The organism is Arthrobacter rhamnosi, assembly GCF_054510975.1.
Genome location: NZ_JBTNDN010000002.1, coordinates 395,514 through 507,778 on the forward strand (window position 1 = coordinate 395,514; position 112,265 = coordinate 507,778).

General features: G+C 69.8%; 109 protein-coding genes and 2 tRNA genes (1 of these 111 only partly in view). 67 read left to right on the forward strand and 44 right to left on the reverse strand.

All coding sequences use genetic code 11. The annotated features are described in order from the left end of the window. Nucleotides 1-119 precede the first annotated feature (119 nt). The 4 genes from ACX80J_RS06190 to ACX80J_RS06205 form a co-directional block, all read right to left on the reverse strand. Entirely contained in the window at nt 120-3,542 is a 3,423-nt protein-coding gene (locus tag ACX80J_RS06190) for an error-prone DNA polymerase (RefSeq protein WP_459347185.1), read from the reverse strand. A gap of 70 nt (nt 3,543-3,612) precedes the next feature. Next, the gene (locus tag ACX80J_RS06195) at nt 3,613-5,199 is read right to left on the reverse strand and encodes a DNA polymerase Y family protein (protein WP_459347186.1); all 1,587 of its coding nucleotides are present in this window, start codon (nt 5,197-5,199) and stop codon (nt 3,613-3,615) included. Then, the gene (locus tag ACX80J_RS06200) at nt 5,196-6,008 is read right to left on the reverse strand and encodes a hypothetical protein (RefSeq protein WP_459347187.1); all 813 of its coding nucleotides are present in this window, start codon (nt 6,006-6,008) and stop codon (nt 5,196-5,198) included. The genes ACX80J_RS06195 and ACX80J_RS06200 overlap by 4 nt, the downstream gene beginning before the upstream one ends. 151 nt (nt 6,009-6,159) lie before the next feature. Next, nucleotides 6,160-6,552: a DUF5997 family protein gene (locus ACX80J_RS06205; protein ID WP_459347188.1), complete on the reverse strand. Its 393-nt coding sequence runs from the start codon at nt 6,550-6,552 to the stop codon at nt 6,160-6,162. Nucleotides 6,553-6,622: 70 nt separating this feature from the next. On the opposite strand from ACX80J_RS06205, the gene ACX80J_RS06210 reads away from it, so the two are divergent. Together ACX80J_RS06210 and ACX80J_RS06215 are read left to right on the forward strand one after the other, a co-directional pair. After that, the gene (locus ACX80J_RS06210) at nt 6,623-7,324 is read left to right on the forward strand and encodes a LysR family transcriptional regulator substrate-binding protein (protein WP_459344179.1); all 702 of its coding nucleotides are present in this window, start codon (nt 6,623-6,625) and stop codon (nt 7,322-7,324) included. A 28-nt stretch (nt 7,325-7,352) separates the two neighbouring features. Continuing rightward, on the forward strand, nt 7,353-9,029 hold the full coding sequence (locus tag ACX80J_RS06215) for an FAD-binding dehydrogenase (protein WP_459347189.1): 1,677 nt from the start codon (nt 7,353-7,355) through the stop codon (nt 9,027-9,029). A 90-nt stretch (nt 9,030-9,119) separates the two neighbouring features. Here the strand turns inward: ACX80J_RS06215 and ACX80J_RS06220 are convergent, their stop codons facing one another. The 3 genes from ACX80J_RS06220 to ACX80J_RS06230 form a co-directional block, all read right to left on the reverse strand. Continuing rightward, a complete protein-coding gene (locus ACX80J_RS06220) occupies nt 9,120-9,632 on the reverse strand; it encodes an SDR family NAD(P)-dependent oxidoreductase (RefSeq protein ID WP_459347190.1) in 513 nt (170 codons plus the stop codon). 124 nt (nt 9,633-9,756) lie between these two features. Further along, nucleotides 9,757-10,491 carry a GAF and ANTAR domain-containing protein gene (locus ACX80J_RS06225; RefSeq protein WP_459344181.1) on the reverse strand — a complete coding sequence of 245 codons (735 nt, stop codon included), beginning with the start codon at nt 10,489-10,491 and terminating at the stop codon, nt 9,757-9,759. Between the two features lie 225 nt (nt 10,492-10,716). Continuing rightward, nucleotides 10,717-11,211 (reverse strand): Dps family protein, encoded by a 495-nt coding sequence (locus ACX80J_RS06230; protein ID WP_459344182.1) that lies wholly within the window; start codon nt 11,209-11,211, stop codon nt 10,717-10,719. A gap of 204 nt (nt 11,212-11,415) precedes the next feature. Between ACX80J_RS06230 and ACX80J_RS06235 the strand changes: the two genes are divergently transcribed. Further along, a complete protein-coding gene (locus ACX80J_RS06235; protein ID WP_459344183.1) occupies nt 11,416-11,964 on the forward strand; it encodes an SRPBCC family protein in 549 nt (182 codons plus the stop codon). Between the two features lie 53 nt (nt 11,965-12,017). On the opposite strand, the gene pstS (ACX80J_RS06240) is transcribed toward ACX80J_RS06235, so the two are convergent. The 5 genes from pstS (ACX80J_RS06240) to ACX80J_RS06260 all read right to left on the reverse strand — a co-directional run bounded on the left by pstS (ACX80J_RS06240) (nt 12,018) and on the right by ACX80J_RS06260 (nt 15,207). Further along, nucleotides 12,018-13,130, reverse strand: coding sequence for a phosphate ABC transporter substrate-binding protein PstS (gene pstS / locus ACX80J_RS06240; protein WP_459344184.1), 1,113 nt, complete (start codon nt 13,128-13,130; stop codon nt 12,018-12,020). Between the two features lie 73 nt (nt 13,131-13,203). Beyond that, nucleotides 13,204-13,425, reverse strand: coding sequence for a hypothetical protein (locus tag ACX80J_RS06245; RefSeq protein WP_459344185.1), 222 nt, complete (start codon nt 13,423-13,425; stop codon nt 13,204-13,206). 100 nt (nt 13,426-13,525) lie between these two features. Further along, nucleotides 13,526-14,323, reverse strand: a complete 798-nt coding sequence (locus ACX80J_RS06250; RefSeq protein WP_459344186.1) for an SDR family oxidoreductase — start codon at nt 14,321-14,323, stop codon at nt 13,526-13,528. 134 nt (nt 14,324-14,457) lie between these two features. Further along, the gene (locus ACX80J_RS06255; protein WP_459344338.1) at nt 14,458-14,922 is read right to left on the reverse strand and encodes an Hsp20/alpha crystallin family protein; all 465 of its coding nucleotides are present in this window, start codon (nt 14,920-14,922) and stop codon (nt 14,458-14,460) included. 211 nt (nt 14,923-15,133) lie between these two features. Beyond that, nucleotides 15,134-15,207 (reverse strand) — tRNA-Val (locus tag ACX80J_RS06260). 197 nt (nt 15,208-15,404) lie between these two features. On the opposite strand from ACX80J_RS06260, the gene ACX80J_RS06265 reads away from it, so the two are divergent. From ACX80J_RS06265 to ACX80J_RS06280, 4 genes are all read left to right on the forward strand, one after another. Further along, complete coding sequence (locus ACX80J_RS06265) at nt 15,405-15,656, forward strand: DUF2630 family protein (RefSeq protein WP_459344187.1); 252 nt, start codon at nt 15,405-15,407, stop codon at nt 15,654-15,656. Next, nucleotides 15,656-16,318 (forward strand): haloacid dehalogenase type II, encoded by a 663-nt coding sequence (locus tag ACX80J_RS06270; RefSeq protein ID WP_459347191.1) that lies wholly within the window; start codon nt 15,656-15,658, stop codon nt 16,316-16,318. Before ACX80J_RS06265 ends, ACX80J_RS06270 begins: the two co-directional genes overlap by 1 nt. Nucleotides 16,319-16,478: 160 nt before the next feature. Continuing rightward, nucleotides 16,479-17,864 carry a TrkH family potassium uptake protein gene (locus ACX80J_RS06275; RefSeq protein WP_459347192.1) on the forward strand — a complete coding sequence of 462 codons (1,386 nt, stop codon included), beginning with the start codon at nt 16,479-16,481 and terminating at the stop codon, nt 17,862-17,864. Next, nucleotides 17,857-18,555 (forward strand): potassium channel family protein, encoded by a 699-nt coding sequence (locus ACX80J_RS06280; RefSeq protein ID WP_459344190.1) that lies wholly within the window; start codon nt 17,857-17,859, stop codon nt 18,553-18,555. The genes ACX80J_RS06275 and ACX80J_RS06280 overlap by 8 nt, the downstream gene beginning before the upstream one ends. 68 nt (nt 18,556-18,623) lie before the next feature. On the opposite strand, the gene ACX80J_RS06285 is transcribed toward ACX80J_RS06280, so the two are convergent. Both ACX80J_RS06285 and ku read right to left on the reverse strand, forming a co-directional pair. Further along, on the reverse strand, nt 18,624-18,872 hold the full coding sequence (locus tag ACX80J_RS06285; RefSeq protein ID WP_459344191.1) for a hypothetical protein: 249 nt from the start codon (nt 18,870-18,872) through the stop codon (nt 18,624-18,626). Then, nucleotides 18,869-19,708, reverse strand: coding sequence for a non-homologous end joining protein Ku (gene ku, locus ACX80J_RS06290; RefSeq protein WP_459344192.1), 840 nt, complete (start codon nt 19,706-19,708; stop codon nt 18,869-18,871). Before ku ends, ACX80J_RS06285 begins: the two co-directional genes overlap by 4 nt. Nucleotides 19,709-19,777: 69 nt before the next feature. Here ku and ACX80J_RS06295 point away from each other — a divergent pair, with 69 nt between their 5' ends. From ACX80J_RS06295 to ACX80J_RS06305, 3 genes are all read left to right on the forward strand, one after another. Beyond that, nucleotides 19,778-20,272, forward strand: coding sequence for an SRPBCC domain-containing protein (locus ACX80J_RS06295; protein ID WP_459344193.1), 495 nt, complete (start codon nt 19,778-19,780; stop codon nt 20,270-20,272). An 80-nt stretch (nt 20,273-20,352) separates the two neighbouring features. Next, on the forward strand, nt 20,353-22,962 hold the full coding sequence (locus ACX80J_RS06300; RefSeq protein ID WP_459347193.1) for an ATP-dependent DNA ligase: 2,610 nt from the start codon (nt 20,353-20,355) through the stop codon (nt 22,960-22,962). A 34-nt stretch (nt 22,963-22,996) separates the two neighbouring features. Continuing rightward, nucleotides 22,997-25,381: a phosphoketolase family protein gene (locus ACX80J_RS06305; protein WP_459344195.1), complete on the forward strand. Its 2,385-nt coding sequence runs from the start codon at nt 22,997-22,999 to the stop codon at nt 25,379-25,381. Between the two features lie 31 nt (nt 25,382-25,412). On the opposite strand, the gene ACX80J_RS06310 is transcribed toward ACX80J_RS06305, so the two are convergent. Together ACX80J_RS06310 and ACX80J_RS06315 are read right to left on the reverse strand one after the other, a co-directional pair. Further along, nucleotides 25,413-25,796 carry an MmcQ/YjbR family DNA-binding protein gene (locus ACX80J_RS06310; RefSeq protein WP_459344196.1) on the reverse strand — a complete coding sequence of 128 codons (384 nt, stop codon included), beginning with the start codon at nt 25,794-25,796 and terminating at the stop codon, nt 25,413-25,415. 88 nt (nt 25,797-25,884) lie between these two features. Next, complete coding sequence (locus ACX80J_RS06315) at nt 25,885-26,586, reverse strand: FadR/GntR family transcriptional regulator (protein ID WP_459344197.1); 702 nt, start codon at nt 26,584-26,586, stop codon at nt 25,885-25,887. Between the two features lie 144 nt (nt 26,587-26,730). On the opposite strand from ACX80J_RS06315, the gene ACX80J_RS06320 reads away from it, so the two are divergent. Genes ACX80J_RS06320 through ACX80J_RS06330 form a run of 3 tightly spaced genes read left to right on the forward strand, consistent with a single transcriptional unit; the run spans nt 26,731 to nt 30,927 of the window. Beyond that, nucleotides 26,731-28,095, forward strand: coding sequence for an SLC13 family permease (locus tag ACX80J_RS06320; protein WP_459347194.1), 1,365 nt, complete (start codon nt 26,731-26,733; stop codon nt 28,093-28,095). 55 nt (nt 28,096-28,150) lie between these two features. Beyond that, a complete protein-coding gene (locus ACX80J_RS06325) occupies nt 28,151-29,413 on the forward strand; it encodes a CaiB/BaiF CoA transferase family protein (RefSeq protein WP_459347195.1) in 1,263 nt (420 codons plus the stop codon). Further along, the gene (locus tag ACX80J_RS06330) at nt 29,410-30,927 is read left to right on the forward strand and encodes a carboxyl transferase domain-containing protein (RefSeq protein ID WP_459344200.1); all 1,518 of its coding nucleotides are present in this window, start codon (nt 29,410-29,412) and stop codon (nt 30,925-30,927) included. The genes ACX80J_RS06325 and ACX80J_RS06330 overlap by 4 nt, the downstream gene beginning before the upstream one ends. A 58-nt stretch (nt 30,928-30,985) precedes the next feature. Here ACX80J_RS06330 and nhaA read toward each other — a convergent pair whose 3' ends face one another. Both nhaA and ACX80J_RS06340 read right to left on the reverse strand, forming a co-directional pair. After that, nucleotides 30,986-32,356: a Na+/H+ antiporter NhaA gene (nhaA, locus tag ACX80J_RS06335; protein WP_459347196.1), complete on the reverse strand. Its 1,371-nt coding sequence runs from the start codon at nt 32,354-32,356 to the stop codon at nt 30,986-30,988. 145 nt (nt 32,357-32,501) lie between these two features. Then, the gene (locus ACX80J_RS06340) at nt 32,502-33,611 is read right to left on the reverse strand and encodes a GTP pyrophosphokinase (RefSeq protein WP_459347197.1); all 1,110 of its coding nucleotides are present in this window, start codon (nt 33,609-33,611) and stop codon (nt 32,502-32,504) included. Between the two features lie 268 nt (nt 33,612-33,879). Between ACX80J_RS06340 and ACX80J_RS06345 the strand changes: the two genes are divergently transcribed. After that, nucleotides 33,880-34,608: an alpha/beta hydrolase family protein gene (locus tag ACX80J_RS06345; protein ID WP_459347448.1), complete on the forward strand. Its 729-nt coding sequence runs from the start codon at nt 33,880-33,882 to the stop codon at nt 34,606-34,608. Between the two features lie 31 nt (nt 34,609-34,639). Here the strand turns inward: ACX80J_RS06345 and ACX80J_RS06350 are convergent, their stop codons facing one another. The 3 genes from ACX80J_RS06350 to ACX80J_RS06360 are packed head-to-tail and all read right to left on the reverse strand — an operon-like array spanning nt 34,640 to nt 37,050. Then, complete coding sequence (locus ACX80J_RS06350; protein ID WP_459344204.1) at nt 34,640-35,437, reverse strand: isocitrate lyase/PEP mutase family protein; 798 nt, start codon at nt 35,435-35,437, stop codon at nt 34,640-34,642. Next, nucleotides 35,430-36,068: an alpha/beta hydrolase gene (locus ACX80J_RS06355; RefSeq protein ID WP_459344205.1), complete on the reverse strand. Its 639-nt coding sequence runs from the start codon at nt 36,066-36,068 to the stop codon at nt 35,430-35,432. The genes ACX80J_RS06350 and ACX80J_RS06355 overlap by 8 nt, the downstream gene beginning before the upstream one ends. Before the next feature lies 1 nt (nt 36,069). After that, nucleotides 36,070-37,050, reverse strand: a complete 981-nt coding sequence (locus ACX80J_RS06360; protein ID WP_459347198.1) for a ring-cleaving dioxygenase — start codon at nt 37,048-37,050, stop codon at nt 36,070-36,072. A gap of 159 nt (nt 37,051-37,209) precedes the next feature. Between ACX80J_RS06360 and ACX80J_RS06365 the strand changes: the two genes are divergently transcribed. Next, nucleotides 37,210-37,692, forward strand: a complete 483-nt coding sequence (locus ACX80J_RS06365; RefSeq protein ID WP_459347199.1) for a PGPGW domain-containing protein — start codon at nt 37,210-37,212, stop codon at nt 37,690-37,692. A 110-nt stretch (nt 37,693-37,802) separates the two neighbouring features. Further along, a complete protein-coding gene (locus ACX80J_RS06370) occupies nt 37,803-38,150 on the forward strand; it encodes a hypothetical protein (protein ID WP_459347200.1) in 348 nt (115 codons plus the stop codon). A 69-nt stretch (nt 38,151-38,219) separates the two neighbouring features. Here ACX80J_RS06370 and ftsW read toward each other — a convergent pair whose 3' ends face one another. Further along, nucleotides 38,220-39,446 carry a putative lipid II flippase FtsW gene (ftsW, locus tag ACX80J_RS06375; protein ID WP_459347201.1) on the reverse strand — a complete coding sequence of 409 codons (1,227 nt, stop codon included), beginning with the start codon at nt 39,444-39,446 and terminating at the stop codon, nt 38,220-38,222. A 177-nt stretch (nt 39,447-39,623) separates the two neighbouring features. On the opposite strand from ftsW, the gene ACX80J_RS06380 reads away from it, so the two are divergent. The 4 genes from ACX80J_RS06380 to ACX80J_RS06395 all read left to right on the forward strand — a co-directional run bounded on the left by ACX80J_RS06380 (nt 39,624) and on the right by ACX80J_RS06395 (nt 42,817). After that, on the forward strand, nt 39,624-40,544 hold the full coding sequence (locus tag ACX80J_RS06380) for a carbohydrate kinase family protein (protein WP_459347202.1): 921 nt from the start codon (nt 39,624-39,626) through the stop codon (nt 40,542-40,544). A 45-nt stretch (nt 40,545-40,589) separates the two neighbouring features. Continuing rightward, nucleotides 40,590-41,114: a YbhB/YbcL family Raf kinase inhibitor-like protein gene (locus ACX80J_RS06385; RefSeq protein ID WP_459347203.1), complete on the forward strand. Its 525-nt coding sequence runs from the start codon at nt 40,590-40,592 to the stop codon at nt 41,112-41,114. 85 nt (nt 41,115-41,199) lie between these two features. After that, nucleotides 41,200-42,009 carry an HAD family hydrolase gene (locus ACX80J_RS06390; RefSeq protein ID WP_459344339.1) on the forward strand — a complete coding sequence of 270 codons (810 nt, stop codon included), beginning with the start codon at nt 41,200-41,202 and terminating at the stop codon, nt 42,007-42,009. Further along, entirely contained in the window at nt 41,987-42,817 is an 831-nt protein-coding gene (locus tag ACX80J_RS06395; RefSeq protein ID WP_459344213.1) for a glycerophosphodiester phosphodiesterase family protein, read from the forward strand. Before ACX80J_RS06390 ends, ACX80J_RS06395 begins: the two co-directional genes overlap by 23 nt. 198 nt (nt 42,818-43,015) lie before the next feature. On the opposite strand, the gene ACX80J_RS06400 is transcribed toward ACX80J_RS06395, so the two are convergent. From ACX80J_RS06400 to ACX80J_RS06410, 3 genes are all read right to left on the reverse strand, one after another. Further along, nucleotides 43,016-44,458: a glycoside hydrolase family 43 protein gene (locus tag ACX80J_RS06400; protein WP_459347204.1), complete on the reverse strand. Its 1,443-nt coding sequence runs from the start codon at nt 44,456-44,458 to the stop codon at nt 43,016-43,018. Nucleotides 44,459-44,611: 153 nt separating this feature from the next. Next, nucleotides 44,612-45,610, reverse strand: coding sequence for a hypothetical protein (locus ACX80J_RS06405; RefSeq protein ID WP_459347205.1), 999 nt, complete (start codon nt 45,608-45,610; stop codon nt 44,612-44,614). A 65-nt stretch (nt 45,611-45,675) separates the two neighbouring features. Next, nucleotides 45,676-47,004, reverse strand: a complete 1,329-nt coding sequence (locus ACX80J_RS06410) for a uracil-xanthine permease family protein (protein WP_459344216.1) — start codon at nt 47,002-47,004, stop codon at nt 45,676-45,678. A 100-nt stretch (nt 47,005-47,104) separates the two neighbouring features. Between ACX80J_RS06410 and ACX80J_RS06415 the strand changes: the two genes are divergently transcribed. Beyond that, the gene (locus ACX80J_RS06415) at nt 47,105-47,959 is read left to right on the forward strand and encodes an SDR family NAD(P)-dependent oxidoreductase (RefSeq protein ID WP_459347206.1); all 855 of its coding nucleotides are present in this window, start codon (nt 47,105-47,107) and stop codon (nt 47,957-47,959) included. After that, a complete protein-coding gene (locus tag ACX80J_RS06420) occupies nt 47,956-49,326 on the forward strand; it encodes an aldehyde dehydrogenase family protein (RefSeq protein ID WP_459347207.1) in 1,371 nt (456 codons plus the stop codon). Before ACX80J_RS06415 ends, ACX80J_RS06420 begins: the two co-directional genes overlap by 4 nt. A 6-nt stretch (nt 49,327-49,332) precedes the next feature. Here ACX80J_RS06420 and pgm read toward each other — a convergent pair whose 3' ends face one another. After that, on the reverse strand, nt 49,333-50,964 hold the full coding sequence (gene pgm / locus ACX80J_RS06425) for a phosphoglucomutase (alpha-D-glucose-1,6-bisphosphate-dependent) (protein WP_459344219.1): 1,632 nt from the start codon (nt 50,962-50,964) through the stop codon (nt 49,333-49,335). A 168-nt stretch (nt 50,965-51,132) separates the two neighbouring features. On the opposite strand from pgm, the gene ACX80J_RS06430 reads away from it, so the two are divergent. Together ACX80J_RS06430 and ACX80J_RS06435 are read left to right on the forward strand one after the other, a co-directional pair. Beyond that, nucleotides 51,133-51,300, forward strand: a complete 168-nt coding sequence (locus ACX80J_RS06430) for a hypothetical protein (protein ID WP_459344220.1) — start codon at nt 51,133-51,135, stop codon at nt 51,298-51,300. 75 nt (nt 51,301-51,375) lie between these two features. Beyond that, nucleotides 51,376-52,602 carry a glycerate kinase gene (locus ACX80J_RS06435; RefSeq protein WP_459344221.1) on the forward strand — a complete coding sequence of 409 codons (1,227 nt, stop codon included), beginning with the start codon at nt 51,376-51,378 and terminating at the stop codon, nt 52,600-52,602. Here the strand turns inward: ACX80J_RS06435 and ACX80J_RS06440 are convergent. Then, nucleotides 52,592-54,115 carry a long-chain-fatty-acid--CoA ligase gene (locus tag ACX80J_RS06440; RefSeq protein ID WP_459344222.1) on the reverse strand — a complete coding sequence of 508 codons (1,524 nt, stop codon included), beginning with the start codon at nt 54,113-54,115 and terminating at the stop codon, nt 52,592-52,594. The two genes, ACX80J_RS06435 and ACX80J_RS06440, sit on opposite strands and share 11 nt — an antisense overlap. Before the next feature lie 130 nt (nt 54,116-54,245). Beyond that, on the reverse strand, nt 54,246-55,640 hold the full coding sequence (locus ACX80J_RS06445) for an amidase (RefSeq protein WP_459347208.1): 1,395 nt from the start codon (nt 55,638-55,640) through the stop codon (nt 54,246-54,248). Between the two features lie 147 nt (nt 55,641-55,787). On the opposite strand from ACX80J_RS06445, the gene ACX80J_RS06450 reads away from it, so the two are divergent. From ACX80J_RS06450 to ACX80J_RS06465, 4 genes are all read left to right on the forward strand, one after another. Continuing rightward, entirely contained in the window at nt 55,788-56,114 is a 327-nt protein-coding gene (locus tag ACX80J_RS06450) for a rhodanese-like domain-containing protein (RefSeq protein ID WP_301224394.1), read from the forward strand. Further along, the gene (gene pheA, locus ACX80J_RS06455) at nt 56,111-57,049 is read left to right on the forward strand and encodes a prephenate dehydratase (protein WP_459347209.1); all 939 of its coding nucleotides are present in this window, start codon (nt 56,111-56,113) and stop codon (nt 57,047-57,049) included. Before ACX80J_RS06450 ends, pheA begins: the two co-directional genes overlap by 4 nt. A gap of 73 nt (nt 57,050-57,122) precedes the next feature. Next, nucleotides 57,123-58,097 (forward strand): DNA topoisomerase IB, encoded by a 975-nt coding sequence (locus ACX80J_RS06460; RefSeq protein ID WP_459347210.1) that lies wholly within the window; start codon nt 57,123-57,125, stop codon nt 58,095-58,097. 87 nt (nt 58,098-58,184) lie between these two features. Beyond that, a complete protein-coding gene (locus tag ACX80J_RS06465) occupies nt 58,185-58,532 on the forward strand; it encodes a hypothetical protein (RefSeq protein ID WP_459344226.1) in 348 nt (115 codons plus the stop codon). 47 nt (nt 58,533-58,579) lie between these two features. Here ACX80J_RS06465 and ACX80J_RS06470 read toward each other — a convergent pair whose 3' ends face one another. Next, complete coding sequence (locus ACX80J_RS06470; protein ID WP_459347211.1) at nt 58,580-59,728, reverse strand: diacylglycerol/lipid kinase family protein; 1,149 nt, start codon at nt 59,726-59,728, stop codon at nt 58,580-58,582. 68 nt (nt 59,729-59,796) lie between these two features. On the opposite strand from ACX80J_RS06470, the gene serS reads away from it, so the two are divergent. Both serS and ACX80J_RS06480 read left to right on the forward strand, forming a co-directional pair. Beyond that, entirely contained in the window at nt 59,797-61,077 is a 1,281-nt protein-coding gene (serS, locus tag ACX80J_RS06475; RefSeq protein WP_459344228.1) for a serine--tRNA ligase, read from the forward strand. Between the two features lie 45 nt (nt 61,078-61,122). Continuing rightward, on the forward strand, nt 61,123-61,959 hold the full coding sequence (locus ACX80J_RS06480) for an HAD family hydrolase (protein WP_459344229.1): 837 nt from the start codon (nt 61,123-61,125) through the stop codon (nt 61,957-61,959). 17 nt (nt 61,960-61,976) lie between these two features. On the opposite strand, the gene ACX80J_RS06485 is transcribed toward ACX80J_RS06480, so the two are convergent. Together ACX80J_RS06485 and ACX80J_RS06490 are read right to left on the reverse strand one after the other, a co-directional pair. After that, a complete protein-coding gene (locus ACX80J_RS06485; RefSeq protein ID WP_459344230.1) occupies nt 61,977-62,606 on the reverse strand; it encodes a hypothetical protein in 630 nt (209 codons plus the stop codon). Nucleotides 62,607-62,820: 214 nt separating this feature from the next. Continuing rightward, nucleotides 62,821-63,387 carry an inorganic diphosphatase gene (locus ACX80J_RS06490; RefSeq protein WP_459347212.1) on the reverse strand — a complete coding sequence of 189 codons (567 nt, stop codon included), beginning with the start codon at nt 63,385-63,387 and terminating at the stop codon, nt 62,821-62,823. A 168-nt stretch (nt 63,388-63,555) separates the two neighbouring features. Here ACX80J_RS06490 and dacB point away from each other — a divergent pair, with 168 nt between their 5' ends. The 24 genes from dacB to dhaM all read left to right on the forward strand — a co-directional run bounded on the left by dacB (nt 63,556) and on the right by dhaM (nt 87,710). Beyond that, the gene (gene dacB / locus ACX80J_RS06495; RefSeq protein WP_459347213.1) at nt 63,556-64,992 is read left to right on the forward strand and encodes a D-alanyl-D-alanine carboxypeptidase/D-alanyl-D-alanine endopeptidase; all 1,437 of its coding nucleotides are present in this window, start codon (nt 63,556-63,558) and stop codon (nt 64,990-64,992) included. A gap of 79 nt (nt 64,993-65,071) precedes the next feature. Next, complete coding sequence (locus tag ACX80J_RS06500; RefSeq protein ID WP_459347214.1) at nt 65,072-66,202, forward strand: zinc-dependent metalloprotease; 1,131 nt, start codon at nt 65,072-65,074, stop codon at nt 66,200-66,202. Further along, nucleotides 66,195-67,364 carry a tRNA lysidine(34) synthetase TilS gene (gene tilS / locus ACX80J_RS06505; protein ID WP_459347215.1) on the forward strand — a complete coding sequence of 390 codons (1,170 nt, stop codon included), beginning with the start codon at nt 66,195-66,197 and terminating at the stop codon, nt 67,362-67,364. Before ACX80J_RS06500 ends, tilS begins: the two co-directional genes overlap by 8 nt. A gap of 3 nt (nt 67,365-67,367) precedes the next feature. Next, complete coding sequence (gene hpt, locus ACX80J_RS06510) at nt 67,368-67,919, forward strand: hypoxanthine phosphoribosyltransferase (protein WP_087072299.1); 552 nt, start codon at nt 67,368-67,370, stop codon at nt 67,917-67,919. 177 nt (nt 67,920-68,096) lie between these two features. Then, nucleotides 68,097-70,154: an ATP-dependent zinc metalloprotease FtsH gene (gene ftsH / locus ACX80J_RS06515; protein ID WP_459344235.1), complete on the forward strand. Its 2,058-nt coding sequence runs from the start codon at nt 68,097-68,099 to the stop codon at nt 70,152-70,154. A 68-nt stretch (nt 70,155-70,222) separates the two neighbouring features. Beyond that, nucleotides 70,223-70,840, forward strand: coding sequence for a GTP cyclohydrolase I FolE (folE, locus tag ACX80J_RS06520; protein ID WP_459344236.1), 618 nt, complete (start codon nt 70,223-70,225; stop codon nt 70,838-70,840). Nucleotides 70,841-70,849: 9 nt separating this feature from the next. Next, on the forward strand, nt 70,850-71,761 hold the full coding sequence (folP, locus tag ACX80J_RS06525) for a dihydropteroate synthase (RefSeq protein WP_459344237.1): 912 nt from the start codon (nt 70,850-70,852) through the stop codon (nt 71,759-71,761). After that, the gene (folB, locus tag ACX80J_RS06530) at nt 71,758-72,165 is read left to right on the forward strand and encodes a dihydroneopterin aldolase (protein ID WP_459344238.1); all 408 of its coding nucleotides are present in this window, start codon (nt 71,758-71,760) and stop codon (nt 72,163-72,165) included. The genes folP and folB overlap by 4 nt, the downstream gene beginning before the upstream one ends. Nucleotides 72,166-72,224: 59 nt before the next feature. Beyond that, on the forward strand, nt 72,225-72,653 hold the full coding sequence (gene folK, locus ACX80J_RS06535; RefSeq protein ID WP_459344340.1) for a 2-amino-4-hydroxy-6-hydroxymethyldihydropteridine diphosphokinase: 429 nt from the start codon (nt 72,225-72,227) through the stop codon (nt 72,651-72,653). A gap of 6 nt (nt 72,654-72,659) precedes the next feature. After that, the gene (locus ACX80J_RS06540; protein ID WP_459344239.1) at nt 72,660-73,145 is read left to right on the forward strand and encodes a DUF3180 domain-containing protein; all 486 of its coding nucleotides are present in this window, start codon (nt 72,660-72,662) and stop codon (nt 73,143-73,145) included. Then, nucleotides 73,138-73,653, forward strand: a complete 516-nt coding sequence (locus ACX80J_RS06545) for a PH domain-containing protein (protein WP_459344240.1) — start codon at nt 73,138-73,140, stop codon at nt 73,651-73,653. Before ACX80J_RS06540 ends, ACX80J_RS06545 begins: the two co-directional genes overlap by 8 nt. Continuing rightward, nucleotides 73,650-75,248, forward strand: a complete 1,599-nt coding sequence (locus tag ACX80J_RS06550; RefSeq protein ID WP_459344241.1) for a PH domain-containing protein — start codon at nt 73,650-73,652, stop codon at nt 75,246-75,248. The genes ACX80J_RS06545 and ACX80J_RS06550 overlap by 4 nt, the downstream gene beginning before the upstream one ends. Then, nucleotides 75,235-76,185, forward strand: coding sequence for a Rossmann-like and DUF2520 domain-containing protein (locus ACX80J_RS06555; RefSeq protein ID WP_459347216.1), 951 nt, complete (start codon nt 75,235-75,237; stop codon nt 76,183-76,185). Before ACX80J_RS06550 ends, ACX80J_RS06555 begins: the two co-directional genes overlap by 14 nt. A gap of 82 nt (nt 76,186-76,267) precedes the next feature. Continuing rightward, nucleotides 76,268-77,209: a pantoate--beta-alanine ligase gene (panC, locus tag ACX80J_RS06560; protein ID WP_459347217.1), complete on the forward strand. Its 942-nt coding sequence runs from the start codon at nt 76,268-76,270 to the stop codon at nt 77,207-77,209. Nucleotides 77,210-77,267: 58 nt separating this feature from the next. Continuing rightward, nucleotides 77,268-78,770 carry a lysine--tRNA ligase gene (gene lysS / locus ACX80J_RS06565; RefSeq protein WP_459347218.1) on the forward strand — a complete coding sequence of 501 codons (1,503 nt, stop codon included), beginning with the start codon at nt 77,268-77,270 and terminating at the stop codon, nt 78,768-78,770. Nucleotides 78,771-78,808: 38 nt separating this feature from the next. Continuing rightward, nucleotides 78,809-78,970 (forward strand): hypothetical protein, encoded by a 162-nt coding sequence (locus tag ACX80J_RS06570; RefSeq protein WP_363321910.1) that lies wholly within the window; start codon nt 78,809-78,811, stop codon nt 78,968-78,970. Between the two features lie 86 nt (nt 78,971-79,056). Then, complete coding sequence (locus ACX80J_RS06575) at nt 79,057-79,386, forward strand: histone-like nucleoid-structuring protein Lsr2 (RefSeq protein WP_459344245.1); 330 nt, start codon at nt 79,057-79,059, stop codon at nt 79,384-79,386. 123 nt (nt 79,387-79,509) lie between these two features. Beyond that, the gene (locus ACX80J_RS06580) at nt 79,510-82,017 is read left to right on the forward strand and encodes an ATP-dependent Clp protease ATP-binding subunit (protein ID WP_459344246.1); all 2,508 of its coding nucleotides are present in this window, start codon (nt 79,510-79,512) and stop codon (nt 82,015-82,017) included. A 148-nt stretch (nt 82,018-82,165) separates the two neighbouring features. Then, the gene (locus ACX80J_RS06585) at nt 82,166-84,190 is read left to right on the forward strand and encodes a S9 family peptidase (RefSeq protein ID WP_459344247.1); all 2,025 of its coding nucleotides are present in this window, start codon (nt 82,166-82,168) and stop codon (nt 84,188-84,190) included. 35 nt (nt 84,191-84,225) lie between these two features. Further along, a complete protein-coding gene (locus ACX80J_RS06590) occupies nt 84,226-84,735 on the forward strand; it encodes an amino-acid N-acetyltransferase (protein WP_459344248.1) in 510 nt (169 codons plus the stop codon). Nucleotides 84,736-84,809: 74 nt separating this feature from the next. Further along, nucleotides 84,810-85,043, forward strand: coding sequence for a CsbD family protein (locus ACX80J_RS06595; RefSeq protein WP_459347219.1), 234 nt, complete (start codon nt 84,810-84,812; stop codon nt 85,041-85,043). A gap of 275 nt (nt 85,044-85,318) precedes the next feature. Then, the gene (dhaK, locus tag ACX80J_RS06600) at nt 85,319-86,320 is read left to right on the forward strand and encodes a dihydroxyacetone kinase subunit DhaK (protein WP_459347220.1); all 1,002 of its coding nucleotides are present in this window, start codon (nt 85,319-85,321) and stop codon (nt 86,318-86,320) included. Between the two features lie 2 nt (nt 86,321-86,322). Then, nucleotides 86,323-86,973: a dihydroxyacetone kinase subunit DhaL gene (gene dhaL, locus ACX80J_RS06605; protein WP_459347449.1), complete on the forward strand. Its 651-nt coding sequence runs from the start codon at nt 86,323-86,325 to the stop codon at nt 86,971-86,973. Continuing rightward, on the forward strand, nt 86,970-87,710 hold the full coding sequence (dhaM, locus tag ACX80J_RS06610; protein WP_459347221.1) for a dihydroxyacetone kinase phosphoryl donor subunit DhaM: 741 nt from the start codon (nt 86,970-86,972) through the stop codon (nt 87,708-87,710). Before dhaL ends, dhaM begins: the two co-directional genes overlap by 4 nt. 10 nt (nt 87,711-87,720) lie before the next feature. Here dhaM and ACX80J_RS06615 read toward each other — a convergent pair whose 3' ends face one another. Next, entirely contained in the window at nt 87,721-88,644 is a 924-nt protein-coding gene (locus ACX80J_RS06615) for an HhH-GPD family protein (RefSeq protein ID WP_459347450.1), read from the reverse strand. A gap of 202 nt (nt 88,645-88,846) precedes the next feature. Between ACX80J_RS06615 and ACX80J_RS06620 the strand changes: the two genes are divergently transcribed. Beyond that, nucleotides 88,847-89,587: a hypothetical protein gene (locus ACX80J_RS06620; protein ID WP_459347222.1), complete on the forward strand. Its 741-nt coding sequence runs from the start codon at nt 88,847-88,849 to the stop codon at nt 89,585-89,587. A 100-nt stretch (nt 89,588-89,687) separates the two neighbouring features. On the opposite strand, the gene disA is transcribed toward ACX80J_RS06620, so the two are convergent. The 3 genes from disA to ACX80J_RS06635 all read right to left on the reverse strand — a co-directional run bounded on the left by disA (nt 89,688) and on the right by ACX80J_RS06635 (nt 93,517). Beyond that, entirely contained in the window at nt 89,688-90,764 is a 1,077-nt protein-coding gene (disA, locus tag ACX80J_RS06625) for a DNA integrity scanning diadenylate cyclase DisA (RefSeq protein ID WP_459313151.1), read from the reverse strand. 195 nt (nt 90,765-90,959) lie between these two features. After that, on the reverse strand, nt 90,960-92,345 hold the full coding sequence (gene radA, locus ACX80J_RS06630; RefSeq protein WP_459347223.1) for a DNA repair protein RadA: 1,386 nt from the start codon (nt 92,343-92,345) through the stop codon (nt 90,960-90,962). Between the two features lie 44 nt (nt 92,346-92,389). Next, nucleotides 92,390-93,517, reverse strand: coding sequence for an FUSC family protein (locus ACX80J_RS06635; protein ID WP_459347224.1), 1,128 nt, complete (start codon nt 93,515-93,517; stop codon nt 92,390-92,392). Between the two features lie 222 nt (nt 93,518-93,739). Between ACX80J_RS06635 and pstS (ACX80J_RS06640) the strand changes: the two genes are divergently transcribed. From pstS (ACX80J_RS06640) to pstB, 4 genes are all read left to right on the forward strand, one after another. Next, nucleotides 93,740-94,858 carry a phosphate ABC transporter substrate-binding protein PstS gene (pstS, locus tag ACX80J_RS06640; RefSeq protein ID WP_459344255.1) on the forward strand — a complete coding sequence of 373 codons (1,119 nt, stop codon included), beginning with the start codon at nt 93,740-93,742 and terminating at the stop codon, nt 94,856-94,858. Nucleotides 94,859-95,002: 144 nt separating this feature from the next. Beyond that, nucleotides 95,003-95,956, forward strand: coding sequence for a phosphate ABC transporter permease subunit PstC (pstC, locus tag ACX80J_RS06645; protein ID WP_459344256.1), 954 nt, complete (start codon nt 95,003-95,005; stop codon nt 95,954-95,956). After that, nucleotides 95,957-97,063, forward strand: coding sequence for a phosphate ABC transporter permease PstA (gene pstA, locus ACX80J_RS06650; RefSeq protein WP_459347225.1), 1,107 nt, complete (start codon nt 95,957-95,959; stop codon nt 97,061-97,063). A gap of 30 nt (nt 97,064-97,093) precedes the next feature. After that, nucleotides 97,094-97,873: a phosphate ABC transporter ATP-binding protein PstB gene (gene pstB / locus ACX80J_RS06655; RefSeq protein WP_459344258.1), complete on the forward strand. Its 780-nt coding sequence runs from the start codon at nt 97,094-97,096 to the stop codon at nt 97,871-97,873. A 199-nt stretch (nt 97,874-98,072) separates the two neighbouring features. Here the strand turns inward: pstB and ACX80J_RS06660 are convergent, their stop codons facing one another. From ACX80J_RS06660 to ACX80J_RS06670, 3 genes are all read right to left on the reverse strand, one after another. Next, complete coding sequence (locus ACX80J_RS06660) at nt 98,073-99,083, reverse strand: inorganic phosphate transporter (protein WP_459347226.1); 1,011 nt, start codon at nt 99,081-99,083, stop codon at nt 98,073-98,075. Then, nucleotides 99,084-99,701 (reverse strand): DUF47 domain-containing protein, encoded by a 618-nt coding sequence (locus tag ACX80J_RS06665; RefSeq protein WP_459344260.1) that lies wholly within the window; start codon nt 99,699-99,701, stop codon nt 99,084-99,086. A 214-nt stretch (nt 99,702-99,915) separates the two neighbouring features. Further along, the gene (locus ACX80J_RS06670) at nt 99,916-100,563 is read right to left on the reverse strand and encodes a hypothetical protein (RefSeq protein ID WP_459344261.1); all 648 of its coding nucleotides are present in this window, start codon (nt 100,561-100,563) and stop codon (nt 99,916-99,918) included. Between the two features lie 142 nt (nt 100,564-100,705). On the opposite strand from ACX80J_RS06670, the gene ACX80J_RS06675 reads away from it, so the two are divergent. After that, nucleotides 100,706-100,779: transfer RNA gene (locus ACX80J_RS06675), tRNA-Lys, on the forward strand. A gap of 44 nt (nt 100,780-100,823) precedes the next feature. Here the strand turns inward: ACX80J_RS06675 and ACX80J_RS06680 are convergent. Beyond that, nucleotides 100,824-101,579, reverse strand: a complete 756-nt coding sequence (locus ACX80J_RS06680) for a ZIP family metal transporter (protein ID WP_459347227.1) — start codon at nt 101,577-101,579, stop codon at nt 100,824-100,826. Between the two features lie 184 nt (nt 101,580-101,763). Here ACX80J_RS06680 and ACX80J_RS06685 point away from each other — a divergent pair, with 184 nt between their 5' ends. From ACX80J_RS06685 to ACX80J_RS06705, 5 genes are all read left to right on the forward strand, one after another. Then, the gene (locus tag ACX80J_RS06685) at nt 101,764-102,390 is read left to right on the forward strand and encodes a hypothetical protein (protein WP_459347228.1); all 627 of its coding nucleotides are present in this window, start codon (nt 101,764-101,766) and stop codon (nt 102,388-102,390) included. Nucleotides 102,391-102,508: 118 nt separating this feature from the next. Then, nucleotides 102,509-103,780, forward strand: coding sequence for an endonuclease/exonuclease/phosphatase family protein (locus ACX80J_RS06690; protein ID WP_459347229.1), 1,272 nt, complete (start codon nt 102,509-102,511; stop codon nt 103,778-103,780). A gap of 253 nt (nt 103,781-104,033) precedes the next feature. After that, a complete protein-coding gene (locus ACX80J_RS06695; protein WP_459344264.1) occupies nt 104,034-104,255 on the forward strand; it encodes a hypothetical protein in 222 nt (73 codons plus the stop codon). Between the two features lie 143 nt (nt 104,256-104,398). Next, entirely contained in the window at nt 104,399-105,136 is a 738-nt protein-coding gene (locus ACX80J_RS06700; protein WP_459344265.1) for a hypothetical protein, read from the forward strand. Between the two features lie 5 nt (nt 105,137-105,141). Next, entirely contained in the window at nt 105,142-105,855 is a 714-nt protein-coding gene (locus ACX80J_RS06705; RefSeq protein WP_459344266.1) for a hypothetical protein, read from the forward strand. 268 nt (nt 105,856-106,123) lie between these two features. Here ACX80J_RS06705 and ACX80J_RS06710 read toward each other — a convergent pair whose 3' ends face one another. The 4 genes from ACX80J_RS06710 to ACX80J_RS06725 are packed head-to-tail and all read right to left on the reverse strand — an operon-like array spanning nt 106,124 to nt 110,344. Next, the gene (locus tag ACX80J_RS06710; protein ID WP_459344267.1) at nt 106,124-106,402 is read right to left on the reverse strand and encodes an HPr family phosphocarrier protein; all 279 of its coding nucleotides are present in this window, start codon (nt 106,400-106,402) and stop codon (nt 106,124-106,126) included. A 53-nt stretch (nt 106,403-106,455) separates the two neighbouring features. After that, nucleotides 106,456-108,558 (reverse strand): PTS fructose transporter subunit IIABC, encoded by a 2,103-nt coding sequence (locus ACX80J_RS06715; protein WP_459344268.1) that lies wholly within the window; start codon nt 108,556-108,558, stop codon nt 106,456-106,458. Continuing rightward, nucleotides 108,558-109,580 carry a 1-phosphofructokinase family hexose kinase gene (locus ACX80J_RS06720; protein WP_459347230.1) on the reverse strand — a complete coding sequence of 341 codons (1,023 nt, stop codon included), beginning with the start codon at nt 109,578-109,580 and terminating at the stop codon, nt 108,558-108,560. Before ACX80J_RS06720 ends, ACX80J_RS06715 begins: the two co-directional genes overlap by 1 nt. Continuing rightward, nucleotides 109,577-110,344, reverse strand: coding sequence for a DeoR/GlpR family DNA-binding transcription regulator (locus ACX80J_RS06725; protein WP_459344270.1), 768 nt, complete (start codon nt 110,342-110,344; stop codon nt 109,577-109,579). The genes ACX80J_RS06720 and ACX80J_RS06725 overlap by 4 nt, the downstream gene beginning before the upstream one ends. Before the next feature lie 663 nt (nt 110,345-111,007). Between ACX80J_RS06725 and ACX80J_RS06730 the strand changes: the two genes are divergently transcribed. After that, the gene (locus ACX80J_RS06730; protein ID WP_459313184.1) at nt 111,008-111,277 is read left to right on the forward strand and encodes a GlsB/YeaQ/YmgE family stress response membrane protein; all 270 of its coding nucleotides are present in this window, start codon (nt 111,008-111,010) and stop codon (nt 111,275-111,277) included. 231 nt (nt 111,278-111,508) lie between these two features. Beyond that, a complete protein-coding gene (locus ACX80J_RS06735) occupies nt 111,509-112,264 on the forward strand; it encodes a hypothetical protein (RefSeq protein ID WP_459344271.1) in 756 nt (251 codons plus the stop codon). Here ACX80J_RS06735 and ACX80J_RS06740 read toward each other — a convergent pair. Further along, on the reverse strand, nt 112,261-112,265 hold the 3' end of the coding sequence (locus tag ACX80J_RS06740) for a DUF445 domain-containing protein (RefSeq protein ID WP_459347231.1). The gene runs 1,255 nt beyond the window's last position; only the last 5 of its 1,260 coding nucleotides appear in the window; its start codon lies off the right edge, out of view; it ends in the stop codon at nt 112,261-112,263. The two genes, ACX80J_RS06735 and ACX80J_RS06740, sit on opposite strands and share 4 nt — an antisense overlap.

A 112,265-nucleotide genomic window follows, 5' to 3' on the forward strand; every position in this document is an offset into this window, starting at 1 on the left:
CAGTGCACGACGACGAAGGGCCTCCGCCCAGCGGGGGCCCTTCGTCGTCTGCCCGGTTCCCCGGGGAACCCGGCCTGGACCAGCCGCGCCCCGGTTCCGCGCCTCGCCGTCCGGTCGTGTCAGCGGAAATCGCGGGACCTGGTGGTGGCCTTCAGGTGGAGGACCTCGATGCGGTCCGCCACGAGGTTCACGATTCCCTCGGAGGACCGTTCGAGGACGCCCCGCACGATCACGCTGCTCGCCTCCCGCGCCACGCGGCGGTAGCGCTGCCAGACCCCCACCGAGCAGATGACGTTCACCAGTCCCGTCTCGTCCTCCAGGTTCATGAACGTGATGCCGCTGGCCGTCGCCGGTCTCTGCCGGTGCGTCACGACTCCGCCCACCTCGACCCGCCGGCCGGACTCCGCCGTCCTCAGGTCCAGCGCCGTCAGTGCCCCACGGCGTTCCAGTCTGCTCCTGGCGTGGCGTACCGGATGGTCGTCCGGGGTGATCCCGGTGGACCACAGGTCGGACCCGACCTTGTCGATGTCCGAGAGTTCGGGCATCAGCGGCGGCTGGATGTACACGGCGGTCCCCTTGATCTGGCCCTCGCGCTCGGTGGACGCGGGCCCGGCATTCCACAGCGCTTCCCGCCTGCTCAGTCCCATCGAGTCGAAGGCGCCCGCCGCCGCCAGCGCCTCGAGCTGCCCGGCATTGACGCCCGTCCGCCGCGCCAGGTCCGGCATGTCCTCGTAGGGTCCGTTCCGTTCCCGCTCGGCGACGATCCTCTCCGCGAGCTTTGTCCCGAGCGATTCGACACTGGCGAGCCCGAGCCGCACCGCATAGTTGCCGTCGCGGCGGTGGGGTGTCGAATCGAAGGGGGTGTCCTGGTCGAAGTAGCCCACCGGCGGCTGCTCGTCCTCGATGCAGCAGTCCATCCCCGTGGCGCGGCGCCGGGGATCGGCGGGAGGGTCGTAGCCCTCGAGTGGTTCGAGGTCGGCGTGGACCCCGGAGTGCAGGATGTCGGGCCGCAGGACGATGGCGCCGTGCCGCCGGGCGTCCGCCACGAGGGTCTGCGGTGAGTAGAACCCCATGGGCTGGGCGCGCAGCAGGGCTGCGAGGAACGCGCCGGGATAGTGCAGCCTCAGCCAGGCGCTGACGTAGACCAGCAGCGCGAAGCTGATCGAGTGGCTCTCCGCGAACCCGAAGTTCGCGAACGCATGGATCTTGTTGTAGATGGTGTCGGCCACCTCGCCGGTGATCCCGTTGGCCTCCATCCCCTGGTACAGCTTGGCCTTCAGCGAATCGATCCGCTCCTCACCCCGCTTGGATCCCATGGCCCGGCGCAGCAGGTCTGCGTCCGCACCGGTGCAGCCGCCCACCACCATGGCCATCTGCATGAGCTGCTCCTGGAAGAGCGGTACGCCGAGGGTCCGCTCGAGGACCGGCTTCAGGTCGGGGTGGAGGTACCGGACCTCCTCCTCGCCCATCTTCCGTTTGATGTAGGGGTGCACGGCTCCGCCCTGGATGGGTCCGGGCCGTACGAGGGCCACCTCGATGACGAGGTCGTAGAACTGGCGGGGCTGCAGCCGGGGGAGCATGCCCATCTGGGCGCGGCTCTCCACCTGGAAGACGCCCACCGAATCGGCGAAGCACAGCATGTCGTACACGCCCTGCTCCTCCTTCGGGATGGTGTGCAGCTCCCACTTCTCCCCGAAGTGCCGTTCCACGAGGTCGAAGTTGTACTGGATGGCGGCGAGGATGCCGAGGCCCAGCAGGTCGAACTTCACCAGCCCCATCCAGGCGCAGTCGTCCTTGTCCCACTGGAGGACCGTCCTACCGTCCATCCGCCCATGCTCGATCGGGCATACTTCCCCGACGGGCCGGTCCGTCAGCACCATGCCGCCCGAGTGGATGCCCAGATGCCGCGGGAACTTCAGGACCTCCTGGGCCAATTCGACCACGGAGGCGGGGATGTCGTGGTCGCTGCTGGAGACGAGCCCGCCCCACCGCTCGATCTGCCGCGACCAGGCGTCCTGCTGGCCCGGGCTGTGGCCCAGGGCCTTCGCCATGTCGCGCACCGCGAACTTGGGCCGGTAGGTGATGACGTTGGCGACCTGCGCCGCATTGAAACGCCCGTACTTGCGGTAGACGTACTGGATGACCTCCTCACGCCGGTCCGAGTCGAAGTCCACGTCGATGTCCGGTTCCTCGTCGCGCATGCTGGAGAGGAACCGCTCGAAGGGAAGCTGGTACTTGATGGAGTCCACGGCGGTGATCTCCAGCAGGTAGCAGACCGCCGAGTTGGCCGCGGATCCCCGTCCCTGGCACAGGATCCCGTTGCGCCGCGCGTAGTGCACGAGGTCGTGGACGATCAGGAAGTACCCCGGGAAGTTCTTGCTCTCGATCACCTCCAGTTCACGTTCGATGCGCTCGCGCACATCGGTCCGGCCGCCGTAGAGCTTGTCCGCCCCCTGCCAGACGAGCTCGCGGAGGTAGCTCATCTGCGTGTGGCCTTCCGGCAGGTCGAGGTTCGGCAGGCCGGGGCGGACGCTGCGGAGGGTGAAGGAGAGATCTGCGGCGAGGTCCACGGTGCGCTCCACGGCTCCGGGATAGTCCCGGAACCGCCGCGCCATCTCGGCACCGCTGCGCAGGTGGGCGGCTCCCGCGGCGGGAAGCCAGCCATCCATCTGGTCCAGGCTCCTGCGGGCCCGGACCGCGGCCAGGGCGGAGGCGAGCCGATGCTGCTTCGGGGTCGCGTAGTGCACGTTGTTGGTGGCCACGGTCGGCAGCGCGAGGCGTGCGGCGACGGCGGCCAGGGCGTCATTGTGCGCGGTGTCCAGGGGGTTGCCCTGGTCGATGAGTTCGACGGCGACCGAATCCCTGCCGAACAGCTCGACGAGCGTGCGGAGCTCCGCCTCGGCGGCGGATGCCCCGTCCGCGACGAGTGCCGAGCGCACCGTCCCCTTCCGGCAGCCCGAGAGGATCATCCACTGGCCCTGGGCGTGCCCGGAGAGGCTCTCGAGGTCGTAGCGGGGTTTGCCCTTCTCCGCATCGGCGTCGAGCTGGGCTTCGGTGATGGCCGTGGACAACCGATGGTAGCCCGCCGATCCCCGGGCGATGACGAGGAGGTGCCGGCCCTCCGGGTCGGCTTCACCGTTCTGCGGTCTGGACAGACCGAGGGAGAGCTCGGTGCCGTACATCGTCGAGAAGCCGGGGTACTTCTCGGCGGCTTCCGCGAAGTGGACCACTCCGTACAGTCCGTCGTGGTCGGTGAGCGCCATGCCGGTGAGACCGAGGCGCTGGGCCTCCTCGGCGAGGTGCTCGGGACTGGATGCACCGTCGAGGAAGCTGAAGTTGGAGTGGACGTGGAGTTCCGCGTAGGGCACCACGGGCCCCTCGGGGGCCGGAGCGGCCGCCGGAGGGGTGTAGGGCTGGCGTTTCCGCGACCAGGCGGGGCTGTCCCCGCCGTCGGCGCCGGGGGGTGGTGCCCCGGGCCGGGTGGAACCGGACAGGTTCCGTTCGAAGTCCGACCACGGGATCGGCGGATTGTTCCAGCCCATGGCGTCCCTCCCTGTCTGGATGTCCTGGAATTGTCAGTGCGGGTGCCGGCCGAGCTGCCGGGCACGGGTGTCAGTCGTAGCCGGCCTCCACCCACCAGGCATGGTTCTCGAGGAGCAGCAGCCAGGCCGATCCGGACTGGTCCACGAGCTGGAAGCGGTTGAGCACGCGTCCCGTGGGGTCCCACCACCGCTCGTTGATCGGCCAGGGACCGGCCCAGGAGTGCACGGGCCTCCGGCCGTCGTCGGGCCCCGCACGAAAGAAGGCGGGGTCGGCGCTCAGGAGGCCGCGGGGATCCACGTCGACCGGATTGCCGCGGGAGTCGACGACGGTGGCGGGCACGGGGTTGGCGAACACGGTGGCCGGCGCCGGGCCGGGCAGGCGGCCGGGCCAGGGCTGGTCGCGGTCCTTTCCGGGCGCCTTCGCAGGCGACGGATCCCCCCAGGGGATGACGACGCGGCGGTCCGCGAGGAGCCGCCCGCCGGCGATGATCGCGGTGAGGACGGCGCCGTGGCCCAGCATGCTCTGCACGCGGGCCAGGCCGTGGTGGATGCCCTCGTCCGGGCCCGTTCCCCAGAGACCGTCCGCATGATCGCTGAGGTCCTCGACGATGTCGGGCGCCACGTGGACCCGCGTGATGCCGGAGGTGAGACCGTGATCGGAGGCAGAGGTGCCCTGGAGCTGCCACCGCACGCGGTCCACGATGTCGTCGGCGTCGAACCAGCGTGGGTGCTGCCACCGGCGCTCGGACACCTCGCCCGACTCCGTGTGCAGCGAGACGTGCAGTGCTGTGCACACCAGCCCTGCCGCCCGCAGGGTGTCGACGAATTCGCCCGCGGGTGTGCGGAAGGCGAACGCGAGCTGGTCGATGCGGGCGAGGGGCGGCTCGAAGTCCGTTGCCGTGTCGAGGTGGGGCGGCGGTTTCCGGGCGACGACGTCCCGGTGGTCGAGTCCGCTCGCCTGGCGGTGCGCGAGGGCGCCCTCGATGCCGAAGCGGTTACGGACGTCGGAGGCCTTGAGTGCCGCGAAATCACCGAGGGAACGGATGCCGAGGCGCTTGAGCAGCACGGTGAGCCGGGGCTGTTCGAGGACTTCCAGGGGGTAGCTGCCGAGGAACCACGGCGAGCGGCCGGGTGGGATGACGACCAGCCGGTCGGCGTCGGGATCCTGGTCCGTGGCCCTGGCTGCCTGCTCGGCGGCGAACGGGCCGTCGGCGATACCGATGCGCACATCGGTGAGGCCGATGGCCGCGAGGGTCCGGAAGATGACGTCCGCGGCCCTGCCCTCGCTGCCGTAGTAGCGCGCAGGTCCCTTGACCTTGAGGGCGCACAGCCCCGGCCGGAGAACCTGGACGCCGGGCAGAATGGTCTCCACGGCCGCGGTCACGGGTTCGAAGGTGCGTTCATCGAGCGAGGGATCGTAGGGCAGGGACACGAGCCCCGTGCTGCGGGCCTGTGCCTCCCGGATGCGCAGGCCCCTCTTCACGCCGTCCTGCCGTGCTGCGGGAGAGCAGGCGAAGACCTCGCCGCGGTCCACCAGGACGAGCGCCGTGTCGGCGGGCAGTGCGTGTTCGCGCAGCGCGGCGGTGATGGGCCAGTCCGGGCACCAGAGCATCAGGATCCTGGTGGCGGGCTCCGCGGGTGCGGGCAGGGACGTCACGAGGATCTCGCCAGCCGTGGTCCGAACAGGGCGGTGGAAGCGTTGCCGGGAGCGGTGCCGGGCTGGAGTCCCTCGGGCAGGAGGGCTCCCTGGGACGCTGTTCCAGGGGCGGTGGCCTGCAGGTCCGCCAGTCCCACGTAGGCGTGGCGGAGCCGTCCGGAGGGCTGCGTCGCGGTGATCTTCATGCGGCGCGCTGTCAGGTGGCCCGTTCCTGCACCGAGGCCCTCCCAGGCGCTCTCGGCCACCCCGAGCGTGGAATCGCTCTGCTTCCAGGCGCCGAGGGTGATCAGTGCGGCACCACGCTGGCGCAGCCGTGCCTTGAGCCGGGCCCATTCGGTGGGCGCCAGGTGCTCCGGGGCACGGGTCAGGATGACCGGGACGACATCCACGAGGGCTGCCGTGACGGTGAGCCATTGGGATCCGGGATCGGGGATCAGGATGAGGCGTTGGAGGTTGATCCCGAAGCCCTGTGCCGCTTCCACGCCGAAGTCCGGCACGCCGATGACGCTGCACCACAGACCTGCCGAGGAAGGACCGGCGAGGAGGGCCATGGCGAGGGCCGGAGAGTTCCGGACCGTGTAGGAGCCCCCGGACTGGAGGCCGCCGCCGGGCAGGATCCGGGCGAGGGCCGGGACCGTGGGCAGCCTGCGCGAATCGAGGGTGCTGGCCTGCATGCTGTTGATGCGGGCCTGGAGGCCGAGGGTGACGTCGGCTGGTGAGGTTCCGCGGCGACCGGCGGGTTCCGGGACCGTCTCGCCGGAGGAGGAAGGCTCCCGTCCGAGGGAAGGGCCGGCAGCTGGAGGCGTCACTCGTCAATATTCGAATACGTGTTCGATTAAGTCAATCAACGCGGTGCGGCTTGAATGCCGCTGGAATGCGGCCTTTTTCTGGTAGGTGCGGCCCCGGATCGTGCCCGCCGGCAGGCGCAGCGCTGCACCTGCCGCCGTCGTTTCCCGGGTGTCAGGCGTCCGGTGTCTTGCGTGCGGCCTCGCGTTCCTTCACCCGCGCGGCCTCGGCGCGGACGGCGGCCTGCGTGGCACGCTCCGCCACCAGCCAGGCGGGCGGATCCTGCAGCAGAGCGGTGATCTGCTCGCTGGTCAGGGGATCCGTGACGCCTCCGCGCGCCAATCCGCTGATGGAGATCCCGAGCTTCTGCGCGACGACGGGGCGCGGGTGCGGGCCGTTGCGGCGCAGGTCGGCGAGCCACTCCGGCGGGGTCTGCTGCAGTTCGTTGAACTCGGCGCGCGTCAGCTCGGTCTCCTGGAAGTCCTGGGGAGCTGCGGGCAGGTAGATTCCCAGTTTCTTGGCCGCGGTGGCGGGTTTCAGTGTCTGGGGAGTTTTCGCGGGAGTCATTGTCCAAGCTTAACGGTCACGGCTCAACGGTTCCGGCTCAACGGTTCCGGACAGGCGCTACTGTGATCAGGTGCCCACCGACCAGCCCAGAACCCTGTCCGTCGGCTTCGTGCCGGGCGTGACGCCGGGCAAGTGGGTGGCGCGGTGGCGCGAACGCCACCCGGAGGTGCCCCTCGAGCTCCGGCAGCATGACGACGACGCCCTGGCGGCACTGCGGGACGGCTCCGACGACGTCGTCTTCGTCCGGCTCCCGGTGGACCGCGCAGGGCTCCACCTGATTCCCCTCTACGAGGAACAGCCCGTGGCGGTGATGTCACGGGACAACGAGCTGTCGCTCTACGACGACGTCCCGCTCGAGGAACTCGAGGGCCTGCTCGACGTCGCGGAGTGCGGCGGCCCGAAGACGGCCGTCGAGGTGGCCGCGTCCGGCGCGGGTGTGGTCGTCCTGCCGATGTCCCTCGCACGCCTCCATGCGCGGAAGGACGCCGTACACCGTCCCGTCCCGGGCCTGCCGACGACGACGATCGGTATCGCCTGGCGGATGGAGGACGAGTCCGATGACGTCGAGGAGTTCATCGGCATCGTCCGCGGACGCACGGCCCAGAGTTCCCGGCAGCCCTCCCAGCGCGAGGCGCCCAAGAAGAGCGCATCGCAGAAGGCGGCCGCGAAGAAGGCCGCCGCTGGGGAAGCGAAGGGGCAGAAGGAGAACAGGAAGCCCTCGCCGCCCGGGAAGGCGGCACGTCCTTCCGGTTCGCGCGGAAAACGGCGCTGACGCCCCATCCATCTTCGGAGAGCACTTCATGGACGCTGACGTTCTCATCATCGGTGCGGGACTCGCCGGTCTCGTTGCCGGCAACGAGCTCATCCGTGCGGGCAAAAAGGTCGCCATCGTGGAGCAGGAGAACGCCCGGAACCTCGGCGGGCAGGCGTTCTGGTCCTTCGGCGGCCTCTTCCTGGTCGACACGCCCATGCAGCGGCGCCTCCGTGTCCGGGACTCCTTCGACCTCGCCTGGCAGGACTGGCAGGGATCGGCGGCGTGGGACCGCCTCGACGGGTACCTGCCCGAGGACGAATGGGCGGCGCAGTGGGGCCGGGCCTACGTCGAGTTCGCCGCCGGGGACAAGCGCCCGTGGCTCGAGGAGCAGGGCGTGAGGTTCACGCCCCTGGTGGGGTGGGCCGAGCGCGGCAGCGGTACGGCGGCCGGGCACGGCAACTCCGTCCCCCGGTTCCACGTGCCGTGGGGCACGGGGACGGGCATCTCGGAGCCCTTCGCCGACAGGGCCCGGGCGGCCGCGGAGGAAGGCTCCCTGACCTTCTTCTTCCGCCACCAGGTCGACGGACTCATCCTGGACGGGGACACCGTCACCGGCGTGCACGGGACGGTCCTGGCTGCGGACGACGCCGGGCGCGGGGTCCCTTCGAGCCGGCAGGCGGTCGGCGGCTTCGAGCTGCGGGCGCAGGCCGTGGTGATCGCCAGCGGCGGGATCGGCGGCAACCATGAGCAGGTCCGCCGGTGGTGGCCCGCACGCCTCGGCACACCGCCGTCGGGCATGATCACCGGCGTCCCGCAGCACGTGGACGGCAGGATGCTGGACATCGCCGCCGCTGCCGGAGTCCGGCTCGTCAACCGCGACCGGATGTGGCACTACACGGAGGGCGTGCGGAACTGGGACCCGGTCTGGCCGCAGCACGGCATCCGGATCCTGCCCGGTCCGTCCTCCCTGTGGCTCGATGCGCTCGGGCGGCGCCTGCCCGCCCCGGGCCTGCCCGGATACGACACCATCGGCACGCTGACGATCCTCCGGAACACCCCCGACATCGCGCAGTACGACCATTCGTGGTTCATCCTGACCCAGAAGATGATCGAGAAGGAGTTCGCGCTGTCGGGGTCGGAGCAGAACCCCGACCTCACGAACCGGGACGTGGGACTGCTGCTGAGGAGCAGGCTCGGGCGGGGTGCGCCGCCGCCCGTCGAGGCGTTCAAGAAGAACGGCGAGGACTTCGTCGTCGCCGACGGCCTGACCGGCCTCGTGGCCGGGATGAACGCCCTCACCGACACCGCCCTGCTGGATCGCGACCTCATCGAGCGGCAGATCCGGCAACGCGACGCGGAGCTGGACAACCCCTATTCCAAGGACCTGCAGGTCATGGGCATCCACAATTCCCGCAGGTTCCTCGGGGACAGGCTCACGCGGACGGCGAGTCCCCACAAGATCCTCGATCCCGCCGCGGGGCCCCTGATCGCCGTGAAGCTGCATGTCATCACAAGGAAGACCCTCGGCGGCATCCAGACGGACCTGACAAAGAGGGCCTTCGACACGGCGGGGAACCCGATCCGCGGGCTCTACGCCGCCGGGGAGGCCGCCGGTTTCGGCGGGGGAGGCGCGCACGGGTACAACGCCCTCGAAGGGACTTTCCTCGGTGGCTGCATCTTCACGGGCCGTACCGTGGGCCGCTCCCTCGCAGCACTGCTCTAGCGGTACTTCACCAGCGGTACTTCACCAGCGGTACTTCACCGGCGGTACCTCACCGGCGGTACTTCACCGGCGGTACTTCACCGCCGTGGTTCAGGCCTGTGCCGGCTGGCCGTTGCTCGCCATCGTCCCGCCGTCCACGGGAAGGACGACGCCGGTGATGAAGCGCGCGTCCTCGCTTGCGAGGAAGAGGATGGCGGCGGCCACCTCCTCCGGCAGGCCGCCGCGCCCGAGGGCCGCCTTGGTGCCGTAGAACACGCCGGAGAGGTCCGTCTCGATCACGCGGTGCCAGTCGTCCACGCTGGTGTCCTGAACGGTTCCCTGGGTGATGGTGCCGGCGTTGTTGACGAGGATGTCGAGGCGCCCGTACCGCCCGACGGTCTCCTGCACCATGACCTCCACCTGCCCGAAGTCGGAGGAGTCCGCAGGTACCGCCGCCGCCCGTCCCTCCGGCAGGGAAGCGACGACTGCGTCGATCTTGTCGGGAACCGAATCGGTCAGGACCACCCTCGCCCCTTCGGCGACGAAGCGCCGTGCCGTCGCTTCACCGATGCCGGAACCGGCTCCCGTGACGACGGCGACCTTCCCGTCGAATCGCTGCTGCATGCTCGCTGTCTCCGTCCTGTCGGTCCTCCCACCGTCGCACCCGCCGCCGTCCGCACGCAACGGGAGGATCGGCACCGGCATCCGCTCCCGGCGGGGCGCCCTGCCTGCTACCGGCAGCCGGATCTCAGGGGTCGAAGTGCGTCTCGGGCCCGGCCTGCCCGATGGATGCCACCACGGAGGCGGCGATGTCGCGGACCTTCTCGTTGCGGCTGTTGGACACCGACTTCAGGATGGTGAGGGCCTCCACCTGGCTGCAGCGGTTCTGCGCCATGATGATCCCGATCGCGATGTCGATGGCGGTCCTCGACGTCATAGCAGCTTTGAGGTTCGTGACCGATTCACTGTGCTGGGCCAGCCGGACCGAGAGCATCAGGGCCTTGGAGGTCTGTGCGACGAAGGTCTCCGCGGTGGCGATGATCGTGGGATCGAAGCCGCCCTTCTCCGTCGAGTAGACGTTCAGTGCGGCACGGGCTCCGGCTTCGAGCGAGAACGGCACGGCCAGGATCGAGCTCACACCGTGCTCGGCAGTGCTGGAGAGATAGCCCCTCCAGCGTTCATCGGTGCTGACGTCGGCAACGTGCACCGTGCGCTGCTCCTCACAGGCGGTGAGGCACGGGCCCTCGGAGAAGAGGTACTGCAGTTCGTCGAGCTTCCGGGCAGCCTCGTTGCTGCTGGCCACGGTGCCTGCCCGTTTGTTGCGCAGGAGGGTGATGCCGCACAGCGTCTCCCCGGGCTGTTCGAACAGGCGGGCAGCGGCGAAGCGGGCGAATTCGGTGAGGAACTCCTCTACGTCGTCCGTATCGAGGAGGAGGTCCTGGAGGTAGTCCGCGGTGGTCTGCCCGGCAACCTGGTCGGCCATGTGTACTGGATCCTGTTTCGTTCAACCACCGGGCGTCGGGTGCATCGCGCCGGCAGGGCGTCCGGATACCTCCGGAACCGATACACAAACCCAGGGTGTCTGTGTTCGGCCTTCTGCTAGACCATTAGCCAGCCTACACAGTAGGAGAGGTCATGCTGGATGGACGATGGCCCGAGGGGACGGGAGGCGCCTGCCTCCCGTCCCCTCTCCGGTCGGTTCGACCCGTCAGACGGTGGCGTGCTCCGTGCCGACGGGGGTGACGACCTCGGCCGTCGGTTCCATGTTCTCCGCGTCCACCATCCACGCGTACTGCTCCAGCTTCGCGATGAACCCGTGCAGCAGGTCCGCGGTGGTGGGATCTTCCTCGTCGATCTGGTCATGCACGTCGCGCATGGTCTTCACGGTGGCGTTCAGCATGCGGACCACGAGACCCACGGTGTCCTTGGTGGAGACGAGGCCGGCGGGGAAGGGATCGATCTTGGTGCCCTCGGCGACGGCGACGCTGCGGCCGTCCGGGACGGCGTGCAGTGCGCGCATGCGCTCGGCCATCTCGTCCGCGAAGAGGCGGGCGTCGTCGATGATCTCGTCCAGCTGCAGGTGGAGATCGCGGAAGTTCTTGCCGACCACGTTCCAGTGGGCCTGCTTGCCCTGCAGATGCAGTTCGATCAGATCGACCAGGACGGCCTGCATGTTGTCCGTGAGGGTGGGTGAAGCCTTCATTAATCCTCCAGTGCTAGAGAGATTTTCTCCTCCCGGCAGGGCACCGGACGCGCCGATCCTCGCCGGGGGACTCCTTTCACACTAGCCCTGCGCGTTGGCCAAATCCAACGGATCTGCATACGCTAAGGGGACTTACGGTTTTGTCGTTCCGCATCTCCGAACGGGAGCGGACGGCGCCGGAGTCTCTACGAAGGAGGAACCGTTTTGGCTTCAGTACAGGAATCTATCGACGTAGCAGTACCGGTCAGTACGGCCTACAACCAGTGGACCCAATTCGAGAGCTTCCCGCAGTTCATGGGCGGCGTCGAGTCCATCACGCAGACCTCGGACACCACCACCCACTGGGTGACGAGCATCGGTGGCGTGAAGCGCGAGTTCGACGCCGAGATCACCGAGCAGCACCCGGACGAGCGTGTCGCCTGGAAGAGCACCGACGGCGAATCGCATGCCGGCGTGGTCACCTTCCACCGCCTCGACGAGAACACCACGCGGCTCATGGTGCAGATCGACTGGCACCCCGAGACGTTCACCGAGAAGATCGGCGCCGTCGTGCACGCGGACGCCGCGCAGGTGAAGGGCGACCTCAAGAGGTTCAAGCAGTTCATCGAGAAGAGCGGCGGGGAGACCGGCGCCTGGCGCGGGAACGTCGAGGCACCGCCGACCGGTGGCACCACCGACGCGACACCCGCGAACAGCACGCTGCCGGACACCTCCACGAACGACCCCGATTCGGGCGGTCCGCGCATCGGCTGACGGCGCTGCGGTGACAGGAGGCGGATCCCCAGGGGGTCCGCCTCTTCGCTGTCCTAGGGGATGTCCCCGACCTCGATCGATGCGATCGACTCGGCCGCCTGCCGGGACAGCTCGGGCGGGATGGGCGAGCTCTTCGCGGCCTCTGCGGCCTCGGCCTGGCCTTCCGCGCTGACGGCGTAGGTTCCGAAGGCCCGGATGACGTCGGCGCTCGCCTCGTTCTCGTAGCGCGCGCAGTAGACGTGGTAGGACACCAGGACCAGAGGGTAGACGCCGGGCTCACCCGTGGTCCGGTCCAGCTCCAGTGCGATGTCGTAGTCCTCGCGTCCCGGCACGCGGGTGGCGAGGTCGACGGCGGCAGCCGCCGCCTCCGAGCTGACCGGCACATAGTCCTCGCCGACCTTCAGGGCCGCGCGGCCGAGGGGGTCGCCCACCGCCGAGTCGTCGGCATAGGTCACCGCACCGACGGTACCGGCCACGGTGCTCACCACCCCGGCGTTGCCCTTGGCGTTCTCGTTCTCGAGGCCCTCCGGCCACGTTCCGTCGGGCTCCTCGGTCCAGATCTCGGGAACCACCGCGTGCAGGTAGTCCGTGAAGTTCTCGGTGGTCCCCGAATCGTCGGACCGGCTGACGGCCGAGACCGGCAGGGCCGGGAGGTCGACGCCGTCGTTCTGCGCCGCGATGGCGGGGTCGTTCCACAGGGCGATGTCGCCCCGGAAGATGCGGGCCACGGTGGCGGCGTCGAGCTTCAGTTCCGGGATGCCCGGGAGGTTGAACGCCACGCTGATGGGCGAGACGTAGGCCGGGATGTTGAAGGCACCTCCCGGCCCGCACACCTCCGTGGACTCGGCGAGTTCCTCGTCGCTGAGGTAGGCATCGGAGCCCGCGAATCCCACGGCTCCGGCCAGCAGGGCCCCGCGCCCGGCTCCGGAGCCGTCGGGCGAGTACTGCACCTGGGCCCGCGGATAGAGCGTGGCGAAGCCCGCACGCCAGGCGTCCATCGCCGGGCCCTGGGCCGAGGATCCCGCCGCGGTCACCGCTCCCTGCAGGCTCGTGTCCCCGCGCTGCGCCGCGGCTTCCTGCTCCGCGCCCAGCGGGTAGTCGGAACCGCAGGCGGTCAGGCCGAGGAGGGCGGCGAGGGACAGGGACAGGGTGGCTCGGATTCTCACCGGAGCAACGTTACAGGTGGCGAAAAGGTGAACCCAAGGTGGACGGCGGATGGACGTGCTGATTGCGGTCCGGTCACCCGCGGCGCAGGCGGTACCCGTCCGACCGGTGCACGAGCCGGCGGCCGCCGCCGTCGTTCAGGAGGATCCACAGCACTGAGGCATCATCGGTCCTCATGTCCAGCACGCCGCGGAGCTGCGTCCCTGCCGGGTGCTGGAGGGTCACGTTTTCGCCGCGCCGGAAGCCCGACCAGTCCTGGGATTCGAAATCGCTGACGGGGGAGGGGGATGCGTTCATGGCGGGCCTTTCGCAGGAGTTCGGGATCCCCACGCTAGCCCTGCCGCCTGAACGCCCTCTGAACGTGCGTTGAAGGGTGGGGGCGGGCCGGATCCGGGGATCAGAGGGTGCGCCAGTCCCCGCTCGTGAGGTGCGAACCTGCCTGCGGCCCCATGAGGAGCATCCCGCCGTCCACCACGAACGAGGCGCCGTTGACGTAGCTGGACGCGCCGGATGCGAGGAAGGCGACGACGTCGGCGATCTCCTCCGGGGCGCCCGGGCGGCCCAGGGGGATGCCGGGGCGGTCCATGCTGTGCGGATCCTGGTCCTCGGAATCGTTCATCGGGGTGTTGATCTCGCCGGGCAGCACGGCGTTGGCGGTGATCCCCCGGTCGGCGAGCTCGAGCGCGATGGTCCTCACCAGGCCGCCGAGCCCGTGCTTGGAGGCGTCATAGGCGGCCGAGCCGACGCGCGGCTGCTCCTGGTGCACGCTGGTGACCGCGATGATCCGCCCGCCCCGGCCGCCGTCGATCATGTGGCGGGCGGCACGCTGGATGCAGACGAAGGCGCCGTCGAGGTTCGCGCCCAGGGTGCCGCGCCAGGTGTCCCAGTCCGTCTCGAGGAACAGGGTCCCGCCGTTGACGCCCGCGTTGTTGACGAAGACGTCGAGTCCGCCGAGCTCCTGTGCGAGCTGGTCGATGACATCCCCGCACGCCGGGGCGTCCGTGGTGTCCAGCTGGGCTACAGCGGCGCGGACGCCCTTCTCGCGGACGAGGCGCGCGGTCTCCTCGGCGCCCTCCGAGTCCGAGTGCCAGGTGACGCCGACGTCGCATCCGGCGGCTGCGAGGGCGATGGCGGTGGCCCGCCCGATACCCGAATCGGAGCCGGTGACGATTGCCTTGCTCGGTGTGAAGTCCATACCCCATCCTTTGCACCCGGGTCAGGAGTGTGCAAGGAAAAAGTGAGGGTGCCGCGGCGGCTTGGTGGGGAGTCGGGGAGGTATTAAGGACAGCAACCCCCGGGCGGGCGCCCGGGGGTTGCTGTCAGAAGGGATCAGGCCTCGACGGCTCCCTGGCGTCCGGCGTCGGATGCAGGGGCTTCGACGGCCGTGGACTCGACTGGGGAGTCACCGCTCACGATCTCGATCTTGCGGGGCTTCGCGCGCTCGATGACGGGGATCATCACGCTGAGGACACCGTTCTCGTAGCGTGCGGAGATTCCCTCCGTGTCGACACCCTGGCCCAGGTTGAGCTGGCGCAGGAACGAGCCGCTCTCGCGCTCCCGGGTCAGCCACTTGACGCCCTCCGCGCTGCGCAGCGTGCGCTCCGCGCGGATGGTCAGGAGCTGGCCGTCGACGTCGATGTCGACCGATCCGGGATCGATGCCCGGAAGGTCCGCGGCTAGGACGTAGTGGTCCTTCTCGCGGTAGAGGTCCATCGGCATGAGACGGAGTCCCGGACGGCTCTCCAGAAGAGCGCCGGCAACGCGGTCCAGCTCGCGGAACGGATCAAACTTCATGGCCACTGGAAACATCTCCTTCACAGATGCCACCGGCAGGTGGGTTCTTCAGGGTTGAGCGCCCCTCGCTCAACTACGAAAAATGTTAGCACTCGACCCTAGGGAGTGCTAACGAATTTTGTTCGCTCAGAACGAACGGCGTGCACAGAAAAGAAGGCCCGTACCAAGCGGTACGGGCCTTCCTCGTGGTGCTGTCACCAGCCGATCCTCGTGCCTGCGCGGGGCCTCGATCCCCGGGCCTTCCGCGTGTGAAGCGGATGCTCTACCAGACTGAGCTACACAGGCAATTGGTTCTCCAACAGCTTAGGCCATCCGGGCGCCGCACCAAATTCCCCTCCCGCGCGACGTCCTCCACCTCGGGTGCTGCGCTGGTCATCGGTGTCCCGTCTCAGTAGCCTGAAGGAAAGCCTGCTGAGCATTGTGACCGGTCCGGGACCGATTCCGGGCTTCCGCGGGCATCGCCACGACGAAGGGACCGCACCATGAACAACCAGGACATCCTGCAGCGCATCCAGGCACTCGTGCAGGAGGAACACGAACTCCGCGAGCAGCCCCAGGACGCCGGAGCCGGAGCGGAGCACCAGGACCACGCGGCCCGGCTGAAGCGGGTCGAGGAGGACCTCGACCAGTGCTGGGACCTGCTCCGCCAGCGCCGGGCGAAGGCCGACGCCGGCGAGGACCCTGCAGAGGCCGACGCCCGTCCCATTCCCCAGGTGGAGGGGTACCGCCAGTAATGGCAGTCCCACTGGTGCTGTTCGACGTCAACGGGACGCTCTCGGACATGGGGCTCATGTCCCAGCACTTCGAGGAGATCGGAGTACCTCCGCAACTCTCCGCACTCTGGTTCGCCTCGGTCCTCCGGGACGGCTTCGCGCTGACCGCCGCCGGACAGAACCCGGCCTTCCGTGCGGTCGCCGAGGGGGCACTGCATGCGGTGCTCGCGGGTCAGGTCCTCAACCGGGACGCCGACGCCGCCGTCGCGCACGTGATGGACGCCCTCCAGGAGCTTCCGGTGCACCCGGACGTGCCCGAGGGGATCCGCGCGCTCACCGGGGGAGGCTTCGGTACCGCAGCGCTCACCAACGGCTCCCGGGCGACAGCGGAGGGCCTGCTGGAGCGGGCCGGCCTCTCCGTCGACACGGTGCTGTCGGTCGAGGACGCCCCGCGGTGGAAGCCCGCGCCCCAGGCCTATGCCTATGCGGTCGAGGCGCTGCAGCGGCAGGCGGGCGACGTCGTGCTGGTCGCCGTCCACCCCTGGGACATCGACGGCGCCGCCCACGCCGGCCTCCGCACCGCCTGGCTGAACCGTGACGCGGTTCCGTACCCGCCCGCCATGACGCCTCCGGACCACGAGGTGGCCTCGCTCACCGACCTGCCCCGCGTCCTCGCGGCGTGAGACTGGAGCAGCGCGGCATCAAGGAAGCGTAAAGACGTCGCCGGGCCGCCCGGTGTCCGCTTGAATGGGTAGGTGGGGCCGACCGGCTGCACCCCTGCCACCCGTCCCCTGGAGGTCGAGCATTCCCGTGAGGCCGAGCAGGAGAACCTCCCGGGAGCCGGTGCCGGCCGCAGCAGTCCTGCGCGGCTCGCTGAGGACCCTCCGGGCCTGGGTGGCGCGCCACAGCCCCAGGCATCCCGCCCAGGTGATCGTGCTCGGCTTCGCGGCGGCGATCCTCGTCGGCACCGCACTGCTGATGATCCCGACATCGAAGGCCGGACCGGGCAGTGCGACCTTCCTCGAGGCCCTGTTCACGGCGACCTCCGCGGTCTGCGTGACAGGGCTGGTCGTCGTCGACACCCCCCGCTACTGGACCGGTGAAGGCCACGTCATCATCCTCGCCCTGATCCAGGTCGGCGGTTTCGGCATCATGTCCTTCGCATCGCTCCTCGGGGTCCTGCTCGCCCGTCGCCTGGGTCTGCGCTCCCGGATCCTGACGGCGGTCGAGACCAAGAGCGAGGGATTCGGCGACGTCCGCAACGTGCTCCTCGGCGTCCTGCGCATCACGCTGGTCGTGGAGGCCGCAACCGCGGTCCTGCTGGGGGCGCGCTTCTTCCTCGCCTACGGCTACGGCCCGGGAGAAGCCGCATGGCTGGGGATCTTCCACTCGGTGTCGTCCTTCAACAACGCAGGCTTCGCCCTCTTCAGTGACAACCTGATCGGCTATGTCGGCGATCCGTGGATCTGCCTGCCGATCAGCGCGGCCGTCATCATCGGCGGGCTGGGCTTCCCCGTCCTGTTCGAACTGCGGCGCCACTTCCGGTACCCGCACAAGTGGCACATGAACACCAAGCTCGTGCTGAGCGGCACCGTCCTCCTGCTCACCGCAGGCACCGCCTTCATCACCGCCGTCGAGTGGTCCAACCCGGCGACCCTCGGCACGCTGAGGCCGGGGGAGAGGATCCTCGCCGGGTTCTTCCAGTCCGCGATGGCTCGGACCGCGGGCTTCAACAGCGTGGACTTCGCCGACGTCCACCCCGTCACGCTGCTGGCCACGGACGTGCTCATGTTCATCGGCGGCGGTCCTGCCGGAACAGCCGGCGGCCTGAAGATCACCACGATCGGCGTCCTGGTCTTCATCCTCTACACGGAGATCAGCGGCGGCAACGCCGTCAACATCTTCGGCAAGCGCCTGCCCCGCTCGGCACACCGGCACGCCATCTCGATCGTGCTCCTCGCCGTCGGCCTCGTTCTCGGTGCCACGATGTTCCTCCTGCTCATCACGGACTTCGGCCTGGACCGCGTTCTCTTCGAGGTCGTCTCGGCCTTCGCCACCGTGGGACTCTCCACCGGCATCACGGCCGGCATCCCGCCCGCGGGCCAGGCCGTCCTGATCCTCATGATGTTCGCCGGGCGCCTCGGCCCGGTGACCCTCGCCTCCGCACTCGCGCTCCGTCCTCGACCCCTGTACTACGAATACCCGAAGGAAAGGCCCCTCATTGGCTAGGCAACGCCTGTTCTCCCCCAAGTCCGGCGAGGCGGCCGCGGTCGCCGACACCGTCGCCGTCATCGGTCTCGGCCGGTTCGGCGCCGCCCTGGCCCTCGAACTCGAGGAGGCGGGGACCGAGGTGCTCGGCATCGACAACGACGAGGACGTCGTCCAGTCCTACAACGGCCTCCTCACGCACGTGGTGCGTGCCGACACCACCAAGGAAGAGGCGCTGCGGCAGCTATCCCTGCCCGAGTTCGACCGTGTGGTGGTGGGCATCGGCACCGACCTGGAGGCGAGCATCCTCACGACGTCGATCCTGCTGCGCTTCGAGCGGCCCACCATCTGGGCGAAGGCCATCAGTGAGGCGCACGCCCAGATCCTCTCGCAGCTCGGCGTGGAGCGGGTGATCCGGCCCGAGCACGACATGGGCAAGCGCGTGGCCCACCTGGTGCGCGGCACGATGCTCGACTACGTGGAGTTCGAGGACAACTTCGCGATGGTGAAGACCCGCCCGCCGCGTGAGTACTGGAACCGCGAGCTCGGCACCACGGGCCTGCGCGCGAAGTACGGCGTCACCGTGGTCGCCGTGAAGCGCAAGGGAGGCGAGTGGGACTACACGACGGCGCAGACCACGCTCTACGACGACGACGAGATCATCGTGGCGGGTCCGACGGCCAAGGCGGAGTTCTTCAGCTCCCTGGTCTAGGACGGCTCCAGGATCCCGGAGACGTCCCGATGGCCGGGAGCGTCAGTCCGTGGGTCTCGGTCCGGGTCTCAGGTCTTCCGTGAAAGCCAGGACAATGTCAGCGCACCGGCGCTGCGCCGGAAACCGCTTCTACCGGAGACGACCTCGAGAACCGCCCAGACGGCCAGGGAGACGGAACTCGCCAGGCGCAGGCGCTCGCGGTTCCTCTCCTCGAGGGCCATGAAGGAGGCGGCGCCGAGCAGCGCCCAGCCGAGGATCGGTGCGTTCGGTTTCTGCACGATGGTCTGACGGCCAAGGCTGTCGGTGAAGAATCTCATGCGCCCTTCTTCCTGGAGGTCCCGGAGGCCTTCTTGGCGTCGGCCTTCTTCTCGCGGTTCTTCTCGACACTGCGGCGGAGGGCTTCCATGAGGTCCAGGACGTTGTCGTCGTCGTCCTCGTCCTTGTTCGCGCCGAAGGTCTCCTCGGTGTTGATGGTGTCGCCCTTCTCGATCTTGGCGTCGATCAGGGTGCGCAGCTGCACCTGGTAGTCGTCCGTGAAGTTCTCCGGATCGAAGTCCGTGGAGAAGGAGTCCACGAGCGCCGCCGACATCTGCTTCTCCTTCGCGGAGATACGGACCTTCTCCTCGAGTGCGGGGAAGGAGGCCTCCCGGACCTCGTCATCCCACAGCAGCGTCTGGAGCATGAGGACCTCCCCGCGTACCCGCAGCGCGGCGAGGCGGCTCTTCTGGCGGAGGGAGAACTGCACGATCGCGGTCCGGTCCGTCTCCTCGAGCGTGCGCCTTAGCAGGACATAGGCCTTGGTCGAGGTGCTGTCCGGCTCGAGGAAGTAGGCGCGGTCGAACATGATCGGGTCGATCTGGTCGCTCGGCACGAACTCGACCACCTCGATCTCCCGGCTCCTCTCGACCGGCAGGGACGAGAGGTCCTCCTCCGTCAGGACGACCGTGTGCTCGCCGTCGTCGTACGCCTTGTCGATGTGCTTGAAGTCCACGACCTCGTCACACACCTCGCAGCGCCGCTGGTACCGGATACGGCCGCCGTCCTTGTCGTGCACCTGGTGGAGGGCGATGTCGTGGTCCTCCGTGGCGCTGTAGACCTTGACCGGCACATTGACCAGGCCGAACGCGACCGCACCCTTCCAGATGGCTCTCATGGGTCAAGTGAACACCAAGCAGGCTTACCGGGCCAGAGGATCCCGGCCGCCCACCCCTAGACTTGAGGCGTGACTTCCGAGACCGTAGAGCCCATCGTCAGCAAGACAACCAGCGACGACGGCGGCACCGTGCTGCGCCTGGAGTTCCAGTTCGCGTTCCCGCCGACCGTGCTGTGGAAGCACCTGACCGAGGCGGACAAGCTGAAGTACTGGTTCCCCTGCGAGATGGAGTTCGAGCCGCGCAGGGACGAGGAGATCCTCTTCCGCTACGCCGACCAGAAGCCCCTCCGCGGCGTCGTGCTGGAGGTCGAACGGCCCTCGGTCCTCGCCTACACCTGGGAGAAGGACAGCCTGCGCTGGGAATTGACGCGGACGGGGGACAACGGCACGCAGCTCGTGCTGTTCCTGACGCCGGGCAGCCCGCGGCATTCGGCGACCATGGCCGCCGGCTGGCACCTCACCATCGCCGGGCTCGACGATTTCCTGAACAAGCGCAACCTCGGCCAGGACCCGGCCCTGTGGGACATCTATGTCAACCGCTACCGCGAGCAGTTCGCCGACTAGGGTCCACCGGCTCCCGGCCGCGCGGTACGCCGGCTGATTGGTACTGGAATACCGCCGCCATCCGGTCAAGACTGGAGGACATGGCCCCTCCCCGCAGCTCACGGCAGCAGACCGTTACCGTGGACGGGCGCACCCTACGGCTGTCCAACCTGGACAAGGTGCTGTATCCGGCGACGGGGACCACCAAGGCGGACGTCCTCGCCTATTACGCGGCGGTGGCGCCACACCTGATCCGGCACGCGGCGCAACGCCCGGTCACGCGCAAACGCTGGGTCCATGGCGTCGGCACGCCGGAGGCGCCGGGCGAGATGTTCTTCCAGAAGAACATCGACGACAACGCGCCGGACTGGGTGCCGCGGAACGCGATCCAGCACAAGGACCACGTGAACGTCTATCCCCTGGTCAACGACCTGGCGACGCTCACCTGGCTCGGGCAGATCGCCGCGATCGAGATCCACGTGCCGCAGTGGCGCTTCGACGCCGACGGTGCGAAGGCGAATCCTGACCGCCTCGTGCTGGACCTCGACCCCGGCAAGGGCGCCGCGCTCGCGGAATGTGCCGAGGTGGCCCGGCTCGCCCGGCCCATCCTGCAGGGCATGGGACTCGAACCGTTCCCCGTCACCAGCGGGTCGAAGGGTATCCACCTCTACTGCGCGCTCGACGGCCGGCAGACCTCGGAGCAGGTCTCCGCCGTCGCCCACGAACTGGCCCGCGCCCTCGAGGCCGACCATCCCGACCTGGCGGTCAGCGACATGAAGAAGGCGCTGCGCTCGGGCAGGGTGCTGGTCGACTGGAGCCAGAACCACGTCAACAAGACCACCGTGAGCCCGTACTCCCTCCGTGGGCGCTTCGAGCCGACGGTCGCGGCGCCGCGCACGTGGGAGGAGCTCGACGACGCCGACCTCGGGCACCTCGACTACCGGGAGATGATGCGGCGCATCGAGTCCAGAGGGGACATCCTCGCCCCGGCGGCGCCGACCGCCCCTCCCACCGATGCGGCACGGAACGCGCCGGACCGGCTGTCCACCTACCGGGCCATGCGGGACGCATCCCGCACGCCGGAGCCTGTTCCCGAGACCGTGGGCCCGCCGGGTGGCAACAGCTTCGTCATCCAGGAGCACCACGCCCGGCGCCTGCACTACGATTTCCGGCTCGAGCGCGACGGCGTCCTCGTCTCGTGGGCCATCCCGAAGGGCCCGCCGCTGACACCGAGCAGGAACCACCTCGCGGTCCAGACGGAGGACCATCCCCTCGATTACGGATCCTTCGCCGGAACTATTCCCAAGGGTGAATACGGAGCCGGTGAGGTGTACCTCTGGGATTCCGGCACCTACGAACTGGAGAAGTGGCGGGACGGCAAGGAAGTCATCTGCACGCTCCACGGGAGGCCCGACGGCGGCCTGGCCCGCGGCGGCACCGCGGTCCGACGGTACGCGCTCATCAATACCGGGGGCGGGCCGAACGGCAAGAGCAACTGGCTGATCCACCTCATGAAGGACCAGCCCGCCGAGGTGGACGCCGAACCGGGCCGCCGCGGTGATCCTGCAGGTTCCGCGCCGGCCACCGCGAATGGCGCCTCCCCGAATGGCGCCCCCGCGGACGGCGCCTCGCAGGACGGCGCCTCCCCGAACGGCGGCGATGGTCCGGCTGCTCCTGATTCCCCGCCTGATTCCCGGCGGACCTCCCCGCCGGGCCCGGCGGACGGACGGGCCCGCCCTGCCGCGCCAGACGTCGTCCGCCCCATGCTCGCCACGCTCGGGTCCGAGCAGGCCATCCCCGCGCCGGACGAGTGGGCGTACGAGATGAAGTGGGACGGCGTACGCTGCATCGCCGTCGTCCGGGACGGCGCCGTCACCCTGGTCAGCCGCAACGGCATCGACACCACGCGCACCTACCCGGAGCTCGGCGACCTCGGACAGTTCCTCAGCGCCGACAGCGCCGTGCTCGACGGCGAGATCGTGGCCCTCAACGCGAAGGGCCGCCCCGACTTCAGCCTCCTTCAGACGCGCATGAAGCTGACGCACCGGTCGGAGATCGACGCGGCCCGGCAGAAGACGCCCGTGCGCCTCATGCTCTTCGACCTGCTGGAACTCGACGGCAACGACCTCACCGGCCTGGAGTACTGCCAGCGGCGGGAACTCCTCGAGAAGGCGGTCGACGAGGCGGAGGACGGCCACGTCCAGGTGCCCCCTGCCCTCGACGCGACGCTCGAGGAGGCCGTGGAGGCGAGCAGGCAGCTGGGTCTCGAAGGCATCATGGCCAAGCGGCTCTCGAGCGACTACCAGCCCGGGACGCGGTCGGCGTCGTGGGTGAAGATCAAGCACCTGCACACGCAGGAGGTCGTCGTGGTGGGGTGGCGGCCGGGCAAGGGCAACCGTGCGGCGAAGGTCGGCTCACTGCTCGTGGCCGTTCCCGACGGCGTCGACCTGCGCTACGTGGGACGCGTCGGATCCGGCCTCACCGAGCGGGACCTCGCCGAGGTGGGCGCCCGGCTCAAGAAGCTGGCGCGGAAGACGGCGCCGCTCGACGACGTCCCGGGAGCCGACGCGTCCGACGCCCACTGGGTCCGGCCCGCCCTCGTGGGAGAGGTCCAGTACAGCGAGCACACGGGCTCCGGGCGCCTCCGGCATCCCGTGTGGCGGGGGTGGAGACCCGACAAGACGCCCTCGGACGTCGTCGTCGAATTCTGACGTACCCGCCATTCGTATTACCCAGGAGGAATAGATGACCGTTCTCGACGTCCAGCGGCTCGACGCGTGGTGGCGTGCCGCCAACTATCTCTCGGTGGGCCAGATCTACCTGAAGGACAACGCCCTCCTGATGCGGCCCCTGGTGCGCGAGGACGTGAAGGCGCGCCTCCTGGGCCACTGGGGGACCACGCCCGGCCTCAACTTCGTCTATGCCCATCTGAACCGGGTCATCTCCGAGCGGAAGCAGGAGATGCTGTTCGTCACCGGGCCCGGTCACGGCGGACCCGCCAACGTGGCCAACGCCTGGCTGGAGGGCACGTATTCGGAGGTCTACCCCTCCATCGGCAGGGATGCGGCGGGGCTCAACGCCCTGTTCCGGCAGTTCAGCTACCCCGGCGGCATCCCTTCGCATGCAGCGCCGGAAACACCCGGCTCCATCCACGAGGGCGGCGAACTGGGATACACCCTCGCCCACGCCTACGGTGCCGTCTTCGACAACCCGTCGCTGATCGCCGCAGCGGTGGTGGGTGACGGCGAGGCGGAGACCGGACCGCTGGCCACCAGCTGGCACTCCACCAGTTTCGTCGACCCGGCCGTGGACGGCGCCGTGCTGCCGATCCTGCATCTCAACGGCTACAAGATCGCGAATCCCACGGTGCTCGCGCGGATGCCGGAGGAGCAGCTGCGGCAGCTGATGTACGGCTACGGGTACGACCCGCACTTCGTCACCGTCTCGGATCCCACGGCGACGGAGGCGGCACACAGGAACTTCGCCGCCGTCCTCGATGCGTGCATCGGCGACATCCACGCCATCCAGGAGAAGGCCCGCATGTCGCCGGCCGGCGCGGATGCTGCTGCCGCCCGATGGCCCATGATCGTGCTGCGCTCGCCCAAGGGCTGGACCGGCCCGGCCGTGGTGGACGGCAAGCCCGTCGAGGGGACCTGGCGGTCCCACCAGGTGCCGCTCTCCGGGGTCGACAGCAACGAGGAGCACCTGCACCAGCTCGAGGAGTGGATGCGCTCCTACGACCCGGCGTCGCTGTTCACCGCCACGGGCGAGCTGCGGCCGGAGATCGCTGCCCTTGCCCCCGACGGTGACCTCCGCATGAGCGCGACGCCGTACGCCAACGGCGGCCGGCTCCTCCGCGACCTCGTGCTGCCGTCCTACGCGGACCATGCCGTCGAGGTGTCGCGCCCCGGGGCGGAGAAGGTGAGTCCGATGGCCACGGTGGGCGGGTATCTGCGCGACGTCATCGAGCGCAATCCCTCCACCTTCCGCCTGTTCGGTCCCGACGAGACGGCGTCGAACCGGCTGTCCGCCGTCTACGAGGTGACGGACAAGGTTTGGCAGCCGCGCATCGAGGACGTCGACGAGCATCTCGCCCGGTCGGGGCGCGTGCTGGAGGTCCTCAGCGAACACCTCTGCCAGGGCTGGCTCGAGGGGTACCTGCTGACCGGACGTCACGGGGTCTTCAACTGCTACGAGGCGTTCGTGCACATCGTCGACTCGATGTTCAACCAGTTCGCGAAGTGGCTCAAGGTGCACCGCGCTCTGTCCTGGCGCCGGCCCATCGCCTCATTCAACTACATGCTGTCGAGCCACGTCTGGCAGCAGGACCACAACGGGTTCTCGCACCAGGACCCCGGGTTCATCGACCACGTGGTCAACAAGAAGGCGGACGTCGTCCGGGTCTACCTGCCGCCGGATGCCAACACGATGCTCGCGGTGACAGAACACTGCCTGCAGACGCGGGACACCGTCAACGTGATCGTGACAGGCAAGCAGCCCACGCCGACCTGGCTGGGACCGGAGGAGGCGCACCTGCACGTCAGGCGCGGCATCGGTATCTTCGGGTTCGCGGGCTCCGAAGAGCCCGGGACGGAGCCCGACGTCGTCCTCGGCTGTGCGGGTGACGTCCCGACGCTCGAGGCCGTGGCAGCGGCGGGCCTTCTGAAGGCCGGCATCCCCGGGCTGAAGGTCCGCGTGGTGAACGTCGTGGACCTCATGCGCCTGCAGGATGTGACGGAGCACCCGCACGGCCTGTCCGCCCGGGATTTCGACACGCTGTTCACCACCACCAAACCGGTGGTGTTCGCCTACCACGGCTATCCGTGGCTCATCCACCGGCTGACGTACCGCAGGACCAACCACGCGAACCTCCACGTGCGGGGCTACAAGGAGGAGGGCACCACGACCACGCCGTTCGACATGGCGATGCTGAACCAGATCGACCGCTTCCAGCTCGCCATGGACGTGATCGACCGCGTGCCCGCCCTCGGCGCGACCGAGGCGCGGCTCCGGCAGGACCTGCAGGACCAGCGGCAGCGGGCCTGGCAGTACACACGCGACGCGGGGAAGGACCTCGAGTCGATCACCGGCTGGACCCTCGACGAGTCCTCACCCGACGACGCCCCGTGAGGCCGGCGTTCCCGGCCGGACGCCCCGAGGGTCAGGGGTGCTGCCCGAACGTGTCCGGGTCGACGGGTCGCTGGTTCTTCGGGAGGTTCTCGACGACCTGGAGGTAGGACTCCGTGACGAGGTCCTCGACGAGCTCGGCATCGAGCGGCCCGTCCGGGTGCAGGGTGATCCAGTGCCGCTTGTTCATGTGATAGCCCGGCGTGATGTCGTCATGGGCCTCGCGGAGCATCCGCGCATCCGACGGTGAGGCCTTGAGGACCACGATCGGTTCGCCCCGGGTGGCGGTCTGCAGCAGGAAGACCTTCCCGCGCACCTTGTACACATCCCAGTCCTCGCCGAACGGATGGGTCAGTTCCGATCCGGGCAGCTCCTGGGCACGCGCCGCCGCGCAGTCCTGCAGCTTCCTGCCGTTCATCGTCCTCCTTCACCAGCGGTGGAGCGTCCGGGTGTGCGCCGCGGATCTGGTCCGGGCGACCGGGCTCCCCCCGGGCGCGAGGAGCCCCCTACTTGAGGAGTGCGACGTCCGAGACGAGCTCGATGTGGCGCTGCATCGCTTCCGCTGCTGCGGCGGAGTCCTGCGCCTGGATGGCCTGCGCGATGGCCCGGTGCGATTCGAGGGACTGCTCCGGCCTGCCGGGCTGGGCAAGGGACTCGAGGCGGGTCTCCAGGATCATCTCGCCGATGAACGCCATGAGCTGCGCCATCACGGGCGAGTGGGCGGCTGCGGTCACGGCCTGGTGGAACAGCTCGTCACCGTGGGCGCCGCGGTCGCCGTCGTCGATCTCGGACTTCATCACCTCGAGCGCCGTGGCGATCGCGGCGAGGTCCTCCTCCGTGTGCCGCTCGGCCGCCAGTGCCGCGAGCTTCACCTCGAGGGTGCTGCGTGCCTCGACGATGTCCGGGAGGCGGCTCCGGTGCTCACGCAATCCCTTGATCACGCTGGCGACGCTCGCGCGGTGGCGCAGGACTGCGCCGGTGCCGTGCTGGACGTCGATGACGCCGAGGACCTCGAGGGCGACGAGCGCCTGCGCGAGGGTCGCCCGGGAGACGCCGAGGCGCTCGGCGAGGTCGCGTTCGGCCGGGAGGAGGTCGCCGGGGCGCAGCCGGGCCGACTCGATGTAGCCCAGCAGCTGCTCGACGAGCTGTTCGTACAGGCGCGGACGCGCAAGGCGGCCCAAGGGTTGCGGATCAGCGGCGTCGGTCATCCTGGCTCTCCCCATGTAGTGGTGCGCCCATGCTATCGGTGAACGTTTGACAGGGACACCCAGTCTCCTACAGGCTAGGCCAGTGGTCCTGTAACTCACGTCACAGGACCAGCACACTTTTCCGTAGCCCGTTGGAGGATAACGATGTCCGCTCCACTCCTCTCGATCATCATCCTTGCGGCGATGTTCCTGATAGCCACCCTGCTGCCCATCAATATGGGCGCCCTCGCCTTCGTGGGGGCCTTCCTGCTCGGTGCCGTCTTCCTCGGGATGGAGACCGACGACATCATCGCCGAATTCCCCGGGGGACTGTTCCTCACCCTCGTCGGGGTGACCTACCTGTTCGCCATCGCGCAGAACAACGGCACCATCGACCTGCTGGTCCGGGGTGCGGTGAAGCTGGTCCGCAACCGCGTGGCCCTCATCCCGTGGGTCATGTTCCTGATCACCGCCGTCATCACCGCCGTCGGCGCGCTCGGCCCCGCAGCCGTGGCCATCATGGCGCCCGTCGCGCTCGGTTTCGCCGCACGCCACAAGATCTCCCCGCTGCTCATGGGCATGATGGTGGTCCACGGTGCGCAGGCGGGCGGTTTCTCGCCCATCGCCGTGTACGGCGTCATCGTCAACGACATCGTCGGGGAGTCCGGCTTCGAATCGAGCCCCCTCGCCGTATTCCTGTCGAGCTTCATCTTCAACCTGCTGATCGCCGTCGTGCTCTTCGTCGTCCTGGGTGGACGCACGCTCCTGTCCTCGCGCATCTCCCACTTCGTCGAGGAAGCGGCCGAGGCCCGCATGAGCGTCAGCCCCGGAGCCCGCAGGGCCGACGTCGCCTACAAGGGGACCGGCAGCGGAACCTACGGACCCCGCGATCCGGCCGGTGACGGCGTCGACGCCGTGAGGTCCCGTGAGGACCGCATCTCGCAGACAGCCACCATCCTCGGCTTGATCGCGCTCGCCGTGATCGCCCTCGGATTCAAGGTCGACGTCGGGTTCGTCGCCATCACCGTCGCCGTGATCCTCGCGCTGATCTCGCCGAAGGCCCAGAGCGGTGCCGTCAACAAGATCGCCTGGTCCACGGTGCTCCTCATCTGCGGCATGCTCACCTTCGTCGGTGTCCTCCAGGCCGTCGGCACCATCGAGTACGTCTCCAACGGCGTCGCCGGCCTCGGCATGCCCCTGCTCGCCGCGCTGCTCATCTGCTACATCGGTGCGGTCGTCTCCGCCTTCGCCTCATCCACCGCGATCCTCGCGGCGCTGATCCCGCTGGCCATCCCGTTCCTCGAGACCGGTGCCGTGGGCGCCGTCGGCGTGGTCTGCGCCCTCGCGGTCTCGTCGACGATCGTGGACGTCTCGCCCTTCTCCACCAACGGCGCACTCGTCCTGGCGAACGCGCCCGAGGGCACGGACAAGGACCGCTTCTACCGGCAGATCCTCGGCTACGGAGCCATCGTCGTGGCTGCCGGCCCCGTCATCGCCTGGCTCGCCCTCGTGGTGCCCGGCTGGCTCTGACCCTCCCGGCGACCCCGCCGATCCGACCGACCCCGACAGAACCACCGGAGGACGCATGAGCGCCGAGACCACCGCGCAGACCACCGCGCAGACCACCGCGCAGACCACCGCGCAGACCACCGACACCGCGACGCGCGGGGGTCCACTGGCGGGCCGCCTCGTCGTGGACCTCAGCCGGGCCCTCGCCGGACCGCACGCCGGTATGATGCTCGGCGACCTCGGTGCCCGCGTGATCAAGGTCGAGACGCCGGGCACCGGTGACGACACCCGCGGATGGGGCCCGCCCTTCGTCGGCCCCGAGGACGACCGCCAGGCCACCTACTTCCTGTCCTGCAACAGGAACAAGGAGTCGATCGCCCTGGATCTCAAGAGCGACGACGGCAGGGCCGTCCTCGCGGAACTGCTGCGCCGCGCCGACGTGGTCGTCGAGAACTTCCGGACCGGGGTCCTCGACAGGCTCGGTTTCTCCACGGACGCGATGCTCGAGCTCAATCCCGGGCTGGTCATCCTCTCCATCACCGGCTTCGGCCACGACGGACCCGAGGCGAAGCGCAGCGGCTACGACCAGATCGTCCAGGGCGAGGCGGGCCTCATGTCCGTCACCGGCCCGGATCCGGACAACCCCCAGCGCGTCGGCGTCCCGATCGCCGACCTGCTGTCCGGCATGTACGGGGCCTACGGTGCGGTCGCCGCCCTGCTCGAACGGGAGCGCACGGGCAGGGGACAGGTGGTGCGCACGTCCCTGCTCGCGGCCATCATCGGCGTCCACGCCTTCCAGGGCACGCGGACCACGGTCGCCGGCGAGGTGCCGCAGGCCCAGGGCAACCACCACCCCTCGATCGCCCCGTACGGCCTGTTCAACTGCCGGGGCGGCAAGGTCCAGATCAGCGTGGGCAGCGAGAAGCTGTGGGCCACCTTCACCTCGGCCTTCGGGATACCCGCGGACCGGCCCGAGTTCGCCACGAACGCGGACCGGGTGCGGAACCGGGACCTGCTGATCGGTGTCGTCGAGGACGCGTTCTCCGCCTACGAGGCGGAGCCCCTGCTCGCGAAGCTCAACGAGGCCGGCATCCCCGCGGGCAAGGTCCGGACCCTCGACGAGGTGTACGCGTGGGAGCAGGTGCACTCGCAGGGCCTGCTGCTCACCGTCCAGCACCCGGTCCTCGGGGACATCGCGCTGCCCGGCCCGCCGCTGCGCTTCTTCGACGGTTCCGCCGAGACCACGCTCACCAGCCATACGGCGCCGCCCCTGCTCGACGGCGACGGTGACGCGATCCGCGCCTGGCTCGCCGAACCCGCAGGCGGTGCCCGGGCGTGAGCGCGGAGGCCCGTGTGCGGCACCTGACGGCCCGGGAACTCATCGACGCCGTGCTCGACGCCGGGTCGTTCAGCTCCTGGGACAGCCCGATCCCGATCCCCGCCTCCGCATCGTCGTCCTACCAGGAGGAGTTGCGGCGGGCCCGGGAGAAGAGCGGGGTGGACGAGTCCGTCCTGACGGGCGAGGGCTCCATCCACGGCCGGCGCGTCGCCGTGATTGTCTCGGAATTCACGTTCCTCGCCGGATCGATCGGCAGTGCCGCCGCCGGCCGGATCACCGCGGCGATCCACCGGGCCACCCGGGAGCGCCTGCCCCTCCTGGCCGGACCGGCGTCCGGCGGTACGCGCATGCAGGAGGGAACACCCGCGTTCCTGTCGATGGTCGACATCACCGGGGCGGTGCGGGCCCACCGGCAGGCCGGCCTGCCCTACCTGGTCTACCTGCGGCACCCCACCACGGGCGGCGTCATGGCGTCCTGGGGCTCCCTGGGCCATGTGACCGTAGCCGAGCCCGGGGCGCTGCTCGGGTTCCTAGGCCCCCGCGTCTACGAGGCGCTGTACGGCGCGCCGTTCCCGACCGGCGTCCAGACCGCCGAGAACCTGTTCGACAAGGGCCTGATCGACGCCGTCGTGCCGCCGGAGCACCTGGCGGGGATCGTCGACAGGGCCCTGACCGTCCTGGTCGCCGAGCCGTCGGGAACGCCTCCGGCGCCGTCGACGGCGTCCGTGCGGCCCGGCACCGCCGATGCCTGGACGTCGATCCTCATCTCCCGCAACCGCAGGCGCCCGGACCTCCGGCGCCTGCTCGCCTACGGCGCACGGGACGTGCTGCCGCTCAACGGCACGGGCCAGGGAGAGAAGGACCCGGGGCTGCTGCTCGCCCTGGCGCGCTTCGGCGAGCAGCCGTGCATCGTGCTCGGCCATCAGCGGCCGCGCCAGCCGGGTGATTCGGTCATGGGGCCGGCGTCGCTCCGGGAAGCGCGCCGTGGCATGAAGCTCGCCGAGGAGCTCGGCCTGCCGCTACTCACCGTCATCGACACCGCCGGCGCGGACCTGTCGAAGGAAGCGGAGGAGGGTGGGCTGGCCGGTGAGATCGCCCGTTCCCTGCACGACCTCATCGGGCTCGCGTCGCCGTCCGTCTCCGTGCTGCTCGGACAGGGTGCGGGCGGCGGGGCCCTCGCGCTGCTGCCGGCCGACAGCACGATCGCCGCGGAGCACGCATGGCTCTCACCGCTGCCCCCCGAGGGGGCGAGCGCGATCGTTCACCGGACGGTGGACCGGGCCGCCGAGATGGCCGAGTCCCAGGGCGTCAAGGTCGCGGCCCTCGTCGGGCGGGGCGTCGTCGACCACGTGGTCGACGAGCGGCCCGACGCCGCGGAGGAGGGGCGGGCCTTCTGCGAGCGGATGGCCGTCGCCATCGAATACGAACTGGCCCGCGTTCAGGGGCTTCCCGCGGCGGACCGCCTGGCGCGGCGCGCGGGCAAGTACCGGGCGGGCACCGCGCAGGACGGCTAGCCGGTTCGTCTCCTGAGGTACCGGGCGGCCGCCGCTCTCGCAGGCGGACAAGGTCCTGTCAGGATCGGTGCTGGTAGACGTCCGGGGTGCCGTCGTCGTCGGTGTCGATGCTTTCTTCGGCTTCGATGGTCCGGTAGTGCCTGTTGCGGCTGCGCAGGATGATCGAGGACAGGAGAGCCGCGGTCAGGGACGCGGTGAGGATCCCTACTTTGGCATGATCGTTCGTCGTCCCCCCGTCACCGAAGCTCAGGTCGGCGATGAGCAGGGACACCGTGAAGCCGATGCCTGCCAGCAGGGCGACCCCGATCAGGTCCACCCACTTCAGCGATGCATCGAGGTTGACGCGGGTGAGTTTGGTGAGCAGCCAGGTGGTGCCCACGATGCCGATAGGTTTGCCGGCGACGAGGCCGGCGATGATGCCCAGTGTCACCGGGTCGGAGAGTGCTGACAGGAATCCGTTCCACCCCCCGACGGCGACGCCGGCGGAGAAGAACGCGAACACGGGGACCGCGAAGCCAGCCGAGAGGGGTCGGAAGCGGTGTTCGAAGATCTCGGACAGTCCCGGCCCTGCATCCGGTCCTCCGCTCGCTTGGCTGCGGATGACCGGAACGGCGAAGCCGAGCAGGACCCCTGCGACCGTGGCATGGATGCCTCCGGCATGCACGAGCGCCCAGACCGCGAAGCCGATCGGGAGCAGGATGAACCAGGCGGCGGCGGGTTTGAGTCCGAAGAAGCGCCGGTACTTCTGGGCGAGGACCGTGAACAAGCCCAGCGGAATCAGCGCCAGCAGCAGCGGGGCGAGGTGCAGATCATCCGAGTAGAAGACAGCGATGATGGTGATCGCCAGCAGGTCGTCGACCACCGCGAGGGTGAGCAGGAAGATCCGCAGCGCGCTGGGGAGGTGGGATCCGACGATCGCGAGGACGGCGACAGCGAAGGCGATGTCCGTGGCCGTCGGTGTCGCCCAGCCCTGCAGGGTCTCCGGGCTGGCGAGGTTGATTCCCGTGTAGAGGAGGGCCGGTACGGCGACGCCACCGAAGGCCGCGGCGACCGGTACGACTGCCTGGGTGAAGTTGCGCAGGTCCCCGGCGACGAATTCGCGTTTGAGTTCCAGGCCGACGAGGAAGAAGAAGACAGCGAGGAGCCCGTCCGCCGCCCACGCGCCGAGGCTGAGTTCCAGATGCCACGGCTCGTACCCGACACGGAAGTCCCGCAACGCGAAGTAGCTGTTTGCGGCAGGGGAATTAGCCCAGACCAGCGCGATTGCTGCGGCGACGACGAGGAGGATCCCGCCGACGGTCTCCTTGCGGAGGATCTCGCCGATCCGCAGGACCTCCGAATAGGTGCCACGGCCCAGAATCCCGGATCTGGGTGCGGGGGTAGGTGCGGCGGTGGGTGTGGGTGAGTGGTGGGGTGTTTCTTCGGCCATGGGAGGCTCCTGCTGGAATCGGGGTCGACGAGAGAACATGCCGACCAGACTTCCCGGCTCACCTCGTCCCACTCTACCCGTCGTGCCCGCCGGGCTCGTCGGGCTCTTCCTCCGCCACGGCCGGGCCTTCCGCGGTAAGGTCCCGCTAGGTGCCGGGGTGCTGGGCCCGGTAAATCTCCATCTGCCGGTACCGGCGCTGGAGGCTGTCCCTCCGCGGGGTGCCCTCGGAGTCCCGCGGCTCGGCGGTGAGGTCGATGTGCCGTTCGCCGTAGTGCCAGAGCAGCATGTCGTCGAGGAGCCGATCCGGGCCCGGGGAGTACCGGTGGTCCAGTGCCTTGCGGACGGTGGTGATGGTGTCCGCCTGCAGGAGGGACACCAGTTCGAGGGTCGTCCTCAGGCCGTGGGCCGCGAGGAGTTCTGCGGCCCACCCCCAGTTGTCGTCCGACTTCCGGTCGACGTGCGGCAGGAGCGTCTGCCAGATGTCCCGGATGCGGTTCGGGGTCAGGGGGGCACTGCCTTCGCCCTCCTCGTCCCAGAACCCCGTGACGGTCTCGTACCGCTCGTGCAGTTCGGCGAACGCCGATTCCACAGTCTCGAGCATGGCCGCCGTCCCGGTGAACTGCCGGTCGAAGTAGGGGCTCCAGGCCTTCGGGTTGGACGCCTTGAACCGGATGTCGTGCTCGATCTCCGACCAGGCGTGGGCCAGCACCGTCCGCACCTGCACCTCGAAGAGGTAACTCCCGGCAGCCTTGGTGTCGGGGTCGACGGCCTGCTGGAACGCACGGACGACGTCGTTGTGGATGGTGCGCATGATGAGGTGGCGGCTGGAGTAGCCGTACGTGCCCGACTCGATGGACCCGATGTCCTTCTCGCGGTCGCCGCGGCAGTCGAACTCGTTGCGCTGGCGCTTGAGCAGGTCCGCCGCGAGGTCCACCTCGTGCGGGAGCGTGGTGATGATGCGGACCCCCACCAGATCGGTGAGGTTGCGCATCGGGTCGGGGAAGACGAGCACGGGCGGCGCGCCGGCCTCCGGGGAGGGCAGGGTGCGCGAGGCCTTGTCACGGAACGATTCGACCGTCTTGGTGCGGGCCGTGACGAAGAGGGGTTTGAGGTCGGTGCCGTCGAAGATCGCCGAGATGCTGTCGCGCATGGCCGTGGTCACGCGGTCGAGAGCCGGCCGCACGCGCTCGTACTCCCTCGTGTGCGCCTCGACGGCAGGCCTCAACCGCTCGTCGAGATCGTCCCACGTTCCCATGTGCCGTGCCTTTCCAAGGAGAGACTTCATCGTAGCCAACCCGGGTGACCGTTACGCTTCCCCTGTGAATCGTGGATACCCCGGCCGGCGCGCCGTCCTCGCCCTGGCGGCCGCCGTCGGCACGGCCGTCCTGGCTGCCTGCGGTGTACGGCCCGGCGCACGGGCCCCCTCCGGCGCTGGAGCCGCCTCCGGCGCCGCCGATGCTCCCTCCGTTCCCGCGCGGCGCTACAGCTATGGAGAGGATCCGAGCCAGTTCGCGGACCTCTACCTGCCGGGTGCCGACGGGCCGGTGCGCGGCGTCGTCGTCATCATCCACGGGGGCTACTGGAGGTCCACCTATGGCGCGGAGCTCGGCGAGCCGCTCGCGCAGGACCTCGCGGGGCGCGGCTACGTGTGCTGGAACCTGGAGTACCGGCGCGCCGGGAACGGTGGCGGTTGGCCCGCGACCTTCGACGACGTCGCCGCGGGCATCGACCACCTCGCCGTCGCGGCTCGGGAGCACGGGTTCGGGCTCGGCACGACGACGGCCCTGGGACATTCCGCCGGCGGCCACCTGGCCGTGTGGGCGGCGGGGCGGGCCGGGCTGCCGCCCGGTGCGCCGGGAGCCGGAATGCCGGGCGTGCCGCTGACGGCCGTCGTCAGCCAGGCCGGTCTGCTGAACCTCCGCGAGGCACGCGACCTGGGCCTGAGCGACGGCGCCGTCGAGAACCTGCTGGGTGTGCCCGGGGACCCCGAACGGTACGCGCTCGCGGATCCGATGACGGCCGTCCCGCTCGATGTTCCCGTCTACGCGGTGCACGGGACGGAGGACACCACGGTGCCCGTCAGCCAGTCGGAGGGCTATGTCCGGGCGGCGACCGCGGCGGGCGGGACGGCGGAGCTCTCCCTCGTCCCCGGTGATCACTTCGCCGTCATCGCCCCCGGTTCCGCGGCGTGGGACACCGTCGTGGCGCTCTTGGGGGCGGCCGCCGACACAGCGGACCCCGGCCGCCCGTAGGGGCTAACCGGGGTCCGCTGCACCGCGACTCCTAGTTGAGGGGGAGTGTCCCCTCGGGCAGTGCGCCGCCGGCGAGCAATTCACGCGCGGAGTCGGCCAGCGCGGTCAGGGCGACGCGCTGGGTCCACGGTCCGTAGGAGATGCGGGCGACGCCGAGCTCCTGTAGTCGGGACGGTGGAAGGCTGCCGGGAACATTGATGACGCTGAGGCGCTGCGGACCGAAGGCCTCCACGAGGGTGGTCACAGCGTGCTCGTCGAGCAGGCCGGGAACGAAGACACTCGTGGCACCGACGGCCAGGTAGGTCTTGCCGCGCTCGACGGCGTCGGCCAGGACGTCCGCGGGGTCACGGTCGCCGGCCTTCACGAAGGCGTCCGTGCGGGCGTTGAGCACGAAGTCGATGCCCTCGGACCCGCCGGCCCTGAGTGCTGATTCCATCTGGGCCGCGGCGTCGGCCAGGGGTCGCATCTGGTCCTCGATGTTCGCTCCGACGATGCCCACGCCGATCGCCCGGCGGACGGTGTCCTCGGGATCACCGTAACCGGATTCGAGGTCGGCGGAGACGGGGAGGCTCGTCGCTGCGGCGATGCGCCCCACGGCGGCGATCATCTCCTCCACGGGGATGTTCTCGCCGTCCTCGTAGCCGAGCGACGCGGCGATCGAGTGGCTCGCGGTGGCGAGGGCCTTCGTGCCGGGGATGTCGGCGACGGTCTTCGCGCTGATGACGTCCCACACGTTGATGAGCTGGAGGATCTCGGGAGCTGCGTGGAGGCTCGCGAGGGTCGCCGCTTTCGCGCCGAGATCGCTGGATCCTGGAGAAATGTCAGTCATTTCGAACCTTCCGGGTAGAGGCGATCCAGGCGGCTGCGCCGTCGATCTCGCCGGGGTGGATTCCGTGACCGCCCTCGCGGACGTTCCGGGTTACTTCGGCGCCACGGCTCTCGAGGATCGAACCGACGCGGACCACGCTGTCGATCGGGGCCATGGCATCGGATCTCCCATTGAACAGGGCGACGGCCGTGCCGGACAGGTCGGCCTCGATCGTCCGCCCCTCCAGCGGGTACATGCCGGAGAAGGCGACCGCGTTCGCCACGGCTCCGGGGTGGAGCAGGGCGGCGGCGAGCGCGATGTTCGCGCCGTTCGAGAAACCGACCGCGACGAGCGGACGGTCGGCGATGCCGTAGTGCGCTCGCGCCCAGTCGACGAACCCGGCGAGCTCACCCGCCCGGCGGGAGACGTCGTCGACGTCGAACACGCCCTCACCGAAGCGGCGGAACCAGCGGTTCATGCCGTGTTCCTGCACCGGCCCGCGGGGTGCGAGGTAGCCGGCGCCCGGGGCGAGGCGGTCGGCGAGCGGCAGGAGGTCGTGCTCGGAGCCGCCCGTGCCGTGGAGGAGCAGGAGTACCGGGGTGCCCGCTGCTCCCGCGTCGAACAGGTGGGGCCACTCGTGCGTAGTGGTCATGTCAGCTCCTGAAGAATGCCTGGAGGGCGGGATTGTTCTCGCCGGGCAGGTCGATCTTGGCGACCGAGTGCGCGATGGCCTCGCGGTTCGGCTCGAGCCACGGTGGCAGCTTCAGGGAGCGGCCCAGTTCCAGCAGCGGCTCGTCGATGTCGAAGCCCGGGGTGTCCGTCGCGATCTCCAGGAGCGTTCCACCGGGCTCACGGAAGTAGATGGAGGTGAAGTACTGGCGGTCGAGGATCGCTGTGACGCCGTACCCGCGCTCGGCCAGTTCCTGGCGCCACACCTCCTGCGTCGCCTGGTCGGGCACGCGGAAGGCGATGTGGTGCACGGTGCCCCCGGCCACGAGGCCTCGCTCGCCGCGGGAGTCCGTGACGACGTCGACGACGGTCCCGGGCTCGCCGCTGTGCGTGCTCAGGCGGTAACGGCCGTCCTTCTCGGCGAGGACCGTCATGCCGAGGTCATGCGTGAGGGTCTCGAGGGTCCGGGTGGGGTCCTGGACGGTCAGCACGGAGGAGTGCTGGCCGCGGACGGCGTACTGGGCGGGGACGGAGGCGGAGTCCCACGGGTTGCGGGGGTCCGAGATGGAGGACGCGACGAGGTCGATCTGCAGGCCGTCGGGGTCGCGTAGCGAGAGGCGCTCCTCCTCGGAGGAGGCGCGGGAGATGCTGGACTCCACGCCGAGGGCCTTGAAGTGCTCCTGCCACCACCCGAGGGTGCCCTGGGGCACGGAGAAGGCCGTGGTGGTGGACTGGCCGCTGCCCACGCGCCCCCTGCGGATGCCCTGCCAGGGGAAGAACGTCAGCAGCGAGCCGGGACGGCCGGACTCGTCTCCGTAGTACAGGTGATAGGTGCCTGGGTCGTCGAAGTTCACGGTCTTCTTGACGAGGCGCAGGCCCAGTCCTTTGATGTAGAAGTCGATGTTCCTCTGGGGGTCGCCGGCGATCGCGGTGACGTGGTGGAGACCTTCGGTTTGTGCAGTCACGCTGTCCTCCTCGGATGGTTCCGGTCCACCTGGGCCGGTATGTCCATGCAAACGCATGTATATCGGTATTTGTTCCCTCTCGTCCCGCAGCGGTCCCGGGCGCGGTACCCAGCCTGCTGAGCTTCGTGCGTGCCCAGCTTCCTGTGTCATCCTGTGAGCATGGCAGCGAGAGAGCGGATCCGGGGGTGGATTCGCCGCACCGGCATCGAGGTGATCGGGTGGACCCTCGTGGTGCTCGGAATCGCCGCCCTCGTGCTGCCCGGCCCGGGGCTCCTGATGCTCGCCGCAGGGCTCGCCGTCCTGTCCCAGCAGTACCACTGGGCTCGCCGGTACCTGGCGCCGCTGAAGGCGAATGCCTTTCATGCCGCCGCGCTCGGGGTGAAGACGATCCCGCGGATCGCCGTCAGCTGCTGTAGTGCCCTGGTCATCATGGGCCTCGGCGTGGCGTGGATCCTGCAGCCCGCCGTGCCGTCCTGGTGGTTCCTCGAGGACAGGTGGTGGCTCTTCGGCGGCACCGGAACGGGGGTCAGCCTCATCGTGTCCTCGGTCATCGCCCTCGCCCTGATCGCGTACAGCGTCCGGCGGTTCCGGGGGCATCCCCTGCCCGCGAAGTCCCCCGTGGTCGGGACGGATTCCGAGTAGGGTCCGCACCCGTCTGCTGTGCCTGTTCCCGACGTTCCACGTCCCGACGTCCCGACGTCCCGACGTCCCGACGTCCCGACGTCCCGACACTGCCCTGAGAGGACCTGCCGATGCGCATCGAGGAATTCGGCGCCGAGCTGTGGATGAACGCTCACGAGACGCACTGCGCCCACAACCTGGCGGAGACCTGCGTGCGCTCGCTGTCCGTCGACGAGGTCCTGGCGTTCTCGGGCCGGCGTGAGGACGTCCTGGCGGAACTCACCGGCCTCCGGCTGCCCTACGGCGCCATCGAGGGAACCGCCCGCCTTCGGAGCCTGATCGCCGGGCTCTACGAGCACCAGGGCGCGGACAACGTCGTCGTGACCGCACGGATCGGCTACACGAACACCCTGCGGAGCGAGCTCGCCCTCCTGGGCCGGCACCTCGACGGGTTGGGCAACAGCACCGGTCAGGACTGACGGGCAGGACGGACCGGCCAGGACAGACGGCTGGGACTGGCAGCCAGGCCTGACCGCCAGGACCGGTGGTCAGGCCGGAGCGCCCGCCGGGAGGTCCCGGTCGGTGGCCCGCGAGCAGGAGATCAGGACCCCCACGGCGGCGAGGACGGCCACCATGGAGGACCCGCCGTAGGAGATGAAGGGTAGGGGGACGCCGATGACGGGGATCATGCCGGTGACGACGGCGATGTTCAGGATGGCCTGCCCGATGATCCACACGAGGATGCCGCCGCAGACGTACGTGACGTAGAGATCCTTCGACAGCGTGGAGATCCGGTAGATCGAGAACGCCAGGACGGCGAAGAGCACGATCACGAGCAGCGCGCCCACCAGTCCGAGCTCCTCGCCCAGGATCGCGAACACGAAGTCGTTGTGCGCCTCCGGGATCCAGTTGACCTTCTGCCGGCTCTGGCCCACCCCGACGCCGAAGACCCCGCCGCCCGCGAGCCCGTAGAGGGCCTGGGCGCTCTGGTAGCCGAGTCCTTCGGCGGTGCCCTCGGCCGCCGGATCGAGCCAGGCCGAGATCCGCAGCATGCGGTTGGGGCTCGACACGACGGCGAGGGTGGTGCCGACGACGCCGACGGCGAGGCCCCCGAGGAACAGCTTCGGACTGGCGCCGGCGAAGAAGAACAGGGAGACGGCGATGAGGGCCAGGACCATGGCGGTGCCCAGGTCCTTGCCTGCGACGACGAGGCCGACGGCGACCATGGCACCCGGCGCGACCGGGACGAACAGGTGCTTCCAGTTGCCCAGCAGCTTCGCCTTCCGGGTGAGGACCGCACCGCCCCAGAGGATGATGCTGAGTTTGAGGAACTCCGACGGCTGGGCGGTGAGGGATCCGATGCCGATCCAGTTCCTGTTGCCCTGCACCTCCACGCCGAGTGGGGTGAACACCAGCAGGGAGAACACGAAGGAACCCAGCAGGATCAGCCAGGCCAGCCTCCGGTACGTCCGAAGGGGGATGAACGCGCAGACGACGAGCGCGGCGCTGCCGATGCCCATCCACATGAGCTGCTTGTAGAAGGTGTCGAAGGGCGACTTCCCGGCAGCGACGAGTTCGACCGAGGACGCGGACAGCACCATCAGGAGGCCGATGGCCACCAGCGCGAAGGTCGTGGTGATCAGCAGGTTGCGGGCATTGCGGTTCGAGGAGGGACCGTGCGTGGTGAGGGCACGCCAGAGCCGCACCCCGCGGGACAGCGGGTTACGGGCGGAGGCCGGGCGGGAGGCCGGGCGTGGTGCAGTCAGAGAGGGCATGGGCGTCCTGGGGACTCGACCCGCACGAGGCGTGCAGGTCCGGGAGGAGGGGAGATACAAGTGTCTCCCAGGAACCACCCGCGGCGGGGGAGGCGCTCGGACACTCCCAGTGACCTCTCAGGTGTGGAGGGCCGAAACCCCGGGCTTCCCCCGCGCGGGGGCTGGTACGTTGAAAGAGTGCTCACCGTAATCGGGGAAACCCTTGTCGACGAAGTGGTCAGCGACACCGCGTCCATGCGCGCCCACGTGGGCGGGAGCCCCATGAATGTGGCCGTGGGGCTCGCACGCCTCGGCCATCCGGCGCAGTTCGTCGGACGCTACGGCGACGACGACTACGGCCGGATGATCCAGCGGCACCTCCGCGACAACTCCGTGCCCTTCCCGGTCGAGCCGGACAGCGCGCCCACCAGCGTCGCGACAGCCCGCCTCGACCCCGCGGGTGGGGCGGCCTATGAGTTCCAGCTCGTCTGGGACCTCCCCGGCCTCGCCGGACGCACGGAGGAACTCCTCGACGGGACCACCCTCCTGCACACCGGGTCGATCGCCACGATGCTCGCACCGGGAGCCGACGACGTGCTGTCCCTCGTCCGCGCCGCCCACCCCCTCGTGACGGTGACCTACGATCCCAACTGCAGGCCCACCATCATCCGCGACCGGGCGTTCGCGCGCGGGCAGGCGGAGAAGTTCGTGGCCCTGGCCGACGTCGTGAAGGCATCCGACGAGGACCTCGAGTGGCTCTACCCGGACCGCAGCCCCGAGAAGTCGGCCCGCGCCTGGCTGGACGCCGGCGCCGCCGTCGTCGTCGTGACCCGTGGCTCCAAGGGGCCGTGGGGGGTATGCCGCGCCGGCGAGGTGTCCGTCCCGGCGCCGCCGACCAGCGTGGTGGACACGGTGGGTGCCGGCGACTCGTTCATGGCGGCCCTGGTGGGCGCGCTCGTGGACCTCGAGCTCGACGGCGCCCATCGCCGCGACGAGCTGCTCCGAATCAACCTCGGGCAGCTGACCGGGATGCTGCAGTACGCGGCCCGGGCGGCAGCCATCACGGTGTCCCGTGCCGGTGCCAATCCGCCCACGCGGAACGAGATGGTACGCGCCTGACCGGGATCCGTGACCACCAGGGATGACGACCAGAGGAGCACAGCCATGACCCGCGATCCGTACGAGGACCTTCCGCAGGTCCCCGCGTTCGAACTCACCAGCGAGAGCATCACCGACAACGCGCCCCTCGATTCCGCGCAGGTGTCCGGGATCATGGGGGCCGGCGGCAGGGACGAGTCCCCGCAGCTCACCTGGAGCGGCTTCCCCGAGGGCACCAAGAGCTTCGCGGTGACCGTCTACGACCCCGATGCGCCGACCGCGAGCGGTTTCTGGCACTGGGCCGTGGCCGACCTGCCCGGAACCACCACGTCCCTGCCCGCGGGGGCGGGGACCGACGGGAGCCTGCTGCCCGAGGGTGCCGTACAACTGCGGAACGATGCCGGATTCGCCGGCTTCGTCGGTGCCGCTCCTCCCGAGGGCCACGGTCCGCACCACTACCACGTCGTGGTGCACGCGGTGGACGTCGAGTCGCTCGGCATCCCGGCCGATGCGTCGCCCGCCTACCTCGGCTTCGCCCTCTTCTCGCACACCCTCGGCCGCGCCCGGCTGATCGGGACTTTCGAGCAGTAGGAACACACCCATGCTCCGCACGCTCCGGCCGACGGAGGCCGCGGCCGCCGGTAGGGTGGAGGTCCAGGACCTGAAGGAGTTTCCGATGCGCCTCGTGGCGAGCGACATGGACGGGACCGTCGTGGGAAACGACGGCAAGATGAGCGACCGCACCATCCAGGCGTTCCGCGCATGCATCGACGCCGGTGTTGACGTCGTCTTCGTGACCGGCCGCCCACCGCGCTGGCTCCAGCCGCTCCGGGACCAGCTCGGCCACACCGGGACGGTCATCTGCTCCAACGGTGCCCTGACGTACGACCTCGAGTCGGACCGTATCCTCGACGCGAAGCTCCTGAAGCCGGAGGACGTCTACGCCGCGCGTGACATCATCCGCGGTCTCTTCCCTGCAGCCACGTTCGCCGCCGAGACGGTGTCGGGCTTCAAGATCGAGTCCGGATTCGCGGACTCCGCCACCTCCGAGCTCCTCGGCGGCATCACCGCGGAGCCCTTCGAGGAGTCCCTGCCCGGCGAGGACGTGGTGAAGTTCCTGGCGCGGGAGCGGGAGATCTCGCCGGACGAGTTCCTCGCAGCCGTGCGGCCCGCCGTCGCGCACCTCGTCTCGACCACGCACTCGGCCCCGACCATCGCGCTCCTCGAGATGGCCGTGCCGCACATCAACAAGTCGGTCACGCTCGCCCGGTACGCCGCGGAACGCGGCATCGACGCCGCCGACGTCGTCGCCTTCGGTGACATGCCCAACGACGTCCAGATGCTCGACTGGGCGGGCCACGGGTACGCCATGGCGTCGGGACACCCCGACGCGCTCGCCGCCGCGAACCTCGTGGCGCCGCCCTTCGACGAGGACGGCGTGGCGCAGGTCCTGGAGGAACGCCTTGCGGCGCTCCGCACGGGCTGATCCCGGGCGCTACCCCTACCTCGACAACCGCGGGACCCGGCCCGGACTCCTCCCGCTCGCGCTGGCCCACCGGGGCTTCGCACCCGGCGGCGGCGAGAACACGATGGCAGCCTTCGAACGCGCCGTGGAGCTGGGCTTCCGGTACCTCGAGATCGACGTCCGGGCGTCGGGCGACGGCGTCGTGATGGTGTTCCATGACGAGGACCTCGACCGCGTGACCGACGCGCACGGCCCGGTTGCCGGGCGCTCCGCCTCAGACCTGGGCGGGCTGTCCGTGGGCGGCCACGGGGGTATCCCGACGCTCGAGGCACTCCTGCTGCGCTGGCCGGACCTGCGCCTGAACATCGACGTCAAGGGCGACGACTGCGTGCGCCCCTTCGCGGACCTCGTCAACCGCCTGTCCGCCCACGACCGCGTGCTCGTCGCGTCCTTCTCGGACCGCCGGCGGCGCGCGGTGCTGCGGCTGCTCGAGAGGCCGACGGCGTCCTCTGCCGGTATGGCGGTCAATGCCCTGCTGAAGCTGCTCGCGCCGCTCGGGCTGGCGGGGTCGGCCGCCCGGCTCGCCGGCGTCCAGGCGCTGCAGGTTCCCGAGACCTACCGGGGTGTTCGGGTGGTGACGCGTCGCTTCCTGCGGTCCTGCCGGTCGGCGGGGCTCCAGGTGCACGTCTGGACCATCAACGAGCGTGCCGAGATGGACCGGCTGCTGGACCTCGGCGTCGACGGGCTCGTCTCCGACGCCGCCGACGTCCTCGCCGACTGCATGACCGCGCGGTCCGCGTGGCCGCAGCGCGGTGCCCGCGACGGGTAGGCCGGCCCGCGTCAGGGAGGAGCCGGACAGGGGTCAGCAGGCATGCCCGGGCGCGGCCCCGGGCATGCGGAAACCCGGTTGCGGCCACTCCCGCAACCGGGTTCCCTCGGTATCGGTGCACCATCGGGGTATCGCGCCTCCGATGGTGCACCGAGTCTGGTGGGCGGCCCCCGTCCTGCGGGCGCCGCGTGGAATCAGCTAGCTGCGGCCCTTGCCGGGCTTCGGCTCGACGGTCAGCTCCACGGGATCCGTCGTCACCGAGCCGTGGGGGTTCGAGAACGTGGCGCGGAACAGGCGCCCGTCCTGAGATGCCTGCGCCTTCTTCAGCTCCGCCACCGACGTGTACGTGCCGCCGTTCCGCTCGGCCCGCTGGGTGACATCGGCAGGCTGCCAGGTGGCGCCGCCGTCGTCCGAGCTCTCCCAGACGGCCACGGGTTCGGGAGTACCGGTGGCGCTCGCCGTGAAGTGCGCCTTGTGTCCTTCGCGGGCCGTGGCCGGCCGGGGTGCGGCGACGAGCGCCGGGAGTTCGACGGACTGGTCGACCGTGGGCCAGCCGTCCTCCCAGCCCATCTTCTGCAGGCCGAGCGTCGGGGCGTACGCGTTGGACCGGTCGTAGAAGTGGAACGCGAGGTAGTCGCCGAAGACGGACTGGCCGCCGACGCCGTTCATCGCGCCGTGGGATTCGAGGAGGATCGATCCGCCGCCGCCGAACATGTCGCGGCCCTCCTTGTCCAGGTACGGGCCGGTGATGGACTGCGAGCGGCCGACCGCGATCTTGTACGTGGAGTCCGCCCCGCGGCAGCAGAAGTCGAACGAGGTGAACAGGTAGTAGTAGCCGTCGCGGTGGATGATGTAGGGCGCCTCGATGGGGTTGCCCGGGACGAAGCGGTCCGCGATGTTGACGGTTTGCGACTGCCAGTCCTCCACCGGCTTGCCGCTGGGCCATTCGAGGGGCACCAGGAAGATGCCGTACCAGAAGGAGCCGATGGACATGTAGGGCTTGCCGTCCGCGTCCTCGATGATGCCGGCGTCGATGGCGTTGAAGGTCTTACCGGGATTGTTCGGATCAAGGCCCGTGACGGGCGATTCGACGACGAGACCCTGGTCCACCCACTCGTACTCCGGATCGTCGGGATCGAGCGTCGTGTTGGTCGCGAGCGCGGTGAGGGAGTTGTCGGTGCCGAAGCGCGAGGCCGAGTAGTAGAGGTAGTAGGTGCCGTCGTTCTCGTAGATCTCGGGTGCCCAGAGGTTCTCGGGGAGCGCTCCGTCCGAGTAGCGCTCGTCGATCCAGGCGGGGATCTCGTCCCACACCGTGCCGGTGTACTCCCACGTGGTGCCTTCGTCGTGTGAGGACCAGATCTGGATGGTGCCGCCGTTCTCGCGGGCCAGGAGCCCGGTGGAGTAGACGTACCAGGTGCCGTCGTCGTCGATGATGAGGGCCGGGTCGTGGATGGGGCTCGTCTCGCCGACCACCGACTTGCCGCCCACCAGGTCATCTAGGCTGCTCGCGGCCGACTGCTGCGAAAGGGCGGACTGGGCCTTCGGTTCTGCGGTCGCGGGCAGTGCCGCGCCCATGAGGGCGAGGGCGAGGACGGCGGCGATCGACGCGGAGCGCGACCGGAACATGCTGCGTGACGTCATTATCACGGAGACCTTTCGGGAGGGGAGGGCTGGGACCCTGCAGATTTACATCGTTGTCTACATCGTTGTAGAACAGTTGCACGCCGCACTGCGGCCCGTCAAGGACCGTTCGTCCGTACTTCATGCGGCGCTTCCGGACGCCGCCGGCCGGCCCTAGCCGAGGACGGGGTCCGTCAGCGTCCTGAGGTAGTGCAGGGCTGCCGGGGCGTAGGCGCGCATCGACTCGTCGTCGGCGTAGACCAGGAGGCGCAGCCACGAGCCGTACCGATGCACCCCCGCCAGCCGCAGGGCGGGTTCGAGGGCTGCCCGCAGTTCCGGCATCGGGGCGTAGCCGGTCCATCGATCGAGGTAGGCGGTGACCACCGACTGGATCCTGGGGTCGTCCGACGTCGTGTTCCACTGCTCGCGCATCTGCGTGATCGGCACGAGCAGCACGCTGAAGGGGTGTGCCCAGTAGGAGTCCGCGAAGTCGAAGAACCGCAGCGGCTCGGTGCTCGTCGCGGGCAGGAAGCAGTTCCTGGCGTGCAGGTCGTTGTGGTCGAGCGAGAGCGGGACCGCCGTGCCGCGCAGGACCTCCACGGCCTCCTCGATGGCCGGCAGACGGCGGACGATGTCGTCCGCCGCCTCGGCGGACAGGTACAGGGGGTGCTCGGCCGGCAGCCCCGTGTGCAGCAGCAGCTGGTTCTCCACGAAGTTCGCTGCCACCTCCGGATTCATGAGGACGAGCCCGGCCTGGGACAGGCGCTCACCGTGCGGTGCGACGATCTGCTGCAGGTCGGCGAAGTTCTCCATGATGCGTGCCCATACGAGCCCGTCCGCGGAGCCCAGGCTGTCGAGGGTGGCGCCGTGGTCCGCGGTGAGCATCCAGCCCCGGGATGGTTCGATGGCCAGGGGGGCGGCGACGTGGTCCGGTGCGAGTTCGCCGAGGAGCGACAGGATGGACGCCTCCGCGAGCTGGCCGAGGTTGTTCTCCTTGAACCACAGGGTGCCGTGGTCGGTGGGAACGGTCAGCTGCGTGGACCAGAAGCGGATGCGCGGCTGCTCCACCGGTCCGGTCCGGGCAACGCCGAAGGTCTCCAGCACCAGGTCGATCCACTGCTCCGCCTGCTGCCGCCACTCGGGGGAGGCCCACACCTCGCGGGGGTTGCTCATGGGGCGTCGGGGGCGCGGGTCACGTCGTAGCGGGGCATGGAGTGCATTCTTCCACCGCGCACGCGTCAGCCGAGCTTCGAGGGCCTGCTGCCGGAGTCGCGGGCCTCCAGCTCTCCAGGACCGGCGACATGCTCGCTGCCACGGACCCGGGCGATGGCCGTCATGCCGTGGAAGATGAGAAGGGCTGCAGCCGTCCCGAGGGCGATCCCCGCGAAGGCCAGGTCACCGACGGTCCACGTGAAGTCCGCGATGCCGATGACCAGCGCCACCCCCGCCGTCGACAGGTTGATCGGGTTCGAGAAGTTCACCTGGTTCTGCACCCAGATCCGGACGCCCAGGATGCCGATCATGCCGTAGAGGACCACCCCGGCCCCGCCGAGGACACCCGCGGGAACGGTGGCGATGAGCGCACCGAACTTCGGGAAGAGGCTCAGGAGGATCGCGACGATGCCGGCCACCCAGTAGGCAGCCGTCGAGTAGACGCGTGACGCTGCCATGACCCCGATGTTCTCGGCGTAGGTCGTGGTGCCCGAGCCTCCGCCGGCACCGGCGATCATCGTCGCCAGGCCGTCGGCCATCAGGGCCCGGCCGGTGAGCGGGTCCAGGTCCCTGTCGGTCATCGTGGCCACCGATTTCACGTGGCCGATGTTCTCCGCCACGAGCACGAGGACCACGGGGATGAAGAGCCCGACGACGGACAGGTGGAACTCGGGTGCGGTGAAGTCGGGAAGGCCGATCCAGGCGGCGTCCCGAATGGCCGCGAAGTCCACCTCGCCGCGGACCATCGCGACGGCGTACCCGGCGAGGACGCCCACGAGGATGGACAGCCGCCCCAGGATGCCCTTGAACAGCACAGTGACGAGCAGGATCGCTATCACCGTGACCAGTGCGGTGAGGGGAGCCTGCTCGAAACTCGTCTTGGCGGTCGGCGCGAGGTTGAGGCCGATCAGGGCGACGATGGCGCCGGTCACGACCGGGGGCATCGCGACCTGGATCCACCGGGCACCCGCGGTGTGGACGATGAACCCGATGATCGCCAGTGCGGCCCCGGCCATGATGATGCCGCCGAGGGCTCCCGCTGCTCCGTGCTGCGACTGGGCGGCGGCGATCGGCGCGATGAAGGCGAAGCTCGAACCGAGGTAGCTCGGCACCTTCCCTGCGGTGATGACGAGGAACAGGATCGTCCCGATCCCGGAGAACAGCAGGGTGGTCGACGGCGGGAACCCGGTGATGAGCGGCACCAGGAACGTCGCGCCGAACATCGCCACGACGTGCTGCGCCCCGATGCCGATGGTCCGAGGCCAGCTGAGCCGTTCCTCGGGGGCGACGAATCCGCCCGGCCGCACGTTCCTGCCATCCCCGTGGAGGGTCCATCCGATGCCTCGTGCACTCATGCGTATGCCTTCCAGGGGAGTCGGGGGGGTTTCGAGAATCCTATCCGCAGCACGGACCCGGGATGTTACGTTGCTTGTCCGCGAGGGAAAGGGTTCCACGATGGTATTCACGGTTCGAGGACGCACCGTGCTGGTCACGGGCGCAGGCATGGGCATGGGCAGGCTCTATGCCGAACGTGCCGCCAGGGAGGGAGCCGCCGCCGTCGTGCTGTGGGATGTCGACGCACGCGCCCTCGAGGACGTCGTCGCGGGTCTGGCCTCGAGCACGGCGGCCGTCCACAGCTACGTGGTCGACGTGGCATCGGTCGAGTCCATCCAGGCCACGGCAGGTGCGGTCCTGAACGACGTCGGCGTGCCGGACGTGCTGGTCAACAATGCCGGGATCGTGCGGGGGAAGTACTTCTGGGAGCACGACCACCATGCGGACATCGACCTCACCCTGCGGGTGAACACCGGTGGGCCGATGCACGTCACCCGCGCCTTCCTGCCGGCCATGATGGAGCGTGCCACTCCCGCCCGGATCCTCAATGTGGCGTCGGCATCCGGGACGCTGTCCGTCCCGCGGATGAGTGTGTATGCGGCATCGAAGTGGGCCGTGATCGGCTGGAGCGATTCCCTGCGCCTCGAACTGGCGTCGGCGGGTCACCCCATCGCCGTGACGACCCTCATCCCCAGCTACATCAAGACCGGCATGTTCGAGGGGGCGCGCGGACCCCTGCTGACCCCTCTGATGGAGCCGGACTACGTGGTGGACAAGGCCTGGCGCGCGCTGCTCGCCGGAAAGGCGCGCGTCCAGCTCCCCTGGACCGTGCAGCTCGCCGGAACGCTCCGCAACCTCCTTCCGCAGCCCGCCTGGGACGTCGTCGCCGACAAGGTCTTCCGGGTGTACAGCTCCATGGACCACTTCACAGGGCGCCCCAGTGGCGCTGGGACGCACGGGAAGGACGACCGATGAGCGCTGCGGCGGCACTGCTGGCGGACCAGCGCCGGTATTTCGATTCCGGGGCCACCCGGACCGCGGCGTGGCGCCGGGACCAGCTCCGCGCCCTCCTGCGGCTGCTGGCCGAACGCGAGGACGAGCTGACGGGCGCCCTGGAGGAGGACCTCGGCAAGAGCCGGACGGAGGGCTTCCTCTCCGAGGTCGTCGTGGTCCGGGCGGAAGCGCGCTACGCCCTCAAGCACCTGGACCGCTGGATGGCGCCGGAGAGGATCGCCGTTCCCGGCGCGCTGCAGCCGGGCCGCGCCTGGTCGCAGGCCCGGCCCCTCGGCGTCGTGCTGATCATCGGGCCCTGGAACTATCCGCTGAATCTCGTGCTGGCGCCGCTCGTCGGCGCGCTGGCGGCGGGCAACGCGGCCGTGCTGAAACCCAGCGAGCTCGCGCCCGCGACCTCCCGGGTGCTCGCACGCCTCGTGCCGGAGTACCTGGACCAGGAGGCCGTCGCGGTCGTCGAAGGGGGAGCCGAGGTGAGCACCGACCTGCTCGCGCAGCCGTTCGACCACGTGTTCTACACGGGCGGTGAGCGCGTGGGGAAGATCGTGATGAAGGCGGCGGCCGAGCACCTGACGCCGGTGACGCTCGAGCTGGGCGGCAAGTCCCCGGCCGTCGTCGTCGGCGGGGATCTGCGCGCCGCGGCCCGCCGCATCATCCACGGCAAATTCCTGAACGCCGCCCAGACGTGCGTGGCGCCCGACTACGTCCTGACCACGCCGGCCGCCGCGCCGATCCTCGCCGAGGCGCTCGCGGCCGCCGTCCGGGACTTCTACGGCAGCGATCCGAGGACCTCGGGTGACTACGGCCGGATCATCAACGAGCACCACTTCGACCGTCTCGTGGGCCTGATGGACGGCGGCACCGTGGTCTCCGGCGGCCGGCACGAGCGCGCGGAACGCTACATCGAGCCGACCATCCTGCGCCACGTCGACCCCGGGTCGGCGCTCATGCAGGAGGAGATCTTCGGTCCGCTCCTGCCGATCCTCGAGGTCGCGGACCTGGAGGAGGCCATCCGGTTCATCGGCGCGCGGCCCCATCCGCTGGCCGCATACCTGTTCAGCGATCGGGACGAGCACCTGCGGACCTTCACGGACCGGGTGCAGGCGGGCGGGCTGGCCCACAACGTGTGCACCATCCAGCTCGCGGTCCCCGGGCTGCCCTTCGGCGGCGTCGGCGCGAGCGGCACGGGCAGCTACCACGGCCGGCAGTCCTTCGAGACGTTCAGCCACGTGCAGCCGGTGTTCTCCAAGCCGACCAGGGTGGACACGCTGCGCCTCGCGTACCCACCCTTCGGCCCGATCAAGAGGAGGCTGCTGCGCAGGCTCCTCTGAGCGGGGTCAGCTGATGACGCCGTCCACCAGTGCCTTTGCCTCGGCCTGCACCTGCTTGAGGTGCTCCTCGCCGCGGAAGGACTCGGCGTAGATCTTGTAGACGTCCTCCGTGCCCGAGGGCCGTGCCGCGAACCAGGCGTTCTCCGTGGTGACCTTCAGCCCGCCGACGGGGGCGCCGTTGCCCGGTGCCTCCGTCAGCCGGGCGGTGATCTCCTCGCCGGCGAGGGTCGTGGCGGTGACGTCCGACGGCGAGAGCTTCCCGAGTGCGGCCTTCTGCTCGCGGGTCGCCGCGGCGTCGATCCGCGCGTAGACGGGTGCGCCGAACCGCTCCGTCAGCCCGAGATAGTGCTGCGACGGGGTCTTCCCGGTGACGGCGGTGATCTCCGAGGCCAGCAGGGCCAGCAGGATGCCGTCCTTGTCCGTGCTCCAGGGTGTGCCGTCGTGGCGCAGGAAGGACGCACCCGCGGACTCCTCGCCGCCGAAGGCGAGGTCGCCGGTCAGCAGGCCGGGCACGAACCACTTGAAGCCCACGGGGACCTCCTGCAGCACGCGGCCGAGGTCGAGGGCGACGCGGTCGATGATCGACGACGACACCAGGGTCTTGCCGATCACGGCGTCGGCGCGCCAGTTGGGACGGTGGGCGTAGAGGTACTGGATCGCGACGGCGAGGTAGTGGTTGGGGTTCATCAGGCCCGCGTCCGGTGTCACGATCCCGTGGCGGTCGGCGTCGGCGTCGTTGCCCGTCGCGATGTCGAACTGCGATGCCTTCCCGATCAGTGATGCCATGGCCGAGGGCGAGGAGCAGTCCATGCGGATCTTCTCGTCCCAGTCGAGGGTCATGAAGGCCCACTGCGGGTCGACCGTGGGGTTGACCACGGTCAGGTTCAGGTTGTGGCGCTCGCCGATGGCACCCCAGTAGTCCACCGACGCGCCGCCCATCGGGTCCGCGCCGATGTGGACGTTCGCGGAGCGGATGGCGTCCAGGTCGAGCACCGACGGGAGGTCGTCCACGTAGTTCTGGAGGAAGTCGTAGGAGCCGATCCCCTCGGCCGTCCGGGCCTGCGCGATGGGCATCCGCCGGACGTCGCGGAGACCGCCCTCGAGCAGTTCGTTGGCACGGTTCGCGATCCAGTTCGTGGCGTCCGAGTCGGCAGGGCCGCCGTGCGGGGGGTTGTACTTGAAGCCGCCGTCGCCCGGGGGATTGTGCGACGGCGTGATGACGATGCCGTCGGCCTGCTCCACCTTGACGGCGTTGTACGTGAGGATCGCGTGCGACACGGCGGGGGTGGGCGTGTACGCGCCCCGGGCGTCGACGAGGACCGTCACCCTGTTGGCCGCGAGGACCTCGAGGGCGGTGTTCTGTGCCGGCTCGGACAGCGCGTGGGTGTCCTTGCCCATGAAGAGGGGGCCGGTGATGCCCTGCCCGGCACGGTACTCGACGATCGCCTGCGTGATCGCCGCGATGTGCCCTTCGTTGAAGGACGACTTCAGCGACGACCCGCGGTGCCCCGACGTTCCGAAGGCCACGCGCTGCGCGGGATCCCCCAGGTCGGGCTCGACGTCGAAATACGCGTCGAGCAGTCTGGTCACGTCTACGAGGTCGCTGGGGAGGGCTACAGTGCCCGCTCGGTTAGCCATGGCCCCAGCATGCCAAAGAATGCGCCCGATTACACCCGCTACCCCGGGCCGGTCCGTCCCGTCCCCGTCGGGGGCCGGTCCTCGGGTACGGTTGCCCGCACCCGGATGATCAGTAAGCTGAGTATCAGCACCCAGCCAGGGGGCACAGGCATTCCGGAAGGCGGCACCATGAGCGAGAACCCCAGCGGAAACCCGAGCGGCGATCCCGAGGAGAAGGGCGCGGAGGAGGCCGGCAAGCTCGAGGAGCAGATGGCGGGCGGCTACGGCGGCCCGGGAACCGAGGAGGAGATCGCTCCCGACTTCGAGGCGGACAACGGCAGCGGCCCGGCCGACTGACCCGCACCCGACCCGTCCGGTCAGGTCCCTGACCCGGGCGGGTCCCGGGGCAGGACTGCCCGCTAGGGTGGACGGGTGACCACGACCGCGGCCCCGCGCCCCCTCAGGATCGTCATCGCCCCCGACTCCCTCAAGGGCAGCCTTCCCGCAGCGGAGGCTGCCCTCGCCATGGCTGCCGGCGTCACGGGTGCCGCGGCCCGGCTCGGCCATCCCGCGCCGCGCGTCGTGCTGGCCCCACTCGCCGACGGTGGTGAGGGCACGCTCGACGCGCTCCTCGCGGCCTGGAGCGCTGAACCCCGGACCACCCGGTGCCACGACGCGGCGGGCCGTGCCCGGACCGCGCGCTACGGCATCTCCGCGCCCCAGGACGGCGCGGGCGGGCCTCCGGTGCGGGGCGTCCTCGAGGCGGCGGAGGCCAACGGCCTGCCCCTCGTCGCCGACCTTCCCCTCGATGCACTCACGGCCACCAGCTACGGCGTGGGCGAGATCGCGACGCAGCTGCTCGACGACGGCGCGGAGGAGATCCTCCTCTGCATCGGCGGATCCGCGACGACGGACGGCGGAACCGGCCTGCTCTCGGCGCTCGGCGCCCGTTTCCTCGATGCCGGCGGGGACCCTCTGCCCCCGGGCGGCGGAAGCCTCGCGGCCCTCAGGACGATCGACACCGCCCATCTGCATCCCCGCGCGCGCGGGGTGCGCTGGCGCATCGCGGTCGACGTCGACAATCCCCTCTGCGGCCCCCGAGGTGCGGCGGCGGTCTTCGGTCCGCAGAAGGGGGCGACACCGGACGACGTCGCGGTCCTCGATGCGGGCCTGGCGCACCTCGCCCGCGTCGTGTCCGCGCAGACCGGCGTCGACGTCCTGGAGGTGCCCGGGACCGGCGCTGCAGGCGGCCTGCCTGCCGTGCTCGTGCCGTTCCTCGGCGCGGAGATCGTCCCCGGATCGGCCCTGGTGGCCGACGCCGTCGGGCTGGCCGCTGCGCTGGCGGACGCGGACCTCGTCCTGACCGGGGAGGGGTCCTTCGACTCGCAGTCCCTGGGCGGCAAGGTGGTGCAGGCCGTGGTCGAGAACGCCCCCGCCACCTGTGCCGTCGTCGCCATCGCGGGGCGCGTGCAGCTGAGCGCGGCCCAGGTCCAGGACGCCGGACTGGCGGCGGCGTTCTCCATCGCCACCGGGCCCATGGCGCTCGAGGAGCTGATCGGGGGCGCGGCCGCGCTGATGGAGGACGCCGCCGCGCAGGTCTACGGCGTCTTCGGCGGACGCCGCGGCCAGGGGACAGGCGGCCGAACGGCTAGACCCTGATCTCGCGCTTCAGGATCTTGCCCGTCGGCCCCTTCGGCAGGGCATCGACCAGCACCACGCGGCGCGGGTACTTGTAGGCGGCGACGCGGTCCTTCGCGAAGTCGGCGATCTCGGTCGCGAGTTGCTCCCGGGCTGCGTCGTCGGCCGGGGCGTGCTCGGCCTTGAGCCCGATGACCGCGACGATCTCCTCGCCGTGCAGCTCGTCCGGTACACCGATCACGGCCGCCTCCGCCACGGCGGGGTGCTCGTACAGCACCTCCTCCACTTCCCGCGGGTACACGTTGTAGCCACCGCGGAGGATGATGTCCTTCTTGCGGTCCACGATGTACAGCAGGCCGTCCTCGTCCACCCGCGCGAGGTCCCCGGTGCGGAACCAGCCGTCGGGGATGGCCGCTGCCGTGGCCTCCGGGTTCTCCCAGTAGCCCTTCATGACGCAGTGGCCGCGGACGGCGAGTTCGCCGACCTCGCCCTGCGGCACCTCGTGGCCCTCGGGGTCCAGCATGCGCACCTCGACGCCGTCCACGGGCGTGCCGATGGAGCCGGGCTTGCGGAGGTGGCCCACGCGGTTGAAGCTGACGATCGGCGACGTCTCGGAGAGGCCGTACCCCTCCAGGAGGTCCGCGCCGAAGACGCGCTCGAACTCGTGCAGGACCTCGACGGGCAGCGCGGAGCCGCCCGAGACGGCCACGCGGACCGAGGACAGGTCGGTGGAGGTGACGTCCGGGTGGCGCAGCATCGCGATGTACATGGTGGGCACGCCCTCGAAGACGGTGACACGGTCCCGCGCGATGATCTCCAGCGCCTTGCCCGGCTCGAAGCGTGGCAGCAGCGTCACGGTGGCGCCGGTCAGGACGGCCGCGTTGAGGGCGCAGGTCTGCCCGAAGATGTGGAAGAACGGCAACCCGCCGAAGAGCACCTCGCCCTCCGCGGTCCCCATCAGGTCCCGGGAGATCTCGGTGTTGCGGGACAGGTTGGCGTGGGAGAGCGTGGCTCCCTTGGGCCGCCCGGTGGTGCCGGAGGTGTACAGCACGACGGCGGTGTCCTCGGCGTCGAGTTCCACGACGCCCGGCGTCGGCTCGGCGGCCGAGACGCGCTGCATAAAGGCGCCGCTGTCGACGGTCACCACCTGAACGTCGGTCCCCGTCTCGGCGCCCGAGGCATCGGCGCCCGCCTCCGCCTCGGCGAGGATGCCCTCCCAAGCGAAGACGACCCTCGCCCCCGAGTCGGTGAGGTGGTAGGCGACCTCGCGTCCCTTGAGGAGCGGGTTCAGCGGCACGACGACGGCGCCGGCCCGCAGGACGCCGTAGTAGATGAATGCCATCTGCGGAATATTGGGCATGATGAGGGCGATGCGGTCACCGTGCCGGACGCCCAGTTCCGCGAGGAGCGTCGCCACCTTCTGGCTGAGCACCTCGAGCGCCCCGAAGGTCACCTCGACGTCGTCGAGCTTGATGGCCACGGCCGAGGGGCTCCTCGTTGCGGTGGCCACGAGGTTGTTGGCGAGGTTCGACACGCGATCTCCTTTGATCTTCGATGTCCTGCAGCACAAGCACGGTAGGGAAGTTACCGGTGGGTAGCATTCTGTGCGATCGGGAACCCGCACGCAACAGGGTCGCCCTGCCTCCTGCCAGTGTGCCCTGCCGCTACTGCCGGAGGGCCTCGATCTGGGCTGTCACCGCGAGGAGCTGCGCTTCCTCCCCGGGGCGGCCGATGAGCTGCACGCTCATCGACAGGCCATCCGGGAGGCGCAGCGTGGGGACGGTCACGGCCGGCAGTCCGCAGACGTTCACCATGGACGTGTAGGGGGAGTACTGGCACTGCCGGAGGTAGTCGGTGTCGCCGTCGGCGTCCGTGTACCAGCCGAGGGGACGCGGCGTCATGGCCACCGCCGGGGTCAGGACCATGTCGTAGCGGGAATACTGCTCGATGGTGTCCTGCTCGAACTGCCGCAGGACGTCGACGGCCGCGGCGAGCTGTGCCGCGGTGCGTCCCATCGCCCTCCGGCGCAGCACCCGTGTGATGTCGGTCAGCCGGTCCTCGCGCTCGTCCGGGATCGGCGCGGTGGCGAGTCCCGCCGTCCAGACGAGCTGGAACGCGTCGTGGTAGCGGCGGTCGTACGTCAGGTCCGCCTCGACCACGTCGTGGCCCGCCCGCTGCAGCACCTGGATGCCGGCGGAGAACGCGTCGGTCGCGGCGCCGTCCAAGCTGATGTCCAGTGCGCCGGAGAAGGGCGACGCCGTGCTGACGCCGATGCGGAAGTGCCCCTCGGCGCGGAGGGCGGCCTCGGTGAAGGAGCCCTGGTAGCGTGACGCCGCACTCGTGGGGCGGTAGTTCGGCTCCCGGACGAGGGCGTCGAGGAGCAGTCCGGCGTCGACGGCCGAGTGGGCGAGCGGGCCGGCGACGACGAACTGGCCGAGGTCGGCCTGCCCGGAACCCGACGGGACGCGGCCGCGGTTCGGTTTGAGGCCCACCAGCCCCGTCGCGGCCGCCGGGATGCGGATGGATCCGCCGCCGTCGGTCCCCGGTGCGAACGGGATCATCCGCGCGGCCACGGCCGCGGCGCTGCCGCCCGACGAGCCGGCCGGGCTGAGCCGCCGGTCGAGGGGGTTGCGGGCGGGCGGGGCGATGCGGTTCTCGCTGTAGCAGCTCAGACCGAACTCGGGGACCTGCGTCTTGCCGAGGCTGATGGCCCCCGCGCGCCGCAGCACCGCGGCGAGCGGGGCGTCCTTCTCGGCCACGGCGTGATCCAGGGCCGCCGTGCCCAGCGTCGTCCTCACGCCGGCGACGTCGGTGAGGTCCTTGTGCGCGAGGGGCACGCCGTGGAGCGGGCCGAGGGCCACCCCGGAGGCGCGCAGCCGGTCGGCGTGGTCGGCGGCCCGGAGCGCGTCGTCGTGGGTGACTGTGAGGAACGAGCCGAGGTCCGGGTTGAGGGTGTCGACCCGCTGGAGGAAGTACTCGGTGACCTCGCGGGCGCCGACCGCCCCGCGCGCCAGCGCGTCCCGAAGGGTGAGGGCGGAGAGTTCGTGCAGTTCGGCCATGGGGACTCCCAGTCGGAGGCGGGCAGTTACGGGACCCGCTGCGCCGGAGGCCCCTCGGAAGACGACAAGGACCACTATGCCGCAGCGCGGTCCCGGATGGGCCCGTAGCAATGGCGGTGCCCGGCCGGCGCGTGAAAAGGTAGGCACATGAGCGAACTCCAGAACGTACCGGTGACTGCCGTGCCCGACGACGCGCGGCTCCTCGACGTCCGCGAGGACTACGAATGGGAGGCGGGCCACGCCGACGGCGCGCTGCACATCCCCCTCGACCAGCTTCCCGCCCGCCTCGGCGAGCTGGACCCGGACGAGGACCTGCACGTGATCTGCCGCAGCGGCGGCAGGTCCCAACGGGCTGCGGAGTGGCTCGAGGGCAACGGCTACACGGCCATCAACGTGAGCGGCGGCATGGGTGCCTGGCTCGAGGCCGGAAAGCCGATGGTCTCCGAGACGGGCAGCGAGCCCACCGTCCTGTGAGCGGTGCCACCACTTCCTCCTATGCCTACCTGGGGCCGGAGGGGACCTTCACGGAGGCTGCGCTGCTGCAGGTGCCGGGAGCCGAGTCCGCACGGCGCGTCCCGGCGTCGACGGTGGGTGCCGCCCTCGATGCCGTCCGGTCCGGATCCGTCGATGCCGCGATGGTGCCGATCGAGAACTCGGTCGAGGGCGGGGTGAGCGCGACCCTGGACGCCATCGCGGTGGGGGCGCCGCTGCGGATCCTGCGCGAGGAGCTCGTGCCGATCACCTTCGTGCTCGCCGTCCGGCCCGGCACCACGCTCGAGGCCGTCCGCAGGATCGGGACGCACGGCCACGCCTGGGCGCAGTGCCGCACGTGGGTGGACACCAACGTACGCGATGCGGAATACTTCCCGACGTCGTCGACCGCGGCCGCGGCCTACGGGCTGGTCGACGGCGAGGGCAGCTATGACTCCGCGATCTGCTCGCCCCTCGTGGCCGGGCGCCTCGGGCTGACGGTCCTCGCGACCGACATCGGGGACGTCACCGACGCCGTGACCCGCTTCGTGCTCGTGGGCCGGCCGGATGCCCTGCCGCCGCGCACCGGAGCGGACAAGACCACCCTCGTGATCCCGCTGCCGGAGGACCACCCGGGCGCGCTGATGCAGATCCTCGACCAGTTCGCGGCCCGGGGCGTGAACCTCAGCCGCATCGAGTCCCGGCCCACCGGCCAGTTCCTGGGCGACTACTTCTTCAGCGTGGACGCCGATGGCCACGTCGAGGACGCCCGCGTCGCCGATGCCCTCAAGGGCCTGCACCGCATCAGCCCGGGGCTGAGGTTCCTCGGGTCCTACGCGCGCGCCGACCGCCGTACGCCCGCCGTCGAGCGGCACACGTCCGACGACGCCTTCGGCGCAGCCGACGCCTGGCTCGGCGACATCCTTCGGGGCCGGTAGCGGGGCTATACGGGGAGGGCCGAAAGCACAGTAGGCTTACTATCGAAGGTCCCCTACGAAGGCTGGTTCCACGATGGCTCGATTGCGCCGCAGCAATACGCGCAGGCCCGGTATCACCCGTCGTCGCCACGGCAAGGGTTTCAGCTATCGCGCGCCGAACGGGGAACTGCTGCAGGACCGTGAGCAGATCGAGCGCATCCGGGACCTCGTGATCCCGCCGGCGTGGAAGGACGTGTGGATCGCGCCCTATCCGAACGGACACGTCCAGGCGATGGGCACGGATGACGCCGGGCGGCGCCAGTACATGTACCACCCCGCCTGGCGTGAGCAGAAGGACCGGGAGAAATTCGACCGCGCCCTGGACTTCGGTGCGAAGCTGCCGAGTGCCCGCCGCGTCATCACGCAGCACCTGCGCAGCGACGGCGTCCACCGTGAACGCGCCTTCGCGGCGGCACTGCGGATCGTCGACTCGGGTGCGCTGAGGATCGGGTCGGCGCAGTACGCGGAGGAGAACGGGTCCTTCGGCGTGACCACGCTCCTCGTGGAGCACTGCACCATCGAGGGGGACCTCGTCATCTTCGACTTCCCCGGCAAGAGCGGTCAGCACTGGGACACGCGCCTGGAGGACGAGGACCTCGCCCATGCCCTGCGACCCATGATGGAGCGCGAGGACGCCGACACCGTGCTCGCCTACCAGTCGGAGGACGGCAAGTGGCACCACGTGGACGGTTCGCAGCTCAACGAGTTCCTGCGGCAGGTCACCGGCGGGCCCTTCACCGCGAAGGACTTCCGGACCTGGCAGGCGACCGTCGTCGCGGCGATGGCCCTGGCGAAGGAGGACCTGAAGGCGACGAGCCGCACGGCGCGCCAGAAGGCCGTCAGCGCCACCATGAAGGCTGTCGCCGACCACCTGGGCAACACCCCCTCCGTCGCCCGGAGCTCCTACGTGGACCCCCGGCTCGTGGACCGCTTCATGAGCGGGGAGGTCATCCCGATCACCACGTATTCCGCCTCCGAGAAGGCCGTGCAGGAACTCCTCCGCGACTGACGACCCGCATGTTCAACTTTCCCGTTCGTCAGTACGCTGGCAGCGGGCGCCCAACGAGGAGCGCATCCTCCGACGAAAGGAAGCATCATGACCGAGAACGCTCATGGAGGACACATCGTGAACCCCAACGAGGGTGACGGCTCGACGTCCGATCCGAACTGGCGGGGCGACATCGGCGACCAGGGTAACGACGTCCGTTTCGCCGAGGAGCAGGCCCTCATCAACGAGCAGGCCGGCCGCGCCGACCGCGACACGTCGGTGGACGTGGACGCCGCCGAGGAAGAGGGCCAGTACACCAGCACCGAGCCGGCCGGGGCATCCGGGGGCTACACCTCCTCGCAGGCCCCCGAGGAAGAGGGCGAATACACCGACAAGGACAAGCCGCTCATCGACGAGCCCGAGGGCCAGGGCGAGTACACCGACCGCGACCGGTAGGACCCCGGGCGGGAAGGTGCCGGGTCGGCGCGGGCGGAGCGCCGGGGTCAGCGCCGGGAACCCCGCCGCATCCGATCCAGGCCCTGCTGCCAGCTCCTGTGCCAGTCGGGGATCGGCAGCGGAGGCCCTGATGGTCCGGGAGCCGACGCCGGCACCCGGACCATCAGTGCGCCCGGGTCCACCCGGGCGGTCAGTGAGGTGACCGCTCCCGAGGGGTCGCCGTCGAGCTGGGTGTCGATCGGGTCCGCGGACCAGACCGTGACCTCCCGAGCCCGGTAGTAGCTGATGACGGGTATCGTCCCCCGGTGGCGCAGGAGGATCTTCGCGGCCATCCACGTCCAGCCCAGGAGGCTGCGGGGACTGAGCACCACCACGTCGAGGGAGCCGTCGTCGATCATCGCGTCGGGCACGAAGTCGACACCCGCCGGCAGCTTCCCGCAGTTGGCCACCAGGAGGCTGCGGACCTTCCTGCTCTGCGGGGGCTGGCCGTCGAGGCTGATCGAGATGCGCCGCCGCCTGCCGGGCAGGTGCCGCACGCCGGCCTCGCTGTAGGCGAGCCAGCCGAGCTTGTCCTTGAGGTCCTGCTTCGCGTCGGCCATCACGTTCGCGTCGAAACCGATGCCACCCATGACCAGGAACGGGTATTCGGAGATCACCGAGGTGCGGTCGTTGCGCAGTGTGATGCGGGCCATGTCGATCCGCCGCTCGGAGCCGTGCAGGGCCAGCCGGAGGCAGCCGGCGATGTCGTTGTACGGCAGTCCGAGGTTCCGCACCAGCAGGTTCCCGGTGCCGAGCGGCAGCAGTCCGAGGGCGGCGGGCTGGTGCGCGAGGGCCTCCGCCACGGCCCGCACGGTCCCGTCGCCGCCCGCGGCGATGACGACGTCGGCCCCGGCGTGCAGCGCCTGGGAGGCCTGACCGCTCCCGGGGTCCTCGATGGTCGTCTCGAGGACGAGCGGCGGCTCCCAGCCGGCGTCCGCGCACGCCTGCTCGACGAGGACACGCGTGAGATCGGCCTGCAGCTTGGTCGGATTGAGGACGAGCGCGACGCGCTGGGGACCCTCGGCGACGGGAACCGGTTCATGGACGGAGGCGGTGGGCGTACGGGTCTGCTGCAGGCGCCGGACCGACCAGTACGACTGGAGGGACGCGGCGGCCGCGGACGCCGCAGCGGTTCCGGCGAGCAGTTTGCGGCGCATGGTCACCCACAATAGCCCGCCTGCGGGCCGGGGCTGCCGTGCCCCGGGGTTTCGGTAGGCTTGGCCGTGTGATTGACGTCAACGACCTCCGCCGAAACCCCGAGCAGTTCCGAGCATCGCAGCGCGCACGCAGGGCGGACGAATCGCTCATCGACGCCGTCCTCGCGGCGGACACGAAGCGCCGGGAGTCCGTCACCGCGTACGAGACGCTCCGCGCCGAGCAGAACGCCTTCGGCAAGAAGGTGGCGCAGGCCAAGGGCGAGGAGAAGCAGGCCCTCTTGGCCGAGGTCAAGGAACTGGCCGCCGCCGTCAAGGCCGCCGCGGCCGCCTCCGAGGACGCCAAGGCCGAGCAGGAGACCCTCCTGCGCAAGCTGCCGAACCTCGTGCAGGAGGGCGTGCCCGAGGGCGGCGAGGACGACTACGTGGTCCTCCGGAAGGTCGGCACGCCCCGGGACTTCGCCGCCGAGGGCTTCGAGCCCCGCGACCACCTCGAGATCGGCGAACTGATCGGCGCGATCGACATGGAGCGCGGCGCGAAGGTCTCCGGATCCCGCTTCTACTTCCTCAAGGGAGTCGGCGCCCGCCTCGAGATCGCCCTGCTGCAGATGGCCCTCGACCAGGCGATCAGGGCCGGCTTCACGCCGATGATCACCCCTACCCTCGTGCGCCCCGAGACCATGCAGGGCACCGGCTTCGACATCGCGCACGACGCCGAGATCTACCGGCTCGCGGAGGACGACCTGTACCTCGTCGGAACCTCCGAGGTAGCGCTCGCCGGATACCACTCGGACGAGATCATCGACCTCGCCGCAGGGCCCGTGCGGTACGCGGGCTGGTCCTCCTGCTACCGCCGTGAGGCGGGGTCGCACGGCAAGGACACCCGCGGGATCATCCGCGTCCACCAGTTCAACAAGGTGGAGATGTTCACCTACACCACCGTCGAGGATGCCGCCGCGGAGCACGAGCGACTGCTCGCGTGGGAGGAGGAGATGCTGGCGAAGGTCGAGCTGCCCTACCGCGTCATCGACACCGCCGCCGGCGACCTCGGGATGTCCGCCGCGCGCAAGTTCGACTGCGAGGCGTGGGTCCCGACGCAGGGCGACTACCGCGAACTGACCTCGACGTCGAACTGCACCACCTTCCAGGCCCGGCGCCTGAACATCCGGGAGCGCCAGGAGGGGGAGGGCCAGAAGGGCACGCGGGCCGTCGCCACGCTGAACGGCACGCTGGCGACCACGCGCTGGATCGTCGCCATCCTCGAGCACCACCAGAACCCGGACGGCTCCGTGACCGTGCCCGCTGCGCTGCGGCCGTATCTTAACGGACTGGAAATCCTTCCGGTACTGTAGGCGCCGCCCCTACCGGGAACTCGGTGAGGTCTGGTTCACTGAACCATGAGCACTTTGATCAATGCTGGCATCGATGACCAGCAGGAGAACAGAAAGCGTCACCTCATCGCCCTCGACGTCGACGGCACCCTCGTGGATCACGAGGGGTCGATGACGGAGGAGGTGCGCGACGCCGCACAGGCCGTCATCGAAGCCGGGCACGACGTCATCATCGCCACGGGCAGGTCCCTCGGGGCCACGCTGCCCGTGATCCGGCTCCTCGGCATCAGGGGCGGCTACGCCGTGTGCTCCAACGGGGGAGTCACCCTTCGGATCGACGATGCGCTGCCCGAGGGCTTCGAGGTCCTCGAGCGCGTCACCTTCGATCCGAAGCCAGCACTCACCGCGCTCCGCGAACGGCTGCCCGCCGCGAAGTACGCCCTGGAGGACGATCGCGGCAGGTTCCTGTCCACGGAGAGCTTCCAGGACGCGAGTTTCGGTTCCGAGGCCCAGAGCGTGGACTTCGAGGAGATGGTCGAGAGCCGCGCCGTGCGCGTCGTCGTCTTCAGCACCGACAGCTCGGCCGAGGAGTTCGGTGAGGCCGTCGCGTCGATCGGACTGCACGGCGTGACCTATTCCGTGGGCTGGACCGCATGGCTGGACATCGCCGCGTCCGGCGTCACGAAGGCCAGCGCCCTCGAAGCCCTCCGGCAGCGTCTCGGGACGGCTCCGAGCCTCACCGTCGCCGTGGGCGACGGGCGGAACGACGTCGAGATGCTGCAGTGGGCCGGCCGCGGTGTCGCCATGGGGCAGGCCCCGGACGAGGTCCGGTCCGCCGCATCGGAGGTCACGGGAAGCGTGTACGACGACGGCGCCGCGAAGGTACTGCGCTCCCTCGTCTGACCGCGCCGGGATCCGGCTCAGTACGCGAGGCTCGCCTCGGGGAGCGACGCCGGGCCGTACGTGAGGTCGAGCAGGCGCGCCGCAGCGGGGCGGGTGGCCCACTCCTCCATCCAGTGGGACCGAACGACCGCGCGGCTGACGGCCTGCGGAGTGATACCCAGTTCCTGCGCGATGTACTTCTGCTGGCCGCGGGCGCCGGGGGTCAGCAGGTCCAGGACGGCCCACTCGGCGTCGGTGCGCGTGTAGACGATCTGCCCGAGCAGCCGGAGGACCGCTTCGGCCTCGGCCGCGATCTCACCGTCGGGGCCTTCCACCGCCAGGGGTATCCGCTCGCCGGTCTTCCGGGCCCGGTCGACGGCGCGCCGCGCGTAGACGAGCCCGTAGCCCTCCGCGTCCACGAGGCGCTCGGGGACGGGCGGGGTGAGGCCGCCGACCCCGATGCCCACGTGCCAGCGCCGGGAGCGGATGGCCCTCAGCGCCGCCTCCACGGCGACGGACGCCGAATCGACGACGCCCTGCACCTCGTCGCCGACCGAGCGCTGGAACGGGACCGCGGCCGGGAGGTGCCGGAGCACTTTCAGCAGGTCGTCCACGAGGTCGCCGACCTCGCGCGAATCGCGCTGGTTGATGGTCAGGACGTAGTGCATGGCATCAGTATGGACGCCGGACGGACGAATCAACCTCTTTGCGTTGATTCCCGCGCCGGTTCGTGCCGACCCCGTGGCGCTCTGTGCCGGAGCGCTGGAGCCCGCTCCGCCCGCAGGCACCCCGCCGGATCCTTCCCCCGCACCTGCAGGAGCTCCCGGCACCCGCCCTGCGGGCGTCCGGGAACTCCTGATGGCGCTGGTGCTACCGGTGTTCCTAGCGGCCCTCGGGGGTCTCCGTGGCGTTCCTCGCCTCGACGTCGACACTGCGGCCCTGCGGCTCGTCCTGCGCGCTGCCCTCGCCGATCTCCTGGAAGCGCTTGAGCGACGCCTCGACCTCGGCCTCGGCCTCCTCGCGGCCCGCCCAGTCGGCGGCTTCCACCCATTTGCCCGGCTCGAGGTCCTTGTACTTCGTGAAGAAGTGCTTGATCTCGTCGAGCAGGAAGTCCGAGACGTCCGACAGTTCCTGGATGTGGTCGAAGCGGGGATCGACGGGCACGCACAGGACCTTGGCGTCTCCGCCTCCGTCGTCGGTCATGTTGAACACGCCGATGGGGCGCGACTCGACGAGGACGCCCGGGATGAGGTCGAAGTCCTGCAGCAGGACCAGCGCGTCCAGCGGGTCGCCGTCCTCGCCGAGCGTGTTCTCGAAGTAGCCGTAGTGCGTGGGGTACTGCATGGCCGTGAACAGGACGCGGTCGAGGCGCAGCCGGTGGGTGTCGTGGTCGATCTCGTACTTGACGCGTGAGCCCTTCGGGATCTCGATGGTGACGTCGAGCTTCATGGCAACTCCTGGGGATGGGTGGGGCAGTAGACCGGCAGCGGCTCCCGCGGGAGGCGCGCTGCCGGTCTACTGTTTAATCGTCAGCCCTAACATATCGGTCGGCCCCCGGTACCAGAGCATTTCCTCGTGGTTTCAGTGCTGCTCCGCAACGCCTTGCGAAAGGACACCATGCGCCCGCTCCGCCTGCTGGGGGGCCTCCTCCTGGTCCTGGTGACGGTGGCGGCCGCGGTTCCCCTGGCCACGCACCTCACGCCGGCCGTCCTGGCCGTGGTCGATCCGCAGCCGTCCGTCCCGCCTCCCGTTCCCCCTCGGCTGCAGGTCCCGCCGACGGCCGTCGCCGTGCCCGACGTCGTCACACCCCTCTCCGTCTCGGCGCCCGCGCCGGACCCGGCGGTGCTGGGCCCGCAGCTCGACGAGGCGCTGCAGATCCCCGGCGCGGGCAGCTTCGCGGGCACCGTCGTCGACTCCGCGAACGGGCGGGTCCTCTATGCCAGGGATGCCGACCGCCTGCAGCCTCCCGCATCGAACATCAAGCTGTTCACCGCCGTCGCGGCCATGACCTACGCGCGGCCCGGGCAGACGCTGGCGACATCCGTCCTCACCTCAGAGGACGCCCCCGGAGCGCTCTACCTGCGCGGGGGCGGTGACGTCCTCCTCGGTTCCGGGCTGTCCGATCCAGGCGCCGTGGTCGGGCGCGCCGGCCTCGGGACGCTCGCCGCCGGGACTGCCGCCGCCCTGCCGGGCGGGTCCGGGCCCTACACCGTCTACCTCGACGACACCTTCTTCGAGGGCGGCACCCTCAGCCCCACCTGGGCGGAGGGGGACGTGGAGTCCGGTGAGGTCGCGCCGCTGTACGCGCTCGCCGTCAATTCGGCGTGGCTCGAGGAGGGGCGTTCCGAGGGCCCGCGCTCGCAGGATGCAGCCCTCGACGCCGCCCGGACCTTCGCCGCCGCCCTCGTTCCGGCCGCCGCCGAACGCGGCATCACCGTCCGTCCCGACGTGCAGCGCAGGCCGGCCCCCGAGGGGGCGGAATCCCTGGCGGCCGTCGACTCGGCGCCGCTCGCCGACCAGATGCGCCACATGCTGGAGGTCTCCGACAACTACCTGGCCGAGGCCCTGGCGCGCGTCGCCGCCGCCGAGAGCGGGAGGCCCGCGTCCTTCGGTGGCGCCACCGACACCCTCGCCGCCGCCGCTGCCCGGCTGGGAGTTCCCGAGGAGGGGCTCAGCATCGGCGACGCCGCCGGACTGTCCGTCCGCAACGCCGTCTCGCCGGCCCAGCTCGCGGAGCTCGTCCGCGGGACCACGACGTCGGACGAGCCCGGGCTCGCCGCCGTCGCCCGCTCCCTGCCCATCGCGGGCCTCACCGGGACCCTGGCGACGCGGTTCACCGCCGACGACGGGCCCGCGGCCGGTGGCGCGGGAACCGTGCGTGCGAAGACCGGGACGCTCAACGCCGTCACCGGCCTCACCGGCCACGTCGTCACCGCCGACGGGCGCCTGCTCGTGTTCTCCTTCCTCGCCGCAGGACTGGAGGGCACCACGGCAGAAGCGCGGGACGCTGCGGACCGGGCGGCCGCCCTCCTGGCGGGATGCGGCTGCCGCTAGCCCGCTCACCAGCAGATGAAGCACGGCCTCCGCCCGATCCCTGGGCCCTGCCGGGAGGAGGATGTGATCGAATAGGCCCATGAACGAGCCCGCAGCACCCCGCCCACAGCTGGTCAACTGGGACCTCGCGGCCTCGACCGCGGCCTCCCTCACGCCCGCGGGGCCCACCATGAAGCCGGCGGAGATCGCACGCGCCGTCCAGAACATGCGCGAGCTCGCGGACGCATCGGTAGGCCACGTCCACACCATCTCGAGGCTCGACGCCGCACGGGACCTCCGGGACTCCGAGCTGCTCATCGTGGACCGCGCCTCGTGGTCCAGGGCCAACTCGCAGAGCTTCCGGACCCTGATGGAACCGGCCCTGGACCAGCTCGCGGCATCGCGCCCCGACGTCCTGAAGTCCGCGTCCCTGGCCCTCGGAGGAACCGTCACCGGGGCACAGCTCGGAGCCATCCTCGCCTTCCTCTCGAGCAAGGTGCTCGGCCAGTACGATCCGTTCGTGCCCTCCCGCAACGGGCAGGGCGGGCGGCTCATGCTGGTGGCGCCCAACATCATCTCGGTGGAGCGGGAACTGAACGTGGATCCGTCCGACTTCCGCCTCTGGGTGTGCCTCCACGAACAGACGCACCGCGTGCAGTTCGCCGCCGCGCCCTGGCTGAAGGACCACATGACCAGCTCCATCGGGCAGCTCACCTCGGGCCTCATGGAGAAGGCGGATTCCCTCTCGGAGCGACTCGGCGCGGCCGTGAAGAACATCGCGGCCGGCAGGGCGCGTGCCCGTGGCGAGGGCACGACGCCGGACGGCCCGCCCCAGCAGGACATCGGGGTGCTGTCGATCCTGCAGGACCCGGACGACAAAGCGCGCCTGTCGCACCTCACCGCCGTCATGAGCCTCCTCGAGGGACACGCGAACGTGGTGATGGACGGCGTCGACGGGAGCATCGTCCCGTCGGTCAAGACCATCCGCCGCCGCTTCAACGCCCGCGGCAAGTCCCGGGGCCCGCTCGAGAAGGTCATCCGGCAGCTCCTGGGGCTGGACGCCAAGATGCGCCAGTACAGCGACGGAGCCAAGTTCGTCCGCCGCGTCGTCAGCCAGACCGGCATGGACGGCTTCAACGCGGTCTGGGACTCCGCGGAGCACCTGCCCACCGAGCGCGAGATCCACGCCCCCGACGAATGGATCGACAGGATGAGCCTGCGCCGTGGCTAGGCGCCCGCGCCTGCTTCCCGCGGTCGGCACCGCGCGCAACCTGCTCGCAGCGAGCCTCGAGGGGCTCCTGGCCGATCCGGTACAGCAGCGCCACGGGACCGGCGACACGACGGCCCCCGCCGCGCGCGAGGCGGCCGGCCCGCCCGCCGGGGACCATGCCTCGGATCCGACCGGCCTGCCCCTCGTCCTCGTCGCCTGCAGCGGGGGCCCGGACTCGCTCGCACTCGCGGCCGTGGCGGTGCATCTCGCGCGGACCGGGCAGTGCCGAGTCGGCGCCGTCGTCGTCGACCACGCCCTTCAGCCCGGCAGTGCCGCCACCGCAGCGGAGGCCGCCCGAACGGCACGGGAGCTGGGCCTCGACCCGGTGGAGGTGCACCGCGTCGCCGTGGACCGGGAGGGCATGGGCCCGGAGGCCGCGGCGCGGAGCGCCCGCTATGCCGCGCTGGACGACGCCGCGGAGCGGCTCGGGGCATCGGCGGTCCTGCTCGGGCACACGCTCGACGACCAGGCGGAACAGGTGCTCCTCGGCCTGGCCCGCGGGTCCGGCACGCGGTCGCTCGCCGGCATGCCGCCACGCCGCGGACTCTACGTGCGTCCGTTCCTCGAGCTGCGCCGCGCCGACACCGAGGCCATCTGCGACTTCTACGGGCTCGACCCGTGGCACGACCCCACCAACCGCGACCCGGCCTTCGCCCGGTCGCGGGTGCGCGGCGAGGTCCTGCCGTTCCTCGAGGAGCAGCTCGGCCCCGGCATCGCCTCCGCGCTCGCGCGAACCGCCCGCATCCTCGGGCAGGATGCCGACCACCTCGAACACCTGAGCTCCGAGGCGTACGCCGCCCTGAGGGTCGAGGGGGACGACGGGACCCTGCTGCTGCCGGAGGAGGGCCTGAAGGTGCTGCCCGCGGCGCTGAGGCAGCGGGTCCTCGCCCTCGCCGCCCTCGAGCTCGGAGCCTTCCAGCCGAGCTTCGAGCGGCTCCGGGCCGCCGAGTCGCTGCTGGACAGGAAGGGCTCGGCCGGACCCGTGCAACTGGGCGGCAAGGTGAGCGTCCACCGGCAGGTGCGGGGGCGCGCGGTTCTCCGGGGGGAACCAAGCTATGGCAATCTTGTCCTTAGCAACAGTGGCCCCGGCGTGAAGCAGTCGCGTCGTCCGACCCAGGAGTAATCGGTGGATTCCAACGACGTCCAGTCAGATCTCAAGCACGTCCTCTACACCAGGGAGGAGATCCAGCAGCGGATCAACGAACTGGCGGAGCAGATCGATGCCGACTACCAGGGCCGGGACATCCTCCTCGTGGGTGTCCTCAAGGGTGCGGTCATGGTGATGGCAGACCTCGCCCGCGCTCTTCACTCCCACATCACGATGGACTGGATGGCGGTCTCGTCGTACGGCTCGGGGACCCAGTCGTCCGGCGTCGTGCGCATCCTCAAGGACCTCGAGACGGACCTCATGGGCAAGCACGTCCTGATCGCCGAGGACATCATCGACTCCGGCCTGACCCTGTCCTGGCTCAAGGCGAACCTCCTGTCCCGCGGCCCCGCGTCCGTCGAGATCTGCACGCTCCTGCGCAAGCCCGACGCCGCGAAGGTCGATATCGACGTCAAATACGTGGGCTACGACATCCCCAATGAATTCGTCGTCGGGTACGGACTCGACTTCGCGGAGAAGTACCGCAACCTCGATTTCATCGGCACGCTGGCGCCCCACGTCTACGAATAGGACGTTCCCCCGCTGCATGCCCGTACTACGCCAAGAGGGAACTATCGGCGCAATCCGCGCGTGGTGAATCGCAGACGGTGTATATGTTGAGGTGCTTAAAGGGCACCGGCACAGCAGTGCGCCCGCACATTGTTACTTGCATCAGCAGGAGGGACAGGGCTTGCCGCCCTGAGACGTATGAAATTCAAGAATCTCTTCAAGGGGCCCGTCCTCTGGATCGTCCTGGCAGTCGTGGCGCTCCTGCTGGTCCTCCCGAGTCTTTTCGGCACGGGCAGCTCACGCGTCGACACCAACGTCGGGCTCCAGCTCCTCCGGGATGACCAGGTCTCGCAGGCCAAGATCTACGACGGCGAGCAGCGCGTGGATCTCACGCTGCGCGAGGACTACGAGGACATGGGCAAGAGTGTCCAGTTCTACTACAGCACCGCCCGCGCCGAGAGCGTGGTCGACGCCATCAACACCTCGGACACGGACGGCTTCACCGACCAGCCCGCCGAGAGCAACTGGCTGCTCAGCCTCGCCGGCCTGATCTTCCCCATCCTGATCCTCGGCGTCATCTTCTGGTTCCTGCTCAGCCGCATGCAGGGCGGCGGCTCCAAGGTGATGCAGTTCGGCAAGTCCAAGGCCAAGCTCATCTCCAAGGACATGCCCCAGGTGACGTTCAACGACGTCGCCGGCGCCGACGAGGCGGTCGAGGAGCTCCTCGAGATCAAGGAGTTCCTGCAGGAACCCGCCAAGTTCCAGGCCCTCGGCGCCAAGATCCCCAAGGGCGTCCTCCTGTACGGCCCTCCGGGCACCGGCAAGACCCTCCTCGCCCGGGCAGTCGCCGGCGAGGCCGGGGTCCCCTTCTACTCCATCTCCGGCTCCGACTTCGTCGAGATGTTCGTCGGTGTCGGCGCCTCCCGTGTCCGGGACCTGTTCGAGCAGGCCAAGAACAACTCGCCCGCCATCATCTTCGTGGACGAGATCGACGCCGTCGGCCGCCACCGCGGCGCCGGCATCGGTGGCGGCAACGACGAGCGCGAGCAGACCCTCAACCAGCTCCTGGTCGAGATGGACGGCTTCGACGCCACCACGAACGTGATCCTCATCGCCGCGACCAACCGTCCGGACGTCCTCGACCCGGCGCTCCTGCGACCCGGGCGGTTCGACCGCCAGATCGGTGTGGAGGCCCCCGACATGAAGGGCCGCGAGCACATCCTCAGCGTGCACGCCAAGGGCAAGCCCATGACCTCCGGTGTCGATCTCAAGGCCGTCGCGAAGAAGACCCCCGGCTTCACCGGCGCCGACCTCGCGAACGTGCTCAACGAGGCCGCGCTCCTCACGGCGCGTTCGAACGCGCAGCTCATCGACGACCGCGCACTCGACGAGGCGATCGACCGCGTCATCGCCGGACCGCAGAAGCGCAGCCGGGTGATGAAGGAGCTGGAGCGGAAGATCACCGCGTACCACGAGGGCGGCCACGCCCTGGTGGCGGCAGCGCTGCGCAACACGGACCCGGTGACGAAGGTGACCATCCTGCCGCGCGGCCGCGCCCTCGGGTACACCATGGTCATGCCGAGCGACGACAAGTACTCGGTGACGAGGAACGAACTGCTCGACCAGCTCGCCTACGCCATGGGCGGCCGGGTCGCCGAGGAGATCGTGTTCCACGATCCCTCCACCGGCGCCTCCAACGACATCGAGAAGGCCACCGGGACCGCGCGCAAGATGGTCACCCAGTACGGCATGAGCGAGCGCATCGGCGCCGTGAAGCTCGGACAGGGTGCCGGCGAGCCGTTCCTCGGCCGCGACATGGGCAGCGACCGCGACTACTCCGACCGGATCGCCCTCGTGGTCGACGAGGAGGTCCGCCGCCTGATCGACAACGCCCACGACGAGGCCTACCAGATCCTCACCGAGAACCGGGACGTGCTGGACCGTCTCGCCCTCGAACTGCTCGAGCGCGAGACGCTGAACCAGGCCGAGATCGCGGAGGTCTTCACGACCGTCCGCAAGCGCGACCTGCGCGAGGTGTGGCTGTCGAAGCAGACCCGCCCCGTGCACTCGCTCCCGCCGGTCACCTCCCCGAAGGAACGCGCCGAGGCCCTCGAGAGCGGCCGGCCCGCCCCCGAGTCCGTCGCCCCGCAGGACCAGATCGCCGACGCGAACATCCCCAGCGACTTCGACGTCCAGGGCTCGGAGCTGCCGTCGCCGGAATCGGGCGACGGCCCCAGGGACGGCCGGGACAGCTAGTCCCGCAGCGACACACCGGCAGCGACAGGGCCGTCGGTGAGCAGTGCCCGAGCAGAGGGAGATGACCCGTGACTGATTTCGACGACGAGGTGGTGGAAGCCGCCCTGGTGGCTGTCGGATCGCCCGTGGACCAGGACCGCATCCAGCGGGCGGTCCGGGAGATCCTCGCGGCGATCGGGGAGGACCCCGACCGTGACGGCCTGCTCGACACCCCGAGGCGCGTGGCGAAGGCGTACGCGGAGATGTTCGCCGGCCTGCACCAGGACGCGGGGGACGTCCTCTCGACCTCCTTCGACCTGAACCACCAGGAACTCGTGCTGGTGAAGGACATCCCGTTCTACTCCACGTGCGAGCACCACCTCGTGCCGTTCCACGGAACCGCCCATGTCGGCTACATCCCGTCCGAGGACGGCCGGGTCACCGGCCTGAGCAAGCTCGCGCGCCTCGTCGAGGTCTATGCGCGGCGCCCCCAGGTCCAGGAACGGCTGACGACGCAGATCGTCGATGCGATGATGGAACACCTGAAACCCAAGGGCGCGATCGTCGTCATCGAATGCGAACACATGTGCATGTCGATGCGCGGGATCAGGAAGCCCGGCGCGAAGACCGTCACGTCCGCCGTCCGCGGCCAGATCCGCGAGACGGCGACGCGTGCCGAGGCCATGAGCCTCATACTCGGAAGGTAGGACACCCCTATGGATTCTCTCGCCGCAGCGCCCGGAACAGGGCCGTCGACCTCGCCGCTGCCGGTGATCCGGCCCGTCCGCGTGGCCAAGGCCGTCGGGGACCTGCCCGCGGACCGCGCCGTCGTGCTGGGGATCCTGAACGTCACCCCCGACTCCTTCAGTGACGGCGGCAGGTACGCCACCACCGACGACGCGATCGGCCACGGCCTGCGGATGCACTACGGCGGCGCGGACATCATCGACGTCGGCGGTGAGTCCACGCGCCCCAACGCCCGGCAGGTGCCGGTCGAGGAGGAGCTGACCCGGGTGCTTCCCGTCGTGGGGGCACTCGTGAAGGCAGGGGCCCTCGTCAGCATCGACACCATGCACGCCGAGACCGCCCGGCAGGCCCTCGACGCCGGGGCGGCCATCATCAACGACATCTCGGGGGCGGAGTACGATCCCGCCATGCCGGCCCTCGTCGCCGAGCGCCGCGTCCCGTACATCCTGACGCACCGCCGGGGGACCGCGGCGACCATGGACGGCCTGGCGCACTACGACGACGTCGTCTCCGAGGTGGCGGCGGAACTCGTCGACCTGCGGGACCGCTTCGTCGCCGCGGGGGTCGCCGCCGACCAGATCATCCTCGATCCGGGACTCGGCTTCGCGAAGAGGGACGAGCACAACTGGGCGATCCTCCGGGACCTCGACGCCTTCACCGCGCTCGGCCACCGCGTGCTCGTCGGCGCGTCCCGCAAGCGGTTCCTCGGCACGCTCCTGACCTCGGCCGGAAAGGCCGCCGCGCCGGCCGAGCGCGACTACGCCTCGCTCGCCGTCGCCGGCCTGGCCGCGGCGGCAGGCGCCTGGGGCGTGCGGGTCCATGACCCTGCCGCGACGCTCGACGCCGTCAAGGTCGCCGCTGCCATAGGCCCGCGACGGTGAGCGGACACCCCGCGCCGGGCCGCACCGGTTCCCCCTCGGGCCTGCTCGACACGGTGGAGCTGGCGGGTATCACCGCCAAGGGCTACCACGGCGTCTTCGACCACGAGCGCCGCGACGGGCAGCCCTTCGTCGTGGACCTCGTGCTCCACCTGGATCTGCAGCCCGCGGGGACCAGCGACGACCTCGCCCGCACCGCGCACTACGGCGAGGTCGCCGAACTGGTCCACGGCATCATCGGGGGCGCACCCTTCGACCTCATCGAAGCCCTCGCCGAGACCATCGCCGCCGCGGTCCTGGGCTCCTTCCCGGTCGCCGCCGTCGACGTCACCGTCCACAAGCCGAAGGCCCCCATCGCGGTGCCGTTCGGCGACGTCGCCGTGACCCTGCGCCGGAGCCGGGCGTGAGCACCGTGCGGTCCGTGCTCGCGCTGGGCAGCAACCTCGGTGCCAGCAGCGACACCCTGATGCTGGCCGTCGCCGACCTCGTGGAATCGGAGCACGTGCGCCTCCATGCGGTCTCGCCCGTGGTGCGGACGAAGCCCGTGGGAGGCCCGGAGCAGCCCGACTACCTGAACATGGTGGTGGAGGTGGAGACGGACCTCGGCCCGTACGAGCTCCTCGCCCACTGCCAGGCCGTGGAGGACAAGCACCACCGCAAGCGCACGGTGCGCTGGGGGCCCCGCACGCTCGACGTGGACATCATCACCTACGGGACCTGGACGTCCGACGACGAGTCCCTGACGATCCCGCACCCCCGCGCGGCGTCGCGCGCCTTCGTGCTGCAGCCCTGGGCCTGGATGGATGCGGGAGCCGAACTGGCAGGCCGCCCCGTGGCCGAGCTGGCCTCGGAAGCCGAGGACATCGCCGGCCTGGTGCCCTTCGAGGAAGTCTAGGACGCCGTGAACACCCTTCGGTTCCGCTGGCTGGCCCTGGTAGGCCTGGTGGCCGGACTCGCCGGCTGGCTGGTCAACTGGCTCGCGACCCGCAACGGCTACGGCACGCCGACCCTGCCGCTGACGTCCCTCGTCACCACCGCCGTGATCATCGCCATCACCCTGGTGTTCGGGAGCCGCGTCCTTCGGTGGCGCAACGGCAAGCGGGACCGGCCCCTCGACCCGATCCTCGCCACCCGCACCCTCGTCCTCGCCCAGGCCTGCGCCTACGCGGGCGCGCTGAGCCTCGGCTGGCACGCGGGCATCTTCGTAGACCAGCTGACCCTGTTGTCGGTCCGCTCCACCACCGCACCCCTCTGGGGATCCGTGGCACTCATGGTGGGCGGGACCCTGATGATTATGGTGGGATTGGTGGTCGAGGACTTCTGCAAACTTCCTCCGGACGACGACGGCACGGGCGCTCCGGGCCACACCGAGGGGGAATATGCCTAGGGAACCGATCGACCCCTCCGGACTCCGGTGGGCCCGGGTGTCGCCGAAGTACCTGCGCGTCCGGCTGCTCGGCTGGCTCATCGGGTCCCTGGTCTGGGTGGTCCTGTGCAGCATCCCGCTGGTCCTCCGCCTCACGGGCGTCTGGGAATCCTTCCCGCCCCTGGGGGTGGCAGCCGGGCTGCCCGCCGTCGTGCTGGTCATCGCCCTCTGGCGGGGCCTCCTGCTCCCGCGCCAGGTCGCGGCGATCGGCTACGCGGAGCGCGACGAGGACCTCCTCCTGCGCTCGGGTGTCTTCTTCCAGCGCACCCTGGTGGTGCCGTACGGCCGCATGCAGTACGTCGACGTCTCCGTCGGGCCCCTCGAGCGCGCCTTCGGGATCTGCACGCTGAAGCTCCATACCGCGTCCCCCGCCACCAACGCCTCCCTTCCCGGTCTGCCCACCGAGGAGGGCACGAGGCTGCGCGAGCAGTTGTCCGCGCGGGGAGAAGCTCGGCTGGCCGGGCTGTGACCGCGCACGAACCGTCCGGCGGGCTCCCGGCGGCTCCCGGACCCGAGGGGGGCGAGGGAGCAGGACAACCGGGCCCCGTCGACCTCCACCCCGGGGATGCCTGGCAGCGGGTCCATTTCATCTCCCCGCTCGTGCGCGGCTGGATCGCGCTGGCAGCCATCCTCTACTTCGTGGGCAGGGACTGGTTCGAGGGGCTCTTCGACGCCGGGACGAGGGGGCGCAGCCCCCTGCCCGAGGGTGTCGGCCTCCTCCTGGCCGCAGGGGTCGTGCTCGGCGTGGTCCTCGTCATCGCGGCCGCTTTCTTCGTCTCCTGGTACTTCACGCGGTACCAGGTGACCGCCGAGCACGTGCGCGTGCACTCCGGCGTCGTGTTCCGGCAGCAGCGGCAGGCACGCCTGGACAGGGTCCAGGCCATCGACATCGTCCAGCCCTTCCTCGCCCGGATCTTCGGGCTCGCCGAGCTCAAGTTCGAGGTGGCCGACGCGGGGGAATCCGCGGTACGCCTCGCGTTCCTGAAGCTCGACGACGCGAGGAAGCTGCGCGCCACCATCCTCGCGCGTGCAGCGGGCGTCACGGACCCGGAGCACCCGGAGGAGGCCCTCGAAGCCCCCGAACGTGAGGTCGTGGTGATCCCATCCGCCCGCGTCCTCGGTGCCGCGGTCCTGTCCGGGACGACGATCGCACTGGTCGTGGCGGCCGCCGTCGTCGTCACCCTCGGCGTGGTGTTCCGCACGCCCATCATCGCGACGTCGTTCATCCCCGTCCTCATCGGCGTCGGGGGCTCCTACTGGTCCGCGCTGAACACGGGCTACAACTTCCGCGCAGCCACCTCGCCCGACGGTATCCGCCTGCGCTACGGCCTGCTGGACACCCGCGCGCAGACCGTTCCGCCCGGCCGGGTGCAGGCACTGGGCATCGTGCAGTCCCCGCTGTGGCGTCTGAAGGGGTGGTACCGCGTCACGGGGAACGTGGCGGGGTACGGGCTGTCCGCGTCCAACGAGGGGCAGGCACGCACAACCCTGCTCCCCGTCGGCACCCGTGACGAGGTGCTGCAGATCCTGGCCCTCGTCCTGCCCGATCCCGGGACACCCCGTCCAGTCGAGATCTTCTCGGCCGGGATGACGGGCCGCGACGGCGAGGAGGGCTTCACCACCACGCCGCGCCGCGCACGATGGCTCGCACCCCTCGCATGGCGGCGCAACGGCTTCGCCGTGACGCGCACGGCCCTCCTCCTGCGCTCGGGCGTGCTGTGGCGGCAACTCGTCGTCGTGCCGCACGAGCGGACCCAGTCGCTGTCGATCGAGCAGGGCCCGATCGACCGCCGTTTCCGGGTGTCGAACCTGCAGTTCCAGACGACCCCGGGCCCTGTCACCCCGCGCGTCTCCCTGGTCGACTCCGCCGCCGCAGAGGAGCTGTTCCACGGCCAGGCGGTGCGGGCAGCGGAGGCCCGGCGGCGCAGCGGGCCCGAGCAGTGGATGAAGACCCGCCCGGCGGAGCCCTCCGCGCAGGGTCCCGTCCCGGACGTCCTGCCCGAGGCGCCGGTGTACGTACCCGCAGCCGCCCACAGGGAGGAACCCGTAGATGACCAGCGCTGAAGCGTCCCGCCGACCCGGCAGGCTCGGAGTGGGCATCGTCGGCGCCGGAAAGGTCGGCGCCGTCCTCGGCGCGGCCCTCCGATCCGCGGGGCACGCCGTCGTCGGTGTCTCCGCAGTGTCCGAGGCGAGCCGCGAACGTGCCGAGAACCTCCTGCCGGGAGTGCCGGTCCTCGAGGTCCCGGACATCATCGAACGCGCCGAACTCGTGCTGCTGGCGGTGCCGGACGACGCCCTGCCGACGCTGGTCGAGGGCCTGGCCCAGCTCCACGCGTGGCAGGCCGGGCAACTCGTGGTGCACACCTCCGGCCGCCACGGCACCGCAGTGCTCGCCCCGGCACGCGCGGCGGGGGCCATCCCCCTGGCCATCCACCCCGCCATGACGTTCACGGGACTGAGCCTGGACCTCGGACGCCTGCCGGACAGCATGTTCGGGATCACCGCCCCGTCCGCGGTGCTGCCGATCGCGCAGGCGCTCGTCGTGGAGATGGGCGGCGAGCCCGTGGTGATCGAGGAGGAGTCGCGGGCGCTGTACCACGCGGCCCTCGCCCACGCCTCGAACCACCTCGTCACGATCGCCGCGCAGTCCGCGCAGCTCCTCGCCGACCTCGGCGTGCAGCACCCCGACCGGATGCTGGGGCCGCTCATGAAGGCATCGCTCGAGAACGCCCTGTCCTCGGGGGAAGGTGCGCTGACGGGGCCGGTGGCACGGGGTGACGCCGAGACGGTCCGCGCGCACCGGGCCGCCCTCGAGGCGCACGACGCCCCCGACACCCGCCAGGCCTACCTCGGGATGGCACGCGCCACGGCGCTGCGAGCGCTCGAGCGGGGCGTCCTCACGCCGGCGCAGGCCGAGGCCATCCTCACCGCGCTCGCCGACGCCCCCGGCACCGCGGGACCGCCCGGCCCGCAGGACGGGGCCCCCGGCGCCCCGTCCTGATCCCGGGACCGGCTTCCCCGTCCAGCACCCCTGCCCAGCACCCCCACCAGCACCCCTGCGCCTCCCGCGCCCGCCCCGACCCATGAAGGACCACCCCGTGACCTCGACCGGCCTCCACCGCCCGGCAACCCCCCTCCTCGTCTCCACCCCGGCGGACCTCCGCGCGGCGACGACCCGACTGCTCGAGCGGGCAGCGGTCCGGCGGGGAGCGGCGGAAGGGCCGCCGTCGCTGGGCCTCGTGCCCACCATGGGAGGCCTCCACGCGGGCCACGCCTCGCTCGCGAGGACCGCGCGCTCCGCGAACGACGTCGTCGTCGCCTCGATCTTCGTGAACCCCCTGCAGTTCGGCGACGCCGCCGACCTCGACCGCTACCCGCGGACGCTCGACGACGACCTCCGGCTCCTGGGCGGATGCGGGGTGGACGTCGTCTTCGCCCCCTCGGTGGAGGACATGTACCCGGGCGGAGAGCCGCTGGTCCGGGTGGGCGCGGGCCTGATGGGCACCGTGTTCGAGGGCGCGTCGCGGCCCGGGCACTTCGACGGCATGCTGACGGTGGTGTCCAAGCTCCTCAACCTCGGGCTGCCCGCGACGACGGCGGACTACCGTGCGTACTTCGGCGAGAAGGACGCCCAACAGCTCGCGCTCGTCCGCCGCATGGTGCTCGACCTCAACATGCCGGTGCGCATCGAGGGCGTCCCGATCGTCCGCGACGCCGACGGGCTGGCCCTCTCGAGCCGGAACCGGTTCCTCGGCCCCGAGGAGCGGCGTGCGGCCCTCGTGCTGTCGAGGGTGCTGGGCGCCCTGCGCGACCGTGCCGCCCGCGGCGAACCCCTCGACCTCCCGGGAGCCCGCGCCCAGGTGTCCGCCGAGGACCTGGTGGACCTCGACTACCTCGACGTCGTCGACCCGGTGTCGTTCACGCCCCGGGGGGAGGACCGGGCAGCAGAAGCGCTCGCCGTGGTCGCGGCACGGGTGGGTGCGGTCCGCCTGATCGACAACACCGTCCTGCCCGTTGTGGCCTGACCCACACCGCCGCCGGCCGACACCGCGGGCCCGGCAGGGGGCCGTAAACTTGTCTTCCGTGACTCACGACGAAACCCTCCCCGCGGACGACCTCAACGAGCAAATGCGCTTCCGGCTGCAGAAGCGCGCAGCCCTGCTCGACGCCGGGACGGAGCCGTATCCGGTCAAGCCGGAGCGGACACACTCGCTCGCGGAGGTCCGGGAGCAGTTCGCGGACCTCGAAACGGGGGAGTCGAGCGGCCGGCAGGTCGCCGTCGTGGGCCGTGTGGTCTTCATCCGCAACTCGGGGAAGCTGTGCTTCGCCACGCTGCAGGAGGGGAACGGCACGCGGCTCCAGGTCATGCTCAGCCTCGCCGAGATCGGCGCCGACAGCCTCGCCGAGTGGAAGTCGCTCGTGGACCTCGGCGACCACGTGCAGGTGCACGGCGAGGTCATCAGCTCCCGCCGCGGGGAACTCTCCGTGATGGCCGACTCCTGGACCATGGCGTCGAAGGCCCTCCGGCCGCTGCCCACCCTGCACGCGGGCGTCAACGAGGAGACGCGCGTGCGCCAGCGCTACGTCGACCTGATGGTGCGCGAGGAAGCCCGCCAGATGGTCCGCACGCGCGCCGCGATCACCCGCACCCTCCGCGAGACACTGAACCGCCGCGACTACATCGAGGTGGAGACGCCGATCCTGCAGCTGATCCACGGCGGTGCGACGGCCCGTCCCTTCGAGACGCACCTCAACGCGTTCGACCAGAAGATGACCCTCCGGATCGCCCTGGAGCTGTACCTGAAGCGGGCCGTCGTCGGCGGGATCGACCGCGTGTACGAGATCGGGCGCATCTTCCGCAACGAGGGGGTCGACTCCACCCACAGCCCCGAATTCACCATGCTCGAGTGCTACGAGGCCTACGCCGACCAGTTCGTCATGGCGGACCGCATGAAGGAGATGATCCTCGCGTGCGCCGATCTCCTGGGCTCGCGCACGATCGAGACCGCGAAGGGCACCATCGACCTCAACGGTGAATGGGCGTGGCTCGGTGTCTACCCGGGGCTGTCCGCCGCCGTGGGGCAGGACGTCACCCCGGAGACGAGCCTCGAGGACCTCCACTCGATCGCGGAGCGTCACGAGGTCTCGCTCGACCCGGCCTGGGGTGCCGAGAAGGTGGTGCTCGAGCTGTTCTCGGAGATCGTGGAACCCACGCTCATCCAGCCGACGTTCGTCTACGACTACCCGCCCTCCGCCCAGCCGCTGGCTCGGCCGCACCGCGACGATCCGCGACTGATCGAAGCCTGGGACCTCATCATCGGAGGCATGGAGCGCGGCACCGCCTTCTCCGAGCTCATCGACCCCGTCATCCAGCGCGAGCGCCTGACCCAGCAGTCCCGCCAGGCGGCCGCCGGTGACGACGAAGCCATGCAATTGGACGAGGACTTCCTCCGGGCACTCGAATACGGAGCGCCTCCCATGGGCGGTATCGGACTCGGAATCGACCGCCTCGTGATGCTTTTCACGAACGTCGGAATTCGCGAGTCCATCCTCTTCCCCATTCTCAAGCCCGAAGCGGGGCAGTAGCCGTGGAATATGTTGCGGTCCTCCTACCATCAGCCTGCTTGGCGGTGATTTTCTACTTCGTGATCAAGGCCATATTCAATGCGGACCGCGCGGAGCGCGAGGCCATGGCGCGCGCGGAGGAAATGCAGGACGCCGAGGACGCGCGGAACCGCGAGGCGACGCGGGAAAAGAATGACGACCAGGAAATCGACCCCGGATAGAAATGCCCTTCTTTGACCTCGATTGAATAGTGGCCCATACTCATTTCAGGGGGCATTGATATCGAGGAACCAATTAGGAGAGCATTGTGGCGCAGAAGGTAAAGATCATTCTCATCGACGACATCGACGGCGAAGAAGCCGACGAGACGGTGCGCTTCGGCCTCGACGGCGTGCAATACGAGATCGACCTCTCCGAGGAGCACGCCTCGGAACTCCGCTCCGCCCTCGCCGAATACGTCGGCGCAGCCCGCCGCAGCAACTCCTCGAAGCAGCAGCGCCCCAGCGCCCCGGCCCCGGCCCGCAACCAGGAAGCCGCGCAGATCCGCGAGTGGGCCAAGGAGAACGGCTACAACGTCTCCTCCCGCGGCCGTGTCAACAGCGAAATCGTCGAGGCATACCGCGCCGCACAGCGCTGACCACCCCCGGGCGGCGCCGGAGGGGAAGCCCTTCGGCGTTATCTCGCCTGTGGCGAACACGCACCCAAAGCACATCCCGTACCCGTAGCATCGAAATACGCGTTAGCTAGGAGTGTGTGTCTCATGTTTGAGAGATTTACAGATCGTGCCCGTCGAGTTGTTGTGCTGGCCCAGGAAGAGGCCCGCATGCTCAACCACAATTACATCGGCACCGAGCACATCCTGCTTGGCCTGATCCACGAGGGCGAGGGTGTTGCCGCAAAGGCCCTGGAGTCGCTCAGCATCTCGCTGGGTGCCGTGAGGGAACAGGTTCAGGAGATCATCGGGCAGGGCCAGCAGGCCCCGTCCGGCCACATCCCCTTCACCCCCCGGGCCAAGAAGGTACTGGAGCTCTCCCTGCGGGAAGCACTCCAGCTCGGCCACAACTACATCGGTACCGAGCACATCCTGCTCGGTCTCATCCGCGAGGGTGAGGGCGTCGCCGCGCAGGTCCTCGTGAAGCTCGGCGCAGACCTCAACCGTGTCCGCCAGCAGGTCATCCAGCTGCTGTCCGGCTACCAGGGCAAGGAGCCGGCAGCGACCGGCGGCCCCCAGCAGGAGGGCACTCCCGCGGGCTCCGTCGTGCTGGACCAGTTCGGCCGGAACCTGACGCAGGCGGCGCGTGAGTCGAAACTCGATCCCGTCATCGGGCGCGAGAAGGAGATGGAACGCGTCATGCAGGTCCTCTCCCGCCGCACCAAGAACAACCCTGTCCTGATCGGTGAGCCCGGGGTAGGCAAGACCGCCGTCGTCGAAGGCCTGGCCCAGGCGATCGTGCGCGGCGACGTCCCTGAGACCATCAAGGACAAGCAGCTGTACACGCTGGACCTCGGGTCCCTCGTCGCAGGCTCCCGCTACCGCGGTGACTTCGAGGAGCGCCTGAAGAAGGTCCTCAAGGAGATCCGCACCCGTGGCGACATCATCCTGTTCATCGATGAGATCCACACCCTCGTCGGCGCAGGTGCCGCCGAGGGCGCCATCGATGCAGCGTCGATCCTGAAGCCCATGCTCGCCCGCGGTGAACTCCAGACCATCGGTGCCACCACCCTGGACGAGTACCGCAAGCACATCGAGAAGGACGCCGCGCTGGAGCGCCGTTTCCAGCCGATCCAGGTCGCCGAGCCCTCCGTGGCGCACGCGATCGAGATCCTCAAGGGCCTGCGCGACCGCTACGAGGCGCACCACCGCGTCTCGATCACCGACGGCGCCCTGTCCAGCGCGGCGACGCTGGCGGATCGCTACATCTCGGACCGCTTCCTGCCGGACAAGGCGATCGACCTCGTCGACGAGGCGGGAGCGCGCCTGCGCATCCGCCGGATGACCGCGCCGCCGGAGCTCAAGGAGATCGACGAGCGCATCGCGGACGTCAAGCGCGAGAAGGAGTCGGCCATCGACTCCCAGGACTTCGAGGGTGCTGCGGCGCTGCGCGACAAGGAGCAGAAGCTCCACGACGAGCGCAGCGACAAGGAGCGCCGCTGGAAGTCCGGCGGGCTGGACGAGATCGCGGAGGTCGATGAGGAACTCATCGCCGAGGTGCTCGCCAACTCGACCGGCATCCCCGTGTTCAAGCTGACCGAGGCGGAATCCTCGCGACTGCTCAACATGGAAGCAGAACTGCACAAGCGCGTCATCGGACAGAACGAGGCCATTAAGGCGATCTCGCAGGCGATCCGCCGCACGCGGGCCGGCCTCAAGGACCCGAAGCGTCCCGGTGGTTCCTTCATCTTCGCCGGTCCCACCGGTGTCGGTAAGACGGAGCTCGCCAAGGCACTCGCCGAGTTCCTGTTCGGTGAAGAGGACGCCCTCATCACCCTCGACATGTCCGAGTACTCCGAGAAGCACACCGTCTCGCGGCTCTTCGGTGCCCCTCCGGGCTACGTGGGCTACGAGGAGGGCGGACAGCTCACCGAGAAGGTCCGCCGCAAGCCGTTCTCCGTGGTGCTGTTCGACGAGGTGGAGAAGGCACACGCCGACCTCTTCAACTCGCTCCTGCAGATCCTCGAGGACGGCCGCCTGACGGACAGCCAGGGCCGCATGGTGGACTTCAAGAACACGGTGATCATCATGACCACCAACCTCGGAACCCGCGACATCTCGAAGGGCGTCATGACGGGCTTCCAGTCCGGCACCGACACCCAGACGAGCTACAACCGGATGAAGGCGAAGGTGCAGGAGGAGCTCAAGCAGCACTTCCGGCCCGAGTTCCTCAACCGTGTCGATGACACCGTGGTGTTCCCGCAGCTCACGCAGGACGAGATCGTCCAGATCGTGGACCTGTTCCTCGAGCGTCTCAGCCGCCGCATGGCGGACAAGGGCATGACGATCGAGCTCACCCCCGCGGCCAAGGTGCTCCTTGCGACCCGCGGCTACGATCCCGCGATGGGAGCGCGGCCGCTGCGCCGCACCATCCAGCGCGAGATCGAGGACCAGCTCTCGGAGAAGATCCTCTTCGGCGAGCTGAAGTCGGGAGAGCGCGTCGACGTGGACGTCGAGGGCGAGGGCGTGGATGCACGCTTCACCTTCGTGGGACACGGCGCCCCCAAGGAGATCGAGGACGCTCCGGCCGCGCTCGAGGCCACCGTCCTGGAGTAGTACCAGCAGCATCTGAGCTACGACGGAACCCGTCCTGGTCACCAGGGCGGGTTCCCTCGTTTCACGGGAGCAGGAGAATCGGTGCCCCCGGCAACGGGATTCCCCCGAAAGGTGGAACGGTGCCCCTCCGCGGTGGTAGAGATGACGCATGACCACCCCCTTCTCCTCCCTCGAGGATTTCGTCGCCCTGCCCCGCCTCGGCGGGCTCGTCCTCAACCGGGAGGGCACCCGCCTCGTCACGTCCGTCGCCACCCTCGACCCCAAGAAGACCGCGTACCAGACGGCGCTGTGGGAGGTCGACCCGACCGGCGGGCAGCCCGCCCGCCGTCTGACCCGCAGTTCCGAGGGCGAGTCCGGCGCGGCGTTCCTCCCGAGCGGGGACCTGCTCTTCACCTCGGCGCGTCCCGACCCGGACGACGCCGACGGCGAGAAGCGCCCGGCCCTGTGGCGCCTGCCCGCGTCCGGCGGTGAGGCCTCGCTGCTCCTGACGCGCGAGGGCGGTGTGGCAGGGGTGGCCACCGCGGAGGCGGCCGACGTCGTCGTGGTCACCGCGGCCGTCCTGGCCGGTTCGGCGGACGAGGAGGACGACGCCGAGCGCCGCAAGACACGCAAGGAGACGGGCGTCGCCGCGGTCCTCCACTCGGGCTATCCGGTCCGGTACTGGGACGCCGACCTCGGGCCGGAGGAGCCGCGGTACTTCGGGCTGCAGGACCTCGGCGAGGACGGCGACCGGTCGCTCACGGACCTCGTCCCCTCCGCGCGCGGCGGCCTCCGGGATGCCCACCCCGTCCTCAGCCCCGACGGTTCCGCGCTCTTCACCTCCCTCACGGTGCCGGAGGAGCGCGGCTCCCAGCGCACGGTGCTCGTGCGGGTCGACGTCGCCACGAAGGAATCCGTCATCCTGCTGGACGACCGCGGGAACGACTACGCGCCCGGTCCCGTGAGCCCGGACGGCCGGTACCTCGCGGTGATCAGGGACCGGCGCACCAGGGCCGACCTCGCACCCCGCACGAGCCTGCTGCTGCTTCCCCTCGAGGGGGGCGATCCCTCCGAACTCGCCGGGGAGTGGGATCGCTGGCCGTCTCCTGCCGCATGGCTGCCCGACGGCTCGGCCCTCGTGGTCACCGCGGATGACGACGGGTCCGCCCCCGTGTTCGTGATCGACGTCGCCACCGGTGCCGTGCGCCGTGTGACGGCGGATGGCGCGGCCTACACGGACGTCCGGGTGTCCCCGGACGGCAGGAGTGCGTACGCCCTCCGCAGCTCCTACCTGTTCCCGCCCGAGGTCGTCCGGATCGACCTCGCCTCCGGAGCCACCGAGCGGCTCCCCAACCCGGCGGAACGCCCCGAGCTCCCCGGTTCGCTCGAACGCGTGGAGTCGGCGGGGGACGACGGCCAGCCGGTGAGGTCCTGGCTCGTGCTGCCCGACGGCGCCTCGGCCGACGCCCCGGTCCCGGCGCTGCTGTGGATCCACGGCGGCCCCATCGGTTCGTGGAACGCCTGGACGTGGCGCTGGTCGCCCTGGATCATGGCAGCCCGGGGCTACGCCGTCCTCCTGCCTGATCCCGCGCTGTCCACGGGATACGGCCAGCACATGGTGGACCGCGGGTGGGGCCAGTGGGGCGGCGCCCCCTACACCGACCTCATGGCCGCCACCGACGGCCTGATGGCACGGGACGACATCGACAGGACCCGCGTCGCCGCCATGGGTGGCAGCTTCGGCGGCTACATGGCGAACTGGGTCGCCGGGCACACCGACCGCTTCGCGGCGATCGTCACGCACGCGAGCCTGTGGGCACTGGACCAGTTCGGGCCCACGACCGACGTCGCGTACTACTGGGAGCGGGAGATGACGCCGGAGATGATGAGCGAGAACTCCCCGCACCACCACGTGGCGAACATCAGCACACCGATGCTCGTCATCCACGGGGACAAGGACTACCGCGTCCCGATCGGCGAGGGGCTGCGGCTCTGGTACGAGCTGCTCTCCGCGTCGAAGCTCCCGGCCGACGACGAGGGCCGGACGCCCCACCGGTTCCTGTACTTCCCGGACGAGAACCACTGGATCCTCAAGCCCCAGCACGCCCGGATCTGGTACGGGGTCGTCGAGGCCTTCCTCGCCTCCCACGTCCTCGGGGAGGAGCGCGAACTCCCGTCGGAGCTGGGCCTGTAGGCACGGGCGGGGCGGTGGTTTGTAGAGTGGGTCGAATGACGCTGCCCTTCACCATCCGTCCCGCACGTACCGCGGACGTCCCCGCCATCAAGTCGCTCGTCGCGCCGCTCGCCGAGGAGCGCATCCTGATCGCGAAGGAGACGGTGGCCTACTACGAGGGTCTCCCGGAGTTCCGCATCGCGGAGTCCGACGGCGGTGAGGTGCTCGGTTGCGGGGCGCTGCACATCATCTGGGAGGACCTCGCGGAGGTGCGCACCCTCGCGACCTCACCCGCAGCCCGCGGCCACGGCGTGGGCCACGCGCTCGTGGAGGAACTCCTCGAGGAGGCGCGGGCTTTCGGCGTGAGCAGGGTCTTCTGCCTGACGTTCGAGGTCGATTTCTTCCGGCGCCACGGCTTCGAGGTCATGGCCGACCAGTCCGCCGTCGACCCCCAGACCTATTCCGAGCTCCTCCGGTCCCACGACGAGGGTATCGCCGAGTTCCTGGACCTGGCCCGGGTCAAGCCCAACACCCTCGGCAATACGCGGATGATCCGGCGGCTCTGAAGACCCTCCCGCCGCAGGCTGGCAATCGGCAGGCCTCCGTGCATATAGTAAGACTACTTAGCATCGCGTTCGAGATGCTGGCAGGCCACCGGAACCGGTGGCTGTACACCGAGTCGAAGGAGGTCCGCATCATGGGACTGGATGACAAGATCGGGAACAAGAGCGAAGGCCTGGGCGGAAAGATCAAGGAAGGTCTCGGCAAGGCGAGCGGGGACGAGAACCTCGAAGCCGAAGGCCACAAGGACCAGGCCAGCTCGAGCCTCAAGGACGCCGGCGAGAACATCAAGGATGCGTTCAAGGGACGCTGATCCATCCGGGCCGCACCGTTGATCGTGCGGCCCGGCGATCCGAGGGAGGGCACCCTGCCGGGGGCCCTCCCTCGGGCGTTTAACCGGTCCGCCGGAACCGCCCTCCAGCGGTCTCCGGGTCGGGTCCTGGGGCCGGTCTTCGACCTGCGCCGGGGCTGCCTCCGGCCTATAGGCAGCGGCAGGAACGGACGGTAACGTGTCCAGTGGCCGGGGTGGTCCACGAGGGACGGGCTGCAGGCTGTCAGATGTCCGTTCCCAGTCAAGGAGCAGTCGCCGTGAAGAAGCTCATCAATGACCCCAAGGCCGTGGTCAGCGAGTCCGTCGAAGGATTCGGGATCGCCCACGCCGACATCGTCACCGTCCATCCGGACCCCCTGTTCGTCACCCGCAGGGATGCTCCCGTGCAGGGCAAGGTGGGCCTCGTGTCCGGGGGTGGAAGCGGCCATGAACCTCTCCACGCGGGCTTCGTGGGACTCGGGATGCTCGACGCGGCGGTGCCGGGCGCCGTCTTCACCTCTCCGACGCCGGACCAGATCATCCCCGCCACCACGGCCGTCGACGGCGGCGCGGGCGTCCTGCACATCGTCAAGAACTACACCGGTGACGTCCTCAACTTCGAGACGGCCGCGGAAATGGCCGAAGCGGAGGGCGTCACCGTGCGGTCCGTGCTCGTCGATGACGACGTCGCCGTCGAGGACTCGCTGTACACGGCGGGCAGGCGCGGCGTCGGCGGAACCGTCTTCGTGGAGCGCATAGCCGGCGCCGCAGCAGAACGCGGCGACGACCTGGACGGCGTTGCGTCCGTCGCCCAGCGCGTCGTGGACAGTGTGCGCTCCATGGGTGTGGCCCTGGCCGCGTGCACCGTTCCGCACGCCGGGGTCCCCAGCTTCGACCTGGCCGAGGACGAGATCGAGATTGGCATCGGCATCCACGGGGAGCCGGGCCGGCACCGGATCGCCATGGAGGACGCCGACGGCATCACGCAGCGGCTGCTTCAGCCGATCGTCGCCGATCTCAGGCTGACCGCCGGGGACAGGACACTCGTGATGGTCAACGGCATGGGCGGGACTCCCGCCAGTGAGCTGTACATCGTGTTCCGGAAGGTCGCGCAACTGCTCGAGGGCCTCGGCGTCACGATCGAGAGGTCCCTCGTGGGCAACTACATCACCGCCCTCGAGATGCAGGGCGCGTCGCTGACCATCCTGCGCGTCGACGACGAGATGCTCGACCTGTGGGACGCACCCGTCCGCACGGCAGCCCTGCGCTGGGGGGCATGAGCATGGCCGCTGCCCTCGATACGCAGTGGGCCCTCCGGTGGGTGCAGGAGACCGCCCGCGTGGTGGCCGAGAACCGTGCCCTCCTGATCGAACTCGACAGGGTCATCGGCGACGCCGACCACGGCGAGAATCTGGACCGGGGCTTCAGCGCCGTCGTCGCCAAGCTCGACTCCGGTGATGCTCCCGCCACTCCGGCGGCCGTGCTCAAGCAGGTCGCGATGACCCTGATGTCCACCGTGGGGGGTGCTGCCGGTCCGTTGTACGGGACGGCGTTCCTGCGTGCGGCGACCTCGCTCGGTGACACCGGCGAGATCGACGCGGCCGCCGCGGCCGGGATGATCAGGGCCGCCCGTGACGGCATCGTGGCCCGCGGCAAGGCCGAGGTCGGCGACAAGACCATGGTGGACGCCTGGACACCGGCTACCGAGTCGGCCGAGACCGCGGCGCAGGCCGGAGCGACCCCGCCCGAGGTACTCGCCGCCGCGGCCACTGCGGCCCATGCGGGAGCGGTGGCCACCGAGCCCCTGATCGCCCGCAAGGGCAGGGCGAGCTACCTGGGTGAACGCAGCGCGGGCCATCAGGATCCCGGGGCCGTGTCGACCGCCCTGATCCTCCAGGCCGCTGCGGAGGCCGCGGGAGAGGGCATCGCATGAGCGTCGGCCTGGTCATCGTGTCGCACAGCGCGAAGATCGCGGAGGGCGTCGTCGAACTCGCCGCGCAGATGGCGCCCGACGTCGTCCTCGTCGCCGCCGGGGGAGCGGAGGACGGCGGAGGCCCGGTACGCATCGGCACGAGCTTCGACCGCGTACAGGCAGGCATCCAGCAGGCGTCCGGAGGCGACGGCGTCGTGGTCCTGACCGATCTCGGCTCGGCCGTCATGACCGCCGAGATGGTGCTCGAGTTCCTCGATCCCGACGAGCGCGCGTCCGTCCGCCTCGCCCAGGCCGCACTCGTGGAGGGCGCGGTCGCGGCCGCCGTCCAGGCCCAGGGAGGATCCTCCCTGGACGAGGTGGTCCGGGCAGCCGAGGCCGCCGTCGTCTCCATCCGGCCCGAGGAACTCGAGCCCTTCGTCAGCCACGCGGCAGCGGCTCCGGGGAGCGATGCGGCTCCCGGCCCATCGCCCGGGGGCCGGACGGCCAGCGGTTCCTGGACGCTGCCCAACCAGATGGGGCTGCATGCGCGGCCCGCGGCCACGCTCGCCACCGGACTGGCGGACCTCGACGCGGACGTCACGGTGAACGGCGTCGACGGGAAGTCGGTGATGCTGCTCATGAGCCTCGGGCTCGGTCAGGGCCGCACGGTCACGGCCGAGGCGAGCGGCCCGGACGCTCAGGCAGCGGTGGACTTCATCGGGCAGGCGGTCGAATCGGGCTTCGGCGAGCCTGCCTGACGGGCAGGTTCTAGCCCGGCAGGCGGATGCCCCCGTCGGCGTCCTCGGCCAGGCCGTCGGCCAGGAGCCCGGCCAGGGCGCGTTCCAGTTGCTCGGCCGGCGCCTGCAGGCCATGCAGCGTGGCCAGGGCGGCCGGACGCAGCGCCTGACCCGGGGCGGCCGGCACGCCCATGCTGAGGTCCACCGGGGACTCCAGGAGGATGGATCGCGGGACGGGAATCTCGGCATCACGCAATACGGCGACGATCGCGCCGCGCACCTGCCGGTCCGTGCCCGCCCACGACTGCCCCTTGGGGACGTAGTCGGGAGCAGGCCGTCCCGCCGCGACCCAGGAACACGCGTCGAGGATGGGGCAGACGTCGCAGAGCGGGGACCGGGCGGTGCAGATCACCGCTCCCAGTTCCATCACTGCTGCATTCCACTGCACCGACAGGGTGTTCTCGGCGGGCAGGAGTTCCCTGGCTCGCTTCATCTCCGCGGCCGTCAGCGCCGGGGCCGGGAGCGCGCTCCCACCGAAGGCGCGGGCATGCACGCGGCGGATGTTGGTGTCGACGACGGTCTCACGCCGCCCGAACGCGAAAGCGGCCACCGCGGCAGCCGTATAGGTGCCGACCCCCGGCAGGGACAGCAACTCGTCGTAGGTGGTCGGCACGGCGCCGCCATGGTCCGCGACCATGGCGGTGGCCGCGGCATGCAGGCGGAGGGCCCGGCGGGGATAGCCGAGGCGGCCCCAGTGCCGGACGGCGGCACCCGAGGGCTCTGCGGCGAGGTGGGCGGGGGAGGGCCATCGTTCGAGCCACTCACGCCACACCGGCAGGACGCGGACCACCGGGGTCTGCTGGAGCATGACCTCGCTGACGAGGATGCCCCACGGCGAGCAGTCGGCATCGCGCCAAGGCAGGTCCCGCGCCGTCCCGGCGAACCAGTCCGCCATCCGGGCATGGAGTCCGTCGAGCCTCCCTGCGTCCCGGGAAGCACCGGCAGCACCCGCGTCCCGGGCGGCACCGGCAGGGCGTGAGGGATCCGTCGTAGGTCCGTTGCCGGGGATCATGGGTGCTCCTGAGTCATCGTCGTGAATACTCTATCCACCGGCGTGGTGGCCGGAGTAATGCGGGGGCCTTCCCTACCCTTGATGGATGGCATCCACGGGCGATCGCGGAACGGGCAGGCGCACGGGCAGCAGGCGGGGGCACAGCCCTGCGGTCTACCGCCGGAGGCGCCTGGCGGTGACCATCCTCGCGCTCCTGGTGATCGCGGCCCTCGCCATCGCGGGCCTCGTCCTGGCCGGCGTGCTCGGGAAGGGCGCCGATGCTGCGGCGGGCGAACCGCCCACGCCCGAAGCCGGTTCCTCCGCGACCACCAGCCCCGCCCCCTCGAGCTCGGCCCCGTCCATGGCGCCCTCCGCATCACCGGTTCCCTCGCCGAGCGCCACCTCCGCTTCACCTTCCCCGTCGCCCTCCGCTTCGCCCTCCGCTTCGCCCTCCGCATCGGGCGACGGCTGTGATCCGGCGAGGGTCGTGGTCTCCGCCGAGACCGACAGGCAGAGCTACGGGCCGGGAGAGGATCCTGTCCTGTCCCTCGTGGTCCGCAACGAGGGGCCGGAGGCCTGCACGGTGAATGTGGGTACGTCCCAGATGGAGTTCGTGCTGACCAGCGCCGACGAGCGCGTGTTCTCCTCCACCGACTGCCAGCACGACTCGCAGGACCTCGAGCGCACGATCGAGCCGGGCGGCGAGGAACGCGCGACCTTCGAATGGTCCCGCAACCGGACGGCCCCGGGCTGCGCCGTGGCGGAGGACCCCGGGCCCGGGACGTATGCCCTGACCACCCGGCTCGGCGCCAGGAGCAGCAGCCCCGTGGACTTCACGCTGCAGTAGGCCGCAGCCGCGTCCCCGCCGCTGCATGCCCGCGAAGGTCGCAGCCCTGTGTGCCGTGGGAGCACCGCCCGGCCGGCGGAGGCGGTGCACCGCCCGGAGCTCACATGAAGCGGTCGAGGAGGCTGGTCTCGGCGATCCGGGAGAGCCCCTCACGGACGGTCCGGGCACGTTGCTCGCCGATCCCGTCCACCGCCATCAGGTCGTCGATGTTCGCGGCCATGAGGTTCTGCAGGCCGTCGAAGTGGTCCACCAACCGGTTGGCGACGGCCGGTGGTACGGCCTTGATGCCGGACAGCAGGCGGTAGCCCTTCGGCTGGATGACAGCCTCCAGCGAGTCCACGGACGGATTGAAGCCCAGGACGCTCGCAATGGTGCCGAGATCGATGAGGTCCGCCGAACTGAAGCCCTGCAGGGTCGCTACCCGCTCGTCGAGCGACGCGGTGCTGGACCCGAGGTTCATGTAGTCCCGCAGCACCATCTCGCTGCCCGGTCCGAGGCCCGTGGTGAGCTCCTCCACCTGGAGGGACAGCAGGCGGCCGTCGACGCCGAGTTCCAGCACGTACTGCGAGATCTCCTCCGAGATCCTGCGGACCATCTCCTGGCGCTGCAGTGTGACGGCGACATCCCGGATGGTGACCATGGCCTCGATCTCGAGGGCCGAGAGCGAGTTCGTGACCTGGTCGAGTCGAGCCCGGTAGCGCTCGAGCGTGGCGAGGGCCTGGTTGGCGCGTGCGAGCACCGGTTCGGAGCCTTCCAGGACATGCCGCAGCCCGTCGATGTAGAGGGCGATGATCTGCATGGACTGGCTGACGCTGATCACGGGGAGGCCGGTCTGCTTCGCGACGCGCTCGGCGGTGCGGTGCCGGGTACCCGATTCCTGCGTCTCGATGGTGTGGTCGGGCACGAGCTGCACGGCGGCGCGGAGGATGCGGCTCGCATCCTTGTCGCACACGATCGCGCCGTCCATCTTCGCCAGTTCGCGCAGGCGCGTGGGTGAGAACTCGATGCCGATGTCGAAGCCGCCCGAGCAGATGGAATCCACCGTGCGGTCGAAGCCGAGCACGATCAATGCACCTGTGCGTCCCCTCAGGATTCGCTCAAGACCGTCGCGCAGGTGTGTTCCTGGAGCTACTCTGGCAAGGGTGGCTTTGAGTGAGTCCTCCGGACTACGAACCATGGGCCTATCCTTTCACCGCCCGCGCTGTTGAAGGCCCGGCGCAGTCGGGCGGCCGCCGTCGAGTCTCGGACAGTGGTCGGTGGCGGCGCCTCTAGCCGCGCAGCCGAACATAATACTACTGGGGTGCACGAAATCCTCCGCACCGGTCCCCGTCGTGGACCGGTGATGCCCCGAGTGCACCCGGAACGGCAGCGCCTAGAACAGCAGGGCCAGCGCCTCCGCGAGGGTGGATACCTCCCGCACCGAGAATCCCTTCGGCACGGGACCCGTGCCGCCGGGGGACGCGGGGACGATCGCGTGCGTGAACCCCAGCCGCTCCGCCTCCTGGATGCGCCGTCCGATGCCGGGGACGGGACGCACCTCCCCGGCGAGGCCCACCTCCCCGAACGCGATGAGCCGGGCCGGCAGGGGATGGTCGGTCTTCGCGGAGGCGATGGCGAGGGCGACGGCGAGGTCCGTGGCGGGCTCGGTCAGGCGGACGCCCCCCACCGTCGCCACATAGCTGTCGTCCTTGTTCACGCTGACCGAGGCACGGCTCTGCAGCACCGCGAGCAGCATGGCGACGCGGGAGCTGTCGAGGCCGCTCGTCGCCCGCCTCGGCTGCGAGGTGGGGGATTCCGCCAGCAGCGCCTGGACCTCGGCGAGCAGTGGGCGACGGCCCTCGAGCGTCACCGTGATGCAGGTCCCCGACACGGGGTCCTTGGTGCGGGACACGAAGAGGCCACTGGGGTCTGCGAGTCCCTCGATGCCCCCGTCCGTCAGGTCGAAGCATCCCACCTCGTCCGTCGGGCCGTACCGGTTCTTCACGGCCCGCAGCAGGCGGAGGCGTGAGTGGCGCTCACCCTCGAACTGGCAGACCACGTCGACGAGGTGCTCGAGCAGCCGGGGGCCGGCGATGGAGCCGTCCTTGGTCACGTGCCCGACGAGCAGGGTGGTCATGCCCCGTGCCTTCGCCGCCCCGATGATCGACGCCGCGACCTCCCGGACCTGCGTGACACCGCCGGCGCTTCCATCGACCGCCGCACTGCTGAGCGTCTGGACGGAGTCGACGATCAGCAGTGCAGGATCGATTTTCTCGACCTGGCCGAGGGCCTGGCCCAGATCCGTCTCCGCGCTGAGGTACAGGGAATCGGCGACGGCGTCGATCCGGTCCGCGCGGAGCTTCACCTGGGCTGCGGACTCCTCACCCGTGACGTACAGGACATCCTTGCCCAGGCGCGCGACCCGCGCGGCGACGTCGAGCAGGAGCGTCGACTTGCCGACGCCGGGCTCGCCGGCCAGCAGGATCACGGCCCCGGGCACCAGTCCGCCGCCGAGCACGCGGTCCAGCTCATCGATCTTCGTGGGCTGGAATCCGGACAGTGTGGCGTCGACCTCGGCGATCCGCCGGGCCGGGGTGGTGACTGCGGTGGCGGCCGTGGTGCGTGCGATCACCTGGCCTGTCTCCTCGACGGTGCCCCAGGCCTGGCATTCACCGCAGCGCCCTACCCACTTCGCCGTCGTCCAGCCGCATTCCGCACAGCGGTAGTTCGGAGCGTTGTTGCGTGCCGAGCGCGCGGCAGGGGAAGTCTTCGTGGCCATTCCTTCAGGCTACCGGCGGGCACCGACACAGCCGGTCGCCGTCGTCAGAGCCGGGGGAGGTATCCGGCGGCGTCCTCGTGGGAGAGGCCCGTGGCCTCGAGGAGGTCCACCACGAGGGGGCGCAGGAGGAGCACGAGCCCCTCACCCTCAAGGCCTCCGATGTCGAGGGTCTCGGGGTGGAGGTCGGTGGCGACGGCAGCGAGTTCATTGCGTGCCTGACGCAGGTTGAGGCGACGCTCGGCGGAGTCTCCGGCGGACAGCGCCCGGCTGAGCGCATCCGCGGCGTCGGCCGTGTCCTCGAGCGACTGGCTGAGGCTCTCGATCGCCTCGTCCGTGAGGGCCGCGTGGTTGATGGCGGACGTCAGGCGACGGGAGAAGACACGGCTGTTGCGGATGGCCAGGTCGATGGATTCCACGGCGCTCCGCAGGGAGCCGAGCTCGTCGCGGTGGCGCCGGTAGGCGGGCGAGATCCGGGCGACCTCCTGCGCGGCTCTCATGCTGCCCGTGAGGGCGTCGAGCCGGGACTGGGAGTTCCGTGCGCGAACCAGGGCGTGCCACGCCAGCGTGGAATCACTCTGGCGGAGTGCCGAGGCGCTGTCACGGAGGACGCCGGACAGTTCGCCCAGCAGGCCCCGGACGTTCGTCTTCGGCTCGCGTCGTGGATCGCGGGGCAGCAGCACGGTGATCACGAGCGCGAAGAGCCCGCCCACGACGGCGTCGACGCTGCGCGTGAACGGCCCGCCCTGCGGCGCCGGGAGCAGGACCACGAGCAGGGACTGCAGTCCGAGCTGCGTGGTGAAGATGGTGCCGCTGTCCAGGAAGCGGGCCAGCAGGATCGAGACGAACAGCACGACGGCGGCCTGCCAGAGCCCCGTGCCGAAGAAGGTGAGCAGGAGGTCTCCCACCGAGATGCCGAGGGTGCAGCCGATCGCCACCTCGAGGACGCGCCGAAGCCGCGGGTCCCTCGAGAAGCCCAGGGAGATCATCGACGACGTCGCCGCGAACAGCGGGCCGCTGTGCCCGAGGACCTCCTCGGCGAAGGCGTAGGCGCCAACGGCGCACACCGTCATCTGCACGGCATTGACGACGGAGTTCGAACTGCGCTTGAAACCGATGCGGGAGCGCTTGCGCAGGAAGGCGAGGGTTGCGGACACTCCCTGGCGCGGCGGCATGCTCCCAGTCTAGGAGGTAGGGGGGAGGTGACTTTCGTCTTTTCCGCCAGCGGCCACGGGTGCCGCGGGCCAATGGTCCTGCGCTGTTCACCTTCCGTTCATGTCCCTCGGCCACTCTCTTCACCTGCGGTACCTAGCGTGGAACGTGTACAGGAACGTGTACATCTCTCCCGAGTGCCTCTCGCGCACCGATGAACGCATCCCTGGAAGGGGCAAAATTTAGTGAAGGCTCTTCGCTTTGGCCGCGCTGCGGCAGTTATCTCCGTAGCTGCGCTGGCGCTGACCGCGTGTGGTTCCGACAATGCCACGGGTCAGCCCGCGGCGACCGGAGGCGCATCCTCCGCTGCAGGCTCCGCGGTGACGGGGACCCTCACCGGCATCGGCTCGTCCGCCCAGAACTCGGCGATGGAAGCCTGGAAGGCCGGCTTCGAAGCCGCCAACCAGGGCGCCATGGTGCAGTACTCGCCCGACGGATCCGGTGCCGGCCGCAAGGCCTTCCTGAGCGGCGGTGCCCAGTTCGCCGGCTCGGACGCCTACCTGAAGGACGACGAGCTGACCCAGGCCCAGGAGGTCTGCGGTCCCGAGGGTGCGATCGACGTCCCGGTCTACATCTCCCCGATCGCGATCGCCTTCAACCTCGAAGGCGTCACCGAACTGAACCTCGACGCTCCCACCATCGCGCAGATCTTCAAGAAGGAGATCACCACCTGGAACGATCCCGCGATCGCCTCCCAGAACGAGGGCGTCGAGCTCCCCGACACCGCGATCACCGTCGTGCACCGCTCGGACGAGTCGGGCACCACCGAGAACTTCACCGAGTACCTCGCCGCTGCGGCCCCCGAGGACTGGACCTACGAGGCTGCGGGCGCCTGGCCGGCCGAGCTCGAGTCCGAGAACGCCAAGGGCACCTCGGGTGTCGTCCAGACGGTCACCTCGACCGACGGCGCCATCACCTATGCGGACGCCTCCGCGGTCGGAGACCTCGGCAAGGCCAAGGTCAAGGTGGGCGAGGAGTACACCGAGATCAGCTCGGACGCCGCAGCCAAGGCCGTCGACGTGGCGACGCCGGTGGAGGGACGCCCCGAGGTCGACATGGCTCTCGACCTCGAGCGCGACACCACCGAATCCGGCGCCTACCCCGTCGTCCTGGTCAGCTACCACATCTACTGCACCACCTATGACAGCCAGGAGACCGTCGACCTCGTGAAGGCATTCGGCTCCTACGTGATCAGCGAGGACGGCCAGGCAGAGGCCGAGGCCTCGGCCGGGAACGCCCCGCTGTCGGAGGCCCTGCGCGAGAAGGCCCAGACGGCCATCGACTCCATCAAGGTCGCCTCCTAGCGAAGGCCCACCGGTCCCGTCTGGTCTAATGGAGACCGGACGGGACCGTCCGCCGTTCACGGCTGAATGAGCAGTGACCTTCCCTGTCGGCCCGGCACCCGGGCCGATCCTGCACCTGAAATCGACCGCCTGGAAGGCAAAGACGTGTCAACCAACTCGCTGAAAGCGTCGACCAGCTCGCTGAAAGCGTCGGCAGATCGAGGCCGCGCAGGCGACAAGATCTTCTCCGGCATCTCCCTGGCCGCCGGCATCCTGATCCTGGCCGTCCTCTTCAGCGTCGCACTGTTCCTGCTCGTACAGGCTGCGCCGATCTTCACCGCCGACCCCACCGAGGTCACCGGCGGCAACGGCTTCGTCCCCTACATCCTGCCGATCGTCATCGGCACGGTCGTCGCGGCCGCCATCGCGCTGCTGATCGCGACGCCCATCGGTATCGCCGTCGCGCTCTTCATCTCGCATTACGCGCCGCGCAGGCTGGCGAGGGCCTTCGGGTACGTCGTCGACCTGCTCGCGGCCATCCCCTCGGTCATCTACGGCGCATGGGGCTACATCATCCTCGCGCCGCAGCTCGCCCGGGTGTACACCTGGCTCGCCGAGAACCTCGGCTGGATCCCGATCTTCGCCGGCCCCGCCAGTCAGACCGGCAAGACCATCCTCACCGCCGGCATCGTCCTCGCGGTCATGGTGATCCCGATCATCACCTCGCTCAGCAGGGAGATCTTCCTGCAGACGCCCAACCTCCACGAGGAAGCCGCGCTCGCGATGGGAGCCACGCGGTGGGAGATGGTCCGCATGGCGGTCCTGCCCTTCGCCCGGCCGGGAATCATCAGCGCGACGATGCTCGGCCTCGGCCGCGCCCTGGGGGAGACCATGGCGGTGGCGCTGGTCCTCTCGCCCGGCGCGCTCGTCGCGAGCCTCGTGAAGTCCGGCAACCAGACCATCGCCGCCGAGATCGCACTGAACTTCCCGGAGGCCTTCGGCCTCCGGCTCAATGAGCTGATCGCGGCCGGCCTCGTGCTCTTCGTCATCACGCTGGCCGTCAACATGATCGCCCGCTTCATCATCACCCGGCACAAAGAATTCTCGGGAGCGAACTAGATGTCAGCGCACCAGACGCTTCAGCGTCGCCAGTCCCACCTCACGCGAGGACGCCTCCCCTCGTACGCCGTGTGGGTCGTCCTGGCGGCCTCCGTGGTCCTCGGGGCCGCACTGGCCTCCCTGATCGGCTTCAGCGTCGTCGGCTGGGCAATCATCACCGCCGTCGTCTTCGTCCTCGCGGCCACCCTGGTCACCGCCGTCGCCGAAGGCGAGCGGAAGGCCAAGGACCGGCTCGTCACGTTCCTCGTCTACGGCGCCTTCCTGATCGCACTGCTTCCCCTCGTGTCGGTGCTCTGGACCGTCCTGGAGCGCGGGGTGCCGGGGCTGAGCTACAACTTCCTCTTCACCTCGATGAACGGCGTGACGGGAGCCGTGGACAACGAGGCGGTCGAGGGTGGAACTCCGGTCCTGGGCGGTGCGTACCACGCGGTGCTCGGCACGCTCCAGATCACCCTGTGGGCCACGCTGATCTCCGTGCCGATCGGCCTGCTCACCGCCGTCTACCTCGTCGAGTACGGCTCGGGGAAGGGCCTCACCAAGGCCATCACCTTCTTCGTGGACGTGATGACGGGTATCCCCTCGATCGTCGCGGGCCTGTTCGCCGCGGCCCTGTTCGCCCTGCTGTTCGGCCCCGGGACCCGCACCGGCTTCGTGGCGGCCGTCGCGCTGTCCGTGCTCATGATCCCCGTGGTGGTGCGTTCCACGGAGGAGATGCTGAAGATCGTGCCGAACGAACTCCGCGAGGCGTCCTACGCGCTCGGGGTGCGCAAGTGGCGCACCATCACGAAGGTGGTCATCCCGACGGCGATCTCGGGTATCGCCTCTGGCGTAACCCTGTCCATCGCGCGCGTCATCGGTGAGACCGCACCTATTCTGGTGACGGCGGGATTCGCGAGCTCCATCAACTGGAACGTCTTCAGCGGGTGGATGAGCACCCTCCCCACCTTCATCTATTACCAGATCCTCACCCCGACCTCCCCGACGTCGCCGGATCCGAGTACCCAGCGCGCCTGGGCCGCAGCGCTCCTGCTGATCCTCATGGTGATGCTGCTCAACCTGGTCGCCCGCGTCGTCGCCCGCATCTTCGCCCCCAAGACCAGCCGCTGACCATCCGCGGTAACGACCCATAAGGAAGCAATGTCCAAGCGAATCGACGTCAAGGACCTGAACGTCTACTACAGCAAGTTCCTTGCCGTGGAGGACGTGAACATCAATATCGAAGCCCGCTCCGTGACCGCGTTCATCGGTCCGTCGGGCTGCGGCAAGTCCACGTTCCTCCGCACGCTCAACCGCATGCACGAGGTCATCCCCGGTGCACGCGTCGAGGGTGAGGTGCTGCTCGACGGCGACAACCTGTACGCCGACGCCGTGGACCCCGTCACCGTGCGCGGCCAGATCGGCATGGTCTTCCAGCGGCCCAACCCGTTCCCCACGATGTCCATCCGCGACAACGTGCTGGCCGGCGTCAAGCTCAACAACAAGCGGATGAGCAGGTCCGACGGCGACGACCTCGTCGAGCGGTCCCTCCGCGGCGCGAACCTGTGGAACGAGGTGAAGGACCGCCTCGGACGCCCCGGCTCGGGCCTCTCCGGCGGCCAGCAGCAGCGCCTCTGCATTGCCCGCGCCATCGCGGTGTCCCCGCAGGTGATCCTGATGGACGAGCCCTGCTCCGCCCTGGACCCCATCTCCACACTGGCCATCGAGGACCTCATCAACGAGCTGAAGGCCGAGTACACCGTGGTGATTGTGACGCACAACATGCAGCAGGCGGCACGCGTCTCGGACAAGACGGCGTTCTTCAACATCGCCGGTACGGGCAAGCCGGGCAAGCTCATCGAGTACGGCGACACCACCACGATCTTCAACAAGCCCGCGCAGAAGGCGACCGAGGACTACGTCTCCGGCCGCTTCGGATAGGCACCTGCTCCCTCCCCGCCGGAATGGGCGGCATGACGACGGCGGCTCCCGGAGGGGGCCGCCGTCGTCGTTTCCGGAGCATCTGACGGTGGACGGGGGTGAACCCGGCGCGGCGGCCCCCACCCGGCCGACCGCCGCCCCGGCTCCGGGCACCCGGCGCGGCGGCACCCCCTGAGCGGAAGGCCGAGGCCCCCGACGGCTACAGCAGCGGGCTCAGCGCCAGGAAGAAGACCGCTCCCACCAGTGCGGTCAGCGGCGCGGTGCCGAGCCAGACGGCGAGGATACGCGCCACCCGCGGCCGCTGGACGGAGGCGAACCGCTGGTTGGCCCCGGCCCCGACGATCGCGGACGTCATGGTGTGCGTGCTCGACAGCGGGAAGTGCAGGGAGATGGCGCCGACGAACAGCATCACGGAGCTCACGCCCTGGGCGGTCATGCCGCGCAGGGGGTCGATGTGCACCAGCCGGTTGCCCAGGGTGTGCGTGATGCGCCAGCCGCCGAACAGGGATCCGGTGGCCAGCAGGACGGCGGCGAACACCTGGACCCAGAGGGGTATGCCGGATCCCACCGCGTAGCCCGAACCCACGAGGGCGAGCAGGATGACCGCCATGGTCCGCTGACCGTCCTGGAGCCCGTGGCCGAGGGCGAAGGCACCCGCCAGCACCGACTGCGCCATGCGGTTCCCCCGGTTGACCCTCGTCGGAGAACCGTGGCGCAGCAGCCACGTCGCCGGGAACACCGCGGCGTACGCCAGGAGGTAGGCGACGACCGGCGAGAGGACGAGCGGCAGCACGATCTGCAGCAGGAGGGTTTCCCCCGCGCCGCTCATCGCAGGGCCGTTGGTCAGCTGCGAGGCCGCGCCGGCCCCGATGATCCCGCCCAGCAGCGCGTGGGTCGACGACGACGGCTTGCCGCGGTACCAGGTGACGAGGCTCCAGAGGCAGGCGGAGAGCAGCGCGGAGACGAGGATCCCCAGCCCCGTCGACCCGGGCGGGAGGCCGATCCCGGCATCGGTGAAGAAGAGCGCCAGCGACGTGCTGAGCAGCGCGCCCACGAGGTTGAACAGCGCGGCGAGCAGGACGGCGATGGTCGGCGTCAGTGCTCGCGTCCGCACCGCTGTGGCCACGGAGTTCGAGACGTCGTGGAAGCCGTTGAGGAAGGCGAAGCCACCGGCGATGACGACCACCATACCGAGGAGGAGGGGCTCCACCTACGATTCCTTGACGAGGATGCTGCCCACCTGGGTGGCGACCCTCCGAATGTCCTTGGTGACGTCGACGAGCTGGTTCGCCACGTCGCGGTGCCGCGCGTAGACGAGGGGCTTGTGGTCGTTCAGGAGTTCGGCGCACCAGCTGCGGTGCGTGCGCTCGGCACGCCGTGCCAGGCGCAGGATCTCGATCCAGTACTCCTCGAGGTCCTCCATCGACGTCAGCCGCTGCATGGCGACGGCCGTCAGCTCGGCCTGCCGGTTGATGACCTCGAGCTGGTCGGCCGCCCGCTGGCTCAGCTTGCTCAGTCGATACAGGGCGATGAGCTCTCCGGCGCCGTCGAGCTTCTCGATCGCCTCGTTGAGCAGCCGGGACAGCACGTAGAGGTCCTCGCGCGGGAGCGGGTTGATGAAGGAGGTCCGCATGGACGTCAGGAGGGCGAAGTGCAGGTCCGTCGACGCCGATTCGTGCTGGTGCAGTTCCTCGGAGAGGCGGTCGTACTCCTCGGTGGACGCGCCGAGGATCGCGGACATCGTCCCGACGCCGAGCACGAGCTGCCGGGCCATGCGGGAGAGCAGTTCGAGCCCAGCGTTCTCCTGCGGGAAGAGGCGTAGTTTCACGGAGTCTTCCTCGGAGGATATGAAGGGACCGGCGGCCGAACAGAGGCCGCACTGTCTGCCGGTGGGCATAGTAGTGGCGTCGAACCGGGAGCGCCTCTCGGCGGAAGGCCGCTCGAAGCGGCTGAGTGTTGAAGCCCGGGGGTTCCACGGTCCGACGCCGTATTAAGTCTTGCCCTCCCCGGAGCCGCTGTCAACAGCGGCCCTCGCGGGCGGTTCAGTCGAGCTCTCCGCGCCGCCAGGATTCCGCGGCGTGTTCGAGGTCCTCCGCGGTCTTGATGAGCTGATGCGAATTGCGGGTCAGCTTGGAGGCGTGCGGGCCGTTGGCGAGCTCGGCGTCGTCGGCGTGGTTGGCCTGGCCGAGGGCGACGACGCGGCAGAATGCGGCGAATCGTTCGAGGGCGACGTCGAAGTCCCCCTCGAAGGCGCCGGACAGGATGGTGTCGGCCATCGTGGCCATCTCCACGGCACCCGGCGGCTCGGCGACGCCGGCGACGACCTTCGACACCTGGGCCACTTCCTTGCCCGAGGCGAAGTAGGCGGCGATGCGTTCCGGGTTCTGCTGGGTGGCCGCCCGCAGCGCGTACAGTCGCCACAGGGCGCCGGGCAGGGACCGGGCAGGGCTCTCTGCCCACATCTCGGCGATGGCTTCGAGGCCCTGCTGGTCGGCGAGTTCCACGAGACGGCGCGTCACGTCCGGATCGTCGGCGCCGCGCCCGTGGTGCACCAGGGCGTGCGCGGCCATGTGGGCGGCCTCGGAGACCCGCGACGGATCGACTCCGCCCGCGAAAACCTCGAAGTCCGCGGGAGCGAATGGCTTCGGCTTATGGGGCCGCGGGCTGTTGTTCGTATATTCGCCGTCCATGGAACGAGGATACTCCTGCGGGATTTCGGGCCGTACAGCGCGGCCCTGTGCTGTCTCCGGAGCAGGGGCGATTGCGATAAAGTAAGCGGGTCATCGCACCACGACGGCGGTCTTCGGATGCGCCGGGCGTGGCCGATGGAGTGGGCCCTTAGCTCAGTTGGCTAGAGCAACGGACTTTTAATCCGTGGGTCGTGGGTTCGAGCCCCACAGGGCCCACCTGAAGAAGACCCCGGGACGTCAGTCCCGGGGTCTTCTTCGTCCTAGCCGGACACCTCATGGACGACGAACGCGGTGAGGAAGCCGAGCGCGGCGATGAGTCCCGTGAGCATGTGCTGGCGCTCGAAGGCTTCGGGGATCATGGTGTCGGCCACCATCGCGAGGATCGCCCCGGCGGCGATGGCGGTGATGAAGGCGACCGTCACCCCGGAAGCGCCCGCCAGCAGCGAGTACCCGGCGAGCGCCGCGAGGCCGGAGACCAGCGCGATCCCGCCCCACAGACCGAAGACATAGCGCGAACTGCGTCCGGCGTTCCTCATGCCGGCGGTGCTCGAGAGGCCCTCGGGCACGTTCGAGATGAAGATCGCGACGAGGACGGCCGGATTGACGGCGCCGCCCGCCACGAGCCCCAGACCGAGGACCACGGACTCCGGGATGCCGTCGAGCAGCGCGCCGAGCGCAATGGCGTTGCCGCTGCCGGAATCCTCCTCCTCCGAGGGCTGCTGGCCGCCCGATCGCTTGCGGTGCTGGGCGCCCTGCCGGGCGAGGAGGGCGTTCGCGCCGACATAGATCACCGCTCCGGCGAGGAACCCGAGTGCCGTGGGCAGGAGCCCGCCCGCCTCCTGCGCCTCACTGACGAGCTCGAACGCGAGGGCCGAGATCAGGACGCCGGCTCCGAACGCCATCACGAAGGCCACGATGTGCGGCGGCACCTTCCACTTCCACGCGATCGCCGACCCGACGAGCAGGGCTCCTCCGGCGATCGCTCCCCACAGGAATGCTTGCAGCCACAGCGGCACGGGACCTTGCTCCTTCTCGAGACGGTAAGGACAAAAACTCCGCCAAGCCTGCCACAGGAAGGCTGGATGCCTGCACCCGAAGTTCCGGCCCGGAGGGGATTGACTCGCGGTCGTCCCTCGTCTGCACTGGTACCAGGAACTGGAGAACTGCGGGCGCGACGACGCCCCGAGCGGAGGTAGATCCATGGACGCCGCCGTCCTGGCCGGAAGCCTGGCCGCATGCGCCGTCATGGCCGGAGCCGCTGCCCTGACCGGCTGGCGGATCGACGCCGTCTCCCGCCGCGGCGGAGCGGCCGACGACTACTTCTGGACCGCCTTCGGCGGGGTCCTCGTCATCCTAGGGGCGGAAGTCGTGGCCGGGGCCCTGGGCGGGCCGGGAGCGGCGATGGCGGTGGGAGTCGGGATCGCCTCCCCGCTGGCGGCCGTCACCTGGGCCCGGCGGCGCCACGAGCGAAGGGTGCGTGCGGCCCGGGAGTCGGCCCGTACGGCCGCCTGGGAGCACCTCTGCCGGCGCCACGACGCGGTCGTCCGGCGCTGGGCGGAGTACGACGTCGATCCCGCCAAGGCGATCCGCTACCCGGGCATGCACGATCCCACCCACCCTGCGGCGAGGTCGGTCATCCATGCGCTGCGGGCAGCCGGCGTCGAACGGCGGGCTGGGCCCGGCCCGATGGCGAATCCCCAGACGGATCCCGGGGAGATGCAGGGCTATACGGACGCCGTGGGCCGCCTCGAGCGCGCTCTCGCCCTCGCCGAGCAGGACATCGGCGCCCCCCTCGGACGTCACCGGGCTGTCCCGAGTCGTCTGTGAATCGTTACACTCCAGCCTGCCCTGAGGCGATCCCCGCGCTTAGGCTTAAGTTTCCGCAGCGAACTACTGCTGCTGTCCGTCCGCCGCTTGCCGGCCCCGTGATCCGAGGAAGGGAACCATGCGACTACCGGCGCGCTGCTTGGCCGGCCTCCTGGCCGCATCCCTGCTCGTCGCTACCGCACCGGCTGCCCTCGCAGGTCCTCCGGACGACACCCGGACCATGGTCCCGGTTCGAGACCAGGGGAACAGGCAGAACGTCCGCTTCGCCACCTACAACGCAAGCCTCAACCGGACGGCCCCCGGCGACCTGGTCCGGGACCTGAGCACCCCCGCGAACGCCCAGGCCCGCGCCATCGCCGAGGTCCTGCAGGTCACCCGGCCCGACGTCGTCCTTCTCAACGAGTTCGACTACGCCCCGGGCAACAGGGCCGCCGACCTGTTCAACCGGAACTACCTCCGCGTCAGCCAGAACGGCAGGGCGGCGCTGGACTATCCCTACGTCTACACCGCTCCCTCCAACACAGGCGTCCCGAGCGGCTACGACCTCGACAACGACGGCACGGTGGGCGGCGCCGGCGACGCCCTCGGCTTCGGCGCGTTCGAGGGGCAGTACGGCATGGTGGTCTACTCCAAGTACCCCATCCAAACGGAGGCGGTCCGGACGTTCCGGAACTTCCTCTGGAAGGACATGCCGGGCGCCCTGCTCCCGGACAACCCCGCCACGGAGGCGCCGGCGGACTGGTACTCCTCCGACGAACTCGCCGTCCTGCCCCTCTCCAGCAAGTCCCACTGGGACATCCCGGTGAGCGTCGGCGGCAAGGCCGTCCACGTCCTGGCGAGCCACCCCACTCCTCCCGTCTTCGACGGCGAGGAGGACCGCAACGGCAGGCGGAACAGCGACGAGATCCGGTTCTGGTCCGACTACGTGACCGGCGGCCCCGACGCGTCCTACATCCATGACGACGACGGTGCCGCAGGCGGGCTCAAGCGTGGAGAGCGGTTCGTCGTGCTGGGCGACCAGAACAGCGATCCCCTGGACGGCGATGCCCGGGACGGTGCGATCGGACGGTTGCTGGGCAACAGGCTGATCCAGGATCCGCTGCCGTCCTCGAGCGGTGCAACCGAGGCATCGGCCCTCCAGGGTGGCGCCAACGCGGAGCACCGCAGTGATCCGCAGTTCGACACCGCCGACTTCGAGGACCGGAACGCGGGCAACATCCGCGCCGACTACGTGCTGCCGTCACGCAACCTGCAGGTCTCCGCGTCCGGTGTGTTCTGGCCCCGGGCCGGCACGCCCGGCTCCGAATTGACGGGCATCTTCCCCTTCCCCACGAGCGACCACCGGCTGGTCTACGCGGACGTCACCGTGAACGGCGTCAGGCTGCGCTAGCTGTACTGGCCACGGGCGTGCGTGTCGACGGCGCACCTTGTCGCGGCACTGCGGCCGGGTGTACGGTCCAACGCATGGAGACGATCCCTTCCCAGTAATCGCGCCGGCTTCCGCCGGCCCAGCGCCACTTGTCGATGACACCGCTCCAAGCGCGCCTCCTCGGTTACTCCGGTCCTCGCAGTCCTCAGCACGCTCCCGGTGCACCGGGCTGTCCTGTTCCGGCCCGCGGCGCGCCCCTCCCGAAAGGAACACCATGACCAGCTCACCCGAGAACGATCCGTCCCTGACCGACGGGGACCCGACCCCGGCCAAGGACACCGCGTCCCGGAAACTGCAGGACGACCCGCGGGCGAAACTCGCGCTCGCGAAGAAGAACCAGGCCGGGAACCCGGCGGCGGCGCCCGGCGGAGGCCACGCCAAGGCGGCGCATGAGAGCAGCAAGCAGGGCAAGAAGGAGAAGAAGGTGCGCTGGTAGGCGCCGCGCCGCCCGCCGCAGGGTGATGAACGGCCGTTAAAGTGGAGCTGGCTCCGAGTTCTGCGTATGGGGGAATCGCAGAAATCGGAGCCAGCGATCTCAGTATACTTCGACAACAGCCCGAAAAGTCCAATCGAAAGGTGATGATGTCCGTCACAGCCAAGGCATTCCAGCTGTGGCGTTCCCAGGTCGCTCCGCAGGACACCGTGTCCGATGTCTGCAGGGTCGCCGGCATCAAGCGATCCACCCTCGCGCAGCAGCTCGTCCGGGGCAAGGTGTCGGTGCAGACCGTCGTCGCCATCGCCCGGGGATACGGCATTCCGCCCGTCGAGGCGCTCGCCGTGTTCCAGGGGTACGAGGACCTGCCCGGGGGGATCCGACAGCCCACGGACGCGGAGCTGGTCAGCCAGGTCTCGCACATCGACATCCTGCGGCTTCTGGTGGCACGCAGCGAGGACAGGGAGGAGGCGGGAGCCGATCCGCACCTCGACCTCGCGCCCTTCCCCCATCGCAACTCGGTGCGCGCATGGATCGAGGCCATAGACCCCGGTGACCTCCGCCAGCAACTGGCAGCGAGCACCGGCGTGGCCCGGCAGAACCTCTCGGCCCAGCTCACCGCCGGCCGGCTCGCCCCCGCGATCGCTGTGCAGGCCGCACGGATCGCCGGGGTCTCGCTGACCAGTGGGCTGGTGGTGACCGGACTGCTCACCCCCGAGGAGGGTGGCTGGCCGGAGGGCGGCCGCTTCAGGGCCCTGTGCGCTCTGTCCGATCTCGACCTCGTCTTCCTTGCGCGCGACCGGCTCGACGTCCTCGGCAAGCAGATCCGGCGGACGGAGCTCGACGACGGCAAGGACCGCGCACTATGGGAGAACCTGGGATGACCGCGATGACCATTCAGTGGGTTGCCCTCTGCCTCTGCGCCGTGGGGGCGGCCGTACGGGTGCCCGAGGTGCGGAGGGGGCGCGGACGTGCGGTGTTCACCGCCCTGGTGCTCCTGACGGTCGCCGTCGGCCTGTCGGTCGCTCCGATCTACACGGCAGTGGACGGCCTGCTGGGCGGGGTCAACGTTGCGAACCTCCTGCTCCGGCTGGCCCTGTACGCGGTCTTCGTACTCCTCGGCGCCAGGATGGCCGCGGCGTTCGATTCGCCGCTCGCCCGGCGCCTGGTCGTCGGTCCGTTCGGTCTCGCAATCCTAGGCCTGACTGTCGCGGCGACGCTGTACTTCTTCATCGCCAGTGAACTCCAGGGGAGTTCCACCGGTCTGCGCCGCTTCATGGATCAGGACACGGTGAAGCAGTATGCGGCCCTGGGGCGGCTCTATCCCGGGTACGTCGCCGCGTGCCTGGTTGCCCCGGCCGCTGCAGCGGTATTCGATCAGCACGCCCGGGCGATCCACCGGGCCGCCTGCGCCTTCTTGGCGGGCGGATTCTCCCTCGTTGTGGTCTTCGTGCTGCTGAGGCTGACCCCGATCCAGCTCGGAGCCTGGGACATCATCCTGCCGTTCCTGGCGATCATGCTGACGGTGCTGGGTCTCGGCCTGATCTGGTTGAGCCATACCCGGAGCAGGAGACGCCGCGCGCGCTCCAACAGGCTGGCCTAGTACTCCTGCTCCCGGTCCCCGGGCGCATGCGGGTCCTGACGGGCGAAAGAAACCCGATTGTGTCCTTAAAGGGATTCACGTTTTCATGTTGGTGTGTAAAAATAATGATTATGTAACTGCCGCTGTCCGTGGGGGGTCAGCGGATCGTTATCCGGCAGGCAGGTGTGTCCATTAGAACGGGTGGACCCTCCTGCTTGGCAGCGCTGGGGACGCGAAAGGGCACCATCCGCCAGGTATAGACGGCGGATGGTGCCCTTTGTGGTTGGTGCTACTCGGCGTCGTGATCCGTCTCGATGATCCGCGCCAGGCTCTCCAGTGCGTCCTCTGCGCCGTCGGCCTCGGCACGCAGGACGATGATGTCACCGTGCGATGCCCCGAGGCTCATCAGCGAGAGGATGCTCGAGGCGTCCATGGCTTCCTCGGCGGGTTCGCCGTCCATGGCGATGGTGACCTCGAACGGCAGCTCACCTGCCGCTTCCGCGAAGATCGAGGCCGGGCGGGCGTGCAGTCCGACGCGACTCGCCACGGTTGCCTTGCGTTCTGCCATGATGTGCTCCTTTTCGTGGATGGGTTCCCCGTACAGCCAACCGGACGCGAGGGTCAGGCCGCAACCGGCTGGGCGGCGGCGGTGTTCTTCTTGCTGGAGGCGTAGCGCTTGAGGGCGATCACCGCGAGGGCCGAGATGACCGTGCCCACGAGAATCGCGAGGACGAACATCAACAGATTGCCGATGGCGAAGAAGACGAAGATGCCGCCGTGGGGTGCCTGCGATGTGACGCCGGTGCCCATCACGATCGCACCGGTGACGGCGGATCCGAGGAGCGACGCGGGGATGACGCGCAGCGGGTCGGCTGCCGCGAAGGGGATGGCGCCTTCGGAAATGAAGGCGGCGCCGAGGAGCCAGGCCGCCTTTCCGTTCTCGCGTTCCGCCAGGCTGAAGCGCCGGCGGTCGAGGGTGGTGGCGAGTGCCATGGCCAGGGGCGGCACCATGCCGGCCGCCATGACGGCCGCCATGATCTGCCATGGGGCCTGGTTGTCCACCGATCCGGCACCGAGGCCGGCCACCGCGAAGGAGTAAGCGACCTTGTTGACGGGGCCGCCCAGGTCGACGGCCATCATGAGCCCGAGGATGACGCCGAGGCCGAGGGCTGCCGTGCCCGTGAGGCCGGAGAGCCAGCTGTTGAGCCCGGCAGTAAGGGCCGCGATGGGTCCGCCGAGCAGCAGGAACATCAGGCCCGAGGCCACGATGGACGCCACGAGCGGGATGATCACGACCGGCATGAGGCTGCGCAGCCAGCGCGGCACCGAGAGACGCCCGATCGACATGGCGACGTAGCCCGCGAGCAGACCGCCGACGATGCCGCCGAGGAAGCCGGCTCCCATGAAACCGGCGACGGCACCGGCGACGAAACCGGGAGCGATGCCCGGCCGGTCGGCCAGGGCGTAGGCGATGTAGCCGGCGAGGGCGGGAACCAGGAATCCGAGGGACAGCTGGCCGATCTTGAAGGCGACCGCCCCGAGGTATTCACCCAGGCCCCCTGCGGGCAGATTCGCCAGGCTGTTCTCGAGGACAACGGTGTTGGCGGTCTCGGTGATCAGGTAGCCGCCGAGCAGGAAGCCGAGTGCGATCAGGAGACCGCCGCCGGCGACGAAGGGGATCATGTAGCTGACACCGGTGAGCAGTGCCCGCTTGAGCGTCCCGCCGATGCTGTCCCGGCCGCCGTCGTCGTCGGTCTGGTCACTGCCGGTCCCGGCGACCCTCCGGGCGTTCGGGTTCTGCGCGGCGGCGAGGGCTTCCTCGACCATCTCGCCCGGTTCGTCGATGCCGCGCTTGACGGGCGCACTGATGACGGGGAGCCCGGCGAAGCGGTGCTTGTCGCGGACGTCGACGTCGACGGCGAAGATGACGGCGTCCGCGGACGCGATCACGGAGGGGTCCAGGGGGGTGGCCCCGGACGAGCCCTGGGTCTCGACCTGGAGGTCGACGCCGCGCTCCTTGGCGGCTGCGACGAGTGAGTCGGCGGCCATGTAGGTGTGCGCGATGCCGGTCGGGCAGGCGGTCACGGCGACGAGGCGGCGTACCTTCGTGTCCGTGGCGCGTCCGCCGTCCAGTGCCGGTCCCGTGGTGTCGGTTCCCGAGGTGCCCAGTGTCGCGGCTGCCTCGCTCGCCCGGGCGCCGGCGGACTGCTCGGCGGACCCGGCTGCACCGGCTGCGTGGGCGCCCGCACCCGCGGTCCCGGCGGGGGCGTCACCGATGCCGAGGGCGCCGTTGACGAGCGCGACGACGTCGGCCGGTGTCTGCGCGGCGCGCAGCGAGGCGGTGAAGTCCTTCTTGATGAGTGAACGGGCGAGCTTCGACAGCAGCTTGAGGTGCTCCTGGTCGGCGCCGTCGGGAGCGGCGATGAAGAAGACGAGGTCCGCCGCACCGTCCTTGGCGCCGAAGTCCACAGGCGGGGACAGTCGCGCCATGGCGAGGGTCGCGACCGTGACGGCCTTGGACCGGCAGTGCGGGATGGCGATGCCACCGGGAACTCCGGTGGAGGTCTTCTGCTCCCGGGCGAGTGCGTCGGCGTAGAGGCCGTCGACTTCCGTGGAGCGGCCCTGCGCGGCGACCTGCTCCGCGAGGTAGCGGATCACCGAGGAACGCTCGGTCCCCAGGTCCTTGTCCAGAGTGACGAGCTCCGGGGTGATGAGATCGGACATCAGAATTCCTCCTGTGCGAGGGGCCCTGCGGTGGACCCGGTTGCGCTTGGTTCGATCACGGGCAGCGTGACCATGAGGGGAGTGACCGCGACGGCGGCCGGCGTTGTTTGGTCGAGCGATGGAACGGTGGAACCCGGAAGGGCGGCAGCCGCCGATCCGTGGGCAACGGCCTGGCGCAGGCAGTTCTCCGGGAGTTCGCCTGCGCTGTGCGCCAGCAGGTAACCGGCCAGGGCGGAGTCTCCCGCACCGACGGTGGAACGCGCGATGACGGGCGGGTGCACGGCGTGCCAGGCCCCCGCGTCCGTCACGAGCAGGGCGCCCTTGGATCCAAGGGTCGCCAGGACCGCTCCCACCCCCGCGGCGATGAGCACCGCGCAGGCCTTCGCGGCCAATTCATGATCCTGCTCGAGCTCGTCCCCCGTGCCGATGCCGGTGAGCTCGCTGAGCTCCTCGGCATTGGGCTTGAGCAGGTCCGGTGCCGGAACGCCGGCGGCGGCCTCGGTGAGCGGTTCTCCCGAGGAGTCGATGGCGATCAGGGGCGCGGACGGTCCATAGGCTTCACGGACCGCGGCCGTGACCCGCGTGTAGAAGGTCGGGGGCACACCCGGTGGAAGGGACCCGGCGAGGACGAGCCACTTGGCGCCGTCACTCTCGGCGACGACGACGGCGAGCAGCTCCTCGAGCTCGGCGGGGGAGAGTTCGGGGCCTGGCTCGTTGATCTTCGTCGTCGTGCCGTCGGGTTCGGTGATCGCCGTGTTAGTCCGCAGGCCCGCACCGATAGGCACGTTGCGGAACGGGACGGAGACGCTGCGCAGTCCCGCGAGCACGGCGTCGTCGTCGTCGCCCGGAAGGATGGCGAGGGTCCGGATGCCCGACATCGCCAGGGCGCGGCTGACGTTGACGCCCTTCCCGCCCGCCTCCTGCACCACGGAGGTTGCGCGCTGGACCGCGCCGCGGGTGAGGGGGGCGGTGATCTCGACGGTGCGGTCGATGCTCGGATTCGCTGTGAGGGTCAGGATCACGCGACGATCACCTCCACGTCGGCATCGGAGAGTGCATCCGCCAGGGAGCCCCGGGGTGCGCGGTCGGTGATGAGTGCATCGATATCCTCCAGGTTGGCGAAGCTGATCAGGGTTTCCTCGCTGAACTTCGACGAGTCGGCAAGGAGCACCACGCGCCGGGCCGAGCGGACGATCGCGGTCTTCACGGCGGCCTCATCGACATCGGGTGTGCTCAGGCCGAAACCGGCGGCGATGCCGTTCGCTCCGACGAAGGCGATGTCGGCGCGCAGGCGTGAGAAGTGCGCCACGGTGCTGCTGCCGACCGCCGCGCTGGTCAGCGCGCGTACACGGCCACCCACGAGTTCGACGCTTCCGCCGGCGCCGGAGACGAGGGCCGCGATCGAGACGGAGTTGGTGACCACGGCGAGCTCGGACCGGGACTCCTCGGCCAGCACCGCGGCGAGCTCTCCCGTGGTGCTGCCGGCATCGAGAACGACGGCGCCGGTCATGGGTGTCATGGTCAGGGCGGCCTGCGCGATGCGCTTCTTCTCGAGGGAGTGCTGGGAGGACCGGCTGGTCAGGCTCGGCTCGTTCGTCGTCGCGCCGCTTCCGGCGATAGCGCCTCCATGGACGCGGCGGAGCACGCCGTCGTTCTCGAGGAGAGCAAGGTCGCGGCGGACCGTTTCCTTCGTGATGCCGAAGCGTGTTGACAGGCCGGCTACCGTGACGCGGCCGTCGGCGGAGACCAGGTGGCTGATCTGGCGATAGCGCTCTTCCGCGAACATGAGGACCCCGTTGTCTTCAGCTGGGGATGGATCCCGCAGCGTGTGGTTTTATCTTTGTTTGGGTGACTCTATCTCCGCTTTTGCCCCTCGGTCAAGGGCTTTTCCTGCTGGACAAAACCAAACACAGATGGAGTGGTGCGCGAGTGAGGGTTCGGCCTCCCGGTTCGCCTGTCCGTCGGGGCATGCCGGGCACCAGGGAGTAGGAGGCGGTCCGAGGGGGCGCCCCGGCCGGCAGGTACCCGTCCGGCCGGCGGAAAAGGGGAAAAGCGGGAATTGCACGAGTGCAATTAGAAAAGCGCTGAAATGATTCCTATTGGACAAACTTTCGGAGATTAACCGGTCCGGCCGGCCCGGACTAATTCTCCGCCGGGTGTGGCCACGGCCGCCGGCCGCCGACCCCTCTGAGGGCAGCGCGGCTGCAGGATCCCCGCGATCCTGCGTTTTTGCCATGTCGTCAGCGTCACGCGCCCTGCAGAGCGCGGCCGGCATCAGTTCGGCAAAGATTCACCCGAGGGACTTGATAAGCAGGGTTAGCATGGTGTTAGGATTGCACCCTAAGCATGCTGATGAAGTACGGTCGGTAAAGCTGCACTCCGGTGCATCGGAACATTAGCCAGTGGCCCGTCCTCGGACGGGTGGCTGAAATCACTCAAGGAGCATCTTATGAGTTTCATCGGTTTTCTTATCCTCGGCCTCATCGCAGGCGCCCTTGCCAAGCTGATCATGCCCGGTAAGCAGGGCGGCGGCATCCTGATCACGATGCTGCTCGGCGTCATCGGCGCCTTCCTCGGCGGTTTCATCGGCGGAAGCATCCTCGGTGTCAACCTCGGCAGCACCTTCTCGCTGATGTCCATTCTCTTCGCCGTCATCGGCGCCCTGATCGTGCTCGCCATCTACGGTGCCGTCACCAAGCGCCGCGGATCGCGCGTCTAACCAGCACTGCCCGCTGAACCCTGCGGGGAACAGCTGCCGAAGGGCGCCACCGGATCCCGGTGGCGCCCTTCGGCTGTTTCCCCGCCCCTGCCGCGCGTGGTCGCACCAGCGTTCGCGCCAGCAGGAGAACCTGACCCACGGGCCTGCGCCCCACCTAGACTCGATCCAGACGGCAGATGATCCAGCCGCGGAAGGACCATGATGTTTGGCCGAAACAAGGAGAACCCAGCCGTGAAGGCTGCCAACGGAACGCTCTTCGATAAGGACGGCAACCCGAAACCAGGGATCCTCCGGGGCATTGAACGGGCCCTCGACATTCAGCGACCCTTCATCCTCTCGAACCTGAACCGGCTCCGGCGCCGGCATCCGGAAGCGTCGCCGGCCGAACTGGCGCGATTCCTGGAGCGCGACTACCTGCGGGCGACGACGGCCGCCGGAGCTGCTGTCGGAGCTACCGCTGCCGTGCCGGCCGTGGGGACGATCGCCTCCCTGGGGCTCTCCGCCGCCGCGACCATCGGATTCCTCGAGGCGACGGCCCTGTACGCGGAGTCCGTCGCCGAACTGCACGGGATCAACACCGAGGACCCGGAGCGTTCGCGGGCCATGGTGATGGCGATCCTCATGGGGGAGGAAGGGACGGCGCTCATCCGGTCCATCCTCGGTGCCTCCGCCGGCCAGGGCGCCCCGCAGTACTGGGGCCAGATGGTCAGTAAGTCGGCGCCCAACTCGCTCGTCAAGTCCCTCACCAAGTCGATCCAGCGGCGCTTCCTCAAGAAGTTCCTCGCTCGGCAGGGCGGCTTCATGCTCGGGCGGGCCCTGCCCTTCGGGGCCGGAGCGATCGTGGGCGGAACCGGCAACCACCTCATGGGCAAGGCGGTCATCCGGACCACCCACGAGGCGTTCGGGCCGTTGCCCCACACCATCCCGGGCGAACTGGCCGACGAACTGCAACTTCCGAGGCCGGGAAACGGTGAGAAGCGGGCCTAAC

Coding starts and splice junctions, on each gene's coding strand:
- ACX80J_RS06190 (WP_459347185.1), bottom strand. CDS start 3,542: ATGGGCTGGAACAATCCGCCGATCCCGTGGTCGGACTTCGAACGGAAC.
- ACX80J_RS06205 (WP_459347188.1), bottom strand. CDS start 6,552: ATGACTCCCGCGAAAACTCCCCAGACACTGAAACCCGCCACCGCGGCC.
- ACX80J_RS06215 (WP_459347189.1), top strand. CDS start 7,353: ATGGACGCTGACGTTCTCATCATCGGTGCGGGACTCGCCGGTCTCGTT.
- ACX80J_RS06220 (WP_459347190.1), bottom strand. CDS start 9,632: ATGCAGCAGCGATTCGACGGGAAGGTCGCCGTCGTCACGGGAGCCGGT.
- ACX80J_RS06225 (WP_459344181.1), bottom strand. CDS start 10,491: ATGGCCGACCAGGTTGCCGGGCAGACCACCGCGGACTACCTCCAGGAC.
- ACX80J_RS06230 (WP_459344182.1), bottom strand. CDS start 11,211: ATGAAGGCTTCACCCACCCTCACGGACAACATGCAGGCCGTCCTGGTC.
- ACX80J_RS06245 (WP_459344185.1), bottom strand. CDS start 13,425: ATGAACGCATCCCCCTCCCCCGTCAGCGATTTCGAATCCCAGGACTGG.
- ACX80J_RS06250 (WP_459344186.1), bottom strand. CDS start 14,323: ATGGACTTCACACCGAGCAAGGCAATCGTCACCGGCTCCGATTCGGGT.
- ACX80J_RS06255 (WP_459344338.1), bottom strand. CDS start 14,922: ATGAAGTTTGATCCGTTCCGCGAGCTGGACCGCGTTGCCGGCGCTCTT.
- ACX80J_RS06265 (WP_459344187.1), top strand. CDS start 15,405: ATGAACAACCAGGACATCCTGCAGCGCATCCAGGCACTCGTGCAGGAG.
- ACX80J_RS06270 (WP_459347191.1), top strand. CDS start 15,656: ATGGCAGTCCCACTGGTGCTGTTCGACGTCAACGGGACGCTCTCGGAC.
- ACX80J_RS06285 (WP_459344191.1), bottom strand. CDS start 18,872: ATGAGATTCTTCACCGACAGCCTTGGCCGTCAGACCATCGTGCAGAAA.
- ku (WP_459344192.1), bottom strand. CDS start 19,708: ATGAGAGCCATCTGGAAGGGTGCGGTCGCGTTCGGCCTGGTCAATGTG.
- ACX80J_RS06300 (WP_459347193.1), top strand. CDS start 20,353: ATGGCCCCTCCCCGCAGCTCACGGCAGCAGACCGTTACCGTGGACGGG.
- ACX80J_RS06305 (WP_459344195.1), top strand. CDS start 22,997: ATGACCGTTCTCGACGTCCAGCGGCTCGACGCGTGGTGGCGTGCCGCC.
- ACX80J_RS06310 (WP_459344196.1), bottom strand. CDS start 25,796: ATGAACGGCAGGAAGCTGCAGGACTGCGCGGCGGCGCGTGCCCAGGAG.
- ACX80J_RS06315 (WP_459344197.1), bottom strand. CDS start 26,586: ATGACCGACGCCGCTGATCCGCAACCCTTGGGCCGCCTTGCGCGTCCG.
- ACX80J_RS06320 (WP_459347194.1), top strand. CDS start 26,731: ATGTCCGCTCCACTCCTCTCGATCATCATCCTTGCGGCGATGTTCCTG.
- ACX80J_RS06325 (WP_459347195.1), top strand. CDS start 28,151: ATGAGCGCCGAGACCACCGCGCAGACCACCGCGCAGACCACCGCGCAG.
- nhaA (WP_459347196.1), bottom strand. CDS start 32,356: ATGGCCGAAGAAACACCCCACCACTCACCCACACCCACCGCCGCACCT.
- ACX80J_RS06340 (WP_459347197.1), bottom strand. CDS start 33,611: ATGGGAACGTGGGACGATCTCGACGAGCGGTTGAGGCCTGCCGTCGAG.
- ACX80J_RS06350 (WP_459344204.1), bottom strand. CDS start 35,437: ATGACTGACATTTCTCCAGGATCCAGCGATCTCGGCGCGAAAGCGGCG.
- ACX80J_RS06355 (WP_459344205.1), bottom strand. CDS start 36,068: ATGACCACTACGCACGAGTGGCCCCACCTGTTCGACGCGGGAGCAGCG.
- ACX80J_RS06365 (WP_459347199.1), top strand. CDS start 37,210: ATGGCAGCGAGAGAGCGGATCCGGGGGTGGATTCGCCGCACCGGCATC.
- ACX80J_RS06370 (WP_459347200.1), top strand. CDS start 37,803: ATGCGCATCGAGGAATTCGGCGCCGAGCTGTGGATGAACGCTCACGAG.
- ftsW (WP_459347201.1), bottom strand. CDS start 39,446: ATGCCCTCTCTGACTGCACCACGCCCGGCCTCCCGCCCGGCCTCCGCC.
- ACX80J_RS06385 (WP_459347203.1), top strand. CDS start 40,590: ATGACCCGCGATCCGTACGAGGACCTTCCGCAGGTCCCCGCGTTCGAA.
- ACX80J_RS06390 (WP_459344339.1), top strand. CDS start 41,200: ATGCGCCTCGTGGCGAGCGACATGGACGGGACCGTCGTGGGAAACGAC.
- ACX80J_RS06400 (WP_459347204.1), bottom strand. CDS start 44,458: ATGACGTCACGCAGCATGTTCCGGTCGCGCTCCGCGTCGATCGCCGCC.
- ACX80J_RS06405 (WP_459347205.1), bottom strand. CDS start 45,610: ATGAGCAACCCCCGCGAGGTGTGGGCCTCCCCCGAGTGGCGGCAGCAG.
- ACX80J_RS06410 (WP_459344216.1), bottom strand. CDS start 47,004: ATGAGTGCACGAGGCATCGGATGGACCCTCCACGGGGATGGCAGGAAC.
- ACX80J_RS06415 (WP_459347206.1), top strand. CDS start 47,105: ATGGTATTCACGGTTCGAGGACGCACCGTGCTGGTCACGGGCGCAGGC.
- ACX80J_RS06420 (WP_459347207.1), top strand. CDS start 47,956: ATGAGCGCTGCGGCGGCACTGCTGGCGGACCAGCGCCGGTATTTCGAT.
- pgm (WP_459344219.1), bottom strand. CDS start 50,964: ATGGCTAACCGAGCGGGCACTGTAGCCCTCCCCAGCGACCTCGTAGAC.
- ACX80J_RS06430 (WP_459344220.1), top strand. CDS start 51,133: ATGAGCGAGAACCCCAGCGGAAACCCGAGCGGCGATCCCGAGGAGAAG.
- ACX80J_RS06445 (WP_459347208.1), bottom strand. CDS start 55,640: ATGGCCGAACTGCACGAACTCTCCGCCCTCACCCTTCGGGACGCGCTG.
- ACX80J_RS06450 (WP_301224394.1), top strand. CDS start 55,788: ATGAGCGAACTCCAGAACGTACCGGTGACTGCCGTGCCCGACGACGCG.
- ACX80J_RS06460 (WP_459347210.1), top strand. CDS start 57,123: ATGGCTCGATTGCGCCGCAGCAATACGCGCAGGCCCGGTATCACCCGT.
- ACX80J_RS06465 (WP_459344226.1), top strand. CDS start 58,185: ATGACCGAGAACGCTCATGGAGGACACATCGTGAACCCCAACGAGGGT.
- ACX80J_RS06470 (WP_459347211.1), bottom strand. CDS start 59,728: ATGCGCCGCAAACTGCTCGCCGGAACCGCTGCGGCGTCCGCGGCCGCC.
- ACX80J_RS06480 (WP_459344229.1), top strand. CDS start 61,123: ATGAGCACTTTGATCAATGCTGGCATCGATGACCAGCAGGAGAACAGA.
- ACX80J_RS06485 (WP_459344230.1), bottom strand. CDS start 62,606: ATGCACTACGTCCTGACCATCAACCAGCGCGATTCGCGCGAGGTCGGC.
- ACX80J_RS06490 (WP_459347212.1), bottom strand. CDS start 63,387: ATGAAGCTCGACGTCACCATCGAGATCCCGAAGGGCTCACGCGTCAAG.
- dacB (WP_459347213.1), top strand. CDS start 63,556: ATGCGCCCGCTCCGCCTGCTGGGGGGCCTCCTCCTGGTCCTGGTGACG.
- ACX80J_RS06500 (WP_459347214.1), top strand. CDS start 65,072: ATGAACGAGCCCGCAGCACCCCGCCCACAGCTGGTCAACTGGGACCTC.
- ftsH (WP_459344235.1), top strand. CDS start 68,097: ATGAAATTCAAGAATCTCTTCAAGGGGCCCGTCCTCTGGATCGTCCTG.
- folP (WP_459344237.1), top strand. CDS start 70,850: ATGGATTCTCTCGCCGCAGCGCCCGGAACAGGGCCGTCGACCTCGCCG.
- folK (WP_459344340.1), top strand. CDS start 72,225: ATGCTGGCCGTCGCCGACCTCGTGGAATCGGAGCACGTGCGCCTCCAT.
- ACX80J_RS06545 (WP_459344240.1), top strand. CDS start 73,138: ATGCCTAGGGAACCGATCGACCCCTCCGGACTCCGGTGGGCCCGGGTG.
- ACX80J_RS06555 (WP_459347216.1), top strand. CDS start 75,235: ATGACCAGCGCTGAAGCGTCCCGCCGACCCGGCAGGCTCGGAGTGGGC.
- panC (WP_459347217.1), top strand. CDS start 76,268: ATGAAGGACCACCCCGTGACCTCGACCGGCCTCCACCGCCCGGCAACC.
- ACX80J_RS06580 (WP_459344246.1), top strand. CDS start 79,510: ATGTTTGAGAGATTTACAGATCGTGCCCGTCGAGTTGTTGTGCTGGCC.
- ACX80J_RS06585 (WP_459344247.1), top strand. CDS start 82,166: ATGACCACCCCCTTCTCCTCCCTCGAGGATTTCGTCGCCCTGCCCCGC.
- ACX80J_RS06590 (WP_459344248.1), top strand. CDS start 84,226: ATGACGCTGCCCTTCACCATCCGTCCCGCACGTACCGCGGACGTCCCC.
- ACX80J_RS06595 (WP_459347219.1), top strand. CDS start 84,810: ATGCTGGCAGGCCACCGGAACCGGTGGCTGTACACCGAGTCGAAGGAG.
- dhaL (WP_459347449.1), top strand. CDS start 86,323: ATGGCCGCTGCCCTCGATACGCAGTGGGCCCTCCGGTGGGTGCAGGAG.
- dhaM (WP_459347221.1), top strand. CDS start 86,970: ATGAGCGTCGGCCTGGTCATCGTGTCGCACAGCGCGAAGATCGCGGAG.
- ACX80J_RS06615 (WP_459347450.1), bottom strand. CDS start 88,644: ATGGCGGACTGGTTCGCCGGGACGGCGCGGGACCTGCCTTGGCGCGAT.
- ACX80J_RS06620 (WP_459347222.1), top strand. CDS start 88,847: ATGGCATCCACGGGCGATCGCGGAACGGGCAGGCGCACGGGCAGCAGG.
- disA (WP_459313151.1), bottom strand. CDS start 90,764: ATGGTTCGTAGTCCGGAGGACTCACTCAAAGCCACCCTTGCCAGAGTA.
- radA (WP_459347223.1), bottom strand. CDS start 92,345: ATGGCCACGAAGACTTCCCCTGCCGCGCGCTCGGCACGCAACAACGCT.
- ACX80J_RS06635 (WP_459347224.1), bottom strand. CDS start 93,517: ATGCCGCCGCGCCAGGGAGTGTCCGCAACCCTCGCCTTCCTGCGCAAG.
- pstA (WP_459347225.1), top strand. CDS start 95,957: ATGTCAGCGCACCAGACGCTTCAGCGTCGCCAGTCCCACCTCACGCGA.
- pstB (WP_459344258.1), top strand. CDS start 97,094: ATGTCCAAGCGAATCGACGTCAAGGACCTGAACGTCTACTACAGCAAG.
- ACX80J_RS06670 (WP_459344261.1), bottom strand. CDS start 100,563: ATGGACGGCGAATATACGAACAACAGCCCGCGGCCCCATAAGCCGAAG.
- ACX80J_RS06685 (WP_459347228.1), top strand. CDS start 101,764: ATGGACGCCGCCGTCCTGGCCGGAAGCCTGGCCGCATGCGCCGTCATG.
- ACX80J_RS06690 (WP_459347229.1), top strand. CDS start 102,509: ATGCGACTACCGGCGCGCTGCTTGGCCGGCCTCCTGGCCGCATCCCTG.
- ACX80J_RS06695 (WP_459344264.1), top strand. CDS start 104,034: ATGACCAGCTCACCCGAGAACGATCCGTCCCTGACCGACGGGGACCCG.
- ACX80J_RS06700 (WP_459344265.1), top strand. CDS start 104,399: ATGATGTCCGTCACAGCCAAGGCATTCCAGCTGTGGCGTTCCCAGGTC.
- ACX80J_RS06705 (WP_459344266.1), top strand. CDS start 105,142: ATGACCATTCAGTGGGTTGCCCTCTGCCTCTGCGCCGTGGGGGCGGCC.
- ACX80J_RS06710 (WP_459344267.1), bottom strand. CDS start 106,402: ATGGCAGAACGCAAGGCAACCGTGGCGAGTCGCGTCGGACTGCACGCC.
- ACX80J_RS06715 (WP_459344268.1), bottom strand. CDS start 108,558: ATGTCCGATCTCATCACCCCGGAGCTCGTCACTCTGGACAAGGACCTG.
- ACX80J_RS06725 (WP_459344270.1), bottom strand. CDS start 110,344: ATGTTCGCGGAAGAGCGCTATCGCCAGATCAGCCACCTGGTCTCCGCC.
- ACX80J_RS06730 (WP_459313184.1), top strand. CDS start 111,008: ATGAGTTTCATCGGTTTTCTTATCCTCGGCCTCATCGCAGGCGCCCTT.